Source organism: Megasphaera indica, assembly GCF_046614755.1.
GTDB lineage: Bacteria > Bacillota > Negativicutes > Veillonellales > Megasphaeraceae > Megasphaera > Megasphaera intestinihominis.
Window position 1 is genome coordinate 1 of sequence record NZ_JBKKJR010000006.1, and the last position, 101,709, is coordinate 101,709.

At 52.3% G+C, this 101,709-nt stretch carries 85 protein-coding genes and 1 CRISPR repeat array; of the genes, 8 read left to right on the forward strand and 77 right to left on the reverse strand.

Annotation, left to right across the window (positions count from 1 at the left end; all coding sequences use genetic code 11):
• Positions 1-324: 324 nt before the first annotated feature.
• From ACFCTO_RS04615 to ACFCTO_RS04630, 4 genes are all read right to left on the reverse strand, one after another.
• Complete coding sequence (locus tag ACFCTO_RS04615) at positions 325-1,044, reverse strand: amino acid ABC transporter ATP-binding protein (protein WP_292262510.1); 720 nt, start codon at positions 1,042-1,044, stop codon at positions 325-327.
• A complete protein-coding gene (locus ACFCTO_RS04620; RefSeq protein ID WP_292262509.1) occupies positions 1,031-1,696 on the reverse strand; it encodes an amino acid ABC transporter permease in 666 nt (221 codons plus the stop codon). Before ACFCTO_RS04620 ends, ACFCTO_RS04615 begins: the two co-directional genes overlap by 14 nt.
• 353 nt (positions 1,697-2,049) lie before the next feature.
• The gene (pfkA, locus tag ACFCTO_RS04625; RefSeq protein ID WP_292262506.1) at positions 2,050-3,012 is read right to left on the reverse strand and encodes a 6-phosphofructokinase; all 963 of its coding nucleotides are present in this window, start codon (positions 3,010-3,012) and stop codon (positions 2,050-2,052) included.
• The gene (locus tag ACFCTO_RS04630) at positions 3,009-3,569 is read right to left on the reverse strand and encodes a shikimate kinase (RefSeq protein ID WP_499876455.1); all 561 of its coding nucleotides are present in this window, start codon (positions 3,567-3,569) and stop codon (positions 3,009-3,011) included. The genes pfkA and ACFCTO_RS04630 overlap by 4 nt, the downstream gene beginning before the upstream one ends.
• A 339-nt stretch (positions 3,570-3,908) precedes the next feature.
• Between ACFCTO_RS04630 and ACFCTO_RS04635 the strand changes: the two genes are divergently transcribed.
• From ACFCTO_RS04635 to ACFCTO_RS04645, 3 genes are all read left to right on the forward strand, one after another.
• Positions 3,909-5,165, forward strand: a complete 1,257-nt coding sequence (locus ACFCTO_RS04635; RefSeq protein WP_499876456.1) for an RNA-guided endonuclease InsQ/TnpB family protein — start codon at positions 3,909-3,911, stop codon at positions 5,163-5,165.
• Positions 5,166-5,268: 103 nt separating this feature from the next.
• Positions 5,269-6,225 (forward strand): C-Myc-binding protein, encoded by a 957-nt coding sequence (locus ACFCTO_RS04640; RefSeq protein ID WP_481325169.1) that lies wholly within the window; start codon positions 5,269-5,271, stop codon positions 6,223-6,225.
• A 138-nt stretch (positions 6,226-6,363) separates the two neighbouring features.
• A complete protein-coding gene (locus ACFCTO_RS04645; RefSeq protein WP_499876457.1) occupies positions 6,364-7,248 on the forward strand; it encodes a hypothetical protein in 885 nt (294 codons plus the stop codon).
• A 329-nt stretch (positions 7,249-7,577) separates the two neighbouring features.
• On the opposite strand, the gene ACFCTO_RS04650 is transcribed toward ACFCTO_RS04645, so the two are convergent.
• From ACFCTO_RS04650 to ACFCTO_RS04855, 42 genes are all read right to left on the reverse strand, one after another.
• Positions 7,578-8,486, reverse strand: coding sequence for an HAD family hydrolase (locus tag ACFCTO_RS04650; RefSeq protein WP_499876458.1), 909 nt, complete (start codon positions 8,484-8,486; stop codon positions 7,578-7,580).
• Positions 8,487-8,510: 24 nt separating this feature from the next.
• Positions 8,511-9,119 carry a dTDP-4-dehydrorhamnose 3,5-epimerase gene (gene rfbC, locus ACFCTO_RS04655; RefSeq protein WP_302485097.1) on the reverse strand — a complete coding sequence of 203 codons (609 nt, stop codon included), beginning with the start codon at positions 9,117-9,119 and terminating at the stop codon, positions 8,511-8,513.
• A gap of 105 nt (positions 9,120-9,224) precedes the next feature.
• The gene (gene rfbD, locus ACFCTO_RS04660; RefSeq protein WP_370841616.1) at positions 9,225-10,145 is read right to left on the reverse strand and encodes a dTDP-4-dehydrorhamnose reductase; all 921 of its coding nucleotides are present in this window, start codon (positions 10,143-10,145) and stop codon (positions 9,225-9,227) included.
• Positions 10,146-10,777: 632 nt separating this feature from the next.
• Positions 10,778-11,800, reverse strand: a complete 1,023-nt coding sequence (gene rfbB / locus ACFCTO_RS04665; protein WP_302485099.1) for a dTDP-glucose 4,6-dehydratase — start codon at positions 11,798-11,800, stop codon at positions 10,778-10,780.
• Positions 11,801-11,841: 41 nt separating this feature from the next.
• Positions 11,842-12,726 carry a glucose-1-phosphate thymidylyltransferase RfbA gene (gene rfbA, locus ACFCTO_RS04670; RefSeq protein ID WP_302485100.1) on the reverse strand — a complete coding sequence of 295 codons (885 nt, stop codon included), beginning with the start codon at positions 12,724-12,726 and terminating at the stop codon, positions 11,842-11,844.
• Between the two features lie 229 nt (positions 12,727-12,955).
• Positions 12,956-13,744, reverse strand: coding sequence for an acyltransferase (locus ACFCTO_RS04675; protein ID WP_302485101.1), 789 nt, complete (start codon positions 13,742-13,744; stop codon positions 12,956-12,958).
• Positions 13,745-13,764: 20 nt separating this feature from the next.
• Positions 13,765-14,862 carry a DegT/DnrJ/EryC1/StrS family aminotransferase gene (locus ACFCTO_RS04680; RefSeq protein ID WP_499876459.1) on the reverse strand — a complete coding sequence of 366 codons (1,098 nt, stop codon included), beginning with the start codon at positions 14,860-14,862 and terminating at the stop codon, positions 13,765-13,767.
• Between the two features lie 25 nt (positions 14,863-14,887).
• Positions 14,888-15,301 carry a sugar 3,4-ketoisomerase gene (locus ACFCTO_RS04685; RefSeq protein WP_302485103.1) on the reverse strand — a complete coding sequence of 138 codons (414 nt, stop codon included), beginning with the start codon at positions 15,299-15,301 and terminating at the stop codon, positions 14,888-14,890.
• Positions 15,294-16,277: a glycosyltransferase family 2 protein gene (locus ACFCTO_RS04690; RefSeq protein WP_302485104.1), complete on the reverse strand. Its 984-nt coding sequence runs from the start codon at positions 16,275-16,277 to the stop codon at positions 15,294-15,296. The genes ACFCTO_RS04685 and ACFCTO_RS04690 overlap by 8 nt, the downstream gene beginning before the upstream one ends.
• Positions 16,278-18,029, reverse strand: a complete 1,752-nt coding sequence (locus ACFCTO_RS04695; RefSeq protein ID WP_303148820.1) for a glycosyltransferase family 61 protein — start codon at positions 18,027-18,029, stop codon at positions 16,278-16,280.
• Between the two features lie 40 nt (positions 18,030-18,069).
• A complete protein-coding gene (locus ACFCTO_RS04700) occupies positions 18,070-20,562 on the reverse strand; it encodes a glycosyltransferase family 4 protein (RefSeq protein ID WP_303148817.1) in 2,493 nt (830 codons plus the stop codon).
• A gap of 17 nt (positions 20,563-20,579) precedes the next feature.
• The gene (locus ACFCTO_RS04705; protein WP_302485107.1) at positions 20,580-21,317 is read right to left on the reverse strand and encodes an ABC transporter ATP-binding protein; all 738 of its coding nucleotides are present in this window, start codon (positions 21,315-21,317) and stop codon (positions 20,580-20,582) included.
• Between the two features lie 17 nt (positions 21,318-21,334).
• Positions 21,335-22,114 (reverse strand): ABC transporter permease, encoded by a 780-nt coding sequence (locus ACFCTO_RS04710; RefSeq protein ID WP_302485108.1) that lies wholly within the window; start codon positions 22,112-22,114, stop codon positions 21,335-21,337.
• 8 nt (positions 22,115-22,122) lie between these two features.
• A complete protein-coding gene (locus tag ACFCTO_RS04715) occupies positions 22,123-22,968 on the reverse strand; it encodes a glycosyltransferase (RefSeq protein WP_303148811.1) in 846 nt (281 codons plus the stop codon).
• A gap of 22 nt (positions 22,969-22,990) precedes the next feature.
• A complete protein-coding gene (locus ACFCTO_RS04720; RefSeq protein ID WP_499876460.1) occupies positions 22,991-23,944 on the reverse strand; it encodes a glycosyltransferase in 954 nt (317 codons plus the stop codon).
• A 24-nt stretch (positions 23,945-23,968) separates the two neighbouring features.
• On the reverse strand, positions 23,969-24,841 hold the full coding sequence (locus ACFCTO_RS04725) for a glycosyltransferase family 2 protein (RefSeq protein ID WP_302485111.1): 873 nt from the start codon (positions 24,839-24,841) through the stop codon (positions 23,969-23,971).
• A gap of 370 nt (positions 24,842-25,211) precedes the next feature.
• A complete protein-coding gene (wbaP, locus tag ACFCTO_RS04730) occupies positions 25,212-26,657 on the reverse strand; it encodes an undecaprenyl-phosphate galactose phosphotransferase WbaP (protein WP_499876461.1) in 1,446 nt (481 codons plus the stop codon).
• A gap of 250 nt (positions 26,658-26,907) precedes the next feature.
• Positions 26,908-27,564 carry an HNH endonuclease gene (locus tag ACFCTO_RS04735; protein WP_302485113.1) on the reverse strand — a complete coding sequence of 219 codons (657 nt, stop codon included), beginning with the start codon at positions 27,562-27,564 and terminating at the stop codon, positions 26,908-26,910.
• Between the two features lie 5 nt (positions 27,565-27,569).
• Positions 27,570-28,814, reverse strand: coding sequence for an AAA family ATPase (locus ACFCTO_RS04740; RefSeq protein WP_302485114.1), 1,245 nt, complete (start codon positions 28,812-28,814; stop codon positions 27,570-27,572).
• A 473-nt stretch (positions 28,815-29,287) separates the two neighbouring features.
• Positions 29,288-31,279 carry an NAD-dependent DNA ligase LigA gene (gene ligA / locus ACFCTO_RS04745; RefSeq protein WP_499876462.1) on the reverse strand — a complete coding sequence of 664 codons (1,992 nt, stop codon included), beginning with the start codon at positions 31,277-31,279 and terminating at the stop codon, positions 29,288-29,290.
• Between the two features lie 281 nt (positions 31,280-31,560).
• Positions 31,561-33,765, reverse strand: coding sequence for a DNA helicase PcrA (gene pcrA, locus ACFCTO_RS04750; protein WP_499876463.1), 2,205 nt, complete (start codon positions 33,763-33,765; stop codon positions 31,561-31,563).
• Positions 33,766-33,830: 65 nt separating this feature from the next.
• The gene (locus ACFCTO_RS04755; RefSeq protein ID WP_020724006.1) at positions 33,831-35,102 is read right to left on the reverse strand and encodes a manganese-dependent inorganic pyrophosphatase; all 1,272 of its coding nucleotides are present in this window, start codon (positions 35,100-35,102) and stop codon (positions 33,831-33,833) included.
• Positions 35,103-35,277: 175 nt separating this feature from the next.
• A complete protein-coding gene (gene bioB / locus ACFCTO_RS04760; RefSeq protein ID WP_499876464.1) occupies positions 35,278-36,243 on the reverse strand; it encodes a biotin synthase BioB in 966 nt (321 codons plus the stop codon).
• 356 nt (positions 36,244-36,599) lie between these two features.
• Positions 36,600-36,941 (reverse strand): 50S ribosomal protein L19, encoded by a 342-nt coding sequence (gene rplS, locus ACFCTO_RS04765; protein WP_020310713.1) that lies wholly within the window; start codon positions 36,939-36,941, stop codon positions 36,600-36,602.
• A 486-nt stretch (positions 36,942-37,427) separates the two neighbouring features.
• Positions 37,428-37,988: a hypothetical protein gene (locus tag ACFCTO_RS04770; protein ID WP_499876465.1), complete on the reverse strand. Its 561-nt coding sequence runs from the start codon at positions 37,986-37,988 to the stop codon at positions 37,428-37,430.
• A gap of 481 nt (positions 37,989-38,469) precedes the next feature.
• Positions 38,470-40,518 (reverse strand): glycine--tRNA ligase subunit beta, encoded by a 2,049-nt coding sequence (gene glyS, locus ACFCTO_RS04775; RefSeq protein WP_499876466.1) that lies wholly within the window; start codon positions 40,516-40,518, stop codon positions 38,470-38,472.
• A gap of 1 nt (position 40,519) precedes the next feature.
• The gene (gene glyQ, locus ACFCTO_RS04780) at positions 40,520-41,398 is read right to left on the reverse strand and encodes a glycine--tRNA ligase subunit alpha (protein WP_014016840.1); all 879 of its coding nucleotides are present in this window, start codon (positions 41,396-41,398) and stop codon (positions 40,520-40,522) included.
• A gap of 398 nt (positions 41,399-41,796) precedes the next feature.
• A complete protein-coding gene (locus tag ACFCTO_RS04785; protein WP_302420410.1) occupies positions 41,797-42,219 on the reverse strand; it encodes a F0F1 ATP synthase subunit epsilon in 423 nt (140 codons plus the stop codon).
• Between the two features lie 3 nt (positions 42,220-42,222).
• Entirely contained in the window at positions 42,223-43,641 is a 1,419-nt protein-coding gene (gene atpD / locus ACFCTO_RS04790) for a F0F1 ATP synthase subunit beta (RefSeq protein WP_014016842.1), read from the reverse strand.
• 40 nt (positions 43,642-43,681) lie between these two features.
• Positions 43,682-44,545 (reverse strand): ATP synthase F1 subunit gamma, encoded by an 864-nt coding sequence (atpG, locus tag ACFCTO_RS04795; protein ID WP_294024038.1) that lies wholly within the window; start codon positions 44,543-44,545, stop codon positions 43,682-43,684.
• A 3-nt stretch (positions 44,546-44,548) separates the two neighbouring features.
• Positions 44,549-46,084, reverse strand: coding sequence for a F0F1 ATP synthase subunit alpha (gene atpA / locus ACFCTO_RS04800; RefSeq protein WP_292260655.1), 1,536 nt, complete (start codon positions 46,082-46,084; stop codon positions 44,549-44,551).
• The gene (atpH, locus tag ACFCTO_RS04805) at positions 46,084-46,650 is read right to left on the reverse strand and encodes an ATP synthase F1 subunit delta (RefSeq protein ID WP_014016845.1); all 567 of its coding nucleotides are present in this window, start codon (positions 46,648-46,650) and stop codon (positions 46,084-46,086) included. Before atpH ends, atpA begins: the two co-directional genes overlap by 1 nt.
• A 4-nt stretch (positions 46,651-46,654) precedes the next feature.
• Positions 46,655-47,152, reverse strand: coding sequence for a F0F1 ATP synthase subunit B (atpF, locus tag ACFCTO_RS04810; protein WP_014016846.1), 498 nt, complete (start codon positions 47,150-47,152; stop codon positions 46,655-46,657).
• Positions 47,153-47,190: 38 nt separating this feature from the next.
• Positions 47,191-47,448: a F0F1 ATP synthase subunit C gene (atpE, locus tag ACFCTO_RS04815; protein WP_014016847.1), complete on the reverse strand. Its 258-nt coding sequence runs from the start codon at positions 47,446-47,448 to the stop codon at positions 47,191-47,193.
• A 40-nt stretch (positions 47,449-47,488) separates the two neighbouring features.
• Entirely contained in the window at positions 47,489-48,160 is a 672-nt protein-coding gene (gene atpB, locus ACFCTO_RS04820; RefSeq protein ID WP_296916208.1) for a F0F1 ATP synthase subunit A, read from the reverse strand.
• Between the two features lie 19 nt (positions 48,161-48,179).
• A complete protein-coding gene (locus tag ACFCTO_RS04825; protein ID WP_292260663.1) occupies positions 48,180-48,548 on the reverse strand; it encodes an ATP synthase subunit I in 369 nt (122 codons plus the stop codon).
• 19 nt (positions 48,549-48,567) lie between these two features.
• On the reverse strand, positions 48,568-48,843 hold the full coding sequence (locus ACFCTO_RS04830; protein WP_292300759.1) for an AtpZ/AtpI family protein: 276 nt from the start codon (positions 48,841-48,843) through the stop codon (positions 48,568-48,570).
• Between the two features lie 181 nt (positions 48,844-49,024).
• Positions 49,025-50,170, reverse strand: a complete 1,146-nt coding sequence (gene wecB / locus ACFCTO_RS04835; protein WP_292260668.1) for a non-hydrolyzing UDP-N-acetylglucosamine 2-epimerase — start codon at positions 50,168-50,170, stop codon at positions 49,025-49,027.
• A gap of 39 nt (positions 50,171-50,209) precedes the next feature.
• A complete protein-coding gene (locus ACFCTO_RS04840; protein WP_481325148.1) occupies positions 50,210-51,247 on the reverse strand; it encodes a glycosyltransferase family 4 protein in 1,038 nt (345 codons plus the stop codon).
• 27 nt (positions 51,248-51,274) lie between these two features.
• The gene (locus ACFCTO_RS04845; RefSeq protein ID WP_020310702.1) at positions 51,275-52,633 is read right to left on the reverse strand and encodes a PFL family protein; all 1,359 of its coding nucleotides are present in this window, start codon (positions 52,631-52,633) and stop codon (positions 51,275-51,277) included.
• A gap of 11 nt (positions 52,634-52,644) precedes the next feature.
• Positions 52,645-52,917 carry an ACT domain-containing protein gene (locus ACFCTO_RS04850; RefSeq protein WP_014016854.1) on the reverse strand — a complete coding sequence of 91 codons (273 nt, stop codon included), beginning with the start codon at positions 52,915-52,917 and terminating at the stop codon, positions 52,645-52,647.
• Between the two features lie 122 nt (positions 52,918-53,039).
• Positions 53,040-54,677 carry an alpha-D-glucose phosphate-specific phosphoglucomutase gene (locus ACFCTO_RS04855; RefSeq protein ID WP_499876467.1) on the reverse strand — a complete coding sequence of 546 codons (1,638 nt, stop codon included), beginning with the start codon at positions 54,675-54,677 and terminating at the stop codon, positions 53,040-53,042.
• A 177-nt stretch (positions 54,678-54,854) separates the two neighbouring features.
• On the opposite strand from ACFCTO_RS04855, the gene ACFCTO_RS04860 reads away from it, so the two are divergent.
• On the forward strand, positions 54,855-55,610 hold the full coding sequence (locus ACFCTO_RS04860; RefSeq protein ID WP_292260674.1) for an exodeoxyribonuclease III: 756 nt from the start codon (positions 54,855-54,857) through the stop codon (positions 55,608-55,610).
• A gap of 25 nt (positions 55,611-55,635) precedes the next feature.
• Positions 55,636-56,139, forward strand: coding sequence for a hypothetical protein (locus tag ACFCTO_RS04865; protein WP_020310699.1), 504 nt, complete (start codon positions 55,636-55,638; stop codon positions 56,137-56,139).
• 241 nt (positions 56,140-56,380) lie between these two features.
• Here the strand turns inward: ACFCTO_RS04865 and ACFCTO_RS04870 are convergent, their stop codons facing one another.
• The 21 genes from ACFCTO_RS04870 to ACFCTO_RS04970 form a co-directional block, all read right to left on the reverse strand.
• The gene (locus tag ACFCTO_RS04870) at positions 56,381-58,282 is read right to left on the reverse strand and encodes a type I glutamate--ammonia ligase (protein WP_299722975.1); all 1,902 of its coding nucleotides are present in this window, start codon (positions 58,280-58,282) and stop codon (positions 56,381-56,383) included.
• Between the two features lie 164 nt (positions 58,283-58,446).
• Positions 58,447-58,929, reverse strand: a complete 483-nt coding sequence (locus ACFCTO_RS04875) for a GatB/YqeY domain-containing protein (RefSeq protein WP_499876468.1) — start codon at positions 58,927-58,929, stop codon at positions 58,447-58,449.
• 26 nt (positions 58,930-58,955) lie between these two features.
• A complete protein-coding gene (gene rpsU / locus ACFCTO_RS04880; RefSeq protein WP_020311403.1) occupies positions 58,956-59,135 on the reverse strand; it encodes a 30S ribosomal protein S21 in 180 nt (59 codons plus the stop codon).
• Positions 59,136-59,233: 98 nt separating this feature from the next.
• The gene (hemW, locus tag ACFCTO_RS04885; protein ID WP_499876469.1) at positions 59,234-60,358 is read right to left on the reverse strand and encodes a radical SAM family heme chaperone HemW; all 1,125 of its coding nucleotides are present in this window, start codon (positions 60,356-60,358) and stop codon (positions 59,234-59,236) included.
• The gene (gene lepA, locus ACFCTO_RS04890; protein WP_337371652.1) at positions 60,355-62,157 is read right to left on the reverse strand and encodes a translation elongation factor 4; all 1,803 of its coding nucleotides are present in this window, start codon (positions 62,155-62,157) and stop codon (positions 60,355-60,357) included. Before lepA ends, hemW begins: the two co-directional genes overlap by 4 nt.
• A 20-nt stretch (positions 62,158-62,177) precedes the next feature.
• Positions 62,178-63,257: a tRNA 2-thiouridine(34) synthase MnmA gene (mnmA, locus tag ACFCTO_RS04895; RefSeq protein ID WP_292261813.1), complete on the reverse strand. Its 1,080-nt coding sequence runs from the start codon at positions 63,255-63,257 to the stop codon at positions 62,178-62,180.
• On the reverse strand, positions 63,254-64,402 hold the full coding sequence (locus ACFCTO_RS04900; RefSeq protein ID WP_499876470.1) for a cysteine desulfurase family protein: 1,149 nt from the start codon (positions 64,400-64,402) through the stop codon (positions 63,254-63,256). Before ACFCTO_RS04900 ends, mnmA begins: the two co-directional genes overlap by 4 nt.
• A 344-nt stretch (positions 64,403-64,746) precedes the next feature.
• Entirely contained in the window at positions 64,747-66,882 is a 2,136-nt protein-coding gene (locus ACFCTO_RS04905) for a DNA topoisomerase III (protein ID WP_499876471.1), read from the reverse strand.
• Between the two features lie 529 nt (positions 66,883-67,411).
• Positions 67,412-69,073 (reverse strand): ATP-dependent nuclease, encoded by a 1,662-nt coding sequence (locus tag ACFCTO_RS04910; RefSeq protein WP_499876472.1) that lies wholly within the window; start codon positions 69,071-69,073, stop codon positions 67,412-67,414.
• A 197-nt stretch (positions 69,074-69,270) separates the two neighbouring features.
• Entirely contained in the window at positions 69,271-72,669 is a 3,399-nt protein-coding gene (gene malQ / locus ACFCTO_RS04915) for a 4-alpha-glucanotransferase (protein WP_499876473.1), read from the reverse strand.
• 285 nt (positions 72,670-72,954) lie between these two features.
• Positions 72,955-74,391, reverse strand: a complete 1,437-nt coding sequence (gene glgA / locus ACFCTO_RS04920) for a glycogen synthase GlgA (protein WP_499876474.1) — start codon at positions 74,389-74,391, stop codon at positions 72,955-72,957.
• Between the two features lie 31 nt (positions 74,392-74,422).
• Positions 74,423-76,531 (reverse strand): 1,4-alpha-glucan branching protein GlgB, encoded by a 2,109-nt coding sequence (gene glgB / locus ACFCTO_RS04925; protein ID WP_294024024.1) that lies wholly within the window; start codon positions 76,529-76,531, stop codon positions 74,423-74,425.
• 22 nt (positions 76,532-76,553) lie between these two features.
• Positions 76,554-78,983: a glycogen/starch/alpha-glucan phosphorylase gene (locus tag ACFCTO_RS04930; RefSeq protein WP_499876475.1), complete on the reverse strand. Its 2,430-nt coding sequence runs from the start codon at positions 78,981-78,983 to the stop codon at positions 76,554-76,556.
• Between the two features lie 28 nt (positions 78,984-79,011).
• Positions 79,012-80,133, reverse strand: coding sequence for a glucose-1-phosphate adenylyltransferase subunit GlgD (gene glgD, locus ACFCTO_RS04935; RefSeq protein ID WP_499876476.1), 1,122 nt, complete (start codon positions 80,131-80,133; stop codon positions 79,012-79,014).
• 2 nt (positions 80,134-80,135) lie between these two features.
• Entirely contained in the window at positions 80,136-81,296 is a 1,161-nt protein-coding gene (locus ACFCTO_RS04940) for a glucose-1-phosphate adenylyltransferase (protein ID WP_499876477.1), read from the reverse strand.
• A 496-nt stretch (positions 81,297-81,792) separates the two neighbouring features.
• Positions 81,793-82,035: a DUF4911 domain-containing protein gene (locus ACFCTO_RS04945; RefSeq protein WP_020311389.1), complete on the reverse strand. Its 243-nt coding sequence runs from the start codon at positions 82,033-82,035 to the stop codon at positions 81,793-81,795.
• The gene (locus tag ACFCTO_RS04950; protein ID WP_499876482.1) at positions 82,028-83,257 is read right to left on the reverse strand and encodes a peptidase U32 family protein; all 1,230 of its coding nucleotides are present in this window, start codon (positions 83,255-83,257) and stop codon (positions 82,028-82,030) included. The genes ACFCTO_RS04945 and ACFCTO_RS04950 overlap by 8 nt, the downstream gene beginning before the upstream one ends.
• A gap of 13 nt (positions 83,258-83,270) precedes the next feature.
• Positions 83,271-83,864, reverse strand: coding sequence for an O-methyltransferase (locus ACFCTO_RS04955; protein WP_020311387.1), 594 nt, complete (start codon positions 83,862-83,864; stop codon positions 83,271-83,273).
• Positions 83,861-84,919, reverse strand: coding sequence for an endolytic transglycosylase MltG (gene mltG, locus ACFCTO_RS04960; RefSeq protein WP_499876478.1), 1,059 nt, complete (start codon positions 84,917-84,919; stop codon positions 83,861-83,863). The genes ACFCTO_RS04955 and mltG overlap by 4 nt, the downstream gene beginning before the upstream one ends.
• An 8-nt stretch (positions 84,920-84,927) precedes the next feature.
• Positions 84,928-86,766, reverse strand: coding sequence for a DUF4127 family protein (locus ACFCTO_RS04965; protein WP_499876479.1), 1,839 nt, complete (start codon positions 86,764-86,766; stop codon positions 84,928-84,930).
• A 78-nt stretch (positions 86,767-86,844) separates the two neighbouring features.
• Positions 86,845-87,507, reverse strand: a complete 663-nt coding sequence (locus tag ACFCTO_RS04970; protein ID WP_020311384.1) for a trimeric intracellular cation channel family protein — start codon at positions 87,505-87,507, stop codon at positions 86,845-86,847.
• 71 nt (positions 87,508-87,578) lie between these two features.
• Between ACFCTO_RS04970 and tadA the strand changes: the two genes are divergently transcribed.
• Positions 87,579-88,034: a tRNA adenosine(34) deaminase TadA gene (tadA, locus tag ACFCTO_RS04975; protein ID WP_294024007.1), complete on the forward strand. Its 456-nt coding sequence runs from the start codon at positions 87,579-87,581 to the stop codon at positions 88,032-88,034.
• Positions 88,035-88,363: 329 nt separating this feature from the next.
• Here tadA and galU read toward each other — a convergent pair whose 3' ends face one another.
• From galU to ACFCTO_RS05010, 7 genes are all read right to left on the reverse strand, one after another.
• On the reverse strand, positions 88,364-89,239 hold the full coding sequence (gene galU, locus ACFCTO_RS04980; RefSeq protein ID WP_298676624.1) for a UTP--glucose-1-phosphate uridylyltransferase GalU: 876 nt from the start codon (positions 89,237-89,239) through the stop codon (positions 88,364-88,366).
• A complete protein-coding gene (gene glf, locus ACFCTO_RS04985) occupies positions 89,220-90,335 on the reverse strand; it encodes a UDP-galactopyranose mutase (RefSeq protein ID WP_481325135.1) in 1,116 nt (371 codons plus the stop codon). The genes galU and glf overlap by 20 nt, the downstream gene beginning before the upstream one ends.
• 397 nt (positions 90,336-90,732) lie before the next feature.
• The gene (locus ACFCTO_RS04990) at positions 90,733-91,713 is read right to left on the reverse strand and encodes a P1 family peptidase (protein WP_499876480.1); all 981 of its coding nucleotides are present in this window, start codon (positions 91,711-91,713) and stop codon (positions 90,733-90,735) included.
• A 14-nt stretch (positions 91,714-91,727) separates the two neighbouring features.
• A complete protein-coding gene (dcd, locus tag ACFCTO_RS04995) occupies positions 91,728-92,255 on the reverse strand; it encodes a dCTP deaminase (RefSeq protein ID WP_292262091.1) in 528 nt (175 codons plus the stop codon).
• Positions 92,256-92,282: 27 nt separating this feature from the next.
• The gene (locus ACFCTO_RS05000) at positions 92,283-93,569 is read right to left on the reverse strand and encodes a tetratricopeptide repeat protein (protein WP_370838473.1); all 1,287 of its coding nucleotides are present in this window, start codon (positions 93,567-93,569) and stop codon (positions 92,283-92,285) included.
• Positions 93,570-93,815: 246 nt separating this feature from the next.
• Positions 93,816-94,817: an electron transfer flavoprotein subunit alpha/FixB family protein gene (locus ACFCTO_RS05005; RefSeq protein WP_302485940.1), complete on the reverse strand. Its 1,002-nt coding sequence runs from the start codon at positions 94,815-94,817 to the stop codon at positions 93,816-93,818.
• Between the two features lie 13 nt (positions 94,818-94,830).
• Positions 94,831-95,613, reverse strand: coding sequence for an electron transfer flavoprotein subunit beta/FixA family protein (locus ACFCTO_RS05010; RefSeq protein ID WP_020311376.1), 783 nt, complete (start codon positions 95,611-95,613; stop codon positions 94,831-94,833).
• Positions 95,614-95,824: 211 nt separating this feature from the next.
• Here ACFCTO_RS05010 and ACFCTO_RS05015 point away from each other — a divergent pair, with 211 nt between their 5' ends.
• Together ACFCTO_RS05015 and ACFCTO_RS05020 are read left to right on the forward strand one after the other, a co-directional pair.
• Complete coding sequence (locus ACFCTO_RS05015) at positions 95,825-97,759, forward strand: OPT family oligopeptide transporter (protein ID WP_299724150.1); 1,935 nt, start codon at positions 95,825-95,827, stop codon at positions 97,757-97,759.
• Between the two features lie 188 nt (positions 97,760-97,947).
• Positions 97,948-98,721 carry a PhzF family phenazine biosynthesis protein gene (locus ACFCTO_RS05020; protein WP_499876481.1) on the forward strand — a complete coding sequence of 258 codons (774 nt, stop codon included), beginning with the start codon at positions 97,948-97,950 and terminating at the stop codon, positions 98,719-98,721.
• A gap of 20 nt (positions 98,722-98,741) precedes the next feature.
• Here ACFCTO_RS05020 and cas2 read toward each other — a convergent pair whose 3' ends face one another.
• From cas2 to cas4, 3 genes are read right to left on the reverse strand one after another with little or no spacing between them, the layout of a single operon-like run.
• Positions 98,742-99,032: a CRISPR-associated endonuclease Cas2 gene (gene cas2 / locus ACFCTO_RS05025; RefSeq protein ID WP_292301859.1), complete on the reverse strand. Its 291-nt coding sequence runs from the start codon at positions 99,030-99,032 to the stop codon at positions 98,742-98,744.
• 9 nt (positions 99,033-99,041) lie between these two features.
• Entirely contained in the window at positions 99,042-100,073 is a 1,032-nt protein-coding gene (gene cas1c, locus ACFCTO_RS05030; RefSeq protein ID WP_302485943.1) for a type I-C CRISPR-associated endonuclease Cas1c, read from the reverse strand.
• Positions 100,074-100,079: 6 nt separating this feature from the next.
• Positions 100,080-100,736, reverse strand: a complete 657-nt coding sequence (gene cas4, locus ACFCTO_RS05035; RefSeq protein ID WP_292302342.1) for a CRISPR-associated protein Cas4 — start codon at positions 100,734-100,736, stop codon at positions 100,080-100,082.
• Between the two features lie 69 nt (positions 100,737-100,805).
• A CRISPR array of direct repeats spans positions 100,806-101,581; the repeat unit is 32 nt; unit sequence ATTTCAATCCACGCACCCGTGAAGGGTGCGAC.
• Positions 101,582-101,709: the final 128 nt, after the last annotated feature.

Here is a 101,709-nt window from a genome sequence, read left to right on the forward strand (position 1 = left end):
AGGTTGGAAAAGTCCTGTCCAATACAGAATTTTCCGACAGACAGCATAAAAAAGTAACGAGACAGTAAAAACAGTCTCGTTACCAAGGTCTAACTTTTTGGGGTCACATCAATTTTATCTTCATGCGTCAGCTCTTTTTCACTGTAAGGGTCGCCACGTGGGCGATCCGTTTGGAATTTGGATGATTCTCCTGGCAAGCTGGTTAGGAAAATCAGACATATGCGGAAGCGGGCTCGCCACGTGCGAGCCCCTACTGCAGCTTGCGACCCGCGACCTGCGGCCTGCGGCCTGCGAACTGCGTGCGCCCCCTAGGGCGCACTTCTCCTACAATATCTTCGACAAGAACAGTTTCGTCCGTTCTTCTTTCGGATGGAAGAAGATGTCATCCGGCTTCCCTTGTTCCAGGATTTTCCCTTCGTCGATAAAGAGGACGCGGTCGGCGACTTCCCGGGCAAAGCCCATTTCGTGCGTGACGATGGCCATGGACATGCCGTCTTTGGCCAAATCCTTGATGACGTCCAATACTTCGCGGACCATTTCCGGGTCCAATGCCGATGTCGGTTCATCGAAGAGCATGAACTTCGGCTTCATGGCCAGGGCGCGGGCAATGGCCACACGCTGCTGCTGACCGCCGGACAAAGTTTCGGGATAGGCGTCTTTCTTATCGGCCAGGCCGACTTTTTCCAAGAGCTGGATAGCCGTCTTCGTCGCTTCATCCTTGCTTTCACCGCGGGTCTTCATGGGCGACAAGATGATGTTCTGCAAGACCGTCATGTGCGGGAAGAGATTGAAGCGCTGGAAAACCATGCCGACTTCCTTGCGGATATTGTTGATGCTCTTGGCATCGCTCATGCTGATGCCGTCGACGATGATTTCCCCAGCCGTCGGCTGTTCCAGATAGTTGATGCAGCGCAGGATCGTACTCTTGCCGGAACCGGACGGGCCGATGATGACGACGACTTCTTTATCTTGAATGGTCAAGTCGATGCCCTTCAGGACTTCGTGCTTGCCAAAACTTTTTTTCAAACCTTTAATTTCTATCATCCGTTGCGAACCTCCGTTCCAAATAGCTTACGAGACGGGCAATGGTCAAAGTCATGACCAGGTAAATAGCAGCGACAGTCAGCCAGATTTCAAAAGAACCATAGGTCTTGGCGATGATGAGCTGGCCGCGGCGGGTCAATTCTTCAAAGCCGATGACCGAAACCAGGGACGTTTCCTTGGTCATGGAAATAAATTCGTTGCCCAGCGGCGGGATGACGTGTTTAAAAGCCTGGGGCAGGATGACATAGCGCATGGTCTGCATCCACGACAAGCCCAGGGAACGGCCGGCTTCCATCTGGCCTTTGTCGACAGACTGGATCCCGGCGCGGAAGATTTCCGAAACGTAAGCACCACTGTTGATCGAGCAGGCAGCGACGGCAGCGACGAAGGGGTTGATGCGTTCGCCAATGACCATCGGCAGGGCAAAATAAATCAGGAAAATCTGGACCAGCATAGGCGTACCACGGATAATATTGACGTAGCAGACGGCAATGACCTGTAAAATCTTGACGCCCGACAAGCGGCACACACTGGTAATCAGGCCGAAAATGAAACCCAGGCCGACAGCGATTGCCGTGATTTCAATAGTGACACCGGCACCTGCCAACAACAGGGGCAATGAGTTCCAAATCAGACTAAAATCAAACGACATGATAACACTCCTCTAAATGACACTCTATAACATATGATAATATATACGCTACTCTATTATACGTGCATATTTATAAGATGTCAACGCATTTTAGACGCCCAAGGCATCTATGTAGGGGCCATATAAGTAAAAGAAAAATACCGCAAAAAAGGAGCCATCATGAAGACAGCTCCTTACGAACCTATCCCGGCTCCCCTGTGAAGGGGAGCTGTCAGCAATGCTGACTGAGGGGTTCCTGCACCATAATCGTCTTATGCAAGTGAAAAGGAACCCCTCCGCCGCTTTAGGCAGCACCTCCCCTTCACAGGGGAGGCCTTACGGAATTCCACAAGCGGGCCACGAGCCACGAACGCCTATCTCCCCAGGAGATGGACGAGGTGGAACAGGTTTTCGTCGATGGGATAGCGCAGGGCTTCGGCTTCCGAATACGGTGTCGCTACGACGCGGTTGTCGATGAGGCCGACGACGCAGTTATACGTGCCAGCCAGCAGGCTGTCGACGGCTTTCTGAGCGAAACGGCCGGCCATGATGGCATCGTAAGCCGACGGGGCCCCGCCGCGCTGGACATAGCCGAGGACGGTCAGATTCGGCGACAAATACGTATGTTCCTTGATATAATCGACGACGTCCGCCCCTTTGGCAGCGCCTTCAGCGACGATGACAATGCTGCTCAGTTTCTTCATGCGGTGCGATTCTTCCAGGTGACGGCAAAGGGCAGCCAAATCTACGGGATGTTCCGGAACCAGGACTGCTTCGGCACCGGAAGCCATGCCGGCGTTGAGGGCGATGAAACCGGCTTCACGGCCCATGACTTCGATGACGGCGACGCGGTCGTGGGAGAAGGCCGTATCGCGGATTTTATTGACCGATTCCAGGACGGTGTTGACCGTCGTGTCGAAGCCCAGGGTATACTGCGTCCCCATCATGTCGTTATCAATGGTTCCCGGAATCGTAATCGTCGGGAATCCCAACCGGCTCAGTGCCTGGGCACCACGCATGGAGCCGTCGCCACCGATGACGACGAGAGCATCTATTTCCAGTTCACGCAAATAAGCAACGGCTTTTTTCTGCGTTTCTTTTTCTTTGAATTCCAGGCAGCGGGCTGTCCGAAGCATGGTACCACCGCGATGGATGATAGCGCCGACATCACGACGGCCCAAGGGACGCGTTTCATGACTCAGCAGCCCTTCATAACCGCGAATGATGCCTTCCACCGTGAGGCCTTTCTGAATGGCATACCGCGTGACGCCGCGGATAGCCGCATTCATACCGGGGGCATCCCCGCCGCTGGTCAATACTCCGATTTTGTTGATCATTTTTCATCAATCTCCTTTTTTTCCCTGGCAATGAATTGCACATGCCTTTCGTTGATTTTATGGACAATGGATTCGACGATCTGTGATGCTCCCCCGCGCGTCGTATCAATGACGCAGTCGCAGTACGGATAGACCTCTTCCCACTGTTTCATCATCGTGTGGACGAAATCACGAAGATTTTCATAGTCGACAGTCGGCCGCTTGCCTATATGGCGGCTGACCCGTTCTTCCACGCGGAACGGTTCAGACAATAAGGCGACGATAAACCCATGGCGATGCAGGATTCGATAAGTGCCGACATTCATAGGAAAATTGCCGCCAAAGGAAATGACAGCTTCATGATAGCGGCTGACTTGCTGCAGGACATTGATTTCTCGTTCGCGAAACACTTTTTCCCCGGAGCTCGCAAAGAACTCGGCAATGGTCATGCCCACAGCCCGTTCAATACGCCGGTCCGTATCAACAAATTGCCAGCCGAGGCGCTGAGCCAGCTTGCGGCCAATATGACTCTTGCCGCTCCCCATCATGCCGACGAGAACGATATTCCGCTTCATCATTATCGGCGCACCTCCTCAAATTAGTATACTCTGTATATGTACCCCCTTATTCTATCATAATTTTTTCTCCTTGACACAAAAAACTCTGTACTTTTTCTTCATATATCTATAAATGGAGCGAATTTTTCCTCATAACAAGATGTTTCCGTCCCTATCCAAGGCGGACGGCCTGCTTTATCATAGTTTCGCCAGAAGACTCCTTCCTCTTTTAGGTAGGAGATGAATAGCGATGGATTTCGCAGGTTCGATGCCTGCGAAATCCACCCTATGTCTTTTCCATCTTAGCCTTTTCACTTCGTCTACGGTATAATGGTAGATAACAGAGGAGGTGAATCCTAGATGTACTTGACGCAATCGAATGTCATCCGCGGCTTGTCGAAACAAGAGTATACGATGCTCCGGGAAATGTGCCAATACAGCAATAATTTGTATAACGTAGCCGTCTACACGATTCGGCAGCATTACTTCGACACCCAGCAATTCTTGCGGTACGAAGAAAATTACCCCATCTGCAAGGGAAATGAAAACTATGGCTTGTTGCAGGCTGGTGTTGCTCAGCAGATATTGAAGATGGCCGACCGCAGTTTTCGTTCTTTTCTTGGGCTTTTGCAGAAAGTCAAGTCCGGTGACTATGGTTCAAAGGCTGTTCGCCTGCCATACTATCGTGAAAAAGGGGGCCTCTTCAGTCTCATCTTGTCGACGAACGCCATCAACATTAAAAATGGCTTCCTGACAGTGCCGATGAGCCGGGAATATGCGAAACGCTATAACGGTCATCGGATTCGGATTCCTGTTCCCGACAAATTGAAGGATAAGACGATTCAGGAAGTCCGCATCTGTCCCATGTATGGCGGACGGTATTTCAAGATTCAGTATTGCTACTTACAGGACCCGGAACCAGTGAAAACCTCGCCAGACCGTGTCCTAGCTATCGACTTGGGCCTGGACAATCTGGCCGCCTGCGTTACCAATACGGGGACGTCGTTCCTCATGGACGGTCGTAAACTCAAATCTATCAACCAGTATTGGAACAAACGCAAAGCCAGACTCCAAAGCATTGCTGCCAAGCAGGGCCAGAAGACGACGAACCAGCTCTGTCAGTTAGCGAAGAAACGCAATTTCCGGATGCAGGACATCCTTCGCAAGACAGCCCGCTATATCCTCGATTTTTGCATCAGTCATCAGATAGGGACCCTTGTTTGCGGCTATAACCGGGATTTCAAACGCGGACTGAAGCTGGGCAAAGTGACGAATCAGCATTTCACTCAAATCAATTTGAGCTATCTGCGTAGTACCTTGAAATACCTGTGTGAACGCTACGGGATAAGCTATATGGAACAGGAAGAATCGTATACCTCTCAGGCCAGCTGCCTGGATTTGGATGACATTCCCGTATACCAGCCGGATACCCCCTATACAGGAACGTTCAGTGGACAACGAGTCCAGCGCGGCCTGTACCGCTTCGCCAACGGCAGGACGGCCAATGCCGACATCAACGGCGCCGCCAACATACTCCGTAAAAGTAAGCAGAACTTCGATTTCGAAGGACTGTGTAAGGGGCTTTTGGACAGCCCTTTGAGAATAAGGCTATCCTGATTTCAGGAGGAAACTTAAACAGCAACCTTCTCAAGAATCTCCCGCTTCTATAAGCGGGAGAGGTTCAAAATAGACATAAGTTATAGATACGAGGAGAATTATCATGAAAATCACACAGATTATGTATACCAATGAAGTGGCAGGCCTGTCGTGCCGCGGCGAAGAACGCTTTCTGCCTTATGGCGAAGCCCTCTGCCTGGCAGGCCGCGCCGTACCGACAGCCCGGCTGTGGAAAAAGATGCAGGATGACGGCGCGGCCGAATTCCCGGACCAAACGGGCCACATGGACGGCACGTGTCAGCTGATGCAGCAGTCCTTCACGCTGCGCAAAGCCGTCTACGAACTGTATCGCACGGAGGCCGCACAGCAGCGTCATATCGCCACGATAACGCTGGAACAGTTCCCGCGGCCGACAGCCATCGGCGGCCACAAAGTCCGCGGCCATATCGCCGTGAGCCATCCCCACACACCGTCGAGCACAGCAGAAGCCTTAAGCCTGGCAGGCGTCCTGGACACGGCCGGTCAAATCGCCCTGGGCCTGGGCGTCATCCGCCTGGTCTATGACGACACGCCGCCCGTCGCCGACGACAATGCCGCCCGGCTGCGCGACGAACTGGCCCAGACCCAGGCCTATTACCAGACCTTGCAGGAAAGTTATGACGGCTACGTCCAGACCCTGGAACAATCCCTGCGCGAATGGGAAACGCGCTGTCCCCAGGAAGACGTCGAAAAAAGGGCCCTTCCCCTGCCCGACGACTACACGTCGCGCCTGGAAAAGGCCCTGGAAGGCTTCCGCGTCTGTCTGGCCGGCGGCAGCGCCCTGTGGCATGACAAAGTCCGCACGCGCTTCCCGCACTGGATGATCCTGGAAAACAAGCACTTCGACGTCCAAAAACTCCAGGGCGCCGACGTACTCATCATCAACACCAACCATACAGGCCACGCCCTGGTCCGCAAAGCCTGCCAGCAGGCCGCTTCCCAGGGCACGCTCGTCTGCTACACCAGCCGCTACAACCTGAACGCTGCCGCAGCCGACATCCTCTACGCCTTGGGCGAGTAAGCCTAAGAGCCACTGACTTTTATTTTGCAACATTTTTGTAAAATTGAACAAATAATTGCATTTCCCATAAGATTCTTTACGACATATTGACGCTCGCCGCAGCGGCGCGCTATAGTAAAGGCATGAGGAGGTGGTATCGTGAAAAAATGGAAACAGGCTATCCTGGCCGCCTTGTTCTGCACGTGTACGACGTTGACAGGACTGGCTGCAGACACGGCCAAAACGGCACCTGCCGAAGCGGCCGTTCAGACCCAGGCCACCGAAACAGGAGCTGAAAAAACAGCAGAAAAAGCCAGTGTGCCTACGGATCCGTTAGCCGGCCATACAGGTAAAATCATCGACAAATATTACCTGACCAAAGGCTCGACCTATAAAGACGTGACGACGCTGCTCCAGACCATCGATTCCCAGCGGACCGGGCTGGACACAACAACCAGGCCTTATTATTTCCGCGTCGACAAAGACCTGACGGACAAGTACTTCCGCCGTGTCCGGGCCTATGACGACAAAACGACAGAACAGATTGGCGAATACTTAGTCGCCAAAGACAAGAGTGCCGTCTGGCGTATGGATACGCCCCACGAAGGCTTGATTTATGGCAGCGCTGAAAAAATGATGAAAAAGAGCCGCATCATCATCTACCCGCGCTATCTGGCCCTGGGCAGCAAAGGCATCGTCGCCCTGCAGACGCCGGGCAATGTCCCCTATGGCCTGACGGCCAAGAGCCTGAATGAGTCCGTCGCCAAAATCGGAGAAGACAATACAATTATCCCCGTCAAGACGGGCCAAGTAGACATCCTGGCAGACGTGACCGTCGGCGACGTCAAAGAAACGGCATCGCGCCGCATCTCCGTCATCACCCAGGCCGACCTGCAGCGCATGGCCTACAATGCCTACATGACCCAACTGTATATGGATACCTATTGGAATTGGGGTTGGGGCGGCCCTTTTTATAATGATTGGGGCTGGCATCGCCCGCCACCACCGCCACGCCACGGCCATCGGCCGCCACTGCAGAGATGATAAAAGGGCTTGTCGCACGTGCGACAAGCCCTTTTAAGTGGTTAGCAGCTAGTGGCTAGTGGTTAGTGGATGGTTAAAAATTTGAAACCAGCTTCTACAAACTACAAAGCGAACGGGGCCTCGCATGATGGCAGAAACCTTCGTGCGACAGCCCCTTCTTCTGTAGGGGCGCCACGCGGGGCGCCCGCACCGGAATATGTACGATTTCCCGACCTGTTTGCTAGAAGAATCCTCCAAATCCCTAACGGGTCTTGAAAGAGAAACCTCTCAGACCGCCTTTGGCGGCCAGCTCTCCTATTAGGAGAACCTTTTATCAAGCCTCAAACACCTCACACCAAATGTCTGGGAGCAGCCGAGACGGCGCCTTCCAGGCTTTCTTTTTCTGTTTTGTAGATGCGTTCAGCGATTTCGTCGACTTTGTGGGTCAGCCACATGTAGGCCGTCGTACCCTCACGGTAATCGGCTTCGGCATACATATCGATGCGGCCATCTTCCCGCAGTTGTTCGACCTGGCGGAAGGCCTTGCTGTTTCCTTTGGGATAAATGGCAAAGGTCGATCCGCCGAATTTTTTGACTACCGAAAAGGCCGGCACATCGCTGGGCCCGTCGGCAATATAAATCATGTTGGGGAAAGCGACGCGGCGCAGGGCATCGGACATCTTGGCATTGACATCGATTTCCGGATGCTGCGGCACGCCCTTATTGATTTCAAACAAGGCCCGCGTCTTGGTCGTATTATCGATAGTATAGCCCACTTCACTGATGATTTTATGCTTTTCTGCATCGAGCCCTTCAATGAGGTCGCAGCCCCAGATGGCTTCAACATAGGGCATGACGGCCGACCCTTTGATGATAGCCGACATGCCCGTACTGACAATGTAATGCTCCACCTTGATGTTGTACTCGCGGTACTTGGGATTGTCTTCGACGACGCGCTGAAGATTCTTGAAGATTTCCGGGACGCCGTGATAATACTTCTGCTTCTGGCCAAAGGTCTTCAGCTTTTCATTATTAAGGCCCTTGAAAATCCCTTTCTGTGCGTCCTTGATGAACTGATTCAGATAAATCGTGTCGGCATTGACCTTGACGCCTTCCTTGGCATAATGCGCCGGCAAGGCATTGACATGCTGCCAGAATTTCGCCTTATCAATATGATATTCCTCAAAAATCGGGTCCTGCATGTTCCCGTCAATCAAAGTCTTGTCGAAATCCCAAATCACAGCAATGATGTTCTGCATGAAGCTCACCCCGCTTTCAGGCAATCAGAAGGAAAAGGTATCTTTCAACCCCAGCCACTGTTGGTCTTTATCGCTCAGATTCAACGGCGTCCCGTCTTCAAGATGATAACCGGCGGCGCTGGGCGAACCCTGATAGTCACCGACGAGTTGCGGCCACTGGATACCGATTTCCGGGTCATTCCAGGCCATGCCTCCTTCATCATTGGGATGCCAGAAATCATTGACCTTATAGCAGAATTCCGCCACGTCGCTGAGGACCAGGAACCCATGGGCAAAGCCTTCGGGAATGAGGAACTGCTTCTTATTTTCTTCCGTCAATTCGACACCGTACCATTTGCCATACGTCTTGGAATCACGGCGCAAATCGACAGCCACATCGAAAACACTGCCGCGGACAGCACGGACAAGCTTGCACTGGGGAAAATGTTTCTGGAAATGAAGCCCTCGCAAGACCCCTTTTGTCGACATGGACTGATTATCCTGAACAAAATTAATATGGAACCCCGCTTCCTCCATATCCTTCTGATTATACGTTTCCATAAAATATCCACGGCCATCACCGTGAACCGTCGGCATAATGACACAAAGCCCGTCAATGCCGCCCACATTCTTTTCAACCTTTATCTGACCCATTGTTATATCTCCCTTCATGCATATTTTCTTTATTATAACATATTAATTAAACGCAGGCCGCTCTTGTCGTTCATCGTAGGTCGTTCGTCAACGAGCCATGGACCACTAGCTACGAGCCACTAAATTCCCCAAATACCTCCGCAAGGCGTCTTTCCAGTCGGGCAGCGGCCGGAATCCGTTGGCGACGAGTTTGCTCTTATCCAAGCGGGAATTAAAGGGTCGTTTGGCTTTCGACAGGCCGTATTCTTCCGTCGTGACGGGGATGACTTTCGTCGTATAACCGGCCTGACGATAGATTTCACAGGTAAAATCATACCAGGAAATATAGCCGCCTTCGTTAGTCGCATGGTAATAGCCGTATTTATCGCTTTCAATCATATCGACTAACAGCCGGGCCAAATCAAAAGTATACGTCGGTGTCCCGATCTGGTCATTGACGACGCGGACCGTATCGTGGGTCTTACCGACATTGAGCATAGTCTTGACGAAATTCTTACCGTTCTGTCCGAATACCCAGGCAATGCGGACGATAAAATATTTTTCCAGCGTCTGCGAGACAGCCAATTCCCCTTCAAGCTTGGTCTGGCCATAAACGTTGAGGGGCTGGTAATCCTTGCAATCCGGCTGCCACGGCTCCGTCCCCTGCCCGTTGAACACATAATCCGTACTGAGATAGAGCATCTTACAGTCCAATTTCTTGCAGACATCGGCAATATGCTGCGTCCCACCGGCATTGACCGCCCGGACCTGAGCCACTTTGTCGTCATCTTCGGCCATATCGACAGCCGTCCAAGCTGCACAATGAATGACCGCATCGGGCTGTACATCCGTAATAACCCGCCGTACCGCATCCGCATCGGTAATATCCAAAGACACATACGGTGCCGTCGTCACCGCCGTCCCATCAGCCATACCGCTGTAAGCCGGAGCCAAATCACTGCCGATACCGACATGCCCCCGCAAAGCCAGCTCATTCATCACATCATGACCCAACTGGCCATTCACACCTGTTACAAATATTTTCATAGAGTGGTTTTCTCCCTTCATACTATCTTATTCCATCGTCATTATCAAATAAACGCAGACCGCAGTTCGCAGGCCGCTCTTATCGTTCATCGTAGTTCGTTCATCGTTCATCGAAAGGTCCCCTGCGAAGGGCCGAAAATATCCCAAGGCGAACTACTGCGACCTGCAAACTGCATTCATCTCCATCGCCTGCATGCGATTTCGTAGGGGACGCCCAGAGCCTTTCTAGCCCGCCAGGTACTATCGAGAGATGCAGGGCAGTTACAGCAGCGGCGGGCGTCCCGCCGTGAATTTCGTACACAGCCTACTCTGGTATAATGGTAAGCCGTGACTTCTGTGGATCCGTTGATTATGCATCAAAAGCAAATCAACTATAGAGGCGACCACATGTACGCCCGTTCGGAATAACAATGCACAACATACTACATGTCAACATTGCCTACACGAGTATATACCAACTGTTCGCAACGGGCCGCCCTTGGGGACGCCCCTACGCAAAACCGGGATCAATTTCGATGATAGGGTTCTTTCCTTACGAGCCGAGGGTACCTCGAGGCAATGTATCACCCCTGAGTCTATCGCAGCAAAGCCGCATCTGAGTCCGTAGCGACCTGCGGCCTGCGTCGAGGCTCCTAGCCTCGACTCCCATACATCTTCTGATAATACTGCTGGTATTCCCCGGAAATGATGGGCTGCCACCAATCTTCGTGGTCCAAGTACCACTGGATAGTCTTCTTGATGCCGTCGGCAAATTTCGTTTCCGGCAGCCAGCCCAATTCTTTATGGATTTTCATCGGGTCAATGGCGTAGCGGCGGTCATGGCCTTTACGGTCCGTAACATGATGGATGAGGCTTTCCGGTTTGCCCAGTTCTTTGCAAATCAATTTGACGATGTCGATATTCCTCATTTCATTATGGCCGCCGACGTTATAGACTTCGCCGACACGGCCCTTCTGGAGGATGAGGTCGATGGCCCGGCAATGGTCTTCGACATAAAGCCAGTCGCGGACATTAAGGCCGTCCCCATAGACAGGCAGCGGCTTGTCATGCAGGGCATTGATGATCATGAGGGGAATCAGCTTTTCCGGAAAATGATAAGGACCATAGTTATTAGAGCAGCGGCTGATGGTCACCGGCAGGCCATAAGTCCGATGATAAGCCAGAACCAGGAGGTCAGCCGAAGCCTTGGAGGAACTATACGGACTGGACGTGTGGATCGGCGTCGTTTCCGTAAAGAACAAATCCGGCCGGTCCAAGGGCAAATCGCCATAAACTTCATCCGTCGATACCTGATGATACCGCTGGATACCGTACTTGCGGCAAGCATCCATGAGGACAGCCGTCCCCATAATATTCGTTTCCAAGAAAATCGCCGGATTCTCAATAGACCGGTCGACATGCGATTCCGCCGCAAAATTGACGACCACATCAGGATGCTCCTCTTCAAACAACCGATAAACCGCATTGCGGTCACAAATATCAGCCTTGACAAAATGGAAATTATCCTGATCCATAACCGGTGCCAACGTAGACAAATTCCCAGCATACGTCAACTTATCCAAACAAATCACCCGGTCCTGCGGGTGTTCCTTCAACATATGAAACACAAAATTCGAACCAATAAACCCGGCACCGCCAGTTATTATTATATTCATTCTATCGTTCACTCCTATTTTTATAATATTTTAATTACATATTACTCATCTGGTAAAATTTTCCCTTCAGCTACCTTGCGCAAATACTGACCATAAGGACTTTTACCATATTTTGATGCACTGTCTTCCAACGTAAGCAAATCAATCCAGCCCTTCTGGTAAGCAATTTCTTCTAATGCGGCTATATGAATCCCTGCTCTAGTTTCAACGGCTCTAACAAATTCTCCTGCTACGCTCAGACTTTCCATCGTACCGGTATCTAACCAAGCATACCCACGTCCTAACGTAACGACGTTAAGCTGTCCTTTTTCCAAATATATTTTATTCAAATCAGTAATTTCCAATTCCCCACGAGCAGAAGGTTTCACCTGCTTCGCATACTCACAGACATGTTCATCGTAAAAATAGAGTCCGGTAACAGCATAATTGGTCTTTGGATTCTGAGGCTTTTCTTCAATAGAAATTGCCTTGCCATTCTGGTCAAATTCAATGACACCAAACCGCTCCGGATCATCAACGTAATAGCCAAATACTGTAGCTCCCTCCGTATTAGAAGCGGCTTTTCTCAAATGTTTAGTTAGGCCTGCACCGTAGAAGATATTGTCCCCTAAAATCATAGCGCAAGATTCTCCATTGATGAATTCTTCACCCAAAATAAAAGCCTGGGCCAATCCATCCGGCGACGGCTGCACCTTATAACTCAGATGGATACCATAGCGCGACCCATCCCCCAGGAGCCGTTCAAAATTCGGCAAATCCATCGGCGTTGAAATAATCAAAATATCCCGAATCCCGGCCAACATCAACGTCGACAAAGGATAATAAATCATCGGCTTATCATACACCGGCAACAACTGCTTAGACGTCACCATCGTCAGCGGATACAGCCGCGTCCCGCTGCCCCCAGCTAATACAATCCCTTTCAAAAAAATCACTCCTTAACCAATTTAAAATAATATTATCTAAATCGATTCTTAATTTTAAGGCATTTTCTCAAATATAGATTTAACAAACAATACTAAAAAATAACATTGTATCTATTTATACACTATCCATTTGAAACGGTACAAATAGATGGAAATCGCTTGATATAGCTATTACCAATAGTTATATCAAGCGATTATTAATATATTATTAGAAAAATAGTCTATGATACTATTTATTCAAGCTCTTTTTCCAGGTATCATAGTCACTATCTTCCCACGGCATATATTTTTTAAAAGAATATCTCCAAGGATAAACAGGCTTTCCAGTTTTTCTATCTTTTATTTTGCGAACATCGGAAATAATTTTAGCAGGATTCCCACCAACTACTTCAAATTGTCCCACATTTTTAGTGACTACGGCACCAGCAGCAATTAAGCTATCGCTCTCTATAACAACTCCAGGTAATATTACACTTTGAGTAGCAATAACTGCAAACTTTTTAACAGTAACACCTTTCATTACTTCAGATGGAGGTGTAGGGTCATTTGTCAATACTACATACGGAAAAATCCAAACAAAATCTTCTATAGTTGATTGTTGACCAATATGTACATTACTGTGCATACGCACGTAGTTGCCAATTGTACAATGTCCTTGAATATCATCTAAAGTTCCCAAACTGCAATGATGGCCAATTAATGTTTTTTCACGAATGGTAACATTATGTCCAGTTGAAAAATGATTTCCAATTGTTGTATCCCCATAAATAACTGTACCACTTCGAATTATTGAGGAGTTCCCAATTCTTAATGGGTGTTTGCCTATGTCATGAGTTTGATAAAAATCCATCTGATATTCACCAAGAATACAATTTGCATCAATGACACAATCATCACCAATTGTTACGTTGTCTCTAATGATAACTCGATGATCAATATAGACATTTCTTCCAATCTTAATATTATCACCTAGTATGACATCATCACAAATTTTTGCTGTTTTATCTATTATATTCATAATTTCGCTCCTGATTTCTATTAATTAAAACTATTTATTATTTTTATTACATAAGAAATCTGATCATCTGTCATCCCATAAAACATAGGAATGCTTAATTCAGTCGAACTAATTTCTTCTGCAATCGGCAAATCACCTTTTTTTAAATTTAAATTACTATAAGCTTTTTGTAAATGCATTGGAATGGGATAGTGTTTATTTGTTCCTATACCTTTATCATTCAAATATTTTTCTAATTCAGCTCTTTTGGCACAGCGAATAGCAAAGATATGCCAAACAGGATTAACGTTTTCTATTACATGAGGTAAAATAACTTGAGGATTATTTATTTCATTGATATATCTGCTAGCAATGCGCTGGCGTTCTTTATTCATACGATCTAAATGTGGTAATTTTACGCTTAAAAAAGCCGCCTGTAATTCATCCAATCTGCTGTTATTGCCTTGATAAATATGATGATATTTATAATCTGATCCATAATTTCCTAACGCTCTTACTTTAGAAGCCATCATTCTGTCATTCGTAACTATGGCACCAGCATCACCGAGAGCCCCTAAATTTTTTCCAGGATAGAAGCTAAAACCTGCTGCATTACCAAAAGTGCCTACTTTTTTATTTTTATAAGTAGCTCCATGTGCTTGTGCACAATCTTCTATTAAAAGTAATTGATACTTTTGAACTACTTCTAAAATTGGATCCATATCACATGGTTGGCCATATAAATGAACTATAATTATTGCTTTAGTATGTGATGTAATTTTATTTTCAATTTCATTAGGATTGATATTAAATGTATTAATATCTGGTTCAACAAAAACGGGTTTCGCCCCCGAATATGTAACAGCTAAAGCGGTAGCAATAAAAGTATTAGATGGTACTAAAACTTCATCACCTGCTTTGATACCTAGAGCCTTTAAGCTCAACATTAAAGCATCTAATCCGGTGCCACATCCAATACAATAATTTATATTTAAATATTCGGCAAAAGCAGTTTCGAATCGTTCATCCTCCTTTCCCCCAATATACCAGCTAGAGTTAAATACTCTTTCAAAAGCCTGATGAATATCATCATTTAGTTCATGCTCCATGGGTAAAAATGAGACAAACGGTATTTTCATTATAAAATCCTCACTTTCAATAAAATTATCTTTTTTGTATAAATTTTAAAAACTCATCGTATTGTCGTATATAATCGGATTCATCGTATAACTTTGAAGCTAAGACCAATAAAACCGCACCATCAGTAAAATCAAACATTTCTCTCCAAATGGCATTGGAAATATATAATCCCTTGTCTGGTCTATCTAATGTAACAGTTTTACGCTCAATACCATCATCTAATAATACTTTACACCTCCCATGAACACAAATAAGAACCTGCTCTAATGACTTATGTGCATGTTTTCCTCTAATGACATTATCCTTGGTATCAAATATGTAATATACTCTCTTAATATTAAAAGGTATATCATTATATTCCTCTAAAGCTATTAGCCCCCCCCTACTATCTCCGTGAATCTTAAATTTCAATAATTTCACTTTTTTATAATCAGTCATTTTTTTCATTCTCCTCAGTTATATTGAATTTACCAGTTTCCATAAAAAAATCAAGACAACTAAAATTGTATCTTATACTGAGTATCTGGCGCATGGCATCATCATTCAGATAATCCCAAATTTTTTCACAACCTACTTCGTGAATAGATCTTATAGATTGTTTCATGAGCAAGAAAGCTTTTTCAATCTCAAAACATTTTTTATCATTCATCGATGCAATAGAAAATTGATTAGGGAAGATTTCATGAAGCTGCCCCCAGGACATGTTATCCAATATATTTTCATAAATCATCCTCATTTCAAATGCCACACGGCCATCGTTATTTTTAGATGAAATATTATTAGAATGCCTTCGATATTTTATTAATCGCTTATTAATAATTGGCATATCATATTTTTTTGATAAATTTAACCAACATATGAAATCCTGAAGTTGTAATGATGGAAAAAGAAATGGATCCTTTTCTTCAAGAATATCCTTTTGAAAAAATGCCGTAGGCGCACAAAAATAATTTCCTTTTTCAAATAACCTTTTGAACACTTCGCCCTTTAAGCAAGGCTGTTTCGTAAAAAATACAGGAAAATCTTCATCTGGAATAATATTCCCCTCCCCATCAATTATTGTAGGAAGGCCAAAGCAAATCTTATGACCAAATGAATTTACAAACTCATATTGAACCTGTAATCGCTCTGGTAAAGAAATGTCATCTCCTGACATTAATGCAATCCATTTTCCCTCCGCTAATGTAATTCCAACATTAGAAGCACTACTTGGTCCTTCATTTTGCTTAAATACCTTTTTTATTCTAGAATCTGAGTATTGGTCAATTTTTCTTCTTGTACTGTCTATTGAGCCATCATCAACGATAATTAATTCAAAATCATTAAATGATTGGTTTAAAATACTATCTATTGCTTTTTTTATGAATTTTTCTTGGTTATAAGTTGTTAAAACAACAGATATCTCTGGTAACATCTAACTATTTTCCTCCAATCTATCCAGTAGTTTTTCTAGTTTGGGAATATCAATGACAAAATCATCATGTAAATCTTCACGATGATATGCTCGGTGTCCAAAAAACTCAATTAAACGAATATTACAAATATCAGCCAATTGACTCCATAAATCGACATTACGCCCATTATATATTTGCGGTAATTCTTGTGGATGATTTGAAAAAAGAACAACATATACAGAATTTTTCGGAGAAAGAATCATATTTGTCATAGTAGCCCCAGTAGGTGATATAACTATCTTAGCTTGAGCAAAAATTGTCTGTTGATATTCAAATGATACTCCTGCTAAATCGATGACCTCATAGCCTCTTTTCAGCATGCAAATCTCAATTTGCTCCTCGTTTAAAACTTTTCGATATGTTCCACTTCTCCGCGTTAAATAGATTTTCCGGAATGGAGTCAAGGAATTCGTTGAGAGTTGTAATAATTTTTTGACTTTTTTTATATAAATTGGATTGAGTATGATATCAGTACCTATTTTTGTAGCTCCATGATATCTGTCTAATATTCGCGATAAATCCGAAGGTAAGATAAGCTCTTTCACTTTATACATTTCATTTTCTTCTAATTCAATTATTTGCCTATTATTTTTCAATTTGGATAATAGCACATGTAATGCACATTTAAAATTATAATGAACTTTTTTAGGTATCAATAAAGGAAAATCCTTATAAAAATTCCCATGTTCTAGTGCGAAGATAACCATCGGCAAAGTTTCATTTAACCAATGAAAATAGTTGTTGTCATGATCACATGATATTAATATGCCTTTGTCTATTACATTGTTCTTTTTTTCAGTGACATTAAACAATAGTCCCTTTGTTTCCTCATTGTCATATACTCTTTCTAATATTTGCCACCTTTTTACACCATAGTCTGAAGAAGTAAATTCGAATAATTCATCATGAAATATTATATTATCCGTGTATATATAACGTGATCCACCTATAACACTAACATCTTGATAAAAGTTTATATATTCTTTAGGATAATTAAAAGAACTGTTAATCGGTCCATTATGATTGTTATTTTTCTGGTATAATGTTTTCCCGTGATTATATGCAGAATCGATTTTAACAACTTTTTTCTTCATTTGACTGATATATACAGATTCTTTAGTCAACACTTCAAATAAATCCACGGCTTCTGTTATATTATTTTTGTTTAGATTTTCCCTTATTTTATTTAATTGTATCCGACACTCTTGGTTTTCAAAGACAGATGGATTAATAAACACGGAATCTCCTACATATAAGGACTCTGCCAAAATTGGAGAACATATTTTTCCTTCTTTTATCCCGATATTTACATAATATTCCAATGATGTTTGGCCTTTAGGTATAGATTGAGAATATTTTTTATAAACAAAGAATGTATCAAAGAGAGGATGGGGAATTCGATATTCTTTATCTCCAAACAATATAAAATGAATAAACGGATTAATAAAAGTACAATTTATATCTGGATATTTAGATGTATAAAATTTACAGTCGAAAAGAGGACAAGGAGATAATCCTTCTTTATATCCATGTCTTACAAAGTGCCATAATGGTTTATCAATGTGAAAAAGATCTTCTCTTTGACATCTATAATAATTATTATCAAACAAGTTCGTTAATTTAATAATATAATATGCTACCACTTCCGAAAACAAAGTAAGATGCATCTTATGAAAAAATTTAAATAATGAATAAAGTGCATATTGTCTCAACTAATTCACCCCAAGCTTTAAACAGTTATTGAATTACTAATTAATTTATTTTCTTATACAGTCCAATCAACTCCTCAGCCTGTTCCTTGTAACTCCTAATATCTCCGTAATTTTGAGTCTTATAATTAATATATTTACTAGGATTTTGTAAAACTTCTTCAATGGCATTTTTCAAGGCTTCTAAATTTCCTCTAGGAACGATTATGCCATTTTCTCCGTCTACAACAGCTTCAGCAGGGCCACCACAATCACTGACAATAACAAAGCAATCAGAACTAATAGCTTCTCTAACAGTAAGTCCAAAACTTTCATACCCAAGTGAGGGGAATAATAATACATCTACATTTTTATAGAGCTGTTTCATTCGTTCTCTATTTTGACGACCTAAAATTTTAATCCGATTTTTAGGCCATTTCGTTTTTGGCGATCCAGATGGCATAAGAAGAACAAGTTCCCAATCATAGCCTAACAATTCCATTAGAGCTTTGTAAATTAGGTTAAACCCTTTTACTTCAGCTTCTCCTGCTACAAATAGGAATCGTAATTTATTTCGTTTTGATTTTGTAGATTTACCACTAAATTCTTCAATTCCATTTTTATTCACTACAAATTGAAATTCAGGATATAATTTTGTCATTTGTTCAGATGCATAAAACGATGGTACATATAGTTGAGAAGCTAACTTTAACATTTCATAAAGATAATTTCTTCTAGTCGCTATCCAATCAGCTTCAAAATGACAATGTTCTTCACATATGTCAACAGAAGTACCATCCTTTATGCAATGCTCACCATTTTCGTTAACCATAAAAAGTTTCGGGCAAAAAGACCAACTATCATGTAGCGTCATCACATAGGGGATATGTTTTTTAATGCAAATTTTGCTCAATCCATAACCAAATCCTTGAACCGCATGAAAGTGTACAATATCTGGTTTTATTGTTTCAACTACATCATCAAAACACCGGGAGATCACTGAATTTTCTATAGCTGTACCTTCTTCAACTTGAGATGCACAGGAATACACTGTAACCCCTTCATATTCGTATTTTCTCAAAGCTCCAATGCCAGCTATATCTATAGAGTGAGTAGTAAACACAGTTACATCCAAATTACTGTTATCAAGTTTTGCCATTTCCTTCGCAAGATTCTCCACAACTACTGTTGCTCCACCAATCGATGTCACCCCATAATATAAATTAACTTGGAGAACTTTAAGTTTATTTTCAGATTTCACCAAAGGGCATTCATGTTTCAATAAATTCTGAAAGATATTTTTTTGCTGGTCAAGCCCATAAAGATTTTGGCATCTTTCAAAAGCTTTTTGTGCAATCTTTTTTCTTAAATCACTATCCAAAATTAACTGTCTAATTTTTGCATACCATTCTTCTTCTGTCGAGGCTAAAAAGCCATTTTCCCCATCTTCAATTGCATGACGAAATTCATATATATCAGAAGCAACTGAGGGAATATTCAATATTGATGCTTCTATATATTTAATATTACTTTTACATTCATTAAAAAAGGTATGAGTAAGGGGCATCAATGCAATATCATACTGACTAATTTCATTAAAATAATTTTTTGAAGATAATCTCGATATACGATGAATCTGCTTTTTATACGTATCAAAAATAGGATTTAATTCTAATTGTCCAATAATATACAATTCTACATTTTTATAATCATGCAAAATTTTAGCAACTGGACGAGTAATTACTTCAAAATCAGCATCATGAGTCTTGCTGCCAGCCCCATAAAAAATTCGAATTTTATTCGTAAAGGGTCTTATTTTTTGATTTTTGCGGATGTCAAGAATTTCTTTAGCTAAACCATTAGGAAGTACGTACGAATTCTTCTGTAATTGCATTTTATCATATACTTTTTTTAATGCCTCTGTACTTGCTAAAAAAATATCTGCATGAATTATTGCTTGCCGATACAATTGAGCTCCATTCAAAAGTTCTTTTAACTCATGGTTCAATTTCATGTTAGACTGTTTTAAATATTTTTCATATAATGGAGCATCAAATATAAGATCATCAACATCATAGATTTTTTTTATATTTAATCGGTTAGCTTCACTATAGTATTCTTTTACAATTTCAAAGAAAGGGACTCTATAAAAAATAACAAAATCTGCCAATTGCATATATTTAATAGACTCAACACTATTTTGCCATGAAGTAACGAAAACTGTATATCCTAAAGATTCTAAAATTTCTTTTTTGATATCAACACGATACATTCTGCATTGAGGAATTGATAACTCAGCAATAATAACAGCTACTGCATGCTGCGATGGTGTACAAACTGCTGGCCATTTTATATTATTATTAGTATTTAATAAATTTATATTATTACGATGCTTCCATTTTTTTGCGAGTTTACCTGCATGATAAAGGGCATTAAAAGAAATGATAATAAGTTTACGAATTTTCGTTCGCGGCCCTGATAAAAATACTATTAATGCAGTCACAGCTTGTGGATTATAAATAGATAACTTTTTTATTTTTTTGATTTTCTCAAACATTAGAAGCTCCTTATCAATTATCCAATACTAGAAAGATAATGATTTACTGCTATTTCACTATCTCCTACAAACATTAAATGCCCCTTGTTAATCCAGGCAGCATGACGACAGATTTTTTTTACCATTGATTCATCATGGGAAACTAAAATGACAGTCGTTCCTCCACTCATCATTTCTTCCATTCTTTTTGAACACTTTTCCTGAAAAGCATGGTCTCCAACAGATAAAATTTCATCAACAATCAAGATGTCCGGTTTTACCAATGTAGCAATGGAAAATCCCAGTCGTGCCATCATACCACTTGAATAATTTTTTACAGGTACATCTTCAAAATCTCTTAATTCACTAAAATCCATAATTTCATCATATTTTTCTTCCATCATTCTTTTGCTATATCCGAGAATAGCCCCGTTCAGGAATACATTTTCTCTACCACTGAGATCCATATCAAATCCAGCCCCTAATTCAATGAGGGGAGCAAGACTACCATTTAATGTTACGGTGCCGCAAGTAGGCGTCAATACACCACTAATAATTTTTAATAAGGTACTTTTACCACTGCCGTTTGACCCAATCAGAGCAAACGAATCTCCTTTGGGGATAGTTAGAGAAATATCTTTTAACGCCCAAAATTCATCGAACGATACACCCTTCCCTTTTAATTTTCTAACAACCCATTCTTTTATATTATCCACGCGTTCTTTTGCTAAGTTAAAGCGCATAGATATATCTTTTATTTCTACTGCATTTTCCATGATTATCCTCACTTAAATCAAATATAAAGTATAAAATTCTTTTGGTGCTTTTCAAAAACCCACATGCCAACTGCTAAGAATCCAATTGAACAGGCAATACATAGTAAATTTTCTTCCCATGTTGGCCATCTCCCGTAAAGCAATATGTCTCTTAGAAATTCAATATAATCATACAATGGGTTAAAAATCATCCATGACTTTAACCATTCTGGTAAAATAGATGTGGGATAAAAAATAGGTGTCAAAAAGTTCAATGCGGATAAAAACACCCCGTACAGATGTTTAATATCTCGGAAATATACAACCGACACGGCTAATATTAAGCTGACGCCTAATGAGAAAATCAACATATATAAGAAAACTACAGGTAATAAAATCAACGTAATATGGAAACTTGTACTGGTAACTATCATGACAATAAACAATGCCAATAATGAAAACAGCAACGTTGTAAACGTGGATAATACTCTGGATAAAGGAAAAATATATTTAGGAAGGTATACTTTTTTTATAAGTGCAGCTCCACTTAATATAGAATCCATCGCCATCGTCGTTGATTCACTATAAAAATTAAATAATAATTGCCCAGTCAATAAATATACGGGATAATTAGGAATATCAAAACGGAAAACTGTAGAAAATACGACAGTTAATACCAGCATCATTAATAACGGGTTTAATACACTCCATAAATAGCCCAGAACAGACCGACGATATTTGATTTTTAAATCACGAATCACTAGTTCCTCTAACAGCCATTTATATTTAAATAAATTATTTTTCAAAATCCAGTTCATAATCCACCTCAACCATTAATTGTACATTTCCCATATTTTCCATTATGAGCATCATGAAAAGCAAAAAAAATATATCTTAGTTTTTTCCATTTATCTTTTTCAAAAAAAAGAACCTTGATAAATTCTTTAATAATATATTTACAATAAGCATGTTTTAGAAACGGATATTTTCTCATTACATATATTAGGTTACGAAAAATATAATATTTTCGTACCGGACTATGATTCAAAACAGCAAACTGATACGCACCTACATGATACCATTTCGTATTTCCCAACTGATGATGCATGTAGATATCAAAAAAAGTAATAATCTTCTGCTTTTTTACTCTGGCACGATAGGCAAATTCACTATCAACCTGGTCAATAAATAAATTCTCATCAAACATACCTAAAGCAATAGCTTTATCAACATTGAGTACAGATCCCGATGTGATGTAATATGTAATAATTTGATTTTCTAATTTAGATTTGTCTAAAGGGCCATAGTTAATGGCATAGGAAATAATCGTATTGATAGCGCTTTCGGATTCTCTGATCCTTTTTACATAAGCAGATATATTATTTTGCGTAAACGAACTATCCTGATCCATCGTCAATAAAAACGTATATCCATCAGACTGCGCTTTTGTCAGTGCATAATTCAGGGCGTATGCAATCCCTTTGTTTTCGCAAAATGCAATGTATTGTATTTTAGGCTCACTTTTTAATAGGGCGATAATCGATGAGTCGGGACATTCTGTATTATCTATAACGTACAGCTTCTCCACTGATGAGATATAACTTTGAATATTATGCCATACATCAGCATCTGGATGATATAAAATGACGACACCTGCTAACTTTACATTCATAATTCCCTTTCTATTCTTTAAACTATTGTGATGATTGAATTTTTCGTAAAAAAAGTGAAAAAATAAATGACGGAATAAATGGTAAAAGCAATTCTAGTTTTGTCGTAGAAGGAGCCCAATCTTTTCTTTTCCATAAATAACTGGCATTTTTCCATGTTGGACGCTGAAAATAGGAGATACGAACCTCACTCCATCTTTTATATGGCTGAAGTCGCTTATCTCCGGCAAAATACCGTGATACTAACTCTATAAACTGTCGATATGGTATGATGTATTTCTCAAGATATTCTGCTTTAGAATGGATTCTCGCCAAAGGTTTTGACTGATTCCCTTCATAAACTCTGTAATTCATTAACGGTCTATCTGAAATTCTAATTTTTCCCAATAGTGCTGCAAATGAAGCAAGCCACCAATCATGAAAAAAGAATCGGGGAAATGGAATTGCTTTCCTCGCTATTTCTGTCTTCATCATCATAGTGCATCCTGTAATAAAATTTTTAGCTAAAAGATGTGCTATCATATCAGGCCCAGAGTATAAAATTTGTCGTGGGCGAATTTTAGTTATACTATTAGATACGACCTTTGAATTTTCATCTATAACATACATATCGCTACACGCTAATGTGACATTTTCATCATCAAATAAATGCAACAAAACAGATAACTTTTCTGGCAACCACACATCATCCTGATCACAGTATGCAATATAAGGCGTTTTAGCTAGTATTGTCAATTTTTCGAAAACTTTATTTGACCCCAAATTTTGTGAACCATGATATATTCTGAACGGAATATCCTTCAAATATTGAAAAAACAAAAAATCATAGTCGTACTCATCATTAGGGTCGTCATTCCAAGCATATACTTGAAAATGTTTATATGTTTGTGCAGCAATAGATGACAGTTCTTCTTTTAACCACTCTATATTAGGTCTGTATATTGCCATAGCCACTGTAACCAAAATCGAATCCGACACGTTCATTGCTCCTTTAATATAACACTAGTACATCCCGCTTTTACCTAATTGATAGCCTAAAAATTTTAAAAAAGTGTGAAATAATGCATTGGGTAATAATTTAATTTGATTTTGAGAAATCAACATATACATCTCCGATTTAACAAAGCGCATTCCCTCACCTGAAATTCTTCCATAAGAATCAAACACGGTATGGTTCTGGCGATGTAATCTGCCTATAAAAATACTACGTTTAAATTCTTCTCTCAATGTCAAATAATGTGAATGATAAACGCATGCGTCTTTATTATAATATACCGCATAGTCCATATGAATAATTTTATCAGCCATTAATGTATCTTCCCCAAAAGATACATTCTGGAAATTACCCGCAGCTAACAATGTATTCCTATTGTATGCCGCAAAAGAATCTGAACAAAAAATAGTTTTAATTCCTAATACAGGGATATCAGCTTTTGTCTTCATTTGGCTGTGTGCTGGATAGTTAAATAATCTTGCGTGATTCCCAATGGCGCCTGCTTCGGGAGTTGGAAGTTGCCTTCCATAAGTAACGCCAATATTCTGATTTTCCATTAAGGGCTTACACAATTGAATGATGGAATCGTTCGAAGCCGGAATAGCATCCTGAGTCATGAAAACGATATACTCGGCAGTCGACTGTTCAGCGGCCATGCGCCGCGTTTTTCCATGTCCAAAATCTTTTTTATTGATGATCTGTACGCGGAAACCAGCATTTCTAGCAACCTGTACAGTTTGATCACTAGAAGAAGAGTCAATAATCAAAACATCATTGGGCGTAATGCCAACCTGCTGCTTTAGCATCTCAGCCACTTGATAAAACTTTTTACCACCATTATAAGTAGGAATCACTACTTCAATTTTTCTTTTACTTATCATCACATCAGTCTCCATATGTTAAATGCATTCTATATTTCGATATGAAAAGACTCTTTATTTTACCATATTTTTTGCTTTTTTGCTACGTAACTATTCTGCAAGTCCCCGGCCAAGAGAGGTTATTTTCACATGCTGGCGGCTTTCTGGAATGTCGTTGTCAGTTTGAGTTTGTTGCCACACACCGGTATCTGATTCCGAGGCGGCCTGCGGCCTGCGAAATCAAGAGCAATCTCTCCGGCCCTTCGGGCCACCTCTAGCTCGGCTCTCCGTTTTGGCAACCGCCATGCGCTTCCCTGTGGTCAGCACCTGACGGACCAAAAAGGGCCTATGAGGAGAGGCTTAAGGATTTCTTTGTAGGGGAGGCTTATCGTTAATACGCTCCTTTGTGTTTCAGGACGACGGCGATGGTGCGCCAGATTAGGACGATGTCGAACCAGACGTTCCAGTTGCGGACATACCAGGTATCCATTTGGACGCGTTCTTCATAGGTCGTATCGCTGCGGCCGCTGGTCTGCCACATGCCGGTGACGCCAGGGCGGACCATGTAGAAATCCTTGATATACGGGCCGTATTTCGGGACTTCATCCTGGATGATGGGCCGTGGCCCGACGAGGCTCATTTCGCCTTTGAGGACGTTGAACAGCTGCGGCAATTCGTCTAAGCTGGTCTTGCGCAGGAAGGCCCCGCTCTTGGTGATGCGCGGGTCATTTTTCAGTTTGAATTCCGTTTCCCATTCTTTCCGGGCCTGTGGGTCCCGTGCCAAGAGTTCTTTCAGTTTGACGTCGGCATCGACACACATGCTGCGGAATTTATAGCAGTTGAATTCTTTGCCGTTCCGGCCGACGCGGCGGTGCTTAAAGATGATAGGCCCGGGCGAGTCTTTATAGATCCACAGTGCGATGGCCAAAAAGAACGGCGAAAGACAGATAATCCCCAGGCTGGTACAGATGACATCAAAGACGCGTTTAACAGCCCGATTGTACCAGAGAGCCAGGTTGTTTCGGAAGCTGAAGGAAACGATATGGCCGTCGATGAGGCTTTCCGTATCGAGCGTCGCCAACGGCAAGCTGCCCATATCGGGGATAAAGGCGACTTTCTTGACCAAGGGCTGGACGCGATAGACGATGTCCTGGACAGCGTCGTTACTGAGGCCCGGTGCAATGACCATGACGTGCTGGACACCGGTCTGGCGGATGACATCTTCGGCATCTTCAAAACGGCCTAAATGCGGCATCATGGCCGCTACCTTCACTTCTGGCGTATAGTCTTCCAGATAGCCGATGAAATCATAGCTGACGCCCGTATCGTGCTTAAAATAATCCAATACGATGGCTGCTGTCTTACCGGCTCCCATGATGAGGACCGGCAGCTGGAGCAGTTTGAAATGCCCCAGGATATGTTTGACGATGTATCGTTCGGCTATCAAGAAAAAGAAAGAGGTCAACCACAATAAGGCCACAAAGAGCCGCGACGTCGAAGCTGCCGTCTGGGCGATGTAGATGAAAAAAATCAGTAAGGCTACGGCATAAAAGACAGATTTAAAAAGGCCGGAAATGACCTGCCAGAACTGCATACGCCGCGTATACAAATGATGTAGTTGTAAAAAAAGGATGTATACGACCGGCACGATGACATGGATACTGAGCCAGGAAAGATGAAAATGCGTTTCGGGAACGAGAAAATCCCGCAGTCCATAAGATGTATACTCGGCCAGCCAGATAGCGATATAATCGGCAATAACTAAAACAATTGGCAGGAGCTCATTACTGTATTTATTTTTAATAGAAATAGACCCTTTCGTCGATAGCGTCTCCAAAACAGCTCCTCCTCTGATTCTCCCCTGATAATAGGGTCATAGTAAAAGGGCTTGTCAAACGATGACAAGCCCTTTTTTACGTCGTTAGCTAAAAGAAATAGGGATCTTGCCCAAAGGCAGAAAATGGCATATAAGCCACTCTTCCCATGCAGACATCTACGATTTTAATTATAACGAAAATTTAAATATCTGTCCACTTTTCCAACGTTCCAGGTGATATAGACTTCCCCAAAGAGATAGTCAATCCTTTCTATTGCATAAGACTCACATATTCTTGAAATTCGGCATATTCATCTTTATTTCTGATATACGAGCGTTTGAAAGCTGCAAACGCCGCGCTTCGTTTCAATCGAACAACCACTCTTCGTTTATTAGTTTCCGATTTATTTTCTTGATAACGCTTCAATTCATTGAAAAATATATTCATTTCTCGCTGTAAGGCTTTCATTCGCTGGGCTGACTTGATAACCCTCATCCCGGTATTTCTTAAATTAAATACTTCATCAACTAGTTGAGCTGTCATTTGCGTTTCTTCATGGTCATCTAAAGGCTTGACATCTATATTATCTTCAGTATAAAGAAATTGAATATGCAATTCCGGGTCTTCCTGACAACAATTAATAATCTTGCCATCATATTTTCTTTGATTTTTGATGCTATTGCAATGACCACAGCTCCAAAAAAGGTTATCCCAATCAAATTTCAAATCAAGATTTCCTTTATGAGGGATCAAGTGTTCAATTTCAGGGTCTTGTAACCCTTTCAATTCACAAATATAGCATTTATCATGAAAATCAGTCTTCAATTGTTCTACGACATCTTCTCCACGATACGAGCCGTTTTCGCCCTTCAATTTTTCAACTTTTAAAGAAGCTGGTGCCACCGGAGATTTATCACATTTTACCATTGTACTTACTCCTTCTGCGATAATTCCAATTTGAGCTTTTTATAATCTGCCATAAAATCTAACCCAAGATAGTCAGGAATTTCATCAAGATAATATTCCAAATTAGCAATTTCTTCATAATCATCATCGGTTAGTTCCTGTTTGCAAGCCAGTTGTTTATATCTTTCATATTTTTTCTGTAGCTCATCAGAAAGTACCGAAGCTTTGAAATAGCCTTCTACAATTCCATCATAAGGAATATTTGAAAGGCCTTCTGGAGTATTAACCAGCATATGATTTGCCAAATCATAAATAACGGTATTCTCGATAGAATTCAAAATGAACGGAGAGTGTGTCGTCACGATGAACTGGATATTGGGGAAAATGCCCGTCAATATCGGCATAATTTTTTTCTGTAGCTCTAAATGCAGATGTGCTTCGATTTCATCAATCAAGACGACGCCTTCCAAACCATAACGTTTTCCCGCTTTCTTTTCCATCCGCATCATCAAATCAACGACGATATCTAAAACGGCTGCATAGCCACTGGAAAGAGTGTCGAAGGTAAACGGTTCTCTGCCAGGCACGACGATATGAAATTCAAAGGTTTCAATGTCAAAGTCCAGATGAGCTTGCGGCGCATCAAATATGATTTGTAAAACGTGGTCAAATCGTTGAAACCATTCTTTGATTTCTTCAGCTCTTTCTTTTTGCCCACCAACTTCCGCCATGGCCCCTACTGTTTTCAAATTCAAAATGTATTTTACGAACTCCTGGCCTGGATGTTCCTGGATAGTATACCTTTCCTTTAAATCCACTTTGGATACATTTTTCTCATTATGTGCGGTATATCCTCGTTCCGCTTCATAATAGGCAAAAATGTATTTGCCCATGTATACCCTGGACTGCATACTCTCCTTGTCGTTAAACTGAGCAGTAACGCCTTGATAAAAACGATTGATATACTCTTGAGATTTCTTTAATTCTTCTGAAACCATTTTGTACTGAGAATCTAGAGGCATTAATGATTTAATTTTCTGCTGGTTCTCCAACATGCGCCTATTTTGCCAATTAAATTCATTAACAGTACCACTATCTTCTGTATATATAGACAAATAGGCCTTCAACGCTTCCATGACACTGGTTTTGCCACTGCCATTTTTCCCGGTCAGAATCAGGTGTTTGCAAGTCGTTTCTGATAATGGAATGGTGATATTCTGTAAGTGCCGTACTTTATCAATATGTATTTGTGTAATAAAATGTTGGTTCATAAAATCATCTCCATTAGGTCTGTGATGGATGCAGTCACTGGTTCTGTAGCGGGTCGCCCACGTGGCGACCCCTACGACAGCCCCGAGCGGGGCTATTTTTACGAGCCAAGGGGTACTCGAGGCAATGTGGTCAGTTTGAGTTTGTCGCCGCGCAGCAGCATCCGTAGGGGCCGTCCCACAGGGCGGCCCGCTACGCGCTGAGGGTTACTCGAGGCGTCGTTGTCAGTTTGAGTCTGTTGCCGCGCCGCGGCATCTGATTCCGCGGCGGCCTGCGAACTGCAACCTGCGGACTGCGAAAACACAAGCAACCTCTCCGTTCCTTCGGGCCACCTCTAGCTCGGCTCTCCGTTTTGGCAACCGCCCTACGCTTTCCTATGGTCAGCACCTGACGGGCCAAAAAGGGCCTATGAGGAGAGGCTTAAGGCTCCCTTTATAGGGGAGCTGGCAGCTCTGCTGACTGAGAGGTGGCTTATTTAGCGTTCGAGCCATTCTTTGAATTCGGCTTCGCTGATGATGGGGGTCCCCAGTTTCTTGGCTTTTTCGTATTTGCTGCCCGGGTCGGCTCCGACGACGACGAGGGTCGTCTTTTTGGTGACCGATGACGTGCATTTACCGCCTCGTGCTTCAACGGCCTGTTCGGCTTCTTTGCGGCTGAACATCTGCAATTTGCCGGTGAGGACGACGATTTCGCCATCAAAGGTCGTATTGATGAGTGTTTTCTTTTCTGCCGTCATATCGACGCCGTGAGCGCGTAGTTTTTCGATAAGGGCCTGGTTCTTGGCGTCGCTGAAGTAGGCTACGATGCTGTCGGCAATGCGCGGTCCGATGTCGTCGATGGCCGTCAGGTCGTCGGCATTGGCTTTCATGAGGGCGTCGACGGAACCGAAGGATTCGGCCAGGACGCGGCCGGCTTTGGCGCCGACGAAGCGGATGCCCAGGGCAAAGAGGACCCGGGCCAAGCCGACGGATTTGCTCGTTTCGATGGCTTTGAGCAGGTTGTCTGCCGATTTGTCGCCAAAGCCTTCGAGGTCGACCAGTTCTTCTTTAGTCAGGCCGTAGATGTCGGCTACGTCGTGGATCAGATGCTGTGCCAGGAGCTGCTGGACGATGGCGTCGCCCAGGCCGTCGATGTTCATGGCATCGCGGGAGACGAAATGGGCGATTTTTTCACCGATGACGGCCGGGCAATCCGGATTGGTACAGCGCCAGGCCGCTTCCCCATCGCGGCGGACGACAGGGCTGCCGCAGGCAGGACAAGTCGTCGGCATGGCGAAGACTTTTTCCGAGCCGTCGCGCAGTTCCGGCAGGGAGCGGACGACTTCGGGGATGATTTCGCCGGCCTTCTGGATGACGACAGTATCGCCTATGCGGATGTCTTTTTCTTTGATGTAATCCTCATTGTGCAGCGTCGCCCGTTTGACTGTCGTCCCGGCCAGGTGGACCGGTTCGAGGTCGGCTGCCGGCGTCAGGACGCCCGTCCGGCCGAGGCTGACGGAAATGTCCAGGACTTTCGTCCGCGCCTGTTCGGGCGGGAATTTATAGGCAATGGCCCAGCGGGGAATCTTGACAGTATTGCCCAAGCGGGCCTGCTGGGCGAAGGAGTTGACTTTGACGACCATGCCGTCCGTCGCATAAGGCAGGCTGTCGCGGCGGTCGTCCCAACTGTGGATGAAGGCGATGACTTCTTCGATGTTCGTGAACTTGCGGTATTCCGGATTGACCTGGAAATGGAACTGGGCCAAATCCTGGAGCAGTTCTTCCTGGCTCTCGATGGTGATGCCGCTGTTTCCGCCCAAGGCGTAGGCAAAGAAAGCCAGTTTGCGCTGGGCCGTAATACGCGGGTCGAGCTGGCGCAGTGAGCCGGCGGCGGCGTTGCGGGGATTGGCAAAGGGTTCCAGTTCGTCATCGCGGCGCTGCTGGTTCAAGGCTTCAAACGACGTGATGGGCATGTAGACTTCGCCGCGGATCTCGATGTGCGGCGAATCGCTGGCGATGTGCAGGGGAATGGTGCGGATGGTCCGGACGTTGTTGGTAATGTCTTCGCCGACGACGCCGTCGCCGCGGGTGACGCCGCGGATGAACTGGCCCTGTTCATAAATGAGGTTGACTGCCAGGCCGTCTATTTTCAGTTCGACGACGTATTCCAAATCTTCACCGCCCAGGTCATCGCGGACGCGCTGGTCGAATTCCCGCAATTCGTCGTCGCTGAAGACGTCGCCCAGGCTGAGCATGGGCCGGTCATGGGTATATTTTTCAAAGCCGCCGGAAATCTTGGAGCCTACGCGCTGCGTCGGCGAATCGGGCGTGACCCAGTCGGGGTGGGCTTTTTCGATGTTTTCCAGTTCCCGGTACATCATATCGTATTCATAATCAGTCACTGTCGGCTTGTCGAGGGTGTAATATTGATAACTCAATTCATCTATTTTTTTCCGCAGCTCCAAGAGCCGCGCTTTTTCAGTATCCATGGGTTTCTCCTTCATTCATGAAAATCGTTTCCATTCGTCCTGCAAAGAATCTCATCACAAGTTCTGTGGCGGGTCGCCCACGTGGCGACCCCTACGAAGGCCCGGCCAGGGCATTTTTACGAGCCGAGAGCTCTCCGAAGCGGCCTGCAAAAGTGCAAGCAACCTCTCCGGCCCTTCGGGCCACCTCCAGCTCAGCTCTCCGTTTTGGCAACCGTCTTGTTCTTCCCTGCGGTCAGCACCTGACGGGCCAAAAAGGGCCTAATATGGGAGGCTTAGGCGCCCTACTGTATTTTCTCTAAGGGGGCGTATTTCACGACGACTTGGCGGACGCCTTTGGTCGGGAATTGGATTTTCATCTGCATGTTCGGGCCTTCGCCGATGACGTCGAGGACGGTGCCGATGCCCCAGATCTTATGGCGGACTTTATCGCCTTTGGCGAAGGTATCGGTAACGGCGTGTTTCTTGGGCAGGCTCGACGCGACGGGCTTGGTCAGGATGGAAACGCGCTGTTTCCCCGGGACTGCCGTCGTCCGGCTCTGGGGCATGGCGCTCTTGCGATGGTAGTCTTCCATGAACTGCGGTGGGATTTCGGCCAGGAAACGGCTGGGCATATAGGCCGAGATGCGGCCGTACATGGTCCGCGTGACGGCATTGGTCACGTAGAGCTGCCGTTCAGCCCGGGTAATGCCGACATAGGCCAGGCGCCGTTCTTCTTCGACCTGCGCCGGGTCCATCAGGGTCCGGCTGTGCGGGAACAGCCCTTCGTCGAGGCCGGTCAGGAAGACGACCGGGAATTCCAGGCCCTTGGCGGCATGGAGGGTCATAAGGGTGACTTTAGAGTCACTGCTTTCAAAATCATCGACATCGCTGACGAGGGCGACGTTTTCCAGGAAGTCCTGGAGGTTGCCTTCGGGATTGCTGTCCATGTAGTCTTTGGCGACGGACAGGAATTCGCCGACGTTTTCCTTGCGGCTTTCGCCCTGCGGGTCGTGTTCCGCTTCTTTATCGAGCATGTCGCCGTAACCGGTCTGTTTGATGACCGTTTCAATGAGGCTCAGGACGTCTTTGCCTTCGATGTCGTTGAGGAGGTCGAAAATCATGGCAGCGAAGTTTTCCAGCGATGCCTTGGCCCGTTTGGTGACGGGGATCTCATCGGTCGACGACAGGGCTTCAAACAAGGAAATCCCCTGTGCTTCGGCATAGGCTGCGACGTGTTCCATCGTCGTCGCCCCGATGTTGCGCTTGGGCACGTTGATGATGCGCGTCAGGCTCAGGCTGTCTTCCGGGTTATAGAGCAGGCGCAGGTAGGCCAGGACGTCTTTGATTTCCTTGCGGTCATAGAACTTGGTGCCGCCGACCATGGTATAGGGAATGGCATAGCGCATGAGCTTTTCTTCAAGGACACGGGACTGGGCGTTGGTCCGGAAGAGGATGGCCATGTCGCCATACGGTTCGTGGCTGATTTCATGGCGGTTGTAGATGACGCCGGCGATATAATCGGCTTCGTCGTGTTCCGTCTGGGCCTGGTAATGGATGATCTTGTTCCCCGTCGGGTTTTCTGTCCACAGGGTCTTCTTGGGCCGGCTTTCGTTATTGTCGATGACGGCATTGGCCGCATGGAGGATAGTCTTCGTCGAGCGGTAGTTCTGTTCCAGTTTGATTGACGCCGCATCGGGATAGTCCCGCGTGAAGTCGATGATGTTGCGGATATCGGCACCGCGCCAGGCGTAAATACTCTGGTCGGCATCGCCGACGACGCAGATATTGCGCCAGCGGGCGGCCAGTATCTTGGTCAGGGCATACTGGGCATGGTTCGTATCCTGATATTCGTCGACCAGGATATATTGGAACCGGGACTGGTATTTTTCCCGGACTTCCTCGTTTTCCTGCAAGAGGCGCACGGCCAGGAACAGGAGGTCGTCGAAATCGACGGCATTGTTTTCCCGCAATTTTTCCTGATACAGAGCGTAGACGTCGGCGACTTTCTGTTCGTAGAAATCGGAGGCTTTCGCCGCAAAGGCCTTGGCATCCATGAGGACGTTCTTAGCCGATGAAATGGTCCCCAACACGGAGCGCGGCGTGAACTGCTTGTCGTCGAGGTTGAGTTTTTTCAGGCAGTCCTTGACCAGGACCAACTGGTCCGACGAATCGTAGATGGTGAAATTGCGCGTATAACCGTGGAAGCCATCGACTTCAAAGCGCAGCAGCTTGGCGCAGAACGAGTGGAACGTACTCAGCCAGATGCTGTCGGCCTGGGCACCGACGAGGTTGGTCACGCGTTCCTTCATTTCCTTGGCGGCCTTGTTGGTAAAGGTAATGGCCAGGATGCGGTACGGCGCGACGCCTAATTCCAGGAGATGGGCAATGCGGCAGGTCAGGACTTTGGTCTTGCCCGATCCGGCACCGGCCGTGATCAGCAGCGGCCCTTCGGTACGCTTGACGGCCTCGCACTGGCGGTCATTGAGGGTATCAAAAATAGGATTCATGCATTCTTCCCCTTTATAGATAAAAAGGCCCACACCGTGTCGATGGGGCCTCTGAAAATCATCACTTATTTCATTGCCGAAAGGATAGGCGGAATGACCTGTTTCTTACGGCTCATGACCTTGGGCAGGTAGACTTCCTTATCGAGGACGTCCTTGCCGAAGGCACTGCTGACGACGTCGTCCATATTGCCGGCGAAGATGAGGTTCGTCGATTCGTCGATGATGCTGGTGATCATCAGGAAGGAAGCGGCGTAATCGTGTTCAGCGCGCAATTTTTCCAAGGCGTTGAGCAGGACCTGTTTCTGGTCGAGGAGGTCTGTCGTATCCATGACCTGGACCTGGGCAACGGTGAAGGTCGTATTGCCGCTGGAGAATTCTTTCATGTCGTTGTGGACGATCTGATCCGGCGTCAAATCGGAGACGTTGGCACCGGCTTTGAGCATTTCCATGCCGTATTTTTCGACGTCTACACCGGCGATGTTGGCCAATTTTTCGGCAGCTTCGCGGTCAGCCGGCGTGCAGGTCGGCGAACGGAAGAGGACCGTATCGGAAATGACGGCCGACAAGAGCAGGCCGGCAATGTCTTTGGGGATGTCGACCTTAGCCTGTTCATACAAGCCCGTTACGATGGTTGCCGTGCAGCCGACGGGTTTGAAGAGGATGGAGATAGGACCGGCCGTTTCCAAGGTACCGCCGATGCGGTGATGGTCGATGACGCCGACGATAGATGCTTCGTCGATGCCGTCGATGATCTGTTTCTTTTCGTTGTGGTCGACGAGGATGACCTGCTGTTTTTCGACAGCAGCGACACAGTCTGCACAGATCATGCCGACGTATTTGCCGTTTTCGACGACAGCATATTTGCCATCAGCCGGGATGTCGTGACCGTTATCGGTCGGTTTGAAGAACAGTTCCGGATCGTGAGCCAAGGCTTTGACCGTGCTCAATTCTTCACCCATGACGGTCTTGACGAATTCATCGGCGAGCTGGCCTTTTTCGATGACGCCGACGAACTGGCCGTTATCGGCAACGGGAGCGACATCGCTTTCGTGGGATGCGAACCATTTGGCAGCATCTTTCAGGCTGGCACTGACCGGAAGGGCTTCGACTTCCGTGTGGACAGCTTCGCTGACTTTGACGTAGAAGTCCTTGACCAGCGGTTGCGGAGCAACGTGGAAATAATTCAGGGCAAAAGCCGTTTCCTTATTCGGTTCGCCAGCGCGGATCGGCGTAGCGTCGATACCCTGTAACTGTTTTAATTTTGCATAGGCAATGGAAGAACAAATGGAGTCCGTGTCCGGGCTCTTATGACCGGTAACAAAAATCTGTTTTGCCACGATAATCACCTCATTGAAAAGTATATGTATGTTTCTATATCCCTAACATTATATCATAGACAAAGGATGAAGGCTAGTGCAGGGCGTCGGCTCCCTTGAGAAGGGGAGCTGGCCACAGGCCTGAGGGGTTCTTCACAAGTTCATAAGTGTCCCCCTAATGGCTGACGGCTGATGGCTAATCCCTATTCGTCAAGCCCAGGCGCTGGAGCATGGCCATGTCTTCGGCGATGGTCGAGCCCGACGTGGTCAGCATGTTGCCCGTAATCGAGGCCGACGCGCCGTGGAGCAGGGCTGTGGCCCCGTTTTCCGGCAGGAGTTTGCGGCCGGCAGCCAGGCGGATGTTGGCTTCAGGATTGATGAAGCGGAAGAAGGCGATGGTCCGCAGGACATCGCGGCCGTCGAGTTGGGGCCGATGTTCCAGGGGCGTGCCGGGAATGGGCATGAGGGCGTTGACGGGAATGGACTGGATGCCCAGTTCGGCCAGGCTGATGGCCATGTCCAGACGGTCTTCCCAGGTTTCCCCCATGCCGATGATGCCGCCGGAACAGACGCAGAGCCCTTCTTTCTGAGCGGCCTTGATGGTGTGGATGCGGTCGTCATAAGTGTGGGTCGTGCAGATGTATGGGAAGAAACGCCGCGACGTTTCGATATTATGGTGATAACTGGTAACGCCCGTTTCGTGGAGGCGGTGCAGCTGTTCCGGCGTCAGAAGGCCGTGAGACGCACAGAGGTCGATGTGCAGCGTCTGCTTCATCGTGCGGTACGTATCCAGGGCTTTTTCAAAATCCGCCCCTGTCAGAGCCCGGCCCGACGTGACGATGGCAAAGCGGTTGGCGCCGGCATCCTGGTTGGCCTTGGCGTTGGCCAGGATTTCTTCTTTCGCCAGGAAGCCGTATTCTTCGCAGCCCGTATGGTGGCAGGCCGACTGGGCACAGTATTTGCAGTCTTCCCCACAGCGGCCGCTGCGGCCGTTGATGATGGTGCAGAAATCAATATGATTGCCACAAAAATGGCGCTGTAAGGCGCCGGCTCCCTGCTGTAATTCTTCCAAAGGTGCTTCCAGGAAAATCGACAAATCATCACCGCGGCGGATGCGGTATCCTTGTATAATTTTATCTGTCAGTGCTGCTATCGTATTCATTGTCAACCCACTCCCTATTTTTATTGTGAACTATGGGATTATTATACTCGCTGCGGCGATTGCAGTCAACTTTATTTCGTTTGTATCAAGGTTAACAATATGAGTGCACGATATCCTGAATCGCAGGACGATTCATTTCGGGGAATCCCACAAAGGGAAAATATAGGTATACACAATCATTCAGAGGCGGGCTCGCCACGTGCGAGCCCCTACAGGTGGAATGTTTATGAGGCTAAGAACCCCTCAGTCAGCTGCGCTGACAGCTCCCCTTCTCAGGGTAGCCATGAAAAAAGAGGCTGACCCGCGAAGCCATGCTTCGTGAGACAACCTCTTTTTCAAGTGTTCTTGCCAATGAATTACCGACGTTCGCGGATACGGGCAGCTTTGCCTGTAAGACCACGGAGGTAGTGCAGTTTTGCACGACGGACGACACCGTGGCGAACGACTTCGATTTTAGCGAGGCGCGGGGAATGTACCAAGAAAGTACGTTCAACACCAATACCGTAGGAAACGCGGCGGACAGTGAAAGTTTCGCGGACACCGCCGTTCTGACGGCCAATAACGACACCTTCAAAAATCTGTACACGTTCGCGATTGCCTTCGACAACCTTTACGTGAACTTTGACTGTATCACCAGGGCGGAATGCCGGGATATCGTCACGAAGCTGTTCCTGTTCAAGTACGCTGATAATGTTCATTTCTTTTTTCCTCCTATAAGACATTCGTGCCCCCGTTGCCGCCACCTTTCACGACAATCGTGTTATCGAGCAGAGGACTGCCTAAATTAACAAGGGAATTATACCATAAAGCCGCGGTCCTGTAAAGGGGGATTTTTCCATTTTATAGGCATCTTCCGTAAAGGGCTGCTCGAAAGCACAGCAACCTCTCCGGCCCTTTGGGCCACCTCCCCTGGATTCACAGGATTCACGGCGGGCCGCCTAGCCACAGCTGTCCGTTTTGGCAACCGTCTTGCGCCTCTCGTTGGTCGGCACCTGACGGGCCAAAAAGGCTTAGGACGGCCCCTACGAAGGCCCCAGCCGGGGCATTTTTTTTACGCGCCGAGGGTTACTCGAGGCGATGTTGTCCACCTGAGTCTGTCGCGGCGGGACGCCGCATCCGATTCCGAGGCGGCCTGCGGCCTGCGAACTGCGACCGGCGGGATGCCCATTGGGCATCCCCTGTCATTACATTTGTACGTTGGGCATGAAGCTGCGGGACATGTGGGCGATGATGGCCTGGTACTTATCTTTTTTGCTGGTCGGATAGGTGACGGTGAAGGCCGTGTAGGTCTTGTTCTTGTCGTTGATGTAGAGTTCGTGGTAGTAGGACTTCTTGCCGTCCGTCCAGCCGATGGCATAGCTGTTCTTGGTCTTGATGTTGGTCGTCAGTGTCGGCGATCCGTTCATGCCCAAAGCCATGTTGTAGAGTTCGTCGATAGTGAAGCCCATGGTGTTCTTGGCGGCATAGGTCATGTAGACGGCATCGTCTTTGGGATCCTGGAAATAGCAGCCATCGCCGTCGGCATTCATGTCGGCTGTCGTCGCAACCCGTGGGATATCGACGGCATACTGATAGGCGCTGTTATAGTACTGATAGTAATTCTTGTCTTTAGTCGTCATGACCTGGACGACTTCATAGCTGTCAGCACTGGCGCTCTTGAGGCCCACCTTTTCTTCAGCCATGACGGTCGAACCGGCAATACAGGTAAGGGCTGCTGCCAACATGACGAGATTCTTCAATTTCATAAATGATCACTCCTTTATGGTAGATGCGGAAAAGGAGCTGTCGAGTGAAGACAGCTCCTTTTGAGTTGCTAGTGGTTAGTGGTTAGCAGTAAGAAAAGTTTTTATTTCCTCGCTACAAACGACAAACTCTATACTACAAGCTAAACACTCCAAGGATTTTCGCAGGAAGGCGAAGAGCCTGTGCGATACTCCCTATTATTATATCATATTTTTCATTTTTGGCCATTGAATTTCCGCTTTAAATCAACCTCTCCGGCCCGTTGGGCCAGCTCTGCTGACTGAGAGGTTCTTTCTCTACAATACGCTAAGGGTATGTCGTAAAGAACCCCTCCACCGCAAGCGGTCCCCCTCCCCTTCTCAGGGGAGGCTTTTTACGCGCCGAGGGTGTCCCGAAGCGTCGTTGTCCACCTGAGACTGTCGCCGCGCAGCGGCATCTGATTCCAAAGCGACCTGCGGCCGGCGGGTCGCCACGTGGCGGCCCCTACGCCAATTTCTTGATGTCGCCCAAGGGCTGGATGAGGCTGTAGGTCAGGGCCAGGAGATGGAGACGGTTTTCTTTGACCGCTTCGTCTTTGTGCATGACCAGGACGTTGTCCAGGAAGTCGTTGATGGCGGCAATGCCTTCGGAGAGGGCTTCGGCTACGCCTTCGTAGTCATAGACGGCGTATTTCTGCGGCAAGTTGACCTGCATGGCCTGGCAGGCGCTGTAAAGGGCCTTTTCTTCTTCCGTTTCAAAGAGGTCCGGATTGACGTCGGTATCGTCGGCGCCTTTGATCATGTTGCTGACGCGGGTGAAAGCCTGCAAGAGGTCGGTCTTGCCCATGATGTCGGCATCGATGAGGGCCTGGGCACGGCGGGCTTCTTCGTAGGCGTTGAGCGTATCCGAAGCCAGGACGCAGTCGATGATGTGGTAATCCATGCCTTTATCCTGGAAGATGTTCTTCAGGCGCAGCGTGAAGTAGTCGTCGAGCTGACCCGTGACTTTGGCTGCGTCTTCCCCTTCTACGCCGAGGAGATTGAGGACGAAAGCAAAGACTTCATGGCAGTTGAGATTCCAGCCGGCATCCATGAGGATGTTGAGGGTACCGATGGTCTGGCGGCGCAGGGCGAAGGGGTCCTGCGAGCCCGTCGGGATGAAGCCGCGGCTGAACATGCCCGTAATGGTATCGAACTTGTCGGCAATGCCCAAGACTTTGCCCATGTCGGTCTGCGGCAGGACGTCGCCGGCAAAGCGCGGCTGGTACTGTTCGTTGATGGCTTCGGCCACGCCGGCATCTTCGCCGTCGATGAGGGCATATTCCTTGCCCATGACGCCCTGGAGTTCCGTGAATTCCATGACCATCTGCGTAGCCAGGTCGGCTTTGGCCAGGAGCGATGCGCGCTGCAGCTTGGCGTCATCCAGGCCGAGGTCGAGTTTATGATTGAGGAAGACCGTAATCTTTTCCAGGCGCTGAGCTTTGTCATAGAGCGTGCCCAAGCCGTCCTGGAAGACGATTTTCTTCAATTTTTCCGTATAATCGGCGAGCTTATGTTTCTTGTCTTCTTCAAAGAAGAACTTGGCATCGTCCAGGCGGGCGCGGAGGACGCGTTCGTTGCCGTGCTGGACCGTTTCCAGATGGTAGTCGTTGCCGTTGCGGACAGTCAGGAAGAGGTTCATGAGCTTGCCGTCTTTATCGCGCATAGGGAAATAGCGCTGGTGGTCCTTCATCGGCGTGATGATGGCCGCTTCCGGCAGTTTCAGGTAGTCTTCATCGAATTCGCCGCAAAGGGCCGTCGGGTATTCGACGAGGTAGACGACTTCTTCCAGGAGGTCGTCGTCCATGATGATGGTGCCGCCCTTTTCGTCAGCCAGTTTCTGCAGGCCTTCGAGGATCATCTGCTTGCGGACTTCCGGGTCGACGATGAGGAAATGTTCCTTGCACGTTTCTTCATAGGCTGCCGGGCTTTCGATGGTGAAATCGCCGGTACCCAGGAAGCGGTGGCCGCGGCTGACGTTGCCCGATTTAACGTTGGCCAGTTCAAAGGGGATAACATCTTTATCGAAGAGGGCGACGAACCAGCGGATAGGACGGACGAAGTGGAAGTCCAGGCTGCCCCAGTGCATGCTCTTGGGGAAATTGAGGCCCGTGACGATGCCTTTCATGAGGTCCGGCAAGAGGCCGGCTGTGTCAGCACCGACGCTGGTGACGTTGGCATAGACGTAGCCGTCTTCGACGACGAGGTCCTTGACGTCGATTTTCTGGCCCCGGGCAAAGCCCATGGCAGCTTTCGTCGGGTTGCCGTCGGCATCGTAGGCGATCTTGACCGACGGGCCTTTATGTTTGGCCGATACGTCGGCCTGTTTTTCAGCGACGCCCTTCATGATGAGGGCGATACGGCGCGGCGTACCGAGGGTGCGGATCGATTCATAAGCGATATGGGATTCGCCAAAGGATTTCCCGGCCAGGTCCCGGACCTGGGAAAGGATACTCGGCATATAATGAGCCGGGATTTCTTCAGTACCGATTTCAAGTAACAAATCTTTGCTCATCTTATTTTTCCTCCTTATTCAGCATCGGGAAACCTAATTTTTCACGCTGTTCCAAGTACGCTTTGGCGCAGGCCCGTGCCATGTTGCGGACGCGGCCGATGAAGGCAGCCCGTTCGCTGACGCTGATGGCGCCGCGGGCGTCGAGGAGGTTGAACGTGTGCGAGCATTTCAATACGTAGTCATAGGCCGGAAGGACGAAGCCGGCTTTGATGACCCGCATGGCTTCTTTTTCGTATTCATCGAAGAGGTGGAACAAGAGGTCGGCGTTGCTCAATTCAAAGGCATACGTCGACTGTTCGACTTCGTTCTGATGGAAGATGTCGCCATAAGTGACGTCTTCATTCCATTTGAGGTCATAGACGTTTTCGACGCCCTGGATATACATGGCCAGGCGTTCCATGCCGTATGTGATTTCCGACGAAACCGGGGCGACGTCGATGCCGCCGACCTGCTGGAAGTAGGTGAACTGCGTGACTTCCATGCCGTCGAGCCAGACTTCCCAGCCCAGGCCCCAGGCGCCGAGGGTCGGCGATTCCCAGTTATCTTCGACGAAACGGATATCGTGTTCTGCCGGGTTGATGCCCAACGTTTCTAGACTCTTCAGATAGAGTTCCTGGATGTTGTCCGGCGACGGTTTGCAAATGACCTGGAACTGATGATGCTGGTACAGGCGGTTCGGGTTGTCGCCATAGCGGCCGTCAGCCGGGCGGCGAGACGGTTCGACATAGGCAACATGCCACGGTTCCGGCCCGAGCGTGCGCAGGAAGGTAGCCGGGTTCATGGTCCCTGCCCCTTTTTCTACATCATACGGTTCGTAGATGATACAGCCCTGAGAAGACCAAAAGCTCTTCAATGCAAATATCATGTCTTGAAAATTCATCGTATTCCCTCCTAAATACAAAAAAGTCCCTGTAACACATGACATGTTACAGGGACGAGTATACGTACCCGCGGTTCCACCCTGATTGGTCCAAAGACCCGCTTGATTCATCGGCCATACACATCGAAAAGACTTCCGGCCGCGGCCTTCAGAGCGCCTTCCGCATCGGCAGCAGGCTCACACTGTCCCTGCTTCGCTGAGGATGATACGTACTTACTCTCCTGCATCGCCTATTGATTTGTACGAACCTTATCATAGCAGAGATGAGGGGAAAAGTCAATAAAAAGGAGCCGTCTCGTAGAGACAGCTCCTTTTGAGTTTGCAGTTTGTAGTTTGCAGTAATCAATACTTTGAATGGATTCACTACAAACTCTATACTAAAAACTTTAAACTCACTATCATTGCTTGCCGTATTTTTCGGCGACGTCCAGGCGGCGCAGGGCTCGTTGCAGGGCCGCTTCGGCGCGGGTCACGTCGAGGTTGGCAGCGTGTGCAGCCAAGCGGTCTTCGGCACGTTTTTCCGCCGATTGGGCGCGGGCTACGTCGATGTCTTCCGGTTTTTCTGAAGCTGGCGTAATGACTGTGACCGTATTGTCATGGACTTCCAGGAAGCCCGACGCTACGGTGACGTACTGGCGCTTTCCGCCTTTATCATAGCACAATGGCCAAATCGACAGGGACGCGATGAGCGGCGCATGATTGGGCATGATGCCCAAGTCGCCGTCCAGGGCGCGGACGAGGACGAAATCCACATCTTCATGGAGTACGGCAGCATCGGGTGTAATGACTTCCAGATGGAGTGTCTTTCCTGCTTCTGCCATAGACTATTCCCCTTTCAGTGTCTTAGCCTTTTCGTATGCTTCTTCGATATTGCCTACCATGTAGAAAGCCTGTTCCGGCATGTCGTCGCATTTACCGGACAAGATTTCCTTGAAGCCTTCGATGGTTTCTTTCAACGGCACATAGCGGCCCTTCTGACCGGTGAACTGTTCGGCGACGGCGAAAGGCTGGCTGAGGAAACGCTGTACCTTACGGGCACGGGCAACGGTCAGCTTATCTTCTTCGGACAGTTCGTCGATACCCAGGATGGCGATGATATCCTGCAGGTCTTTGTACTTCTGGAGGATTTCCTGGACGGCACGGGCCGTGTTGTAATGGTCATCGCCGATGACGTGGGGGTCGAGGATACGCGACGTCGAATCGAGGGGATCGACGGCCGGGTAAATGCCCAGTTCGGCGATTTCACGGGCCAGGACGGTCGTCGCATCCAAGTGGGCGAAAGTAGCTGCCGGAGCCGGGTCAGTCAAGTCATCGGCCGGGACATAGACAGCCTGGACCGACGTGATGGACCCGTCTTTAGTCGACGTAATGCGTTCCTGCAGGGCGCCGACGTCGGTGCCCAGGGTCGGCTGGTAGCCAACGGCCGACGGGATACGGCCGAGCAGAGCCGAAACTTCGGAGCCGGCCTGGATGAAACGGAAGATGTTGTCGATGAACAGCAATACGTCTTTGTGTTCTTTATCACGGAAGTATTCTGCCATGGTCAGACCGGTCAGGCCGACGCGCATACGGGCTCCAGGCGGTTCGTTCATCTGGCCGTAGACGAGGGCCGTCTTGTCGATGACGCCAGATTCCTTCATTTCGTTCCAAAGGTCATTGCCTTCACGCGTACGTTCGCCGACGCCGGTGAAGACGGAATAGCCGCCGTGGCCGGTAGCGACGTTGTGGATGAGTTCCATGATGAGGACGGTCTTGCCGACACCAGCGCCGCCGAAGAGGCCGATCTTGCCGCCTTTGGCATAAGGGCAGATGAGGTCGACGACTTTGATCCCCGTTTCAAAGATTTCCGTTTCCGTCGCCTGGTCCTGGAATTTCGGGACCGGACGATGGATAGGCCAGTAATCATCGGCTTCGACTTTAGCGTCGACTTTATCGACAGTCTGGCCGAGGACGTTGAAGATACGGCCCAGGACACCTTTGCCGACGGGGACCTTGATGGGGCCGCCCGTATTTTCAGCTGCCATGCCGCGGACGAGGCCGTCCGTCGAGTCCATGGCAACGCAGCGGACGACGTCGTCGCCCAAGTGCTGCATGACTTCTACAACCAGGTCGATCTTCTGGTCGCCTTCGCCACCAGTGATATGGATAGCGTTGTAAATGGCGGGCAAGTCTGCTTCCGAGGCAAACCGCACGTCGACGACCGGGCCGATGACCTGGACTACTTTCCCAATATTATTACTCATGAAGAGGTACTCCTCTCTTTCAGAATGATTGCCAGGCGGCTTACTGCAAAGCGTTGGCGCCGCTGACAATTTCCGTCAATTCGTTGGTGATACCAGCCTGACGGACTTTATTGTAGGTAACAGTCAATTTGTCGATCAGTTCGCCTGCGTTGTCCGTAGCCGACGTCATGGCCGTCATACGGGCACCGAGTTCGCTGGCAGCGGACTGAAGGAGGCTGTTATAAATGAACAGATCCAGATACTGCGGCAGCAAGGCGTCGAGGACGAGCTTCGGATCCGGCGCGAAGAGGTATTCTTCCCGCGGGCCCCCTTCCTGCTGGCCTTCCTTCTGGGTAATGGGCAGCATCTTGACGATGCGCGTGTCCTGGGACAGGGCCGACTTGAAGTGTGTGTAAATGACATAGACTTCGTCGACTTCGCCATCGAGGAACTTCTGCGTCGCCAAGTGGGCTATCTGCTGGGCGTGGCTGAACTGGGGCTTGTCGGAAAAACCGGACCACTTCTTTTCCGGTACCAGGTGGAGGTGCTTGAGGTACTCAATGGGCTTGCGGCCTGCGACCAGGAGCATCGATGCATCGCGGGGCTTGTCCTTGAGGACCGACACCATGGCCTTGTTGACATTGGAATTGAAAGCACCGGCCAGCCCTTTGTCCGAACCGATGATGATGTAGCACGTCTTCTTGACCGCATCATGAGGCGTGAACAAGGCGTTGCCCGCATCGGGCGAAGCCGCAGACAGACGCTGCAGCATGCCTTCCATCTTTTCGGTATACGGGGCGGTAGCCACGGCCCGATCCTGTGCACGGCGCAGTCGTACGGAGGAAACCATCTTCATGGCCTTAGTGATCTGCTGGGTATTGGTGACGGATTTAATACGTCTGTTTATTTCGCGTGCACTCGGCATAGCTTATTCCTCCTCTTTGATCAGTTCGTGAGAAGCGCCGTACTGCTTGGTGTATTCAGCGATAGCCTTCTGCAGCGTAGCTTCTGCGTCTTTGCCGAGTTCCTTCGTCGATTTGATGCTTTCGCCGACTTCCGGATAGTTGCTGTGCATGAACTTGATGAAGCCATCAGCAAACTGAGAAACTTCTTCAACCTGTACAGGCATGAGGTAGTTCTTGACGGCCAGGTAAATCTGCATGACCTGGTCTTCGACGGGCATCGGCTGATACTGCGGCTGGATGAGGAGCTGCATCGTCCGTTCGCCGGCATCGATCTGGGCTTTCGTGCTCTTATCGAGATCGGAACCGAACTGGGCGAAAGCGGCCAGTTCGCGGTACTGGGCCAGGCTCAGGCGGAGGGTACCGGCGATTTTCTTCATGGCCTTGATCTGGGCGGAGCCGCCGACACGGGAAACGGACAGGCCGACGTTGATAGCCGGGCGGATCCCGGAGTTGAAGGCTTCTGTTTCCAGGAAGATCTGGCCGTCTGTGATGGAAATGACGTTAGTCGGGATATAGGCCGACAAGTCACCGGCCAGGGTTTCAATGATCGGCAGGGCCGTAATCGAGCCGCCGCCGAGTTCATCGGACAGCTTGGCAGCGCGTTCGAGGAGACGGGAATGTAAGTAGAATACGTCGCCCGGATAAGCTTCACGTCCTGGCGGACGACGGAGGAGCAGACTCATGGCGCGGTAAGCCTGAGCATGTTTGGACAAGTCATCGTAGACGCAGAGGCAGTCCTTGCCCTGGAGCATGAAGTATTCGGCCATGGAAACGCCGGAATACGGGGCCAGGTACTGGAGCGGTGCGCCGTCGGAAGCCGTAGCGGCGACGACGATGGTATAGGCCATAGCGCCGTGTTCTTCCAGGGTCCGGACAACGCGGGCAACGGTCGATGCCTTCTGGCCAATAGCGACGTAGACGCAGATGACGCCTGTGTCCTTCTGATTCAGGATGGTATCGATGGCGATGGCCGTCTTGCCGGTGCCACGGTCACCGATGATGAGTTCACGCTGGCCACGGCCGATAGGAACCATGGAGTCGATAGCCTTGAGGCCTGTCTGGAGCGGTACCTTGACCGGCTGGCGGTCGGCGATGCCGAAAGCCTTGACTTCGATGAGGCGTGAATCTTTGGTCTTGATTTCCCCTTTGCCATCAATAGGCATCCCCAAGGGGTTGACAACGCGGCCGACCATGGCTTCGCCTACAGGGACACGCATGACGCGGCCTGTACGGCGGACGGTGTCGCCTTCCTTGATGAGGGCGTCATCGCCGAGCAGTACGGCACCGACGTTGTCTTCTTCCAGGTTCAGGGCCATGCCGTAAACGCCGTGAGGCAGTTCCAGCAATTCCCCGGACATGGCTTTGTCCAAACCGTAAATGTGGGCAATGCCGTCCCCGACTTCCAGAACGGTGCCGACGTCGTCGACATTCATTTCCACATTATAATCTTCGATTTGTTTCTTGATTATAGCCGTTATTTCTTCTGGCTTCATTTTCATTATTCGTCCGTCACCCCATTCGTCACGTCAGCCTGGAGCAGTTTATGCTGCATATCGCGCAGCTGCCGCCGGAGGCTGCCGTCTATTAGTTTGTCGCCGATCTGGATGACCATGCCGCCGATGAGCGACGGGTCGACGTAGTACAGCGGTTCGATGTGCTGCCCCGTCATGGCTTCCAGGCTGGCAACCAGTTTCGTTTCTTCTTTCTTAGACAGCGGTTTGACGACGCGGATCTTGGCCACTTCGATGTGCTGGGCCTTGCGGGCCAAATCGATGAACCCGTCAATGGCAAGCAAGAGGGCCGCTTCCCGGCGCCGGTCGATCATGACGTACATGAACTGCAGGACGATCGGCGATAGGCTGTCCTTGAAAATCTTTGCAAGTGTGTCTTTTTTAGACTGCGGCGGTACGAGGGGATGATTCAGGAATTTCCACAAATCGGGATTTTCCTGGAACGTGTCCCGTACGCCTTTCAGTTCTGTTCCGAACTCGGTAAGCTTCTTCTGTTCGCTGGCGATGTCGAACATCGCCTGGCTGTATTTGCTATAGATCGTTTCGGGTATCATAAGATCAGTTCCCCTTTACGCGGTGCGTCTGGAGCTGGTCGATGCAATCGGCTACCAGTTTGGCGTTCATGTCAGGATCCATGTTTTTCTGGAGCAGTTTTTCTGCCACAGCCATGGACAGTGTGACTACTTCATTACGCATTTCCCGGATAGCCGCTTCCCGTTCGTTGGCGATTTCCGTCTGAGCGATCTGTTTTTCCCGGGCGATCTGAGCGCGGATGGCTTCCAGCTGAGCCTGGGCTTCTTTGTCGGCTTGCTTGACAGCTTTGTCGACAATAGCCTGGGCTTCAGCACGGGCATCGCGGATCTGGGCTTCATAGTCGGCTTTCATCTTTTCAGCCGTTTCCCGGGCTTTGGCTGCGTTGTCGAGGTCCGACGCAATCTTGTTGCGGCGGTCTTCCAGGACTTTGAGCAGCGGTTTATAAGCGAACTTTGCCAGAATGGCAACTAACACGAAGAAGTTGATGAACTGGAACAGCAAGGTACCATTAATACTAACCAATGTACTTCCCTCCCCGGCTGTATATTAGAATCTTCGGATTAGAGCAGGCTGACGAACGGATTGGCGAAGACCAATACGATAGCGATGACAGCTGCGATAATCGGCATGGATTCGATCAAGCCGATGGAGATAAGCATGTTGACCAGGAGTTTGCCGCCCATTTCCGGCTGACGGGCCGTACCTTCGAGCATCTTCGATGCGGCATGGCCGTCACCGATAGCAGCGCCGAGAGCTGCCAACCCAATACCTAAGCATGCACCAAATGCAGATAATGCCAATACGAGAGCTTTTTCCATAGTAAATAACCTCCTAAGTTGTAACGGTATCTGAGCTTTCTTAGTCTTCCGTAAAGGACGGTGCCAGATACGATGTAGTCAGAATGGTGAAGATGAATGCCTGGATGAGGCCGATGACGAAGCTAAAGAGCAGCCAGATCATCGGGACGGCGACAGGCACGAGGAAGTACAGGACTTCCAACAGGATTTCCCCTGCCAGGATGTTACCAAAGAGACGGAAGGCCAAGGTCAAAGGCTTGGTGATTTCTTCCATCAGATTGATGATGACAAACGGCGCGAAGGGCTTGAAGAAGTGCTTGAAATGCTTTTTGAACCCCTGGTTCTTCAAGGCCATGAAGTGGACCATAAAGGAAGAAACCAGTGCCAGGGCGACAGTCGTATTCAAGTCATTCGTCGGCGAAGCCAGGACATGCGGATTCGGCAGCATGCCCAATTCGTTGGCGAAGAGGATGAACAGGAACATCGTCAGCAGGACCGAGACGACCTGGCCGTATTTCGGCCCCAAGGTTTCCCGGAACTGATCGAGCAATGCTTCGATGACGATTTCCATGGCGTTCTGAAGTCCTGACGGGACGAGGGACCGGCCCCTTGTCGCAGCGACAGTGACGATGATGACTAAGGCTGCGACCAGCCAGGTCATCATGAGCGTATCCAGGTTGACATTCAGACCCAGGAGCTGGACGACCATATGATGCCCTGCATGTAATTCCATACGCAATACCTCCTTTCCTTTACCGTCTGAGACGCGCAGTCAGTACATCTGCGAAGACGAGGACGCGGTACGAAAAGATACCGGCCACGGCAGCCCCCAGGGAAATGGACGGGAACTGCAGGATGACGATGACGGCCAGGCAGATGAAAACCAGCCGGAACACGGCACCGCCGCGGATGAATGACGCCGCCTGCCCAGGCGGCAATTTTAAGGCCCGTACCGAACGGCTGCTGAGCATGAAGAAATAAACGATGTTCAAGCCGCTGCCGATACACCAGCCACTTATGTACTGCCACCAGCCTCCTAGAAAAAGGACGGCCGTGACGATACACGTAAAACCAATGAGCTTGTATATTGTTGCCTTTACATAGGCATAAAACGCTTCCATAGGCTATCCTCCGTGACTTTCACTTGCGCAGATGCCGGCCATGGCGCGCCTCGTCCTGCTGATAGGACAAGGCCTTCTTATATAAGGTCCAGAAACCGGAGATGGCACCGATGAGGGAAAAGAGGATCAATCCCCACGGCGACGTCCCGGCATGGACGTCGATGAAGCGCCCTATGGCGACGCCGACACAGATGCAGACGAAGAGAGACAGGCCTAAGGAACCGGCTATGACGACAATATCCCAAAGCCTCATGTGATTTAATTTGTCATCGTGAGAATCATCATGATGTCTCATACTACATACACTCCTGCTCGGGCGATGGCAGTTTTCCATAACCGTCGGGCATAGTATCTATATACTGCCAGCAACGATTATTCGCTTATTTTAGCACGGAAAATCTGGAAAAGCAATATCATTTTTAAGAAAATTAAACGTTATAGCTAAAAATAATTCTCAGTATAGCCACAGACAATACTTAGCGGCTAAAATCATCCGGAACGGCCTCTTCCCCGGCAAAGGCGTGGAGGATGGCCTGGACGATGCGCTGCGACGCTTTGCCGTCGCCATAGGGATTGACGGCGTTGCTCATGGCATCGTAAGCGGCCTGGTCGGTCAGGAGGCGCTTCGTTTCAGCGTAGACGACGTCCTTGTCCGTACCGATGAGGCGTACTGTGCCGGCTTCGACGGCTTCAGGCCGTTCGGTCGTATTGCGCAGGACCAGGACGGGCTTGCCGAGAGACGGCGCTTCTTCCTGGATGCCGCCGGAATCGGTCAGGACCAGGCTGCTCAGGCTCATGAGATTGGCAAAGGGTTCATATTCCATGGGGTCGATGAGGTGGATGCGGTCGACACCGGCCAGTTCCTCTTCGACGACTTTGCGCACGAGCGGATTGCGATGGACGGGAAAGACGATTTCCGTATCGGGAATCTCTTCGATGATGCGGCGCAGGGCCTTATAGATATGGCGCATCGGTTCACCCAGGTTTTCCCGGCGGTGCGTCGTCAGGAGGATGACCCGGTGGTTATGGAAATCGACGTCCTTCAGGTCGTCGCCGAAGTCATAGTCGCCGGCAACGGTCGTCATCAAGGCGTCGATGACGGTATTCCCCGTCACATAAATATGAGAAGGGTTTACATTTTCCTTGAGCAGATTGGCCTTGGCCGTCGCTGTCGGTGCGAAGTGGATGGCTGCGATGGCACCGGTCAGCTTGCGGTTCATTTCTTCCGGGAAGGGCGAATAGATGTCCCCTGTCCGCAGACCGGCTTCGACGTGGCCTACCGGGACCTGCTGGTAGTACGAGGCCAGGGCGCCGGCAAAGGTCGTCGTCGTGTCGCCATGGACCAGGACCAGGTCGGGCTTTTCCTTGGCCAGGACGTCTTTCAGGCCCATGAGGGACTTGGTCGTAATGTCGTACAGCGTCTGCCCCTGGGACATGATATCCAGGTCATAGTCCGGTGTAATCTGGAAGAGATCCAGTACCTGGTCGAGCATCTGACGGTGCTGGGCCGTAACGGCGACGATGGTCTGGATCCGGTCGGCATGTTTCTGCAATTCCAGTACGACAGGGGCCATCTTGATGGCTTCCGGCCGCGTACCGAATACAGTCATTACCTTGATCATAATAAAAAAACCTCCTTATAAGACAACCGATTCCACCCACTACTGTTTGTGGGTAGAATCGGTCGTTGATTTGCGCAATATGCCAATGCGTTTTGCCGAATAAATGATGACGGCAAGAACGACCAGGACAGTCACGATACCCGTCTTATAGCTCACGTTGGCTACAAAGAGGGCTACGATGCCGAGAATCATGCTGACAAAATACATTATTAATACGGCTTGCTTCTGTGTCATGCCCAGAGCCAGCAGGCGATGGTGCAGGTGGCCCTTATCAGGCTGGAAAATCGGAACGCCGCTCATCTTGCGGCGGATGATAGCAAACGTCGTATCGAGGATCGGCAGCCCCAGGGCGATGATGGGTACGACGAGAGCCACGGTGGCTGCCGTCTTGACCAGGCCTAAGACGGCGGCGACGGACAGGGTATAGCCCAGGAGCATACTGCCCGTATCACCCATGAAGATCTTGGCCGGGTTGAAATTGTACTGCAAGAAGCCCAGAGCCGCCCCGGCCATGGACACGATGACCAGAGCCGGCAGGAACTGGTTCAGGTTATAAGCCAGGAGGAACATCGAAATCGATGCGATGAAGGCGACGCCGGCTGCCAGGCCGTCGAGACCATCGATGAGGTTCACCGTATTGGTAAAGCCGATGATCCAGAAAATCGTCACGGGAATGGCAATGATTTCCGGCAGGACGATGATATCACCAAAAGGATTGGTCAGCCATTCGATCTGGATGCCAAAGGCGATGGGGATGCAGGCGGCCAGGATCTGGCCGACGAGCTTGACCTTGGCCGGGATATTGCAGATGTCGTCCCAGATGCCGACGGCGACGATAGCCGTGCAGCCCAGGAGCATCCCGACCAGTTCATGCTGCAAAGGCACGCAGAACAAGACGGCTGCCATGAAGCCGATATAGATTGCCAGCCCGCCGAGCCGCGGGATGACATGAGTATGTACCTTTCTTGCATTGGGCCGGTCCACGGCGCCGATCTTGATAGCGAGTTTCTTGACGCTCGGCGTCAGGAGATAAGAAATGACTAATGCAATTACAAAGGGTACAACATATTGGAGCACAACACACGCCTACTTTCCATTAATCTATCAGTTCGTCAGACTGCGCATGGGCGCCGGGATGCGGCCGCCGCGGGCAATGAATTCATCTGACTTGTATTTATTGACATTGATGATCGGGCAATGGCCGAGGAGGCCGCCGAATTCAACATTGTCGCCGACGTCCTTGCCCGGTACGGGGATGACGCGGACGGCCGTCGTCTTGTTGTTGATCATGCCGATAGCCGCTTCGTCGGCGATGATGGCCGAAATGGTCGAGGCCGGCGTATTGCCGGGGATGGCGATCATGTCGAGGCCGACCGAGCAGACACAGGTCATGGCTTCCAGTTTTTCCAGGCTCAGGCTGCCGCGGCCGACAGCTTCGAGCATGCCCTTGTCTTCACTGACAGGGATAAAGGCGCCAGACAGGCCGCCGACGCGGGACGAAGCCATGAGGCCGCCCTTCTTGACGGCGTCGTTGAGGAGCGCCAGGGCTGCCGTCGTGCCGCAGGCACCGCAGCTTTCCAGGCCCATTTCTTCCAAAATCGATGCGACGCTGTCGCCGACTGCCGGTGTCGGAGCCAGGGACAGGTCGATGATGCCAAAGGGCATGTTGAGGCGCTTCGACGCTTCCATGGCGACGAGCTGGCCGACGCGGGTGATCTTGAAGGCCGTCTTCTTGATGGTTTCGGCGACGACGTCAAAGGGCTGGCCTTTGACCTGTTCCAGGGCGACTTTGACGACGCCCGGGCCGCTGACACCGACGCTGATGCACGAATCCCCATTGGTGACGCCGTGGAAGGCGCCGGCCATGAAGGGGTTATCTTCGACGGCATTGGAGAAGACGACGAGTTTGGCGCAGCCTAAAGCATCCTGGTCCTTCGTCCGTTCGGCCAGGTCCTTGAAGACGCGGCCCATTTCGGCGACGGCATCCATGTTGATGCCGGCCTTCGTCGAGCCGACGGCGACGGAACTGCATACGAGGTCGGTCACAGCCAGGCTTTCGGCGATGGAGTCGATGAGGATGCGGTCGCCTTTGCTCATGCCCCGTTCGACCAGGGCCGAGAAGCCGCCGATGAAGTTGATGCCGATTTCTTTGGCTGCCTTGTCGAGGGTCCGGGCGATGTCGACGTAACTCGTCAGGTCGCTGGCCCCGGCGACGAGGCTGATGGGCGTCACGGAGACGCGCTTATTGATGATGGGCACGCCGTATTCACGGGAGATGGCTTCCCCCGTTTCGACTAAGTGTTCACCGTATTTCGTGATTTTATCGTAAATATTATTGCACAAGGTCTTGCCGTCACTGGCGCAGCAGTCGAGGAGGCTGATGCCCATGGTAATGGTGCGGACGTCAAGGTTGTTCTTTTGAATCATCTGATTCGTTTCAAGTACGTCTTGGATTGTCAGCATATCATTTCTCCTTAGCCTACACGATGCATTGCGTCAAAAATAGCCTGGTTCTGCGCCCGGATTTCAACGCCGAGGGCATCGCCCTTCTGTTTGAGCAAATCCTGTAAGGTATCTAAGGTAATGTCGGAATTATCCATGTCCACGATCATGGCCATGTTGAAAATACCATCCAAGATGACCTGGTTGATCGTCAAGATATTGACTTTATTTTCTGCCATGATCTGGCTGACGGCGGCGATGATACCAGTGCGGTCCACGCCAACTACGGTGATTACAACTTTCACAGCTGTCCACTCCTTTTCGTTATTAAATTCCATGCTTCCCTATTATAGCACAGGTAGCGTACTGAATTCCACTGTCTGCATACGAAATGATAGAATTGACGACAAACTGCCCTATATGGGGCCTATTTATTCAATGCCTTGCTGATGAGGGCCTTGCCTTCTTCCAGGAGCTTGCCGGCCTGGTCGGGCGAAACGAAGCTTTCAGCGTATAATTTGTACAGGTCTTCGGTGCCGGACGGGCGGGCGGCGACCCAGCCGTCGTCGGTCGTGATCTTGACGCCGCCGATGGCGAAATCACCGTACGGGGACTTGGAGAGGACGGCCGTAATGGGGCTGCCGCACAAGGTCTTTTCCGTGACGTCGGCTTCGGTGAGGGCGCTGATCTTGTCTTTTTCTTCCAGCGTCGCCGGCGCATCGCTGCGCACGGTGTACGGCCGGCCCAGTTTTTCGCAGAGGTCGTTGTAATATTCGATGGGCGATTTGCCCGTGACGGCGCGGATTTCAGCGGCCAGGAGGCACATGATCATGCCGTCCTTGTCAGTCGTCCAGACGCTGCGGTCTTTGGCGATGAACGAGCCGCCGGCACTTTCTTCGCCGGAAAAGGCGATCTTGCCATCTGTATAGAGGGGGCCGAAATATTTGAAGCCGACCGGGACTTCATAGAGCGGGATGTCCAGGAGCTTGGCTGCCCGGGCGAGCATATCCGTCGTGACGACGGTCTTGGCGATGCCCAGGCCTTCGAAATTGCGGTGCGTCATGAGGTAATGGGCAGCGACGGTCAAAAAGGCGTTGGCCGAAATCATGCCTTCCGCGCCGGAGACGATGCCGAAGCGGTCGTAGTCCGGGTCATTGGCCAGGATGAGGTTATAGTCTGCGGCCTGGCCGGTGACGGCCGACATGACATAGGCCGACGAGCAGTCCATGCGGACCTTGCCGTCGTGGTCGTAATTCATGAAGGTGAACTGCGGGTCATACGTATCGTTGACGAAATCCAGGTCCAGGTGGTACGTGTCGGAAATCTGGTGCCAGTAGTTCATGCCCGACCCGCCCAGGGCGTTGACCAGGATGCGCAATTTAGCGTCGCGGATGGCATCCATGTCGATGATGGAGTCCAGTTCGGCCACGTAGAGGCCTTTGTAATCGTAAGGGACGACGAAGCGGCTGTCCTTGGCCTGGTCATAGGCCATCATCTGGACGCCTTCGTTGTGGCCGGCCAGGAGACGGTTGGCTTCCGTTTCGATGGCCTTGGTGATATCCGAGCCAGCCGGGCCGCCGGTGATGGGATTATACTTGATGCCGCCGTGTTCCGGAGGATTGTGGGACGGCGTGATGATCAGGCCGTCAGCCAGGCGGTCTTCACGATGGCTGTTATAGCGCAGGATGGCCCGCGAGACAGACGGTGTCGGCACGAAATCGCCAACGCTGTCGACGTAGGCCGTGACGCCGTTGGCTGCCAGGACGGACAAGACCGTTTCATAAGCCAGTTTCGACAGATAATGGGTATCTTCGCCGACGAACAGCGGCCCTTCGGCGCCGAACTGCTTGCGGAAGTTGCAGACAGCCTGGGTAATGGCCGCCACGTGGTCCTGAGTAAAGCTGCCGTTGCCGGCCTGGCCGCGATGGCCTGATGTGCCGAAACGGACCTGCTGATGAGGATCCGCCACATCGGGATGCGTCGTATGATATGCCGCAGCGATGGCTTTCAAATCAATGTAGTCTTCTTTTCTTACTTTGGTACCTGCCAATTCATGTACTGCCATACTATCACCTGCTTCATTATTTTGACAATCGCACAGCGATTTTATACAATAAGGACGAGTATGCGGGGTTCCATCCCCCACTCCCCATGGCTGTACGTCATCATTGTTATAGTTTACATTCATTATAACAAAAAATGTATCAATATCCTAGATATATAAGGAAGAAAGGTGATTTGCATGACAAAATTTATTTCCTGGAACGTCAACGGCCTGCGGGCTGCCATGAAGAAAGGCTTCATGGATACGTTCCAAGCCCTCGACGCCGACGTCTTCTGCCTGCAGGAAACGAAGCTCCAGGCCGGCCAGATCGACCTGGACCTGCCGGGCTATGAACAATACTGGAACTATGCCGACCGCAAAGGCTACAGCGGCACGGCCATCTTCACCCGCCTGTCTCCCCTGTCCGTCCGCTACGGCATGGGTATCGACGAGCACGACCACGAAGGGCGCCTGATCACCCTGGAATTCCCGGAATACTACTTCGTGACCTGCTATACACCCAATTCCCAGAGCGAACTGGCCCGCCTGCCGTACCGCATGAAATGGGAAGACGACTTCCGCCAGTACCTGCTGGAACTGCACCGGGACAAGCCGGTCATCGTCTGCGGCGACCTCAACGTGGCCCATGAAGAAATCGACCTCAAGAACCCCAAGACGAACCATAAGAACGCCGGCTTCTCCGACGAAGAACGGCAGAAGATGACAGACCTCTTGGCGGCGGGCTTCACCGATACGTGGCGCTACTTCTACCCCGATGTGACGGGCATCTATTCGTGGTGGAGCTACCGTTTCAAAGCCCGTCAGAACAATGCCGGATGGCGCATCGACTACTTCCTGACTACGAAGGACCTCGACGACCGGCTGGAAAAAGCCGCCATATACACCGACATCACCGGCAGCGACCACTGCCCGGTCGGTCTGGAATTGAAATGATTTTTTTCGCAAAGGAGCGATACGTATGTTAAAGAAATTGACCACAGCCTTACTGGCCTGCACGGCTTTTGCCCTGCCCCAGGCCTTTGCCTTGTCCGTCCTGCCCGAAGCCGGTGTCAGCCTCGGCGTCGGCACGAAAGAACAGTACGCCGAAGCCAAAGTCCTGCCGCGGACGACCATCGGCTATAAACGGGCCGACCGCGACCAGTACGGCAACCAGAACGACATCTATGCCAAATACAATGTTATCGGCTCGAAAGTCCAGCTCCTCGGCGGCTGGCGCAACAACATCGACGAGCAGTCGAGCTCGACGTCCTTCTACGGCGGCATCGGCGTCGCTGCGCCGCACATCCTGGGCCTCCAGCCCTATGCGACCTACGTCAAGGGCTCGCACTTTGCCGAAGCCCAGGCCGGCCTCAATTACAACATCGCCTTCGGCTGGGGCCTGAACGTCAATTACCATAACTACATGCCCGAAGACGGCGACAACGAACACGGCGTCGGCGCCGGCGTGACCTTCCATTTTTAAAGGACGCAGTTCGCAGGCCGCATCGTAGGGGCGCCACGTGGGGCGCCCGCTTGTGGGAATCCCGCAACGCAACAACGCCGCCTGTACCTGCACGCCTGATTTGCATCGTCACACAGACAGTACGGGCTGTACACAGGATTCACGGCGGGCTCGCCACGTGCGAGCCCCTACGATGGTCCAAAGGGACCGAAAAAAGGAGCTGTCGCAATGCGACAGCTCCTTTTTACATCCAAACGATATATTAGAAAGCGTTATGAGAATATTCGTAGTACATGTCGGTGAGCTGATCCATTTTGTCGCTCATTTCGACCATGAGGTCCGATGCGGTATCGTAGTCGTCAGCAGCCAGGGCCTGTTTGATCTTGGAGAAGATGGACAGGCTCTTTTCGGTGTCGCGGCCTAATTCCGTGCGGAGAGCATTGATCTTGGTCCAGCGTTCGACTTCGAGGGCATTGCTGTCGCCATCAGCATGGAGCTGTTCGGCAGCGATGACTTTCGAGAGGTTTTCCGGAATGATGCGGTACTGGAGTTCCAGTGCCCAGCGGCTGAGAGCGCCGAGTTTAAAGGATTCCATGATGCGTTTCTGGAAAGCGTCGCAAGCGAGGTCGTCCAGTTTTTCCGGATACGTCGTAAGGGCTTTGAAGTTTTCCCATACCGTACGCGGAGCTTTGCCGAACATGGCATTGCGTTCTTCGTCGCTGAAGTTTTCGAAGACGTCGACTTCGGAGCGGTATGCCCGGTCTTTTTCCAGGTAATCTGCGTCTTCGCCCGGTTTCTTGGAGAGTTCAGCCAGGAGTTCAGCCGTCGATTTGCCGCTGGAGAGAGCGTATTTGATGCCGTCCAGAGCGCCGAGGTAGCCCATAGCGATGGCGATGTACGTATTGGTGAACGGGTTGGGAGCGCGGAGTTCGAAACGCGTAGCTGCCGGGCTGGCGATGTCACGGATAAGGCCGGCCAGGACGGAACGGTTACGAGTCGGAACGTCCGGCGTTTCGCCGCCGAGAGCCGTAACGATGCAGACAGGAGCTTCGAAGCCCGGTTTCAAGCGGTTGAGGGAGTCCGTCGTCGACGATACGAAGGGGTTGATGACTTCGTAGTGTTTGAGGATACCCATGATAGCGCCGTAGCCGATGGCCGAGAGGAATTCGCTCTTCATGTCATCCGGGTTGAAGAGGTTGACGAATTTGCCATTCTTCATGATAGCGCCGATACCGAAGTGAGTATGTTCACCGGAGCCGGCAACGCCGTGGATCGGTTTAGCCTGGAAGGTGACTTCGAGGCCGTTTTCACGGAAGACTTCGCGGACGATGATACGGGCAGCGATTTCGTTATCAGCTGTCTGTACAGGGTCGCTGGCGTATTTCCAGTCGACTTCGAGCTGTTCGAGGACGAAGGTCAATTTACCGGAATCGTCAATCTGGGCTTTGACGCCGCCGACTTCTTTATGGCCCATTTCCGGTTCGAGGCCGTATTTTTCAAGGCGTTCGACGGTCTGTTCAAGCGCCGTGCGGACGACGCCGTGTGTACGCTGCCAGTACTGTTCCTGCATCTTCTGGGATGCCGACAAGAGGCGGGTAGCTACGTCCTGGCTCGGGGTCTTGACCCAGAATTCCAATTCTGTAGCCGTCGTGAAGACGATCTTTTCGATGTCATCAGGATTGATGGACGTGCCTTTGATGCCGTATTTCTTGACAAGAGCCAAAATCTGGTCGCCTACGTAGTCGCAGGTGTTGCGAAGGATGGAACGGGAGTCGATGAAGCCCGTAGCATGGCGGAGGAAGCTCGGGATACGGAGCGTACCGACGGGTTTGCCCGTTTCCGGATCGATGTTGCCGTCATTGTAATCGACGAACCAGTCGACGCCGGGGTCGGCTTTGATGTCGACACGAGCATTGGACAAGGTAGCGATGCCCGGCAGGACAACGGAAGAACCGTCTGTCTGGAAAGCCGTAGCATTGAAGAATTTATCGTATTCATCGAAGAATACACTGATAGGAATCTTTTCGTCCGTATCGTTACCGGCGAGGTCGATGCCTACGAGAGATACAAATTTAATTTCCGGGTGCTGTTCGAGTAAAGCCAGCACACCTTCTTTACCATATTGACCTGCAGGGATTACATATACTAAATCATCTTTAGCCATCATGACTCCTCCTTTGGGTGAAAAAAAGACTCCGCCCCTGTGGTTAAGGTTCGGAGTCTTCTTTGACTCTTGTTTCATGACTTATTTTATTTTCAAATTCATGCTAAAATAATACAATTAATTAGTCTATTTGTCAATAGATTTTTTAGAAAAATCTAACAAAACTAATTATTTTGTAAAATTTCTCGAACAATCTGTGAAACAAGCTTGCCGTCGGCCTTACCTTTGACCTGTGAAACAAGCTTGCCGTCGGCCTTACCTTTGACCTTGGGCATGACGAGCTTCATGACGTCGCCCATCTTGAGACCGCTCTGACCGGCAACGGCATCGTTGACGATCTGGCGGATTTCATCGGCTGTGAGCTGTTTGGGCATGTACTTTTCCAGTACGGCCATTTCGGCCTTCGTTTCTTCGACGAGGTCGCTGCGGCCTGCCTTTTCAAACTCTGCCAACGATTCCTTGCGCTGTTTCATTTCTTTGGCAATGACGGCACCGACGCCAGCGTCATCGAGTTCGCATTTGCCGTCGATTTCCGTATTGCGGATGGACGAACGGACCATGCGGATGACGGATAAAGCCGTTTTACCGGCTTCTTTGGCTTTCATGGCCGCTTTCATGTCCTGAAGCAGTTCTTCTTTAAGAGACATGCTATCACCCTTCTTACATTTGACGATTATGCTCTGTACTTCCGTTTCCGTGCTGCTTCGGATTTTTTCTTTCTCCGTACACTCGGTTTTTCGTAGTGTTCACGTTTCCGTACTTCGGAAAGAACACCTGCCTTTTGGCAAGAACGTTTGAAGCGGCGAAGTGCGCTGTCTAACGTTTCGTTTTTACCAACTCTGATTTCTGCCATTCTATTATCCCTCCCTCCAAGGTATGATAGGGAGTGCTTTTACTGCACACAATGAAATTATACTCAGATTAGTGTCATTTGTCAACAATTTCTGAGGTTCAGCGTATAAATTTACTGAATACATAATTGCCATATCCTAAACCGTCTTCACTGAGGCAGCAGCCCCGCTCGGTGCGCTCCAGGAGGCCCTGGCGGATGAGGCCGTCGATGACAGGACCGAAGTCGGCTTCGATGGATTTCCCGAAGCGCCTGGCATAATCGCCGTAATCGATGCCGACCCGGCGGCGCAGGGCCAGGAAGCAGTAATCTTCGACGGCCCGTTTGGCGTCGATGGCGACAGATTCGGCGACGACACTCGCCCTGCCGGCCTTATGGATATACGCCGGGATGTTGGCTACATTGGCCCAGCGCGTCGTCCCATCGAAGGAATGGGCCGATACGCCGAAGCCGATATAAGGCTCATAAGTCCAGTATTTGCTGTTATGGCGCGACTCAAAAGGCCCTTTGGCATAGCTGGAAATCTCGTAGTGATGGAAGCCATAACCGTGCATGGCATCGTGGACGGCCTTCCCCATGGCTTCCACCGTCCCCTCAGGCGGCAGGTGCCATGTCCCCTTTTCCAGGCCCGCCTTGAGCTGCGTCCCGTCTTCGACAATGAGGCTGTAAATGGACGCGTGGACCACGGGCAGCTGGGAAAGGCGCTCTACGTCGCGGCGGACGTCGGCCAGGCGCTGGCCGGGCAGGCCGTACATCAGGTCCAGGGACAAATTATGGATGCCGGCCGCGTAGGCCGCCTGGATGGCCGCTTCGCCCTGGGCTGCCGTATGGACCCGGCCCAGAAAGGCCAGCATGGCGTCGGAAAAGGACTGGACGCCCAGGCTCAGGCGGTTGACGCCGCAATCGGCCAGAGCCGCGGCCTTATCATAATCGAGACTGTCTGGATTGGCTTCTATCGTGATTTCCGCATCGCTGGCAATGCAGAAGGTCTGCCGCAGGGTCTTCAGTATGCGGCTGACGTCGCCGGCTTCCAGCATCGACGGCGTACCGCCGCCGACGTAGACCGTATCAGCCCCTTCCCCGGCATAGGGCGAGGCCGCGATGTCCCGGCACAGGGCTTCGACATAGCCCTGGCAGTAGCGCTCCAGGCCGGCATAGGACGGAAAGTCACAGTACAGGCATTTATGGCGGCAGAACGGGATGTGGACGTACAGGCCCAGCGTCATTCTTCGTCGACTTTGAGGACGGCCATGAAGGCTTCCTGCGGGATTTCGACGGTACCGAACTGTTTCATGCGCTTCTTGCCTTCCTTCTGTTTTTCCAGGAGCTTGCGCTTACGGGAAATATCGCCGCCATAGCACTTGGCCAGGACGTCCTTGCGCAGGGCTGCCACGTTTTCGCGGGCAATGATCTTATTGCCCACAGCGGCCTGGATGGGGATCTGGAAGAGCTGGCGCGGAATGAGGCTGCGCAGTTTTTCGACCAGAGCGCGGCCGCGGCGGGCGGCGAAATCCTTGTGGACGATGACGCTCAGGGCGTCGACGACGTCGCCGTTGATGAGGATATCCATTTTGACCATTGGCGAGGACTGGTAGCCGTTGAGCTCATAATCGAGGGACGCATAGCCGCGGGTCGCCGACTTGAGGACGTCGAAGTAGTCGTAGAGGATTTCACACAGGGGCAGGTTGTAGATCAAAGAAACGCGCGTGTCGTCGAGGTAATCCATGGTGACGTACTGACCGCGGCGGTTCTGGGAGATTTCCATGACCGTGCCGACCATGTCCTTGGGGATGATGATCGTCGTCTTGACCAGCGGTTCTTCGATGTGGTCGATTTTGGTCATGTCCGGCATCTGCGACGGGTTATCCACTTCGACCATGGTGCCATCCGTGCAGTAGACGTGGTAAATGACCGACGGCGCCGTCGTGATCAGGGACAGGTTGTATTCCCGTTCCAGCCGTTCGCGGACGACGTCCATGTGCAGGAGGCCCAGGAAGCCGCAGCGGAAGCCGAAGCCCAGGGCCGACGACGTTTCCGGTTCAAAGAGCAGCGCCGCATCGTTGAGGTGGAGCTTTTCCAGGGCATCGCGGAGGTTGTCGTAGTCGTTCGTTTCGACCGGGTAGAGGCCGCAGTAGACCATGGGCACGGCCTTGCGGTAGCCCGGCAGGGCTTCTTTAGCCGGATGGTCGGCCAAAGTGACCGTATCGCCGACGCGGCAGTCGCGGACGTTCTTCATGCTGGCTGCCAGATAGCCGACGCTGCCACATTCCAGGGACGGGACGGGATGCATCTGGGGCAGGAAGACGCCCGTTTCGATGACTTCAAATTCCTTGCCCGACGCCATCATGCGGATGCGCTGGCCCGGCTTGACGCTGCCTTCCATGATGCGGATGTTGGCGATAGCCCCTTTATAGGCATCGAAGTGGGAGTCGAAGATGAGGGCCCGCAAGGGCTTGTCCCCTTCGTCAGCCGGTGCCGGGATGCGCTGGACGATGGCTTCCAGGACCTTGTCGACGCCGTAGCCCGTCTTGGCGCTGATCATGATGGCGTCCGATGCGTCCAGGCCGATGACGTCTTCGATTTCCTTGCAGACCCGGTCCGGGTCGGCGCTGGGCAGGTCGACTTTATTGATGATGGGAATGATTTCCAAATCGTGTTCCAGGGCCAGGTAAACGTTGGCCAGGGTCTGGGCTTCGACGCCCTGCGTGGCATCGACGATGAGCAGGGCCCCTTCGCAGGCCGCCAGGCTGCGCGATACTTCGTAGTTGAAGTCGACGTGCCCCGGCGTGTCGATGAGATTGAGCGTATATTGTTTGCCATCTTTGGCATCGTAAATGAGACGGGCCGACTGGGCTTTGATGGTAATGCCCCGTTCCCGTTCGAGATCCATCGTATCGAGGAGCTGGTCTTCCATTTCCCTTTTGGGCACGGTGCCGGTCATTTCCAGCATCCGGTCGGCCAGCGTCGATTTGCCATGGTCGATATGTGCGATGATTGAAAAGTTTCTGATATGATCTGTAGACACAGGAATCCTCCTCTTTTTTCCTATTGGATGACGCCGCCGCCCAGGACGCGTTCGCCTGTTTCGGCGTCGTAAAGTACCAGGGCCTGGCCGGCCGTGACGGCGCGCTGGGCATCGTCGAATTCGACCCGCAGGCTGTCGCCGTCGGGATAGACCGTGCAGGCCGCTTCACGGGCAGCATAGCGTATCTTGCCCAGGGCCCGGAACGGTGCGGACGGTGCCTGTTCGACCCACGTCGCTTCACCGGCATGGACAGTCTTCGAGAACAAATCCTGTTCCGAGCCGACGACGACCCGGTTATGGGCCACGTCGAGGGCCGTCACATAATACGGACCGCCGGGACCGCCGAGGTTCAATCCCCGGCGCTGACCGATGGTGTAGGCGGCAATGCCCTTGTGGCGGCCGATGACGCGGCCGCTCTGGTCGACGAAGTCGCCGGGCTTGAAGATGCCCTTGCGTTCGTGCTGCAAGAAGCCCTTATAGTCGTTGTCCGGGATGAAGCAGATATCCTGGCTTTCAGGCTTATTGAAGACCGGCAGGCCCCATTCTTTAGCCAGTTCCCGCGTGTGGGCCTTTTCCAGGCCGGCCATGGGGAATAAGAGATGGGGCAGCAGGTCCTGTGTCAGCTGATAGAGGACATAGGACTGGTCCTTGCGGCGGTCTGTGCCGCGGAGCAGGGAATAGATTCCCGTTCCTTCGTCCTTGACGATGCGGGCGTAATGGCCTGTCGCCAGGAAGTCGGCACCGAACTGCTTGGCCTTTTCCCAGAGCAGACCGAATTTAATGAATTTATTGCAGGCAATGCAGGGATTGGGCGTCCTGCCGTGGACGTAGGCATCGACGAAGTAATCGATGACGTCGCGCCGGAAGATATCGCGGAAATCCAGGGTATAATGGGGAATCCCCAGGACCGAGGCGACGGCTTTGGCATCGTCGACGGAACTGAGGGAGCAGCAGGCGTGGACGTTGTCGATAGTGCAGGCCGGGTCTTCTTCCCACAGGCGCAGGGTAATGCCGATGACGTCATACCCCTGCTGTTTCAAAAGGCCGGCCGTGACCGAACTGTCGACGCCGCCGCTCATAGCTACGGCAACTCGTTTCATAGTGACTCTCCTCTGCTTTTACGGACAGCGTCGCCGATGATGGCGATGGCTGCTTCGATTTCATCTAAGGTATTTTCTTTGCCTACGGACAGGCGGATGCTGCTGCGCAGCCATTTGTCCTCGACGCCCATGGCCTGGAGGACATGGGACGCTTCGACGGCACCGGCTTCGCAGGCCGAACCAGCCGATACGGCCAGGCCCTGCAGGTCGAGGGCGATGAGCAGGATGGCGCTGTCCACGCCGTCGACGCTGAAGTCGATGATGTTGGGCAGGACGTGGTTGCGCCGCCCGTTGAGGTGGAAGCGGGCGTCGCCTTTGATGAGCTGGTCATAGACGGCATCGGTCAGGCGCCGCGCCGCCCGGACTCGGTCGTCCCGTTCGGCCTCCAGGAGTTCGGCAGCCTTGCCGAAGCCGGCAATGGCGGCGACGTTCTCCGTGCCCGCCCGCAGGCGGTGTTCCTGGGGTCCGCCATAGGCTTCGGCAGCGACCTGCAGTCCGTGGCGGATGTACAAGGCGCCGACACCTTTGGGGCCGTAAATCTTATGGCTGCAGACCGTGAGCATGTCGATGCCCTGTTCCAGCGGCCGGATAGGCACGTAGCCAAAGGCCTGGACGGCATCGACGTGGAAGGCGATGCCCTTCTGCCGGGCCAGGGCGCCGATGGCGTCGATGGGCTGGACCATGCCCGTTTCATTATTGGCATACATGACGGAAATAAGGACCGTATCATCGCGCAGGGCCTGGGCCACAGCGTCGGCTGTGACCCGGCCGTCGGCTTCGACAGGGACATAAGTAACGTCATAGCCCTTCCCTTCCAGGGCCTGGAAAGTCCGCAGGACGGCGTGGTGTTCTACGGCCGTCGTGACCAGGTGGCCGCCGTGGGGATAATTGGCCCGCAGGAAGCCGAGGATGGCCAGGTTGTCCGCTTCCGTGCCGCCGCTGGTGAAGACCAGGTCTTCCCCTTTGACGCCCAGGCAGTGGGCGACCTGGCTGTGCGCCGTCTGGACGGCAGACCGGGCCTGCTGGCCGAAATAATGAAGGCTCGACGGATTGCCGTAAGCCGTCGTCAAATACGGCATCATGACGTCCAAGACGCGCGGGTCCATCGGCGTCGCTGCCGCGTTATCTAAATAAATTCGTTTCATTGATGATTTTGACTCCAAAGTTGACAAAATAGCTATAAAAAATAGCCTATTATTTATAATACCATAGGCTTGTGTTCGTGGCTAGTGGTTAGTGGCTAAGGGCTCGTGGCTCGTGGTTCGTGGTTCATGATTCGTAGGGGCCGTCCCAAAGGGCGGCCCGCTTGTGGGAATCCCATCGAATCGTTCAAATGAATCCCATCGAATGGCTGGGGCGGGCTCCCCACGTGGGAGCCCCTACGATTGCGGTCCGTGGGACCGCGGCGGACTGCGAACTGCGACCTGCGTTATCCACAGGATTTGCGGCGGGCTCCCCACGTGGGAGCCCCTACAGTTACTATGCCAGACTAGTGTCTGGCATAGTAACTTGGTACGCCGTCGACGTCGGCGCATTTGGTGTTGCAGCCGGCTTCACTGCAGACCCAGAACGGGCCATAAGGGCCGCTGCGTTTCTGGAAAGTCCCTTTATGGCAGCGCGGGCACGGGTACGGCGACGGCTTGGCATCGGCCTGTTTCTTGTCGCCGTCTATGGGCTCGGTGTGGCGGCACGACGGGTAGTTGCTGCAGCCGTAGAAGTCGCCGTATTTGCCGTGGCGCTTGACCATGGCGCTGCCACAGACGGGGCAGGTCTTGATGCCGGCTATGTGCATGACGACTTTCCGGGCCGCCGTGACCAGGGTATCCAGGAAGGACAGCTGGTCGTGGAGGAAGGTGTCCAGTTTATCCTTGCCCAGGCTCATCTGATAGAGCCGTTCTTCCCAGACAGCCGTTTCGTCGGGATAGAGCATTTCATCGGGCAGGGAATCGACGAGGAGGTAGGCGTCATCTGTCGGCTTGAGGTACTTCTTCTTGCCTTCCGTCGTCAGGAATTTGCGCTGGATGAGCTCCTGGATGATCGTCGCCCGCGTCGCTTCTGTGCCGATGCCCTGGACTTCTTTCAATTTCTTCTTCAGGCTCTCGTCTTTGACGTACTTATAGATTTCCTTCATGGCTGCCAAGAGGGTCGACGGCGTGAAGCGCGGCGGCGGCTTAGTCGCCTTTTTGTCGACCTGGCCGTTCTGATAATGGACGCCATCGCCCTTGCGGACAGCCGGCAGGGTCCCCTTCTCTTCTTCGTCGTCATCGTGCTTGTCGCTCTGATAGAGGACCTTCCAGCCCGGCACGGTGACCGTCTTGCCATGGGCGACGAAGCGTTCATCAGCCGCTTCGATGACCATGCGCGTCTGGTCATATTCATGGATGGGATAGAATTGGGCAATATAGGCCTGGGCGACGAGGTAATAAATATGCTGCTGCATAGACGTCAATTTATCGAAGGGACAGGCTACGGTCGTCGGAATGATGGCATGATGGGCCGTGATCTTGCTGTCGTTCCAGGCGCGGCTGCGTATCTTGCCGTCGGCACCGGCGACCCATTCAGCCAGCTTCCCTGCCGGCAGTTTCCCGAGATTGGCCAAAATATGGGGTACATCCTTGCGCTGGTTCACCGGCAGGTATTCGCAGTCCGAACGGGGATAGGTCGTCAGTTTCCGTTCATATAATTCCTGAGCCGTATCGAGGACCTGCTGCGGCGTATAGCCATAACGCCTGCCTGCCAGGACCTGCAGGGACGACAGGGACAGGGGCAGGCGCTGGGCTTCTTTCTTCTTGGTCTTTTTATTCTCGACGATGGTTCCGTCAGGCCGTTCCTGCAGGCGTTTGAGGATGGACTGGGCCGTCTTTTCGTCGACACAGCGCCCTTCCGGGTCGAGGCCGCTCTGGGTATCCCTGGGCTGCCACTGGGCGCGGATGAGGCCGTTCTTATGAAGGAAATCGGCTTTGACGACGTAATACGTGACAGGGACGAAGTTGTCCAATTCTCGCTGGCGGCGGACGACGAGGGCCAGGGTCGGCGTCTTGACGCGGCCGATGGGAAAGACGACGCGGTGCCCCTGACGGCGGGCGGCCAGGGTATAGGCCCGGGACAGATTCATGCCGATGAGCCAGTCGGCGCGGCTGCGGGCCAGGGCCGATTCCTTGAGATGGACGAAATCGCCGTTGCTGCGCAAATCATCGAGGGATTCGTGGATGCTCTTCTCGTCGAGGGCATTCAAGAGGATCCGTTCGACAGGCTTCTTATTGCCGACGTAATCGAGGATCTCATCGATGAGCAGCTGCCCTTCCCGGTCCGGGTCACCGGCGTTGACGATAGTATCGACGTCGGGATTGGCGATGAGGTCCGTAATGACCTTGAACTGGTCCTTACTGGCCGGGCTGACCAGGAGCTTCCACTGCTTGGGGATAATCGGCAAGTCGTCGGCGTTCCAGCGCTTGTACTTGGGATCATAATCCTGAGGTTCGGCCTGTTGCAGGACGTGGCCATAAGCCCAGGTCACGATGCCGCCGCCCGTGCGGATACAGCCGTTCCCCCGCTGGTGCGGATCAGGCAGGCACTTCGCCAATTCCCGGGCCATGCTCGGCTTTTCGGCAATAAAAAGTTTCATAAGGCATCTCTCTTTCTGAAATAGACTGTACCTTATATCATACCATGGTTGGGGATTAGTGGCTAGTAGGGGCCGCCCAAAGGGCGGCCCGCTTGTGAGAATTCCGTTGGCAGGCGTCCCGCTTGTGGGAATCCCGTCGAATCGTGGCTCGTGGTTCGTGGTTCGTAGCTAGGGGTTAGGGACTAGGGGTCCTTCTCTTTATAGTTTGTAGTTTGCAGAAGATGGTTTTAAATTTTTAACCATGGTCTACAAACTTGAACCTTACACGTGAACGCAAATTCAACCTCTCAGTCAGCTGACGCTGACAGCTCCCCTATAAAGGGAGCCTTGGGCGGGACGCCTACGATGTGGTCCGTCGGACCGCGGCGAACTGCAGCCTGCGTTTATTCCCATTATTCACAGCGGGCGTGCCACGTGCGCGCCCCTACGATTGCGGTCCGTCGGACCGCGGCGGCCTGCGGTCCGCGTTTATTTCCATTATTCACAGTGGGCTCCCCACGGGGAGCCCCTACGAAAGTCACCAAAGCCGTTACACGGCTTTGGTGACTTTGGCCAGCTGGCCGGCGGCTTCGATGGCGCGGACGAAGGATGGCGGGATGTCTTCTTTTTTCAGGGACTGGCCGATGAGGCGGCCGAGGATGACGCCTTTGTTGCTGTAGAGCCAGGCGAAGTAATAGATGTACAGGGCCTTTTTATTGCGCGGGTTGACGTGCCACAAGAGGCGGGCCGGGTAATCGTGGAAGTTGACGTCCAGTTTGCGGCAGGCCTTTTTGATCATGTCCGTCGTGGCCCGGGCGTGTTCGCCGCAGGCCGTGTCGATGATGCGGTCCAGGTCGCGGCGCTGGCCGTGGTCAATCATGGTCTTGGCCAGGTCCATTTCAAAGCAGATCTCGTCGGTGAAGTAGACGCCCCGTTCGCCTTTATGGCTGCCCTTGACGTCGGCGTCGTACAGGGCGACGACGGGAATCTTGAAGTATTCCAGGAGTTTCTTAATCTTGGAGATGGAACTTTCGCCGCGGGCATTGATGAGGCAGATGCCGTAGTAGTCGAAGGGCAGGTCCAGGGTCTTGGCGAAGTGCTGGAAACAGCCGTATTCCGTTTCCCCTTCGACGATGAGGACGCTCCGCGAATAGAGGGCTTCCTTGACTTCAGGGAAGTGCATGATCAGGTGTTTCTCGATTTCTTCGCTGAAATGGAAGCTGGCCCCGCAGGCCGCTTTGACCATGCCCTGCTTGTTGCGGTACAGGCGGATGATATGGCGGTAGTCGTCGATGAGGGAATCCGTCGAGTGGGTGACGACGAATAACTGCCCCCGCAGGCCGTCGAGGCCGAAAAGGTCCTTGAGGAGCGTACAGAACTGGGGGTCTTCGTTGTTCAGGAGCTGCTGGTAATAGAGCAGGACCGACCGCTGCATGTAGGGATGAAGGTGCATTTCCGGTTCATCGATGGAGATGATGAGGGGCAGGTAGCGCTTCCCTTCTTCGTCGACGATGAGATTGTGTTCGATAGGCACGGCGCGGCTGATGGACATCAGGTAGACCTGGGTGATGACGCACAGGGCGGCCAGGGAAATGAATTTCATGTTGTCCGCCCTGGGCCGGTCCATGCGGCAGAGCATGCAGGACAAGAGGAAGATGTTGACGAAATACGATGAATCGAGGCTGCCGACGGCGACTTCGTGATGGATGAAGGCCTTGGCTTCTTCCGACAAGCCGTCCCAATGCGTTTCGCTCCATTGAGAGAGCTTCTGTTCCAAGGCGCGGTAAATGCGCGGCGGCACGCGCTGTTCTTCCGGCATGGCCGCCGAATAGGACACGTAGCGCAGGCGGCGGATGAGCTCTAACGGCAGTTCTTCGCCGCTGTTGTCGTCGTAGAGATGGGGATACATGTCGCTGACGTGCATTTCCATGCGGACGCGCAGGCTCTGACGGTGCTCGTCTGGCGTATCGGCGAAATATTCCTGCTCATTGTGCAAGAGGTGCAGGTCCAGGGTGATGACGATGGGCCGGGTCACGTCGGCATAGTCATCTTCTTCGACATTGCGGCCGGCACTCATATAGGAAATGAGGCGCAACAGACCGCTCTTGCCGATGGCGTTTTCACCGACGATATAGTTGGCCCTTTCGTGGAAAGTCATTTCGACGTCTTGCAGATTCCGGTAATTTTGAATACGCATGTAAGTAATATACACAAAATCACATCCTTTTCAACATTACTTTTACTATACGTATTCGACAAAAAACGCGCTACTCCCTTCTTTTAGAGAGCAGCGCGTTATTCCTTTTACGTATCGTTCATGGTTTGATGAACGGCCTATGGGTTCAACAAACATCGTGAAAAACGATGTGACCAATCTCTGGCGGGCGCCCCACGTGGGCGCCCCTACGATCATCGTCCGCTTTCGCGGCACGCTTTGGCCAGCCAATGGGCGATGTCGAAGGTCGTCTGGCCTTCTTTGAGCTGCCAGTGCCAGTTGCCGTCGGCGACGCCCGGCGTGTTCATGCGTCCCGACGACGGCAGGGCCAGGAGGTCCTGCATAGGGATGATGACTGTTTCGGCCCGGCGGCGGTAGGTATAGGCGATGAGGGCGCCGACGATTTCCTGCGGTGCCGCTTCATCGGACAATCCTAGCATCTGGCGGACGTGGAGCTGCTGGCTCGGCGTCAGGTCGTCTTCATACCAGCCGCGGATAGTGTTGTTGTCATGGGTCCCGGTATAGGCGATGCAGTCCGGCTCGGTATCGAAGGCCAGGCGGCCGTCGGCCCGGTCCTTGAGGTGGAACTGGATGACCTTCATGCCCGGCAGGTGCAGGGCGTCTTTGAGGGTGCAGACATCGTCAGTGATGACGCCCAGGTCTTCGGCGACCAGGCGCAGCCGGCCGATTTTCTGGTAGACCGCCCGGAAGAGGTCCAGGCCGGGCCCTTCTTTCCAGGCGCCGCTCTTGGCCGTTTCCGAACCGGCCGGTACAGCCCAGTAAGCGGCAAAGCCGCGGAAATGGTCGACCCGGACTTCGTCGACGAGGTCCATCATGCGGCGGAAGCGGTCAGTCCACCACTGGTAGTTGTCCCTGGCCATGGCCTGGTAATCATAGAGGGGATTGCCCCAGAGCTGGCCGTCGGCACTGAAGTAGTCAGGCGGGACACCGGCGACGGACGACGGATTCCCTGCTTCATCGAGGTCGAACTGGTCCTGATGGGCCCAGCAGTCGGCACTGTTATGGGCGACGAACATGGGCACGTCGCCGAGGATGGACACGCCGTTTTCAGCGGCATAGGCCCGGACATCGTGCCACTGGCGGCTGAAGATGTACTGCATGAATTTGACATGCGATACGGCGCCGGCCAGCTCCTTGCCATACTGGGCCATGGCGGCCTGGCTGTGGTGGCGGATATCTTCCGGCCATTCTGTCCAGCAGCGGCCGCCGAAGAAATCGCGGACAGCCCGGAAGAGGGCGTAGTCGTCGAGCCAGTAGGCATTCTTTTCACAGAAGGCCCGGAACGGTTCCCAGGGGATGGTCAGGTCCGGATCATGGGACATATCCCAGAGGAGTTTGGCCTTATATGCGGCCAGGCTGTGCCAGGACGCAGTCTTTTTCCCCTGAGCCAGGAAATCATCCAGGGCTTCCTGTTTCAGCCAGCCCCAGTCGCGCAGGACTTCCAGGGAAATGAGGGCTTCGTTGCCGGCAAAGGCCGATTCCGACAAATACGGCGAATCGCCCATGAGGGGCGGCGTCAGGGGCAGGATCTGCCAGACCCGCTGGCCGGCGGCCTTGAGGAAGTCGACGAAGCGGTACGCGGCCGGCCCTAAGACACCGTTGCCGCAGGCAGCCGGCAGGGACGTCGGATGCAGGAGGACACCGGCCCGCTTGGTCCCGGCATCTTTCCCCTGGAGGATGACCGCTTTCAACGGCGGCAAGGTCAAGGTGAAGCGGCTGTTCACCGTCGTGACCGGCGTCATGCGCGGATGGAGGGCATTGGTCAGTTTGCCGTAAGCCAGGCCGTCCGTATAGATGCTGATAGTCCGCAGGGCCGATGGATTGCGGTTCATGGCGATGATGAAGAAACCGTCTTCAGCGGGCTTGCCGAAGACATCCCGTCCCCCTTCGATGACCCGGGCAAAGGCAAAGACGTCGCCATCGGCATAGAGCGGGATGAAGCGGCCCGTCTGTAAAGCGTCGTGTGCTGTCCGCAGCCGCGTCAGGGCCTTGGTCCAGGCCAGGAGGTCCAGGTCTTCATGGCCCCAGGGATAGGTCCGGCGGTTGTCCGGGTCCTTGCCGCCCGTGACGCCCACTTCGTCACCGTAATAGATGCACGGCGCGCCGGGCATGGTCATCTGCCAGGCTGTCAGCAGTTTCAAGCGCTTCCGGCCCGTTTCTTCGGCTGTCGCCACGTCCGTGCCGCCGGCCCTGGTGAGGACCGTCAGGATGCGTTCGATATCGTGGCTGCTGATGAGGTTGAGCATGGCATAGAAATTTTCGGGCGGGTAATTTTCAATGAGCCGTGTCAGTTCGGCATTCATGCGCCGCGCATCTTTGACGCCGGTCATGAAATCGATCATCAGGGAGCGCTGGGCGTAGTTCATGGCGCTGTCGATATCGTAGCCGCAGAGGTATTCCCGCTGTTCGCTGTAGCTGACCTTATTCGACGCATCTTCCCAGACTTCGCCGAGGAGGACGGCATCGGGCTTTTCCTCTTTCAGGGTGTGGTAGAACTGGCGCAGGAAAGGCACGGGCAGCTCGTCGATGACGTCCAGGCGCCAGCCGCTGATGCCTTCGTTCAGCCAGTATTTGAGGACGCTGTCTTCGCTGTTGATGATGAAATCCATGTACGACGGCGTCGTTTCTTCTACGTCCGGCAGGTCCGATACGCCCCACCACGATTCATAGTCGTCGGGATAATGCTTGAAGCGGTACCATTCATAGTACGGCGACTCCTTCGACTGATAGGCGCCGACGCCGGGATAGTTGCCGAAGCGGTTGAAGTAGATGCTGTCGGCACCGGTATGGCTGAAGACGCCGTCGAGGATGATATGGATGCCTTCTTCCCTGGCAGCCTGACAGAATTCGGCGAACTCTTCATTCGTCCCCAGCATGGGGTCGACGCGGAAGTAATCGGCCGTGCCGTAACGGTGATTGCTGGAGCTTTCAAAAATCGGGTTGAGGTAAATGGCCGTAATGCCCAGTTCCTTGAGATAGGGCAATTTTTCCCGGATGCCGGCGATGTTGCCGCCGAAAAAGTCGTAATAGACGATGTCGCCCTGGCCTTCGCGCTTGCAGTAATAGGGCACATCGTCCCAGTCGCTGTGGATGACGGCGCCCTTCTTGCCGTAGAGGCGGCCCGACGTATGGGTGCCGTGGCGGAAGCGGTCCGGGAAGATCTGGTAGACGATGGCGTGCTTGAACCAGTCCGGCGTATGGGCGTCCTTATCGTAGACCGTGACCTGATAGGCCGGCGGCACATCGGGATATTTGGCCCCTTCGCCGCCGAGGCGGTCGTAGTTGTTGCCATAGTAGAAAGTCCTATGGCCATCGTCGATGATGAAATAATACCAGAGCAGACAGCCCTTGGGCGGAATGGTGACGATGCCCGTGAAGATGCCGTCTTCATAACTCATGGGTACAAAGGATTCGCCGACATTGCTCTGCCACAGGCGGATGCGGGCCCGGCAGTTCCCGGCATCGCTGCCGCTGGCGCGGAGGCGCAGGATGAGCCGGCTCCCGGAAGGAACGGCCCCAAAAGACGAGCGGTAATAGAATTCGTGAGAGTTGTGGTACAATCGTAAGTCCATAAGCGTTCCTTTCGTGGTTGGGGAAAGTAAAAGAGGCTGTCCATGAAGACAGCCTCTTTTTGAGTATTAAGTTTGCAGTTTGTAGTGAATGGTTTTAAATTTAAAGTCATCTGCTACAAACTAAAAACTCCGTACTGCAAACTATAAGTCAAAGGGACTATGCATAATGGCAGAAGCCTTCATGCGACAGTCCCTTTTGAGTTTGCAGTTTTTAGTTTTTAGTGAATAGCTGGAAATGCAAAGCCAATTTCTACAAACTACAAACTCTGAACTACAAACTGTCTTTTATTGTTGTAATACTTTTTCGTACAGGTTCTGGTAGGCTTCGGCCGAGCGGTCCCAGCTGTAGTCGCTGGTCATGGCGTTGCGGACGAGGATATCCCACAGGGCCGTGTCTTCATAGTAACCCATGGCTCGTTTCGTCGTGAACAGCAGTTCGTGGGCGTTGAAGTTCGGGAAGGTCAGGCCATTGCCCTGTTTGCTGTATTTATCGAAGGGATGGACCGTATCCTTGAGGCCGCCCGTTTCGCGGACGATGGGGATGGCGCCGTAGCGCAGGGCGATGAGCTGGCTCAGGCCGCACGGTTCGTACCGCGATGGCATGAGGAACATGTCGGCAGCGGCATAGACCTTGTGGGCCAGGGCTTCGTTGAAGGTGATGTTCGCCGATACCTTGGTCGGATGGCGGCGGGCCAGTTCGCGGAAGGCTTCTTCATAGCCGGCATCGCCCGTCCCGACCAGGACCAGCTGGACGTCGTCGTCGACGAGTTCATCCATGATGCGCGTGATCAGGTCCAGGCCCTTGTCTTCGACGAGGCGCGTGACCATGGCGATCATGGGGACGCCCCGCTTGATGCGCAGGCCCAGTTCGGCCCGCAGGGCATCTTTATTTTCCCGCTTGCCAGCCCGGGCGTTGGCGACGGAATACTGGCGCTTGATATACGGGTCCGTTTCCGGATTGTAGACGTCGATGTCCAGGCCGTTGATGATGCCCGTCACCTTTTCCCCATTGTCGCGGATATAGCCATCCAGGCCTTCGCCAAAGTACGGATAGGTGATTTCCTGGGCATACGACGGGCTGACCGTCGTGATGTGGTCGGCGTAGACCATGCCCGACTTCATGTAGTTCACGCAGCCGTCACATTCCAGGCTGCCGTTGTCGAAGAGTTCCTGTGGCAGGCCGATGATGTCGCGCATGATCGACGGCGGATAGATGCCCTGGTATTTCAGGTTGTGAATGGTATAGATGACTTTGATTCCCTTGTAGAAGTCATCGTGCCAGAAGTCTTCTTTGAGGAAGACGCCCATGAGGCCCGTATGCCAGTCGTTGCAGTGGATGATGTCCGGCTTGAAGCCGATCTTGGGCAGCATGGTCAGGACGGCGCGGCAGAAATAGGCGAAGCGTTCGTCGTCATCGCCGTAGCCGTAGAGGCCGTCGCGCTTGAAATACCATTCGTTGTCGATGAAATAGACGGTCACGCCGTCCTGCTTGATTTCTTCGACGCCGTAGTAGAGCTGGCGCCAGGCCAGGTTCACGATGCCTGTCGTCACTTCTTTCATCTGCTTCTTCGCTTCTTCAGCGATGCGGCTGTATTTCGGAATGACCAGGCGGACGTCCATGCCCTTCTTGGCTAAAGCCTTGGGCAGTGCGCCCATGACATCGGCCAGCCCGCCTGTTTTGATAAATGGCACTGCTTCTGAGGCCACAAATAATACATTCATCGTATGTCCCCCACTTTCCCTAAGTACCGTATCAGGCGTCTGCTTCCTTTTTGGCAGGACGCCCAGTTCTTCTCTTTCTCGTTGCAGCAGTCTTCTTTTCAGACGCTGCCGTCTTGGCTTTCCCTTTTCCACGGGTCGTCGCCTTCTTTCCCGGCGCCTTGGCCGTTTTCTTTACCGTATCGTCGGCAGACTTATCGGCTTTCACTGTCCGGCGGCGCCGCGGTTTGGTCACTGCTTTTTTTTTAACACTCCCTGTCAGCTGCAGGTAAATCGTCGCCAGCGGCGGCAAGGTCAGTTCCAGGGACTGGTCCATGCCGTGCATGGGCACATCCTGGGCCTCGAATTCGCCTTCATTGAGGACGTTGGAGCCGCCGAAGGCCGTGGCGTCACTGTTGAAGACTTCAACGTACGTCCCTTTCCGGGGGACGCCGAAGCGGTACGAATGGCGAACGACAGGCGTGAAGTTGCAGACGACGACGGTCATGTCCGTTTCGTCCTTACCCGTACGGTAAAAGGCGATGACGCTGTTGTCGCAGTCGTCGCAGCTGATCCACGAGAAGCCCGACCAGTCGCAGTCTTCTTCCCAGAATTCCGGATGGTCCACATAGTACGTATTCAGGCTGCGCACGTAGTCGTGCATGGCCTTGTGCATGGGATACTTGAGGAGGTGCCAGTCCAGGCTGTCATCGTATTTCCATTCGATGAACTGGCCGAACTCGCTGCCCATGAACAGGAGCTTCTTGCCCGGATGGGACATCCAGTAGCCGTAAAAGGCGCGCAGGCCGGCGAATTTCTGCCAGTAGTCGCCAGGCATCTTGTCCAGGAGGGAATGTTTGCCGTGGACGACTTCATCATGCGACAAGGGCAGGATGAAATTTTCTGAAAAAGCATAGCATAACGAAAACGTAATCAGGTTGTGATTGTCCTTGCGGAACAGCGGGTCCAGCGACATGTAGCGGAGCATATCGTTCATCCATCCCATGTTCCATTTGTAATTGAATCCCAGTCCGCCGACGTCGACGGGCTTGGTCACGAGAGGCCAGGCCGACGATTCTTCGGCAATCATCAGGGCCTGAGGGTATTCCTTGAAGACGGCCGTATTGAGATGGCGCAGGAAGTCGATGGCTTCCAGGTTTTCCCGGCCGCCGTACTTATTGGGCTGCCAGTCGCCGTCGGCATGGCCGTAATCGAGATAGAGCATGTTGGCGACGGCGTCGATGCGCAGGCCGTCGATGTGGAACTGGCTGATCCAGAACAGGGCACTGGAAATGAGGAAGGACTGGACTTCCGTCCGGCCGTAGTCGAAATTCATCGTGTCCCATTCCTTGTTTTCTGCCAGCATGGGGTTGCCCGATTCATAGCACGGTTCGCCATCGAAATGACGCAGGCCGTGGGCGTCGCGGCAAAAATGCCCCGGTACCCAGTCGAGGATGACGCCGATGCCGTTGCGGTGGCAGAGGTCGACGAGGTACATGAAGTCTTCCGGGCTGCCATAGCGGCTGGTCGCCGAGAAATACCCCGTCCCCTGGTAGCCCCAGGAACCATCGAAGGGATATTCGCACAGCGGCATGAGCTCGATGTGGGTATAATTCATCTGTTTGACATAATCGACCAGCTGGGGCGCGATATCGCGGTACGACAACATTTCGCCGTCTTCGCCGCGGCGCCACGAGCCGAGATGGACTTCGTAGGTCAGCATGGGCTTACGGTACGAATCGTAAGCACTGCGGCTGTCCATCCATTTCTTGTCGCGCCACGTGTAGTGGAGCTTGGTCAGTTTCGATGCCGTATTGGGACGTACTTCCGACCAGAAGGCATAGGGATCGCTCTTTAAGATGCGTTCGCCTGACGCCGTCGTAATGGCGTACTTGTAGATGTCCCCTTCCTGGAGGCCGGCAATATGCGTAACCCAAATGCCGTTGCCGCAGCTGCTCCGTTCCATGGGATTGGCATCGGCGTCCCAGTGATTGAAATCACCGACGACGCTGACCTGCTGGGCGTGAGGCGCCCAGACGGCAAAGCGCACGCAGGGCTTGCGGCGCAGGACCGTGAAATGGGCCCCGAACAGACGATAACTGGCGTAGTTCGTACCCTGATGATACAAGAAGGTACTGTACTCGTCGATTGCACTGAGTTTCATATCTTATCCTCCTGATTCTTAGTTAGTGTTTGACCGGCTTGATGCGCCAAATGTCATCGGCGTACTGCTGGATCGTCCGGTCGCTGGAGAAGTAGCCGGACTGGGCGATGTTGACGACGCTCGAATGACACCATTTCGTATGGTCGCCGTAGCGTTTGGCGATTTCCTGCTGGGCCTGGCAGTAGGGCTGGAAGTCCTTGAGGACGAAGTATTCGTCGTTCCGGTCGAGGAAGGCCGAGTAGAGCATACCGAAGTGGTCCCCGCCGATAGAGCCGTCGACGAGGGCATCCATGAGGCGGCGGATGGCGGCGTCGTCGCTGTACATCTGCCACGACGAGTAGCCGCCGTGGATGTAGTAGTTCATGACTTCGTCAGCCCGCAGCCCGAAGATGACACAGTTTTCGTCGCCGACCTTGCGGTGGATTTCGACGTTGGCCCCGTCCATGGTCCCCAGGGTGATGGCACCGTTCATCATGAACTTCATGTTGCCCGTGCCCGACGCTTCCTTGCCGGCTGTCGAGATCTGTTCGCTCACGTCAGCAGCCGGGAAGAGGAGCTGGCCTAAGGAAACATTGTAGTTTTCCAGGAACAGGACCTTCATCTGCTTGTTGACCTTACGGTCGGAATTGACCATATGGGCGACGACGTTGATGAGGCGGATCGTTTCCTTGGCTTCGCCGTAGCCGGCAGCGGCTTTACCGCCAAAGAGGAAGGTCCGCGGCGTGATCTTGAGTTTCGGGTTATCCTTCAAGAGGTAGTACAAGTGCAGGATGTGCAGGATGTTCAAGGTCTGGCGCTTGTACAGGTGGATGCGCTTGATCTGGATGTCGAAGATCGAGTCCGTCCGCACGTCTGTATCGTAGCGGTCGCGGATGTAGCGGGCCAGGATTTCCTTGCGTTCCTTTTTGACCCGCGTCAGCTGTTCCTGGAAGGCCGGGTCGTCGGCAAAGGGCATGAGGTCCTGGAGCTTCGACGGCGTCCGGCGCCAGCTGTCACCGATGGCATCGTCGATGAGCGACGCCAGCTGCGGATTGGCTTCGATGAGCCAGCGGCGATGGGAAATGCCGTTGGTCTTGTTCGAGAAGCGGTGCGGGAAGCACGTGTAGAACTGGTGCAGCGTCGAATCCTTGAGGATCTGCGAATGGATTTCGGCGACGCCGTTGACGCTGTGGCTGCCGAGGACGGCCAGATGAGCCATGTGGACCTGGCCATCCCAGAGGACGGCGACGTCGCGGGCTCTCGATTCATCGCCCGGATAGAGGCTGCGGACTTCTTTGAGCCAGCGGTTGTTGATTTCTTCGACGATGAGGTAAATGCGCGGCAGCAGTTCCTTGAACATGGGGATGGACCATTTTTCCATGGCTTCCGGCAGGATGGTGTGATTCGTATAGGCCACGGTGCGGACCGTGATGTTCCAGGCCGCATCCCACGATATGCCTTCTTCATCCATGAGGATGCGCATCAGTTCCGGGATGACCAGGGCCGGATGGGTGTCGTTGATGTGGATGGCCACATAGCGGTCGAATTTATAGATGCTTTCGTGATATTTCTTCTTATAATGGCGGACGATGCTCTGGAGGCCGGCCGATACGAAGAAGTATTCCTGCATCAGGCGCAGGCGGCGGCCGTCTTCATTGCTGTCGTCAGGATAGAGGAAACGGGAAATCTGCTGGACACTGTCCTTGTAGCGGAAGGCCCGGCGCCGGTCGCCGATGGACAATTCCTGGTAGAGCTGTTCCCGCGAATATTCCGCCCGCCACAGGCGCAGCGTGTTGACCGTATTGTTGTGGTAGCCGATGATAGGCACATCGTACGGTACGGCGCGGACAGACGAATACTTTTCGTGGACACATTCCAGGTTGCCGTCTTCGTCAGGACGCATATAGGCGTTGCCGCCAAAGCGGACATAGACGGCCTTGTCGACTTTCTTGACTTCCCAGGGATAGCCGTTGACCAGCCAGTTATCGGGCAGTTCGACCTGCTGATTGTCGACAATGCGCTGGTTGAACAAGCCGTACTGATAGCGGATGCTGTTGCCATGGCCCGGCAGCTGCAGCGCTGCCAGGGAATCGATGAAGCAGGCAGCCAGCCGGCCCAGTCCCCCATTCCCCAGGCCCGGATCGCGTTCGGCCTGGATGACCTTATTCAGGTCCCAGCCCAGGTCTTCCAGGCCCTGGCGACAGATGTCGTCCATATCGATGCCCAGGAGATTCGATTCCAGGAGGCGGCCGATGAGGAATTCGATGGAGAAATAATAGACTTGCTTAACCTTCTGTTCGGCATAGATTTCATTCGTGCGGATCCAATCTTCACTTACCAGATCGCGGATCATATAGGCGATGGTCTGATAGACTTCATTCAAGGTCATGTCCCGCAGATCTTTTTCCCACAAGATGTGAGCTTTCTCGGTAAATAACTTTTTGAATTCTTCCTTATCCTGCCATTTTTTCATATTGTCTCTAACCCCTTTGTAGTTGCATTCAGCGGACTGAACGTTTACCAATGCACAACGGGTTGTCGTGGCTGCCGCTCAACACGGCTTCCGGCTGGATGACCGTATTCTTGTCGCATACGACGTAATCGAGCTGAGCGTCATCGCCGACGACCGAGTGCTGCATGATGATGCTGTTGCGAATGACAGCATTTTTTCCGACCTTGACGCGGCGGAAAAGAATCGAATTCTCTACGTGGCCTTCGATGATGCAGCCATTAGCTACGAGAGAATTGGAGACATGCGATTCTTCCATGTATTTGGCCGGCGCTTCGTCCTTGATCTTGGTATAGATGCGGTGATCCATATCCTTGAGGAGCAGTTCATGCCAGATGCGGCTGTCGCGCAGGTCCATGTTGACCTGGAAGTAGGAATTGACGGAATCGATCCGTTTTGCATATCCCTGATAATTATAGCCGAAAATCCGCAGGCGGTCTACATTGCGCTGGAGCACATCGGTAATAAAATGGGTATATCCCTGGGCATAGGCCCGACGTATGCAATGCTGGAATACATCGCAGTCGATGAGGATTCCCCGCTGGTATAAGTTGTCGCCGGCTTTGACTTCCGGCTTGGCTTCGATGGCCGTGACCCGGTCCTTGCAGACATCGTCGATGGTCAGGACATAGCCTTCGCGGTCGAAGTCGTATTTCTGCTGCTGATAGATGAGGGTGACGTCGGCGTTGTGATGACGATGGAAGTGGAGGACCTTGTCATAGTCGATGTTCTGGACCATGTCGCAGCCCGACAGCAGGGCGTAGCGCTTGTTGGCCCGCTGGACGAAGATGAGGTTCTTATAATAAGCACTGATGTCCCCTTCTACGGGATGTTCGATATCCGCCCGTTCTTCCGGCAGATAGAACAAGCCGTCGCCCTTGTGGGCCAGGCCCCATTCCTTGCTGGACCGGATGTGGTCCAGGACCGACCGGGACTGACTGGAGAGCAGGAGGCCGACGTTTTCGATGCCGGCGTTGACCATATTGGAAAGCGTGAAGTCGATGAGGCGGTATTTGCCGCCGATGGGCAGCGTCGACAACGGGCGCGTGTCGTTGATTTCCTGCAAGGGATGGTCTTCGCGCATATTGATGAGGCCGATCATATTACTATTCATAACTAGTGTTCCCCTTTCGCTGTAACTTGTTCTGGTTTCAATTCCCCTTTGCGTCCCAGTACGGCGACAGACCCGTCTTCATTGTGGAGGACGGCGCCGGGATAGATGTGGCAGCGTTCGCCCAGGATGGCCTTGTCGACGACGGCATTTTCTTCGACGACAGAGCCGGGCATGATGACGGAATTGGTGACTTTCGCCCCTTCTTTGATGGTGACACCGTAGAAGATGACCGAATTGCTGACAGTCCCGAAGATTTCCGAGCCTTCAGCGATGAGGGAACTCTTGGCCGAGCCGTTAGGCCCGATGAGGTGCGGCGGGAGACTCTGGTTGCCCGAATAGATGCGCCACTTGCTGTCGCGCAGGTCGATAGGCGGTTCGTCGGCGATGAGGTCCATGTTGGCCTGCCACAGGCTGTCGATGGTGCCGACGTCCTTCCAGTAGCCTTCAAAGGGATAGGCATACAGCGGGACCTGGTCGGCCAGCATCGCCGGGATGACGTTCTTGCCGAAGTCGTGTTCCGACTTTTCATCCTTGGCATCGGCCTTGAGGTACGATTCCAGGACGTCGCGGTCGAAGATGTAAATGCCCATGGACGCCAGGTTGCTTTCGGGCTTGGCCGGTTTTTCCTGGAACTTGGTGATGCGCATGTTTTCATTGGCGACCATGATGCCGAAACGGCTGGCTTCATCCCAGGGGACGCGGATCGTGCCGATGGTGACCTTGGCGTGGTGTTTCTTGTGGAAATTGAGCATCTTGTCGTAGTCCATGGAATAGATGTGGTCGCCCGACAGGATGAGGACGTAATCGTCGCCGATCATTTCCACGAAGTTCAAGTTCTGGTAAATAGCATCGGCTGTGCCGCGGTACCAGTTGGAACCGCCGTCGCTCTGATACGGCGGCAGGACGTACGTGCCGCCCTTGGTCGAGTCGAGGTTCCACGAGCTGCCGTTGCCGATATACCAGTTTAGTTCCAGCGGCTGATACTGGGTCAGGATGCCGACCGTATCGATGCCGGAATTGCGGCAGTTACTCAGTGGGAAGTCGATGATGCGATATTTTCCGCCGAACAAAAGGCCCGGTTTAGCCTGGTCTTTGGTCAGGACGCCCAAACGGCTTCCCTTCCCGCCGGCCAAAATCATGGCCAGGCAATTAGATTTTTTCATAGAAGCTCCTCCTCACTTGACTGGGACCCGGCCGCTTCGCTTATGGTTTCAGTATGTATGATAATGGACATCGTGTCGTCAGACGGCGGGTCTTGGATTTAATAGCGTACCGTATACGCATATAATATACGCTATCATATAATATACGCTATAAAGTATTTTATGATTATATTATTAATTATACACCAATTCTGTCAAGAATTTAAAGGGCTAACCGCCAAAAAATGATTAGCAGAAACAACTATTTTACACATTACAACAAGGACTGCTATCTTTTAAAATGTAACGTTTTGAACCGGCATGGAATTGCTATCGTAGGGGCGCCCACGTGGGGCGCCCGTCAGACTATGGGGACGACAAACAGCATGACCAGTATGAGCTATGCCCGGGATTCACGCGGGCTCCCCACGTGGAAGCCCCTACAAAAAAAGCGCTGCCGTCAGGGGCAGCACTTTTCACTAAATCGTATAACTATAAATCTTGTAAATTTCATACACTACTTTTGTTCAGCTTGCGCTAAGGCTTCCTGGCGGCTCAGGATGCGCACCGGGATGGGCAGCGATTGGAGTACCTCAATCGTTTCCCCTGCCGTGTCCTTCGTCGTCCGGACGAAGCCGATGCCCTTCTTGCCGTCCAGGGCCGTGACCACGCCCAGGTAGTCACAGCCTTCGATGATGCGGTTGATGAAGGTCATTTCCGACGGAAGGGCCTGGAAGTAGACCCAATCTTCATCAAACATGGCTCTTCACCTGGCGGCGCATCATGGAATATGGTTCCAGCCGTTCCGGTACGGCCAGGCCGACGAGCTGCTGGGCGTGGCGGGCGGCGTCGAGTTCCTGCCCCTCTTCATCGACGATGCGGTCGATGGTATAGCGGACCAGATGGCCCTTGGGCTGGAGGAATTCTACAGTCTGGCCGAGTTTGAAGTGGTTCCGCTGTTCTACCCAGGCCAGGCCCTTTTCTTCATCATAGGACTTGACGAGGCCGATGAAATCATGTGTCTGGGTATTGCTCGACTGGCTGTAGACCTGGTCGGCCGCCGTCGGCCGGGAGACGGAGAAGCCCCGCGTGTAGGGCCGATGGGAAATCTTTTCCAATTCGTCGAGCCATTCCTGGCGGACCGTGAAGTGTTCCGGGTCGGCTTCGTAGGCGTCGAAGGCCTGGCGGTAGACCTTGGTCACGGTGGCGACGTAGTGGATGCTCTTCATGCGCCCTTCGATTTTCAGGCTCGTAAAGCCGGCGTCGTAGAGGTCCGGCAGGTACGGCAGGAGGCAGAGGTCCTTGGAGTTGAAGATGTACGTCCCCCGTTCATCTTCGACGACGGGGAAATACTGGCCTGGCCGCTTCTCTTCGACGACGTTGTACTTGAAGCGGCAGCACTGGACACATTCGCCGCGGTTCGAGTCGCGGTCGCCCTGGGTGAAGTAATTGCTCAACAGGCAGCGGCCGGAATAGGAAATGCACATGGCGCCGTGGATGAAGCCTTCCAGTTCGATATCGGGGACTTTGGCATGGATTTCCTTGACGTCGCGGAGGCTCACTTCGCGGGCCATGACGACGCGCGATGCGCCGTTGTCGCGCCAGAATTTCGTCGATGCCCAGTTGGTCGTGTTGGCCTGGGTCGATATGTGGACAGGCAGGTCGGGTACGAGCTGCCGGGCCAGGGCGAAGATGCCCGGGTCGGCGATGAGGATGGCGTCGACGCCGATATCGCGCAGGTAGACGAGGTATTCCGGCAAGCCCTTGAGGTCGTCGTTATGCGGGAAGATGTTGACCGTCACGTGGACGTGCTTGCCCCGGGCATGGGCATAGTCGACGGCTTCCTTCAGTTCTTCATTGGAAAAGTTGTCGCTGAAAGCCCGCAGGCCGAAGGACTTCCCTCCCAGGTATACGGCATCGGCGCCGTATAAAAAGGCCATCTTCATCTTATCCATACTGCCGGCCGGAGCCAGCAATTCCATTTTTCCCATTCTCTTATCCTTTCCATTGCGAAACGGTCATGCCGTCGCCATTTTCAAAAAATACAGTCTCAAAAAGGGACCGGTCGCCGACGAGGTCCATGAATTCCCGCAAACGGGTCACGGCCGTGCGGTGTTTGTGCGGCAGGGTCCCTTCGATATAAAACATGTCGTGGTAGTCGATATTATCCGCTGCGACGATGGCGCCAGGCAGGAGCTTGGGCAGGAGATATCGCAGCTGGCGCACATACTGCCCTTTCGGCCCGTCGAGGAAGACGAAGTCCCACGGACCGGGAAGCTGTTCCGCCAGCGCCGTCCCATCGCCGTGGATAGCCGTAATGACCTTTTCATAGGGTGAGCGCCGGAAGAACTGGCAGGCCAGGTCATAGCGCTCACGGTCGAGCTCGATGGTCGTGATCGTCCCGCCCGGTGCCAGGAACGGCGCCATCTGCAGGGCCGAATAGCCGATGCAGGTCCCGATTTCCAGGACATGTTTCGGCCTGCACGACGCTGCGATGCCCGTGAACAAGGGCAGCTCGCTGTCGCGCAGGATGGGCAGGTTCCGCTCGCGGGCACAGGCTTTCATATCCTGGAACAATGCCTCCATCATGGCATGTGCTCCTGGACGTTCTTCATGTGCTCCTCATAGGTGGCGGCGAAGTAATTATGGCCGTCCTTATCGGCGACGAAATAGAGGTAATTCGTCTGTGGTGCCTCGAGGATGGCTTCCATGCAGTCCATGCCGGGATTGCCGATCGGTCCCGGCGGCAAGCCTTCATAGCGGTACGTATTGTACGGCGAATCGTACTGCGTCTCGTTGATGCTGTAGGCTGCCTTGTGGGTCCCCATGGCATAGGAAATGCTGGCATCGGACTGGAGTTTCATGTGGATCTTCAGGCGGTTCTCAAAGACCGACGCGATGAGGGGCCGGTCCTTTTCGTATTTCGCTTCCTTTTCGATGAGCGAGGCCAAGGTGACGAACTGGTAGATCGACAGGTTCTGCTTGGCAATGCCCGCTTTCATGGCATCCGTCAAGTGGGCGTCGAAGTTCTTGAGCATCATGGCCACGACGTCGTCGGCCGTCGCGTCATAAGGGATGAAATACGTGTCCGGGAAGAGGAAGCCTTCTGTCGGGAAGGTCACTTTGCGATTGCCCTTCATATACGGCAGGAGCTGGTCCGATGACGAAGCAGCCTTGAGGAAATCGGCTTCGCTGATGCGCCCGTTGGCGGCGACGGCCTTGGCGATTTCCCGGACCGTATAGCCTTCGGGGACGACCAGGCGGTCCGCTTCCGACTTGCCGCTGGTCAGTTTTTCCAGCAGCGTATGGAGGCTCATGCGCGAATCGAAGGTATACTCGCCGGCATGGATGTCCCCGGCCTGTCCCGTGACGGTCGCTACGGCGCGGAACCACAAGGGGCTGGCCATATAGCCTTCATCGGTCAGGACATCGCCGACTTCCGAAGCCGTCATGTCGCTGCGGACGTGGACGTAGCCGCTCTTATAGGGCAGGAGGAAATTGGGGCCGAAATAGCCGTAAGCCACGGCGGCGATGCCTAGACAGACTAGTCCGGCTGCGGCGGCAGCGATACGGCGGCCCTTCTTTCCAGGCGGAACGCGGCGTTTCTCATGAAGTTGTGTCGTTGTATGATTCTGTTGTTCCATGGGGTATCCTATTTCTGTGCAGCCCAGGTACGGCTCTGCTGGGCTTTTTCTTCACTGTGATTGATGGCCTGGGCCTGTTTTTCCTGTTCGTAACGGGCCTGGGCAGCGGCCTTGGCGGCCTGGAGCTGGGCCTGGACGGCCGGATTGGCCTGCGTGACCGTCCCGTCGGCATTGACGGTCTGGGCCGCATCGAGCTGGGCCTGGGCGGCCGAGACTTCATTGGCCAGGTTCTGGAGTTCGCGGTCATTCATGTCGTGGCGCACGTCGGCCTCCAGGGGGACAGACGGCGTCGGCTTGACGTCGACATAGACTTCGAACAGGCGCTGCCACGGCAGGGCGACATCGACGGTCTTGGGGTCGATGCCGAGATACGTCGACGCATAGCGCTGGAGCTGTTCCTTCGTGCGGCTCTGGAGTTCTTCGTTGAGCGTCGGGTAATACTGAGTGACGACGCCGGCTTCCAGTTTCTGCTGCATACGGTAGATGTAATCGCGGACATTGGCCTGGTACGCCCAGTTGTCGAGGTACTGCGTGGTCAGCATGTCGCGGTGGGCATCGGCCGTCATGTACTTGGACAAGACGCCCTGGGCGATGCCGTAGCCGACGGAGTTGCTGGCCGTGTTCCAGCCGTTGTAGGCGGCCAGGCGGTACATCATCTTATCCTGATAGAGGCCGTAGACCAGGGTGTTGTCGGAGCCGTTGGAAAAGGCCATATCGACGATGCTGACCGGGATGTCGAGGTTGACGGCCTTTTCGATCTGCGTCAGGAAATCCCGCGTCGACTGGAGCATGATCGGGAAGTTTTCAAAGTTCGCCGATTCCGTCGTCGACGTCGTCAGCGGCGTGTTGACGGCCAGCAAGAGGTCCGGCCGTTCGTTGTCGACCATAGTGCCGCCGATGGCTTCGACGTGGGACGCGATGGTCTTGCCAATGGCCTGGCCGTCATAGCGGGGCACGGTCTTTTCGCCGCCGCCCAAGGGATAGATGACGGTGATCTTGGGATGATAATTATTGAAATCGTTGCTGGCCCGCGTGATGAGCAGCAGGCCCAGCTGGTCGGCACCGGGGAAGGAGCCGAAAGCCGTCTTAGGGATGCCCGTACTGGCCATTTCCAGGTACTTCGATTCCAGCGACGACTGGGTGCTGACGGAATTATCGTCGTGGCCCAGGCTGTAATAGGTAAAGACGCCTTTGCGGGCATCATCGATGAGGCGGTAATTGATGCTCATGTTCTTTCGGCGCCGGTTATACCAGTCCTGGAGGTATTCCATGGGCACGCGGCGCATGATGGCGAACCAGTCATTGCGTTCCTGCGGATTCAGGCCTTCTTCGTCCATCTTGGCCTGGAGCGATGCCAGCTGATAGATGTCGGAGCCCATGGTCAGGTAATAGTCCGGTTCGACGCCCTTGCCGCCGGCCCAGGGACTGCGCATGACCGTGCTGAAGACATAAATGGGCATCTTCTTGTGCGATTTATGCAGCGCTTCGACCTTTTCCAGGCGCGCTGTCAGCGTTTCCATCGGCAGGTTATGCTTGCGCGAATCGACGAGGCCGCCATAGACCAGGGAATCGATGGACAGGACCATGGCATCGGCCTTGCCGGCATTGGCATTGACCCAGTCCATGAGCTTATCCGGCGAACCGTGGAAGTTCATGCCCGACAGATACTGGGCCGGCGGCGTCAGGACCTGATAGCCCGCCGCTTCGGCCGTACTGACCGTGTATTCATAATCGACAGGCCGGTCATCCTGGGGTACATATAAAATCGTCTTTGCCAGTGCAGCCGGCGAGGCACATAAAAAGAAAGAGGCTACGGCCAGGCTGACTGCTTTCTGTAACAGATTCACGTTATCACTCCTATTATGAAGAAAAAAAATTGTACCCTTTATTATATCACGGCCCTGGGAAAATTTGTAGGGGCGGCCCTACGCCCTCCGATGATGGGCCCGGCGGATCCTTGGGATATTGAGGTGCAGTCGGATGGCCACCAGGCGGATGGCGACGGTGACGGAAAAGGCGACGATGGCGCCGACTTCCAAGGGGACCTCAAAGGGGATGACGGCGCCGTACAAGAAGATACTGCCCAGGAGGGACGCCGTCGCATAGACTTCCTTGCGCAGGACGCCGGGGATGCGCCCGGCCAGGACGTCGCGGATGACGCCGCCGCCGACAGCCGTCAGGACGCCGAGGGTGATGTCGAGGATCCAGTAGTCGGGATAATAGAAGCAGCCCAGGAGGGTCCCGGTAACCGTAAAGGAGCCGAGGCCGATGGCGTCGCAGACGAGATACCAGATGGAGAGCTTGCCGACGACGCGACGCCACATGCGGATGTTGAAATAGCGGACGATAATCGTGATGACGGCCATGGAGCCGAGGATGATCCACAAATAGATACTGTTCTTAAAGGCAGCCGGCGGGATATTGCCGATGAGGATGTCGCGGATGATACCGCCGCCGACAGCCGTCGCCGCACTGAGGACGAAGATGCCGAAGAGGTCCATGCGCCGTGAAATGGCTGCGAAGACGCCGGATACGGCAAAGGCCGTCGTCCCTAATAAGTCGAAAATCTGCCACCAAATGGCATCCATAATAGTTTCCCCTTCCCTGTTTTCGTGTTATGATAGACATAAATTTTTTTGCTAAGGAGACTCCATCCACTATGACTAAAGATGAATTTTATATGGGCAAAGCCCTGGCCGAAGCCAAGACGGCCTATGCCGTCGGAGAAATCCCCATCGGCGCCGTCATCGTCTATGAAAAGAAAGTCGTCGCCCGGGCCTATAACCTGCGCGAAAGCCTGCCCTGTGCGACGGCCCACGCCGAACTGCTGGCCATTGAAAAAGCCTGCCGCGCCCTCAATCGCTGGCGCCTGACAGGCTGTACCCTCTACGTGACCGTCGAACCGTGCCCCATGTGTGCCGGCGCCATCGTCAACAGCCGCCTGGACCGCGTCGTCTACGGCTGCGACGACCCGAAAGCCGGTGCCGTGCGCTCCCTCTTCCAGCTCGTCGACAACGACCGCCTCAACCACCGGACCGAGGTCACAGCCGGCGTCCGGGCCGAAGAATGTGCGGCCCTCATGAAAGATTTCTTCCGCCAAAGACGGAAAAGATAGTGGCTAGTGGCTAGTGGCTCGTGGCTCGTGGTTCGTGGCTCGTGGCTCGTGGTTCGTGGCTTGTGGCTCGTGGCTCCCCTGATAGGGGAGCTGTCAGCGCAAGCTGACTGAGAGGTTTTCAAGGCAACCTCTCCGGCCTTACGGCCACCTCCCCTATTATGGGAGGCATAATCCGCATGGACCGTCTCAAGCCATTCTGGCCCGTCAGGTGCCGACCCACGGAAGGCGCAGGACCGCTGCCAGAACGGACAGTCGTGGCGGGCGGCCTGCTCGCGGCTCCCCTGATAGGGGAGCTGTCAGCGCAAGCTGACTGAGAGGTTTTTTAATCCCTATTCGGGGAGGCTATGGCGCAGGTATTCCCGGAAGGCGTCGCCCAGGTCTTCCCGGCGCAGGGCGTATTCGACGGTGGCTTTCAAAAAGCCCAGTTTATTGCCCGTGTCGTAGCTGCGACCGCTGAAGGTGTAGGCGTAGACCGCTTCCCGGTCGGCCATGAGGCGCAGGGCATCGGTGAGCTGGATTTCCCCGCCCTTGCCGGGCTGGACGCGGCGCAGGATTTCAAAGATATCCGGCGTCAGGATATAGCGGCCCAATGCGGCCAGGCGGCTCGGCGCTTCGTCGACAGCCGGCTTTTCGACCATGTCGATGAGCTTGACGACGCGGTCGTCGTCTGTCGGCTGGCCCTGGACGATGCCGTAGCGCGATACCAGTTCCTGCGGCACTTCCTGACAGCCGAGCATAGTAGCCCCCAGGCGGCTGAAGGCATCCATCATCTGTTTCAGCGCCGGCTGCTCAGGATTGTAGACGACGTCGTCGCCCAAAAGGACGGCAAAGGGCTCGTTATCGATGAACGATTCGGCACAGCGGATGGCATCGCCCAGGCCGCGCATGTGCTTCTGACGGATATAATGGATATTGATGGACGAAATGTCCTGGACCAGGTGCAGCAGCTGGTCCTTCCCCTGCTGGCGCAGTTGCAGCTCCAGGTCGATATTGGTATCGAAATGGTCTTCAATGGCCCGCTTGCCGTGGCCCGTGATGATGAGGATTTCTTCGATGCCGCTCTGCAGGGCTTCTTCAACGATGTACTGGATGACCGGTTTGTCGACAATGGGGATCATTTCCTTAGGGATGGCCTTGGTGACCGGCAAAAAGCGCGTCCCATAGCCTGCCGCCGGGATGACGGCCTTACGAATTCGTTTCTGCATGGTATCCTTCCTTTTCTACAGCAGCCAGGGCGCCGGCGATGACATCGTCCATGTCGTAATACGTATATTCAGCCAGTCGGCCGCCGAATATAACATTGCGTTCATGGCGGGCTAAGGCCGCATATTTATGGTATAAATTCTGGTTCACCGCATCGTTGACAGGATAATAGGCTTCTTCGCCGGCCTGCCATTCAGCCGGGTATTCCTTGGTGACATACGTCACAGGCTGCCTGCCAAATTCAAAATGCTTGTGTTCAATCGTACGCGTATACGGTGTTTCCCGGTCGGTATAGTTCATGACGGCCACACCTTGATGGTTGACCTCGTTATAACGTTGCGTTTCAAAATGCAGACCCCGATAGGCCAGATGGCCCAGGCGGTAGCCGAAATACTCGTCAATGGGACCGGTATAGACGACTTTGCGGGCTATATCCAGGTACGATGCCCGTTCGCGGTTATAATCGACACCAGTCCGCACTTCGATGCCTTCCAGGAGGGCGTCGATGAGGACATTGTAGCCCCCTCGGGGGATGCCCTGCCAGCAGTCGTCGAAATAATTATTGTCGAAAGTATAGCGCACGGGCAAGCGCTTGATGATGAACGCCGGCAAATCCGTACAGCTCCGGCCCCACTGCTTTTCCGTATAGCCTTTGATCAGTTTCGTATAAATATCCGTGCCGATGAGGGAAATGGCCTGTTCTTCCAGATTCTTAGGCTCCGTAATCCCTGCCGCCCGGCGCTGGCCTTCGATCTTGGCCGCCGCCTGTTCCGGCGTGATGATGCCCCACATCTTGGCAAAGGTATTCATATTGAAAGGCAGATTGTACAGTTCGCCTTTATAATTGGCAATGGGCGCATTGATAAAATGATTGAATTCGACGAACTGATTGACATAGTCCCAGACCCGGCGGTCCGACGTATGGAAAATGTGGGCACCATAGCGATGGATATGGATGCCGTCCTTCTCTTCACAATAGACATTGCCGCCGACATGGTCCCGCCGTTCCAGGACCAGGCACTGTTGGCCGGCCTGATGCATCTCGTGGGCAAAGACACAGCCAAAGAGGCCGCTGCCGACGATGACGTAATCGTACATAATTTAGTTCCTCATTTCGTTATTAATGGCCTGCGGGAATCCCAGATTCGCAGGTCGCAGGCCGCAGGTCGCAGGTCGCTTCGTAGGGGCCGTCCTAAGCTTTTTTGGCCCGTCAGGTGCCGACCAACGGAAGGCGCAGGACCGCTGCCAGAACGGACAGCCGTGGCGGGCGGCCCGCTTGTGGCTCCCCTGATAGGAGAGCTGTCAGCGCAGCTGACTGAGCGGTTTTCAAGGCAACCTCTCCGGCCTTACGGCCACCTCCCCTATTATGGGAGGCATAATCCGCATGGGCCGTCTCAAGCCATTCCGACCCGTCAGGTGCCGACCAACGAGAGGCGCAAGACGGTTGCCAAAACGGACAGCTGTGGCTAGGCGGCCCGCTTGTGGGAATCCCATATCATGAACCGCAGGCCGGCACGCCGTACATACTTTCGGCCTGGCGGACGGCGCGGCGGATGGCCTGTTCGACGACGTAGGCGGCGATGGTCCCGGTCAGGCTCAATTCGGCCGAAACGCTGCCGACACTGGCGGCATAGAGAGAATCGCCGTCAGCCGTCGTATTGACAGGACGGATGGTCCGGACGAGGCCGTTGCTGCCGAGGGCGGCGATTTTTTTCAGCTGAGCCTTGTCGAACTGCCCATTGGTGACGACGGCACCGATAGTCGTATTGGTCGTCGTCCCGACGGCGCGCTGGGAAAAGAGGGTCGGCGTCTGGCCGGCTTCTTCGAGCATGACCCGCCGCGTATCGGCAAAACCCTGGCCATCGCGGCTGCGCATACCGGCCAGAATCTGGCCGTTTTCGTCGAGGACATCGCCGACGGCATTGACGGCGACGACGGCACCGACCTGAAGGTCGCCGACCTGGACGGCATAGGCGCCGAGGCCGGATTTCATCATATAGTCCGGGCCGCAGAGCTTGCCGACCGTCGCCCCCGTACCGGCACCGTAACAGCCTTGGCGGAAGTCCCCACTTTCCGACGCCTGGCAGGCCACATAGCCCATGGCGGCGTCAGGGCGGACATTGTCGCCGCAGCCCAGATCATAGATGCACGATTCGACGACGAGGGGCACCTTGCAGATGCGCGTATCGAAGCCGATGTGCTGTTCTTCCAAATACTGCATGACGCCAGCCGAGGCATTGAGGCCAAAGGCACTGCCGCCGCTGAGCAGGATGGCGTGGATGCCCGACGCAGCCGCCATAGGACTGAGCAGTTCCGATTCCCGGCTGGCCGGGCCGCCGCCGCGGACGTCGACAGCACAGGGCGCACTTTCCGGGAACACGAGGACTGTGCAGCCCGTGCCGCCCTGGCGGTCCTGGGCATTGCCCAGGCGGAAACCGTTCGTCCGGGCCATGGCTAACATATCTATTTCTTTCATGAAGACACTTCCCTTTATTTCATCTTTTCAAAGTCTTTCCAGAGCATACTGGGCTGGATACCCGTATTGTTCTGGTACTTGCCGTGCTGATACGTATCGTATTCGCCGTCGATATCGTGATAGTAGATCTGGCAGATTTCCACGTTCGGATAGATGCGGATGGGCTGGACACAGAAGATTTCCAGCGTCCAGTAACCGGCAAAACCGACGTCGCCGAAGCCAGCCGTGACGTGGATGAAGACGCCCAGGCGGCCGACGGACGACCGGCCTTCGAGCATGGGGATATAGCCGTCAGTCCGGGTATATTCATTGGTCCGGCCCAGATAGAGCTTGTTAGGCTGCAAGACGTAGCCCGACTTGGGGATATAAATGGTCGATGCCGGATTGGGCTTGGCCATATCCAGTTCTTGGTGGTCATAGACCATCAGTTCATTGTGCAAAGACAGGTTATAGCTATTGGGATTGACCCGTTCCGGATGGAAAGGTTCAATGATGATTTCCTTACCTAAATGCTTGACAATTTCCTTGCCTGATAAAATCATGAGTGCCACTCACTTTCTCTAGTAAATTCACTTCTTATCATATAGCAAAACCGGTTCGATGTCCACGGCGCGATGAGCCGGTTTTTCTTTCCCTGTCTCAAAGAAGTCCTCTACATAGAACGTGACCTTCTCCCCTTCCTCCGGGCGGACGCGGTACAGCGAAGCGGTACGGAAATAATACTGATTGCCGCCGTATTCCCGCAGGAAGCCGGCCTTGCTGCCGGGCAGGATTTTTTCGATGGTCCCCTTGTGGCGCGTCTGGCCGGCATGCTTCTCGTCCATCCAGAAACCATGGAGCCCGTCCATCAGCTCCTGCCGGTCCGGTTCGGGAAAAGCATAGCTGTCGGTCTTGGCCAGGAGTTCGGCCTTGACCTTCCAATGCTGGTCCATGCGGACCCGTTTGGCCAGGAGGTAATGGAAATAGGCCATCTTCTCATAACCGCCCATATTCTCCAAAGCCTGGGCGAACTGGACCATGAAATTGACCTTGGCCTTGAACTCGCCGCCAGCCAGGAAGGCCGACGCCCCATAGCGGCGCATGGCCGCGCTGTCGCCCTCGGCCTGGGCGGCAAAGAACAGGCCCCGGAAAAGAATCCAGTGCTGCTTGTACTTCAGCAGGTTCTCCAGGCGCTGCCGCCCTTCCCCGACGCGGCCCTGGCGCAGCAGGCAGAGGGCAATGCGGTAAGAAAACCAGATGTCGTTGTCGTGATGGAGCTGAGGAAAATAGTTCAGGGCCTGCCGGCACAAGGTGATGCAGTCGTCGTACTTCTCTTCCTTGACCAGGATGCGGCTCATGAGGGAATACCAGCGCTCCCGGTCCGAGGCAATGACCCGTTCCCGCCCCTTCAAAGTCACGGTCTTCTCTTGGTCCGGCAGCTGGTCCGGGTCGAGGCGGCGCAAATAGGACCCCATCAGTCCGGCCTGACCGGGCTGGTTCTTGAGGACATCGACCATGCGCCACACGGCCAGGGCATACGGCGTATACGGCCCTTGCTGACTGTATTTCAAGATGGCGTCGACGGCGCGACGGAAATCCTCCGGTGCCTGCGTCCGTTCATCGAATTTCTGGATATATAAATAATAGAGGCACCAGCAGTAAATCCCGTGGAGATTGACGAAATCGGGGAAGGCAATCATGCCGGCCCGGGCGATTTCCCGCCCCTTCTTGTACTGCTTCGTCTTGCGCAGGGCATAGGCATAGTAATAATAATCCCAACACGTCCAAGACCGGTCCGGTGCCGCCTTGCCATACATAGCCAGTACCTCGTCATAGCGGCCGTCGCGGCAGGCCTGGCGGGCAGCAAAAGAATCCATGGAACCACCTCCGTATTTTTTCACAACATTTTCGTATATGATAAGGGTATTATACCATAAAAAATAAGCTGTCGCATGTGCGACAGCCTATTTTCTGTAGGGGCGCCCACGTGGGGCGCCCGCTCCGAAATATGTATGATGTCCCAACCAGTTTGCTCGAAGAGCCATCCAAATCCCGAACGGGTCGCCCACGTGCGACCCCTACAAAATCCGTGCTACTAGTGGTTAGTGGCTAACTGCTGACTGCTAGCCACGGATCTTTTTAATTTGTTTTTCCAGTTCCGGCATGACTTCAAAGAGGTCGCCTACGATGCCGTAGTGAGCGAATTTGAAGATCGGTGCGTCCGGGTCTTTATTGACGGCAATGATGAGGCCGGCGTCCTGGATGCCGAGTTTGTGCTGGATGGCGCCGGAAATGCCCAGGGCGATGTAAATCTTCGGAGCGATTTTCTTGCCTGTAATGCCGATCTGCCATTCATAGGGAGCCCATTCTTTGTCGACGAGGGGCTTGGATACGCCGAAGGCTGCGCCGATGCGCTGGGCAAAGGCCTGAACGGCTTTCATGCCGTCTTCGGTCTGGACGCCGCGGCCGGCACCGACGACGATATCGGCCGTCGTGATGGTCAGTTCTTCCGCTTCTTTTTCGACCGGTTCAAAGTTCGTCACTTTGACGGACGGAGCGGCACCGGCGAAGTCGACGCTTTCTTTGATGATTTCGCCTTTCCGGGCCGGGTCAGCCGGCGTGCCGTGGAAAATCTTGTCGCTGATGGTAGCCAGCTGGGGGCGCGTCGTCGTCTGGATCTTGACGAAGAGCTTGCCCGTATAAGCCGGACGGATCCAGGTCAGCGTATCGTCATCGCCTTCAAAGCGGACGTCCGTGCAGTCTGCGACCAGGCCGACGCCGAGCTGAGCCGACAGGCGGCCGCCGAGGTCACGGCCATCAGGCGAACCGCCGATGAGGATGACGCTGGGTTCATATTTTTCAGCCAAAGCGGCGATAGCTTTGGTGTACAAGACGGAATCGTAGGCAGCCAGGACACTGTCTTCGACAGCGACGACGGCATCAGCGCCATAGGAAATGGCTTCCTGGCTGGCTTTGGCCGTATCGGCACCGGCGACGAAGGCGACGACCTGTTTGCCCTTGGCATCGGCCAGCTGACGGGCTTTGCCCAACAATTCGATGCTCAGCGGGCTCAGGGCACCGCCGACGATTTCTATATATACGCAGATATTCTGTTTCAATTCCATAATTCAGCCCTCCTTACAGCAAGTTCTTGGCAGTCAGTTCTTTGACGAGATTAGCCGCAGCGTCTGCCGGCGTAGCGCCTTCGATCATGACGCCGACCGGATTCGGTTCCGGTGCGAAGAGTTCCGTGACTTTCGTCGCCGAACCAGATTTCCCGACACTTGCTGCATCGAGGCCCAGGTCTTCCACTTTCCAGACATCGAAGACGGCTTTCTTGGCAGCCATCTTGCCGCGGATCTTCGGAGAACGCGGCGTATTGCTCTTTTCCGTAACCGAGACGACAGCCGGGAGCTGAGCCTGTACCGTTTCAATGCCGTCGTGGTTCAGGCGCGTAGCCGTTACCGTCGTGCCGTCGACACTGACCGAATTGGCATAGGAAATGAGGGCCATACCCAAACGCTGGGCAATAGCCGGCGGGATCTGCCCCGTATCGCCATCCGTCGAGCGCTTGCCCGTGAAGACCAGGTCGGCACCGCCCAATTTTTCAATGGCCTTGGCCAATACCAGGCCCGTTGCCAGCGTATCGGAGCCAGCCATGCGTTCGTCCGAGACGAGGACACCTTTATCGGCACCGATAGCAATGCCGTCACGCATCATTTCACCAGCCAGGGCGTTGCCCATGGTCAGGATCGTCACCGTACCACCGATGGCATCCTTGACGGCTACGGCCGCTTCGATAGCGTGTTTATCAACCGGGTTGAGCATCGACGGAGCGCCGACACGGACCAAGTTGTTGTCTTTGGCGATTTCAATATCCGAAATCGCAGGAACCTGCTTTACCAAAACTACAATATTCATAAGTAAGCCTCCTTTTTTCGTCTTCTTATGTCACCTATTATACTCCATATTCAACAATTTATCAACGGATAATTATTTTTATTTACAAAATCTATATCTAACGTATCTTCCCATTGACAGCCCTAGGCTATTCTTTTAAAATTAAATAGTATTAAATAGGTTAATCGTTTGATTTTCCAGCTAATCTTTATACTTTTAGGAGGTTTTTATCATGTCTGAATCCCATCCGGAGCGGCGCCCTTATGATCCGCCCATGTCTCCGGACCAGAATTACGTTGAAATCAATGCTTATGTCGTCGGCTGGGGGCTGTTCTTCGCCGCCCTCTTCTCCCTGGCCGTCGGCTATCTCTGCCTGAAAATCGGCCAGACCGTCGATGCCTTTGCGCCCGTCTCCGTCCTGGCCATGGGCATGGCCGTCCTCTTCAAGCGCAAGAATGCCTTCCCGGAAACGGTCCACATCCAGGCCATCGCCAGCGCCGGGACCAACATCATCGGCGGCGTCATGTTCATCCTGCCGGCCCTGTTCATCTTGCAGCTCGACAGCCAGCTGACCTATACGGAAATGGTCATCCCCATCGTCCTCGGCGGCGTCCTGGGCGTCCTCCTGGCGACGACGTTCCGCCGCTACTTCTGTGAAGAAATGGATGCGGCTTACCCCTTCCCGTCCGGCCGGGCCGCTGCCGAAGTCCTCAGCTGCAACGGCGGTTCCAAGGCCCATGTCATGGTCTTCAGCGGTCTCCTGGCCATGGCCTATGACTTCGTCCTCAACACCCTGGGCTGGTGGCAGGAAGTCCTGTCGACGCTGACCTTCTCCTGGGGCCAGGCCGCGGCGGCGAAATACAAGCTGGCTTTCAGCCTGGATAACGACGCCGCCCTCCTGGGCATCGGCTACTTCACGGGCCTGCGCTACGCGGCTATCATCGCAGCGGGCTCGTTCTTCTCGTGGTTCGTCTGCATCCCCGTCGTCTACTACCTCGGCGGCGAACACGTCATGACCCTCCACGGCCAGGCCGTCCTCCTGGCCGATGCGCCGATCGACGCCGTCTTCTCGCAGTACGTCCGTCACATCGGCATCGGCATGCTGGCCATGGCCGGCATCATCGGCCTGGTCTCCATGTCCGGCGTCGTCGGCCGGGTCATCCGCCGGGCCGCTTCGGACCTGTTCACGTCGGGCCCGGCTTCATCGGCCGGCCTCCTGCGGACCCAGCAGGACCTGCCCATGAGCCAGATTGTCACGGGAACCCTGGCCATGTGCGCCCTGTTCACGCTCTTCTTCCACGTCACCTGCTCGCAGAACATCACCCAGACCCTGCTGGCCGGGGCGATCATCCTCATCTTCTCGTTCCTCCTCTCCGTCGTCGGCATCAGCTCCATCGCCTTTACGGGGAACGAACCCGTTTCGGGCATGACCATCTTCATGATCATCGTCTCGGCCGTCTTCATGGGCAATGCCGGCATGAGCGGCAGCTCCGGCATCATCGCCATCCTGCTCATGGCCGCCTTCCTCTGCTCGACCCTGGCCGTAGCCGGCAACTTCATGTCGGAACTGAAAGTCGCCTACCTGACCGGGGCAACGCCGAAGAAGATGCAGCAGTGGCAGATCCTGTCCATCATCGTCTCCAGCTTCATCGCTGTCGGCGTCATCTTCCTCCTCGACCACGCCTACGGCTACACGGGATCGGGCGCCCTGGCAGCGCCGCAGGCCAACGCCATGGCAGCCATCGTCAAACCCATGATGGACGGCGGTGCCGCTCCCTGGCCGCTGTACATGGCCGGTGCCTTCTTCGCCTTCCTCTTGTGGATGATGAAGGTCCCGCCCCTGGCCTTTGCCCTCGGCGCCTACCTGCCCATGGAAATCAACACGCCTGTCCTCATCGGCGGCCTCGTATCGTACTTCGTCTCCCACAGCAGCAAAGACGACGCCCTCAACGCCCTGCGCCTCAGTGAAGGCAGCACCGTCGCTTCAGGCTTCGTCGCCGGCGGCGCCATCGGCAGCCTCATCAGCGCCGTCCTGCACATCGGCGGCATCGACTGGTTCCTCAAAGACTGGGTCGTCACGCCGGGAGCCACTTACCTCGGCATCGTCGCCTACTTAGTCATGTGTGCCGTCATCTACACCGTAGCCTGCAAGGTCAAGAAAGTATAAATATTAAAAAGGCTTATCGCATGTGCGATAAGCCCTTTTTCTGCAAACTACAAACTAAAAACATTTTTACACAGAACATTTTGACTAAAAAGTTTCTGAGTAAAATCTTTCTGAGTAAAATTATACCATGCCCCTCATTGCCAGTCCAGTCAAGCTGTGATACGATGACTAAAAAGGAGGTCTGTCCTATGAAATGTTACATTGTCGACGCTTTTACCAAGGAAATCTTCAAAGGAAACCCGGCCGCCGTCTGCGTCCTGGACCAGTGGCTGCCTGACGAACTGATGCAGCACATTGCCATGGAAAACAGCTTATCCGAAACGGCCTTTACCGTCAAAGAAGGCGATCACTGGCACCTGCGCTGGTTCACGCCGGGCGGTGAAATCGACCTCTGCGGCCATGCGACCCTGGGGACGGCTTATGTCCTGGCCCATTTCGTCGAACCCGACGCCAGCCGCTACGTCTTCCAAACCCTCAGCGGCGAACTGATCGTCACCCGTGACAGCGACCGCTTCTCCATGGATTTCCCAGCCTATGACCTGAAACCCGTCCCGGTCACAGACGCCATGGAAGAAGCCCTGGGCGTCCGCCCCGTCGAAGCCTACCTCTCCCGCGACCTGCTCTGCGTCCTGGCCGACGAAGGAGACGTCATCCACTGCCAGCCTGACATGGCCAAACTCAAGCAACTCGACGGCCTGCTCTGCAACATCACGGCCAAAGGCAGCAAATACGACACGGTCAGCCGGTCCTTTGCGCCGAAACTCGCCGTCCCGGAAGACCCGGTCTGCGGCAGCGGCCATTGTCACATCATCCCCGTCATGTCAGCCAAACTCGGCAAAATCGACCTCGTCGCCTACCAGGCCTCGAAACGGGGCGGCGAACTCTATTGCCACATAGAAAAAGGCCGCATCGCCCTGGCTGGCTATGCGGCTCTCTATGCAGAATCGGATTTGAAGATTTAAAAAGATTATTCGATACTATTTCACAAAATCAGTATTTCTTCCGGATCATATGCTTCTTTAACTCCATAGTGCTCGATTTTTGACTGGTATTTTTTACCGAGATTATAGAATCGGATGCTATCTTTATCTTCATCCATGATTTTCAGTAACCGATGTTTCAACATAACTAATTCATCAGGTTGCAGCAGGCACTCGAACACAGAGTTCTGCACACGCTGACCGTATTTCTCGCACTGCTTGGCCACCTGATGCAGCCTTCTTTTTCCATTATCATCTTGTGTGCTCACATCGTAGGTCACTAATACCAACATATACTCATCTCATTTCCACAAAAAAGCCGGATACACATCTAAATCGCCACGTAAGACCCGCGCCAATAGTTGAGCTTGAACAAATGGAACCAAGCCCCAGGGAATTTTTTCTTCTAAAAAGGGGTGCCTGATTAACTCTTTCTTACGGTTCTGCCAGTCAGTAAGAAAAATTTTACGGCCCTTGTCGTTCAATAATACAGCCCCATTTTCTTGTCGTTCAAAGGCACTGGCGTTTATTTTACGATTATTGATCAATGTCAATACAAACCGATCTGCATAGATACTGCGCAATTCTTCCATCAAGTCTAACGCGAGCGAAGCTCTTCCCGGACGGTCACGATGCAGGAATCCTACATATGCATCCAGCCCAGTAGATTCCAACGCAGACGCGCAATCATTAGCCAAAATAGTATAACAAAAAGAAAGCAGCGTATTGACAGGGTCTTTAGGAGGCCGTTTGATTCGTTGTTCAAAAGAAAAGACTTCCTTATTCTGTAATATCAGACGGTCAAATACAGAAAAGTATAGACTGGCCGCCTCTCCTTCATAACCTCGCAAGCTATCTAAATCACAACACGTTCTAGCCGCGTTAGCCAAATGAAGTAACGATGCGCTGATTTCTTTTATGGTCTGGACATCAACACTCAACGGATGATCCCGCTTGGCCCTTTCCAGCACACTGCGGGCATTGAAAATTTTCCCTACCATAAAATACCTGGCAATTTGACAGCTTTGCTCTTCATCATCGGAACAACGGTATTGTTTCTTCCGCAGTAATACATTTCCCTGAGTCGTTCCCACTACCCTAGCTAAAAATCTACCACTCTGGCGATAAAAGCAAAGCCCTATATTTCTTCTGGCACATTCTCCCATTAAGGCTGGCGACGCGCCTTTATAACCGAAATAAACAATCTGCTCCAATGTATGAAGAGGAAATTTTCCCATCACATTTTCATCCATTAAAACGATAACATTGTCATTTTCTAACGCTAAATACGTTTCCGGAGTCATGATATATAATGTATTCAACAATTTTCTCATATTTCGTCACTCTCCCAACATAGTATCGTAATAGGGACGAGCTGATTTCTTTTTACAAATAACAGGCAGACAAAGTTCTTTCAAGGAACAACTGGGGCATCCCTTTCTAGGACGAACTTTAGGAATATAGCCGCGTCGAAAATAATCATGCATTTGTGCCAACATTTCTCTAACTTCATGACATAACTCTTCTGTCAATGAAACCGTTTCTCTTCGATGAGTTTCATGATAGTACACAGCCCCTTCTGAAATAGGCACTCCTAACATTTCTGTCAGACACATAGCTTGACAGCAAAGCTGAAGCCGATCTGCATCTATATCCTTGGATTTTCCTCGTTTATATTCAATGGGAAAAGGCTGCCATACCCCTTTCTGTCCGTATAAATAACAGCCAGCATTATTTTGACGAAATTCTACCACATCACATTGCCCAGTTACCCCTAACGTTCTCGAAGATATCCTCATCCCCCGGGAAACAAGAAGCTCTCCGCGTTTCTCCACAAAATCTGGATTATGACAATTTTCATGAATAATGTTACCTTCCATCGTCTTAACATTTTCAGCCCAAACTTGGTCTATGTGAATTAAGGCCCATTGTCTCGGACAAAAAGAAAAATGTTGTATCCCCGATATCATCAAAAAATCATCTTCAGCATATTCCATGAAAAACGCCTCCTTTCAGTATTCTGTAATATTCACATCCATAAGTACCTTATAATTTAATTATATCATATTTTAATCCACGCACCCATGAAGGGTGCGACTGCCATGTTCACAGACAACCACGGCGCAGGTACGCAATTTCAATCCACGCACCCGTGAAGGGTGCGACCCGAGGACGATCATGAGGCAGATGGGAGGCACCGTTATTTCAATCCACGCACCCGTGAAGGGTGCGACTTCACATTGGACCCATCGGGCAGGATAATACGGGTATTTCAATCCACGCACCCGTGAAGGGTGCGACGGGCGAGAAAATCGTCCGCAAGAAAAACGCCTGGGACATTTCAATCCACGCACCCGTAAAGGGTGCAACCAGCCGCGGCCGCCGCTTCTTCCCCGATCTGCGTATTTCAATCCACGCACCCGTGAAGGGTGCGACTACACGCCAATTGAAAACTTTCAGGATTGCCAGATTATTTCAATCCACGCACCCGTGAAGGGTGCGACACGACGACACGGTCGCCTTTCAAGAGGTCTTGCGCTATTTCAATCCACGCACCCGTGAAGGGTGCGACTTGCAGACCAGCTTGGCCTCAGTGTAGTCTCCATCCCATTTCAATCCACGCACCCGTGAAGGGTGCGACTCATCTAATGTTCCAGACCCAAGCTTCCCACAAGTATTTCAATCCACGCACCCGTGAAGGGTGCGACCATGATTTTCTTATGGTGATTCGTGATAGTACGGAATTTCAATCCACGCACCCGTGAAGGGTGCGACATTATTATACGTGTTTTTCATGCCGGTTATTCTTAATTTCAATCCACGCACCCGTGAAGGGTGCGACTCAACATGGGGCTGTTATTGGTCCTATGTCAAGTTTGAGTACAAATTAAATTGAGGTTTCTATCAATCAGTTATCCAGCAATCAAAGCTGCCTTTTTCTTGTAGTTTGCATATAATTTTTCATAGTCA

Coding starts and splice junctions, on each gene's coding strand:
- ACFCTO_RS04615 (WP_292262510.1), bottom strand. CDS start 1,044: ATGATAGAAATTAAAGGTTTGAAAAAAAGTTTTGGCAAGCACGAAGTC.
- ACFCTO_RS04620 (WP_292262509.1), bottom strand. CDS start 1,696: ATGTCGTTTGATTTTAGTCTGATTTGGAACTCATTGCCCCTGTTGTTG.
- pfkA (WP_292262506.1), bottom strand. CDS start 3,012: ATGATCAACAAAATCGGAGTATTGACCAGCGGCGGGGATGCCCCCGGT.
- ACFCTO_RS04630 (WP_499876455.1), bottom strand. CDS start 3,569: ATGATGAAGCGGAATATCGTTCTCGTCGGCATGATGGGGAGCGGCAAG.
- ACFCTO_RS04635 (WP_499876456.1), top strand. CDS start 3,909: ATGTACTTGACGCAATCGAATGTCATCCGCGGCTTGTCGAAACAAGAG.
- ACFCTO_RS04640 (WP_481325169.1), top strand. CDS start 5,269: ATGAAAATCACACAGATTATGTATACCAATGAAGTGGCAGGCCTGTCG.
- ACFCTO_RS04650 (WP_499876458.1), bottom strand. CDS start 8,486: ATGCAGAACATCATTGCTGTGATTTGGGATTTCGACAAGACTTTGATT.
- rfbC (WP_302485097.1), bottom strand. CDS start 9,119: ATGGGTCAGATAAAGGTTGAAAAGAATGTGGGCGGCATTGACGGGCTT.
- rfbD (WP_370841616.1), bottom strand. CDS start 10,145: ATGAAAATATTTGTAACAGGTGTGAATGGCCAGTTGGGTCATGATGTG.
- rfbB (WP_302485099.1), bottom strand. CDS start 11,800: ATGAATATAATAATAACTGGCGGTGCCGGGTTTATTGGTTCGAATTTT.
- ACFCTO_RS04675 (WP_302485101.1), bottom strand. CDS start 13,744: ATGAATATAATAGATAAAACAGCAAAAATTTGTGATGATGTCATACTA.
- ACFCTO_RS04680 (WP_499876459.1), bottom strand. CDS start 14,862: ATGAAAATACCGTTTGTCTCATTTTTACCCATGGAGCATGAACTAAAT.
- ACFCTO_RS04685 (WP_302485103.1), bottom strand. CDS start 15,301: ATGACTGATTATAAAAAAGTGAAATTATTGAAATTTAAGATTCACGGA.
- ACFCTO_RS04690 (WP_302485104.1), bottom strand. CDS start 16,277: ATGTTACCAGAGATATCTGTTGTTTTAACAACTTATAACCAAGAAAAA.
- ACFCTO_RS04700 (WP_303148817.1), bottom strand. CDS start 20,562: ATGTTTGAGAAAATCAAAAAAATAAAAAAGTTATCTATTTATAATCCA.
- ACFCTO_RS04705 (WP_302485107.1), bottom strand. CDS start 21,317: ATGGAAAATGCAGTAGAAATAAAAGATATATCTATGCGCTTTAACTTA.
- ACFCTO_RS04710 (WP_302485108.1), bottom strand. CDS start 22,114: ATGAACTGGATTTTGAAAAATAATTTATTTAAATATAAATGGCTGTTA.
- ACFCTO_RS04715 (WP_303148811.1), bottom strand. CDS start 22,968: ATGAATGTAAAGTTAGCAGGTGTCGTCATTTTATATCATCCAGATGCT.
- ACFCTO_RS04725 (WP_302485111.1), bottom strand. CDS start 24,841: ATGATAAGTAAAAGAAAAATTGAAGTAGTGATTCCTACTTATAATGGT.
- ACFCTO_RS04735 (WP_302485113.1), bottom strand. CDS start 27,564: ATGGTAAAATGTGATAAATCTCCGGTGGCACCAGCTTCTTTAAAAGTT.
- ACFCTO_RS04740 (WP_302485114.1), bottom strand. CDS start 28,814: ATGAACCAACATTTTATTACACAAATACATATTGATAAAGTACGGCAC.
- ligA (WP_499876462.1), bottom strand. CDS start 31,279: ATGGATACTGAAAAAGCGCGGCTCTTGGAGCTGCGGAAAAAAATAGAT.
- pcrA (WP_499876463.1), bottom strand. CDS start 33,765: ATGAATCCTATTTTTGATACCCTCAATGACCGCCAGTGCGAGGCCGTC.
- bioB (WP_499876464.1), bottom strand. CDS start 36,243: ATGAATACGATAGCAGCACTGACAGATAAAATTATACAAGGATACCGC.
- rplS (WP_020310713.1), bottom strand. CDS start 36,941: ATGAACATTATCAGCGTACTTGAACAGGAACAGCTTCGTGACGATATC.
- ACFCTO_RS04770 (WP_499876465.1), bottom strand. CDS start 37,988: ATGAAATTGAAGAATCTCGTCATGTTGGCAGCAGCCCTTACCTGTATT.
- glyS (WP_499876466.1), bottom strand. CDS start 40,518: ATGAGCAAAGATTTGTTACTTGAAATCGGTACTGAAGAAATCCCGGCT.
- glyQ (WP_014016840.1), bottom strand. CDS start 41,398: ATGAATTTTCAAGACATGATATTTGCATTGAAGAGCTTTTGGTCTTCT.
- ACFCTO_RS04785 (WP_302420410.1), bottom strand. CDS start 42,219: ATGGCAGAAGCAGGAAAGACACTCCATCTGGAAGTCATTACACCCGAT.
- atpD (WP_014016842.1), bottom strand. CDS start 43,641: ATGAGTAATAATATTGGGAAAGTAGTCCAGGTCATCGGCCCGGTCGTC.
- atpG (WP_294024038.1), bottom strand. CDS start 44,545: ATGCCGAGTGCACGCGAAATAAACAGACGTATTAAATCCGTCACCAAT.
- atpA (WP_292260655.1), bottom strand. CDS start 46,084: ATGAAAATGAAGCCAGAAGAAATAACGGCTATAATCAAGAAACAAATC.
- atpH (WP_014016845.1), bottom strand. CDS start 46,650: ATGATACCCGAAACGATCTATAGCAAATACAGCCAGGCGATGTTCGAC.
- atpE (WP_014016847.1), bottom strand. CDS start 47,448: ATGGAAAAAGCTCTCGTATTGGCATTATCTGCATTTGGTGCATGCTTA.
- atpB (WP_296916208.1), bottom strand. CDS start 48,160: ATGGAATTACATGCAGGGCATCATATGGTCGTCCAGCTCCTGGGTCTG.
- ACFCTO_RS04825 (WP_292260663.1), bottom strand. CDS start 48,548: ATGGAAGCGTTTTATGCCTATGTAAAGGCAACAATATACAAGCTCATT.
- ACFCTO_RS04830 (WP_292300759.1), bottom strand. CDS start 48,843: ATGAGACATCATGATGATTCTCACGATGACAAATTAAATCACATGAGG.
- wecB (WP_292260668.1), bottom strand. CDS start 50,170: ATGATCAAGGTAATGACTGTATTCGGTACGCGGCCGGAAGCCATCAAG.
- ACFCTO_RS04845 (WP_020310702.1), bottom strand. CDS start 52,633: ATGCTGACAATCCAAGACGTACTTGAAACGAATCAGATGATTCAAAAG.
- ACFCTO_RS04855 (WP_499876467.1), bottom strand. CDS start 54,677: ATGGCAGTACATGAATTGGCAGGTACCAAAGTAAGAAAAGAAGACTAC.
- ACFCTO_RS04860 (WP_292260674.1), top strand. CDS start 54,855: ATGACAAAATTTATTTCCTGGAACGTCAACGGCCTGCGGGCTGCCATG.
- ACFCTO_RS04865 (WP_020310699.1), top strand. CDS start 55,636: ATGTTAAAGAAATTGACCACAGCCTTACTGGCCTGCACGGCTTTTGCC.
- ACFCTO_RS04870 (WP_299722975.1), bottom strand. CDS start 58,282: ATGGCTAAAGATGATTTAGTATATGTAATCCCTGCAGGTCAATATGGT.
- ACFCTO_RS04875 (WP_499876468.1), bottom strand. CDS start 58,929: ATGTCTCTTAAAGAAGAACTGCTTCAGGACATGAAAGCGGCCATGAAA.
- rpsU (WP_020311403.1), bottom strand. CDS start 59,135: ATGGCAGAAATCAGAGTTGGTAAAAACGAAACGTTAGACAGCGCACTT.
- hemW (WP_499876469.1), bottom strand. CDS start 60,358: ATGACGCTGGGCCTGTACGTCCACATCCCGTTCTGCCGCCATAAATGC.
- mnmA (WP_292261813.1), bottom strand. CDS start 63,257: ATGAAACGAGTTGCCGTAGCTATGAGCGGCGGCGTCGACAGTTCGGTC.
- ACFCTO_RS04900 (WP_499876470.1), bottom strand. CDS start 64,402: ATGAAACGAATTTATTTAGATAACGCGGCAGCGACGCCGATGGACCCG.
- ACFCTO_RS04905 (WP_499876471.1), bottom strand. CDS start 66,882: ATGAAACTTTTTATTGCCGAAAAGCCGAGCATGGCCCGGGAATTGGCG.
- malQ (WP_499876473.1), bottom strand. CDS start 72,669: ATGGACTTACGATTGTACCACAACTCTCACGAATTCTATTACCGCTCG.
- glgA (WP_499876474.1), bottom strand. CDS start 74,391: ATGAATGTATTATTTGTGGCCTCAGAAGCAGTGCCATTTATCAAAACA.
- glgB (WP_294024024.1), bottom strand. CDS start 76,531: ATGAAACTCAGTGCAATCGACGAGTACAGTACCTTCTTGTATCATCAG.
- ACFCTO_RS04930 (WP_499876475.1), bottom strand. CDS start 78,983: ATGAAAAAATGGCAGGATAAGGAAGAATTCAAAAAGTTATTTACCGAG.
- glgD (WP_499876476.1), bottom strand. CDS start 80,133: ATGAATAGTAATATGATCGGCCTCATCAATATGCGCGAAGACCATCCC.
- ACFCTO_RS04940 (WP_499876477.1), bottom strand. CDS start 81,296: ATGAAAAAATCTAATTGCCTGGCCATGATTTTGGCCGGCGGGAAGGGA.
- ACFCTO_RS04945 (WP_020311389.1), bottom strand. CDS start 82,035: ATGTTTGATGAAGATTGGGTCTACTTCCAGGCCCTTCCGTCGGAAATG.
- ACFCTO_RS04950 (WP_499876482.1), bottom strand. CDS start 83,257: ATGGAATTGCTGGCTCCGGCCGGCAGTATGGATAAGATGAAGATGGCC.
- ACFCTO_RS04955 (WP_020311387.1), bottom strand. CDS start 83,864: ATGATGGAGGCATTGTTCCAGGATATGAAAGCCTGTGCCCGCGAGCGG.
- mltG (WP_499876478.1), bottom strand. CDS start 84,919: ATGGAACAACAGAATCATACAACGACACAACTTCATGAGAAACGCCGC.
- ACFCTO_RS04970 (WP_020311384.1), bottom strand. CDS start 87,507: ATGGATGCCATTTGGTGGCAGATTTTCGACTTATTAGGGACGACGGCC.
- tadA (WP_294024007.1), top strand. CDS start 87,579: ATGACTAAAGATGAATTTTATATGGGCAAAGCCCTGGCCGAAGCCAAG.
- galU (WP_298676624.1), bottom strand. CDS start 89,239: ATGCAGAAACGAATTCGTAAGGCCGTCATCCCGGCGGCAGGCTATGGG.
- glf (WP_481325135.1), bottom strand. CDS start 90,335: ATGTACGATTACGTCATCGTCGGCAGCGGCCTCTTTGGCTGTGTCTTT.
- ACFCTO_RS04990 (WP_499876480.1), bottom strand. CDS start 91,713: ATGAAAGAAATAGATATGTTAGCCATGGCCCGGACGAACGGTTTCCGC.
- dcd (WP_292262091.1), bottom strand. CDS start 92,255: ATGATTTTATCAGGCAAGGAAATTGTCAAGCATTTAGGTAAGGAAATC.
- ACFCTO_RS05000 (WP_370838473.1), bottom strand. CDS start 93,569: ATGGATTCTTTTGCTGCCCGCCAGGCCTGCCGCGACGGCCGCTATGAC.
- ACFCTO_RS05005 (WP_302485940.1), bottom strand. CDS start 94,817: ATGGAATTGAAACAGAATATCTGCGTATATATAGAAATCGTCGGCGGT.
- ACFCTO_RS05010 (WP_020311376.1), bottom strand. CDS start 95,613: ATGAATATTGTAGTTTTGGTAAAGCAGGTTCCTGCGATTTCGGATATT.
- ACFCTO_RS05015 (WP_299724150.1), top strand. CDS start 95,825: ATGTCTGAATCCCATCCGGAGCGGCGCCCTTATGATCCGCCCATGTCT.
- ACFCTO_RS05020 (WP_499876481.1), top strand. CDS start 97,948: ATGAAATGTTACATTGTCGACGCTTTTACCAAGGAAATCTTCAAAGGA.
- cas2 (WP_292301859.1), bottom strand. CDS start 99,032: ATGTTGGTATTAGTGACCTACGATGTGAGCACACAAGATGATAATGGA.
- cas1c (WP_302485943.1), bottom strand. CDS start 100,073: ATGAGAAAATTGTTGAATACATTATATATCATGACTCCGGAAACGTAT.
- cas4 (WP_292302342.1), bottom strand. CDS start 100,736: ATGGAATATGCTGAAGATGATTTTTTGATGATATCGGGGATACAACAT.